General features: G+C 55.3%; 99 protein-coding genes, 2 tRNA genes, 1 pseudogene and 3 riboswitches (2 of these 105 only partly in view). Of the genes and pseudogenes, 43 read left to right on the forward strand and 59 right to left on the reverse strand.

Features of this window, described 5'->3' with window-relative positions; genetic code table 11:
- Both AB7E06_RS12655 and AB7E06_RS12660 read left to right on the forward strand, forming a co-directional pair.
- Positions 1–682 carry the 3' portion of an AraC family transcriptional regulator gene (locus AB7E06_RS12655; RefSeq protein ID WP_094196667.1) on the forward strand. Its footprint begins 92 nt before the window's first position, so the window shows 682 of its 774 coding nt (coding positions 93–774); the start codon falls outside the window, past its left edge; the stop codon is at positions 680–682.
- A 124-nt stretch (positions 683–806) separates the two neighbouring features.
- Entirely contained in the window at positions 807–2,120 is a 1,314-nt protein-coding gene (locus tag AB7E06_RS12660) for a M20 metallopeptidase family protein (protein WP_108727473.1), read from the forward strand.
- Positions 2,121–2,198: 78 nt separating this feature from the next.
- Here the strand turns inward: AB7E06_RS12660 and AB7E06_RS12665 are convergent, their stop codons facing one another.
- The 3 genes from AB7E06_RS12665 to AB7E06_RS12675 all read right to left on the reverse strand — a co-directional run bounded on the left by AB7E06_RS12665 (position 2,199) and on the right by AB7E06_RS12675 (position 5,795).
- Positions 2,199–2,648 carry an Hsp20/alpha crystallin family protein gene (locus AB7E06_RS12665; RefSeq protein WP_108727472.1) on the reverse strand — a complete coding sequence of 150 codons (450 nt, stop codon included), beginning with the start codon at positions 2,646–2,648 and terminating at the stop codon, positions 2,199–2,201.
- 191 nt (positions 2,649–2,839) lie between these two features.
- On the reverse strand, positions 2,840–4,363 hold the full coding sequence (locus AB7E06_RS12670; RefSeq protein ID WP_108727471.1) for a nucleobase:cation symporter-2 family protein: 1,524 nt from the start codon (positions 4,361–4,363) through the stop codon (positions 2,840–2,842).
- Positions 4,364–4,418: 55 nt separating this feature from the next.
- Entirely contained in the window at positions 4,419–5,795 is a 1,377-nt protein-coding gene (locus tag AB7E06_RS12675; RefSeq protein ID WP_249494374.1) for an 8-oxoguanine deaminase, read from the reverse strand.
- Between the two features lie 453 nt (positions 5,796–6,248).
- Here AB7E06_RS12675 and fmdA point away from each other — a divergent pair, with 453 nt between their 5' ends.
- From fmdA to AB7E06_RS12705, 6 genes are all read left to right on the forward strand, one after another.
- The gene (gene fmdA, locus AB7E06_RS12680) at positions 6,249–7,448 is read left to right on the forward strand and encodes a formamidase (RefSeq protein ID WP_094196662.1); all 1,200 of its coding nucleotides are present in this window, start codon (positions 6,249–6,251) and stop codon (positions 7,446–7,448) included.
- Between the two features lie 57 nt (positions 7,449–7,505).
- Positions 7,506–7,793, forward strand: a complete 288-nt coding sequence (locus tag AB7E06_RS12685; protein ID WP_009453884.1) for an FmdB family zinc ribbon protein — start codon at positions 7,506–7,508, stop codon at positions 7,791–7,793.
- 242 nt (positions 7,794–8,035) lie between these two features.
- On the forward strand, positions 8,036–10,273 hold the full coding sequence (locus AB7E06_RS12690; RefSeq protein WP_346548600.1) for a TonB-dependent siderophore receptor: 2,238 nt from the start codon (positions 8,036–8,038) through the stop codon (positions 10,271–10,273).
- A 207-nt stretch (positions 10,274–10,480) separates the two neighbouring features.
- Positions 10,481–11,239, forward strand: a complete 759-nt coding sequence (gene dsrO, locus AB7E06_RS12695) for a sulfate reduction electron transfer complex DsrMKJOP subunit DsrO (RefSeq protein ID WP_346548602.1) — start codon at positions 10,481–10,483, stop codon at positions 11,237–11,239.
- A gap of 9 nt (positions 11,240–11,248) precedes the next feature.
- Complete coding sequence (gene nrfD, locus AB7E06_RS12700) at positions 11,249–12,280, forward strand: NrfD/PsrC family molybdoenzyme membrane anchor subunit (protein WP_321266447.1); 1,032 nt, start codon at positions 11,249–11,251, stop codon at positions 12,278–12,280.
- Positions 12,281–12,317: 37 nt separating this feature from the next.
- Entirely contained in the window at positions 12,318–15,443 is a 3,126-nt protein-coding gene (locus AB7E06_RS12705) for a tetrathionate reductase subunit A (protein ID WP_427957186.1), read from the forward strand.
- A gap of 239 nt (positions 15,444–15,682) precedes the next feature.
- On the opposite strand, the gene AB7E06_RS12710 is transcribed toward AB7E06_RS12705, so the two are convergent.
- From AB7E06_RS12710 to AB7E06_RS12745, 8 genes and pseudogenes are all read right to left on the reverse strand, one after another.
- The gene (locus AB7E06_RS12710) at positions 15,683–16,660 is read right to left on the reverse strand and encodes a Bug family tripartite tricarboxylate transporter substrate binding protein (protein WP_094196657.1); all 978 of its coding nucleotides are present in this window, start codon (positions 16,658–16,660) and stop codon (positions 15,683–15,685) included.
- 67 nt (positions 16,661–16,727) lie between these two features.
- Positions 16,728–17,918: a tricarballylate utilization 4Fe-4S protein TcuB gene (gene tcuB / locus AB7E06_RS12715; protein ID WP_427957188.1), complete on the reverse strand. Its 1,191-nt coding sequence runs from the start codon at positions 17,916–17,918 to the stop codon at positions 16,728–16,730.
- A gap of 32 nt (positions 17,919–17,950) precedes the next feature.
- Complete coding sequence (tcuA, locus tag AB7E06_RS12720) at positions 17,951–19,336, reverse strand: FAD-dependent tricarballylate dehydrogenase TcuA (RefSeq protein WP_427957190.1); 1,386 nt, start codon at positions 19,334–19,336, stop codon at positions 17,951–17,953.
- A gap of 266 nt (positions 19,337–19,602) precedes the next feature.
- Positions 19,603–20,526, reverse strand: coding sequence for a LysR family transcriptional regulator (locus tag AB7E06_RS12725; protein WP_427957192.1), 924 nt, complete (start codon positions 20,524–20,526; stop codon positions 19,603–19,605).
- Positions 20,527–20,646: 120 nt separating this feature from the next.
- Positions 20,647–21,981: pseudogene (locus tag AB7E06_RS12730) on the reverse strand (sigma-54-dependent transcriptional regulator).
- Positions 21,966–23,747 carry an ATP-binding protein gene (locus AB7E06_RS12735; protein WP_427957194.1) on the reverse strand — a complete coding sequence of 594 codons (1,782 nt, stop codon included), beginning with the start codon at positions 23,745–23,747 and terminating at the stop codon, positions 21,966–21,968. The pseudogene AB7E06_RS12730 and the gene AB7E06_RS12735 overlap by 16 nt, the downstream one beginning before the upstream one ends.
- A 99-nt stretch (positions 23,748–23,846) precedes the next feature.
- Positions 23,847–25,169 (reverse strand): dicarboxylate/amino acid:cation symporter, encoded by a 1,323-nt coding sequence (locus AB7E06_RS12740; RefSeq protein ID WP_427957196.1) that lies wholly within the window; start codon positions 25,167–25,169, stop codon positions 23,847–23,849.
- A gap of 50 nt (positions 25,170–25,219) precedes the next feature.
- Positions 25,220–26,659 (reverse strand): aspartate ammonia-lyase, encoded by a 1,440-nt coding sequence (locus AB7E06_RS12745; RefSeq protein ID WP_427957198.1) that lies wholly within the window; start codon positions 26,657–26,659, stop codon positions 25,220–25,222.
- Positions 26,660–27,254: 595 nt separating this feature from the next.
- Between AB7E06_RS12745 and AB7E06_RS12750 the strand changes: the two genes are divergently transcribed.
- A complete protein-coding gene (locus AB7E06_RS12750) occupies positions 27,255–27,833 on the forward strand; it encodes an AAA family ATPase (RefSeq protein WP_094196650.1) in 579 nt (192 codons plus the stop codon).
- A 45-nt stretch (positions 27,834–27,878) separates the two neighbouring features.
- Here AB7E06_RS12750 and AB7E06_RS12755 read toward each other — a convergent pair whose 3' ends face one another.
- The 4 genes from AB7E06_RS12755 to AB7E06_RS12770 form a co-directional block, all read right to left on the reverse strand.
- Positions 27,879–28,514, reverse strand: a complete 636-nt coding sequence (locus tag AB7E06_RS12755) for a riboflavin synthase subunit alpha (protein WP_427957200.1) — start codon at positions 28,512–28,514, stop codon at positions 27,879–27,881.
- A 161-nt stretch (positions 28,515–28,675) separates the two neighbouring features.
- Positions 28,676–28,820, reverse strand: a riboswitch (FMN riboswitch).
- A 58-nt stretch (positions 28,821–28,878) separates the two neighbouring features.
- On the reverse strand, positions 28,879–29,628 hold the full coding sequence (locus AB7E06_RS12760) for an SDR family NAD(P)-dependent oxidoreductase (protein ID WP_121738901.1): 750 nt from the start codon (positions 29,626–29,628) through the stop codon (positions 28,879–28,881).
- Between the two features lie 152 nt (positions 29,629–29,780).
- A complete protein-coding gene (locus AB7E06_RS12765) occupies positions 29,781–31,073 on the reverse strand; it encodes an LLM class flavin-dependent oxidoreductase (protein WP_108727463.1) in 1,293 nt (430 codons plus the stop codon).
- Positions 31,070–31,852 carry a 3-oxoacyl-ACP reductase gene (locus AB7E06_RS12770; RefSeq protein WP_094196646.1) on the reverse strand — a complete coding sequence of 261 codons (783 nt, stop codon included), beginning with the start codon at positions 31,850–31,852 and terminating at the stop codon, positions 31,070–31,072. The genes AB7E06_RS12765 and AB7E06_RS12770 overlap by 4 nt, the downstream gene beginning before the upstream one ends.
- Positions 31,853–31,902: 50 nt before the next feature.
- Positions 31,903–32,000: riboswitch (TPP riboswitch) on the reverse strand.
- A gap of 66 nt (positions 32,001–32,066) precedes the next feature.
- Positions 32,067–32,174: riboswitch (TPP riboswitch) on the forward strand.
- 141 nt (positions 32,175–32,315) lie between these two features.
- Between AB7E06_RS12770 and AB7E06_RS12775 the strand changes: the two genes are divergently transcribed.
- The gene (locus AB7E06_RS12775; RefSeq protein ID WP_094198340.1) at positions 32,316–33,755 is read left to right on the forward strand and encodes a sodium:solute symporter family protein; all 1,440 of its coding nucleotides are present in this window, start codon (positions 32,316–32,318) and stop codon (positions 33,753–33,755) included.
- 77 nt (positions 33,756–33,832) lie between these two features.
- Here the strand turns inward: AB7E06_RS12775 and AB7E06_RS12780 are convergent, their stop codons facing one another.
- The 3 genes from AB7E06_RS12780 to AB7E06_RS12790 all read right to left on the reverse strand — a co-directional run bounded on the left by AB7E06_RS12780 (position 33,833) and on the right by AB7E06_RS12790 (position 36,020).
- Positions 33,833–34,678, reverse strand: a complete 846-nt coding sequence (locus AB7E06_RS12780) for an OmpA/MotB family protein (RefSeq protein ID WP_427957203.1) — start codon at positions 34,676–34,678, stop codon at positions 33,833–33,835.
- 4 nt (positions 34,679–34,682) lie between these two features.
- Positions 34,683–35,498 (reverse strand): motility protein A, encoded by an 816-nt coding sequence (locus tag AB7E06_RS12785; protein ID WP_009454185.1) that lies wholly within the window; start codon positions 35,496–35,498, stop codon positions 34,683–34,685.
- Between the two features lie 141 nt (positions 35,499–35,639).
- Positions 35,640–36,020 carry a flagellar protein FlhE gene (locus AB7E06_RS12790; RefSeq protein WP_427957205.1) on the reverse strand — a complete coding sequence of 127 codons (381 nt, stop codon included), beginning with the start codon at positions 36,018–36,020 and terminating at the stop codon, positions 35,640–35,642.
- Positions 36,021–36,267: 247 nt separating this feature from the next.
- Here AB7E06_RS12790 and pbpG point away from each other — a divergent pair, with 247 nt between their 5' ends.
- The 6 genes from pbpG to AB7E06_RS12820 all read left to right on the forward strand — a co-directional run bounded on the left by pbpG (position 36,268) and on the right by AB7E06_RS12820 (position 41,733).
- A complete protein-coding gene (gene pbpG / locus AB7E06_RS12795; RefSeq protein ID WP_230018230.1) occupies positions 36,268–37,272 on the forward strand; it encodes a D-alanyl-D-alanine endopeptidase in 1,005 nt (334 codons plus the stop codon).
- Between the two features lie 11 nt (positions 37,273–37,283).
- On the forward strand, positions 37,284–38,198 hold the full coding sequence (locus AB7E06_RS12800; RefSeq protein WP_094196643.1) for a LysR family transcriptional regulator: 915 nt from the start codon (positions 37,284–37,286) through the stop codon (positions 38,196–38,198).
- Positions 38,199–38,355: 157 nt separating this feature from the next.
- A complete protein-coding gene (locus AB7E06_RS12805) occupies positions 38,356–39,345 on the forward strand; it encodes a Bug family tripartite tricarboxylate transporter substrate binding protein (RefSeq protein WP_427957208.1) in 990 nt (329 codons plus the stop codon).
- Between the two features lie 45 nt (positions 39,346–39,390).
- Positions 39,391–40,338: a succinylglutamate desuccinylase/aspartoacylase domain-containing protein gene (locus tag AB7E06_RS12810; RefSeq protein WP_230018234.1), complete on the forward strand. Its 948-nt coding sequence runs from the start codon at positions 39,391–39,393 to the stop codon at positions 40,336–40,338.
- Between the two features lie 85 nt (positions 40,339–40,423).
- The gene (locus AB7E06_RS12815; protein WP_427957210.1) at positions 40,424–41,317 is read left to right on the forward strand and encodes an NRDE family protein; all 894 of its coding nucleotides are present in this window, start codon (positions 40,424–40,426) and stop codon (positions 41,315–41,317) included.
- Positions 41,314–41,733, forward strand: coding sequence for a carboxypeptidase-like regulatory domain-containing protein (locus tag AB7E06_RS12820; protein WP_108727457.1), 420 nt, complete (start codon positions 41,314–41,316; stop codon positions 41,731–41,733). The genes AB7E06_RS12815 and AB7E06_RS12820 overlap by 4 nt, the downstream gene beginning before the upstream one ends.
- Here AB7E06_RS12820 and AB7E06_RS12825 read toward each other — a convergent pair.
- On the reverse strand, positions 41,720–42,334 hold the full coding sequence (locus AB7E06_RS12825; RefSeq protein ID WP_094196638.1) for a tRNA-uridine aminocarboxypropyltransferase: 615 nt from the start codon (positions 42,332–42,334) through the stop codon (positions 41,720–41,722). The two genes, AB7E06_RS12820 and AB7E06_RS12825, sit on opposite strands and share 14 nt — an antisense overlap.
- 114 nt (positions 42,335–42,448) lie before the next feature.
- Here AB7E06_RS12825 and imuA point away from each other — a divergent pair, with 114 nt between their 5' ends.
- The 5 genes from imuA (at position 42,449) to AB7E06_RS12850 (ending at position 48,562) form a co-directional block, all read left to right on the forward strand.
- On the forward strand, positions 42,449–43,186 hold the full coding sequence (gene imuA, locus AB7E06_RS12830) for a translesion DNA synthesis-associated protein ImuA (protein ID WP_108727456.1): 738 nt from the start codon (positions 42,449–42,451) through the stop codon (positions 43,184–43,186).
- Positions 43,143–44,426, forward strand: coding sequence for a Y-family DNA polymerase (locus tag AB7E06_RS12835; protein ID WP_108727455.1), 1,284 nt, complete (start codon positions 43,143–43,145; stop codon positions 44,424–44,426). Before imuA ends, AB7E06_RS12835 begins: the two co-directional genes overlap by 44 nt.
- Positions 44,423–47,620 carry an error-prone DNA polymerase gene (locus tag AB7E06_RS12840; protein ID WP_427957213.1) on the forward strand — a complete coding sequence of 1,066 codons (3,198 nt, stop codon included), beginning with the start codon at positions 44,423–44,425 and terminating at the stop codon, positions 47,618–47,620. The genes AB7E06_RS12835 and AB7E06_RS12840 overlap by 4 nt, the downstream gene beginning before the upstream one ends.
- Positions 47,621–47,684: 64 nt before the next feature.
- The gene (locus AB7E06_RS12845) at positions 47,685–48,146 is read left to right on the forward strand and encodes a GatB/YqeY domain-containing protein (RefSeq protein ID WP_094196634.1); all 462 of its coding nucleotides are present in this window, start codon (positions 47,685–47,687) and stop codon (positions 48,144–48,146) included.
- Positions 48,143–48,562 (forward strand): PaaI family thioesterase, encoded by a 420-nt coding sequence (locus AB7E06_RS12850; RefSeq protein ID WP_230018240.1) that lies wholly within the window; start codon positions 48,143–48,145, stop codon positions 48,560–48,562. Before AB7E06_RS12845 ends, AB7E06_RS12850 begins: the two co-directional genes overlap by 4 nt.
- A gap of 180 nt (positions 48,563–48,742) precedes the next feature.
- Here the strand turns inward: AB7E06_RS12850 and AB7E06_RS12855 are convergent, their stop codons facing one another.
- Positions 48,743–49,843 carry an alkene reductase gene (locus AB7E06_RS12855; RefSeq protein WP_125276871.1) on the reverse strand — a complete coding sequence of 367 codons (1,101 nt, stop codon included), beginning with the start codon at positions 49,841–49,843 and terminating at the stop codon, positions 48,743–48,745.
- 156 nt (positions 49,844–49,999) lie between these two features.
- On the opposite strand from AB7E06_RS12855, the gene AB7E06_RS12860 reads away from it, so the two are divergent.
- The 5 genes from AB7E06_RS12860 to AB7E06_RS12880 all read left to right on the forward strand — a co-directional run bounded on the left by AB7E06_RS12860 (position 50,000) and on the right by AB7E06_RS12880 (position 54,122).
- Complete coding sequence (locus tag AB7E06_RS12860; protein ID WP_094196631.1) at positions 50,000–50,653, forward strand: potassium channel family protein; 654 nt, start codon at positions 50,000–50,002, stop codon at positions 50,651–50,653.
- Between the two features lie 3 nt (positions 50,654–50,656).
- Positions 50,657–52,024: a TrkH family potassium uptake protein gene (locus AB7E06_RS12865; RefSeq protein WP_230018244.1), complete on the forward strand. Its 1,368-nt coding sequence runs from the start codon at positions 50,657–50,659 to the stop codon at positions 52,022–52,024.
- Positions 52,025–52,156: 132 nt separating this feature from the next.
- Positions 52,157–52,357, forward strand: a complete 201-nt coding sequence (locus AB7E06_RS12870) for a hypothetical protein (RefSeq protein ID WP_223254031.1) — start codon at positions 52,157–52,159, stop codon at positions 52,355–52,357.
- Between the two features lie 244 nt (positions 52,358–52,601).
- A complete protein-coding gene (locus AB7E06_RS12875; RefSeq protein ID WP_230018246.1) occupies positions 52,602–53,045 on the forward strand; it encodes a hypothetical protein in 444 nt (147 codons plus the stop codon).
- Between the two features lie 153 nt (positions 53,046–53,198).
- On the forward strand, positions 53,199–54,122 hold the full coding sequence (locus AB7E06_RS12880; RefSeq protein ID WP_249494361.1) for a formylglycine-generating enzyme family protein: 924 nt from the start codon (positions 53,199–53,201) through the stop codon (positions 54,120–54,122).
- A gap of 95 nt (positions 54,123–54,217) precedes the next feature.
- Here the strand turns inward: AB7E06_RS12880 and AB7E06_RS12885 are convergent, their stop codons facing one another.
- From AB7E06_RS12885 to AB7E06_RS12900, 4 genes are all read right to left on the reverse strand, one after another.
- A complete protein-coding gene (locus AB7E06_RS12885) occupies positions 54,218–54,712 on the reverse strand; it encodes a hypothetical protein (protein ID WP_346548637.1) in 495 nt (164 codons plus the stop codon).
- 218 nt (positions 54,713–54,930) lie between these two features.
- The gene (locus tag AB7E06_RS12890; RefSeq protein WP_094196627.1) at positions 54,931–55,545 is read right to left on the reverse strand and encodes a helix-turn-helix domain-containing protein; all 615 of its coding nucleotides are present in this window, start codon (positions 55,543–55,545) and stop codon (positions 54,931–54,933) included.
- On the reverse strand, positions 55,535–56,608 hold the full coding sequence (locus tag AB7E06_RS12895) for a YkvI family membrane protein (protein WP_108727449.1): 1,074 nt from the start codon (positions 56,606–56,608) through the stop codon (positions 55,535–55,537). The genes AB7E06_RS12890 and AB7E06_RS12895 overlap by 11 nt, the downstream gene beginning before the upstream one ends.
- 35 nt (positions 56,609–56,643) lie before the next feature.
- Positions 56,644–57,774, reverse strand: a complete 1,131-nt coding sequence (locus AB7E06_RS12900; protein ID WP_108727448.1) for an NAD(P)/FAD-dependent oxidoreductase — start codon at positions 57,772–57,774, stop codon at positions 56,644–56,646.
- A gap of 276 nt (positions 57,775–58,050) precedes the next feature.
- Between AB7E06_RS12900 and AB7E06_RS12905 the strand changes: the two genes are divergently transcribed.
- The 3 genes from AB7E06_RS12905 to AB7E06_RS12915 all read left to right on the forward strand — a co-directional run bounded on the left by AB7E06_RS12905 (position 58,051) and on the right by AB7E06_RS12915 (position 61,334).
- Positions 58,051–58,479, forward strand: a complete 429-nt coding sequence (locus AB7E06_RS12905; protein ID WP_335641799.1) for a DUF2946 family protein — start codon at positions 58,051–58,053, stop codon at positions 58,477–58,479.
- A gap of 62 nt (positions 58,480–58,541) precedes the next feature.
- A complete protein-coding gene (locus tag AB7E06_RS12910) occupies positions 58,542–60,689 on the forward strand; it encodes a TonB-dependent receptor family protein (RefSeq protein WP_159063918.1) in 2,148 nt (715 codons plus the stop codon).
- Between the two features lie 168 nt (positions 60,690–60,857).
- Complete coding sequence (locus AB7E06_RS12915) at positions 60,858–61,334, forward strand: copper uptake system-associated protein (protein ID WP_427957220.1); 477 nt, start codon at positions 60,858–60,860, stop codon at positions 61,332–61,334.
- An 86-nt stretch (positions 61,335–61,420) separates the two neighbouring features.
- On the opposite strand, the gene AB7E06_RS12920 is transcribed toward AB7E06_RS12915, so the two are convergent.
- Positions 61,421–61,705 carry a hypothetical protein gene (locus AB7E06_RS12920; RefSeq protein WP_249462387.1) on the reverse strand — a complete coding sequence of 95 codons (285 nt, stop codon included), beginning with the start codon at positions 61,703–61,705 and terminating at the stop codon, positions 61,421–61,423.
- 244 nt (positions 61,706–61,949) lie between these two features.
- Between AB7E06_RS12920 and AB7E06_RS12925 the strand changes: the two genes are divergently transcribed.
- Positions 61,950–63,260 carry a ParB/Srx family N-terminal domain-containing protein gene (locus AB7E06_RS12925; RefSeq protein WP_427957222.1) on the forward strand — a complete coding sequence of 437 codons (1,311 nt, stop codon included), beginning with the start codon at positions 61,950–61,952 and terminating at the stop codon, positions 63,258–63,260.
- Between the two features lie 76 nt (positions 63,261–63,336).
- On the opposite strand, the gene AB7E06_RS12930 is transcribed toward AB7E06_RS12925, so the two are convergent.
- From AB7E06_RS12930 to AB7E06_RS13000, 15 genes are all read right to left on the reverse strand, one after another.
- Positions 63,337–64,020 (reverse strand): DUF7424 family protein, encoded by a 684-nt coding sequence (locus AB7E06_RS12930; RefSeq protein ID WP_094196617.1) that lies wholly within the window; start codon positions 64,018–64,020, stop codon positions 63,337–63,339.
- Positions 64,021–64,094: 74 nt separating this feature from the next.
- On the reverse strand, positions 64,095–64,460 hold the full coding sequence (locus AB7E06_RS12935; protein ID WP_086060527.1) for a hypothetical protein: 366 nt from the start codon (positions 64,458–64,460) through the stop codon (positions 64,095–64,097).
- A 375-nt stretch (positions 64,461–64,835) separates the two neighbouring features.
- Positions 64,836–64,912, reverse strand: a tRNA-Pro gene (locus AB7E06_RS12940).
- 213 nt (positions 64,913–65,125) lie between these two features.
- Positions 65,126–66,658, reverse strand: coding sequence for a M81 family metallopeptidase (locus tag AB7E06_RS12945; RefSeq protein ID WP_427957224.1), 1,533 nt, complete (start codon positions 66,656–66,658; stop codon positions 65,126–65,128).
- 19 nt (positions 66,659–66,677) lie between these two features.
- On the reverse strand, positions 66,678–67,859 hold the full coding sequence (locus tag AB7E06_RS12950; RefSeq protein WP_094196615.1) for a YgeY family selenium metabolism-linked hydrolase: 1,182 nt from the start codon (positions 67,857–67,859) through the stop codon (positions 66,678–66,680).
- On the reverse strand, positions 67,850–68,785 hold the full coding sequence (locus tag AB7E06_RS12955; protein ID WP_094196614.1) for an N-carbamoyl-D-amino-acid hydrolase: 936 nt from the start codon (positions 68,783–68,785) through the stop codon (positions 67,850–67,852). Before AB7E06_RS12955 ends, AB7E06_RS12950 begins: the two co-directional genes overlap by 10 nt.
- Before the next feature lie 119 nt (positions 68,786–68,904).
- The gene (locus AB7E06_RS12960) at positions 68,905–70,548 is read right to left on the reverse strand and encodes a dipeptide ABC transporter ATP-binding protein (RefSeq protein ID WP_249462335.1); all 1,644 of its coding nucleotides are present in this window, start codon (positions 70,546–70,548) and stop codon (positions 68,905–68,907) included.
- Positions 70,549–70,572: 24 nt separating this feature from the next.
- Entirely contained in the window at positions 70,573–71,412 is an 840-nt protein-coding gene (locus tag AB7E06_RS12965) for an ABC transporter permease (protein WP_094196612.1), read from the reverse strand.
- Positions 71,413–71,439: 27 nt separating this feature from the next.
- A complete protein-coding gene (locus AB7E06_RS12970) occupies positions 71,440–72,381 on the reverse strand; it encodes an ABC transporter permease (RefSeq protein ID WP_009454334.1) in 942 nt (313 codons plus the stop codon).
- Positions 72,378–73,976 carry an ABC transporter substrate-binding protein gene (locus AB7E06_RS12975; protein WP_108727437.1) on the reverse strand — a complete coding sequence of 533 codons (1,599 nt, stop codon included), beginning with the start codon at positions 73,974–73,976 and terminating at the stop codon, positions 72,378–72,380. Before AB7E06_RS12975 ends, AB7E06_RS12970 begins: the two co-directional genes overlap by 4 nt.
- Positions 73,977–74,054: 78 nt before the next feature.
- Positions 74,055–75,299 carry a Zn-dependent hydrolase gene (locus AB7E06_RS12980; RefSeq protein WP_086069504.1) on the reverse strand — a complete coding sequence of 415 codons (1,245 nt, stop codon included), beginning with the start codon at positions 75,297–75,299 and terminating at the stop codon, positions 74,055–74,057.
- On the reverse strand, positions 75,296–76,543 hold the full coding sequence (locus AB7E06_RS12985; RefSeq protein WP_121738870.1) for a diaminopropionate ammonia-lyase: 1,248 nt from the start codon (positions 76,541–76,543) through the stop codon (positions 75,296–75,298). Before AB7E06_RS12985 ends, AB7E06_RS12980 begins: the two co-directional genes overlap by 4 nt.
- Positions 76,544–76,564: 21 nt before the next feature.
- Complete coding sequence (locus AB7E06_RS12990) at positions 76,565–77,410, reverse strand: MurR/RpiR family transcriptional regulator (RefSeq protein WP_051316192.1); 846 nt, start codon at positions 77,408–77,410, stop codon at positions 76,565–76,567.
- 326 nt (positions 77,411–77,736) lie between these two features.
- A complete protein-coding gene (locus AB7E06_RS12995) occupies positions 77,737–78,030 on the reverse strand; it encodes a hypothetical protein (RefSeq protein WP_427957228.1) in 294 nt (97 codons plus the stop codon).
- Positions 78,031–78,066: 36 nt separating this feature from the next.
- Positions 78,067–78,450 (reverse strand): DUF7079 family protein, encoded by a 384-nt coding sequence (locus AB7E06_RS13000; protein ID WP_125276882.1) that lies wholly within the window; start codon positions 78,448–78,450, stop codon positions 78,067–78,069.
- Positions 78,451–78,570: 120 nt separating this feature from the next.
- Here AB7E06_RS13000 and AB7E06_RS13005 point away from each other — a divergent pair, with 120 nt between their 5' ends.
- From AB7E06_RS13005 to AB7E06_RS13015, 3 genes are all read left to right on the forward strand, one after another.
- Positions 78,571–80,865, forward strand: a complete 2,295-nt coding sequence (locus AB7E06_RS13005) for a hypothetical protein (protein ID WP_125276883.1) — start codon at positions 78,571–78,573, stop codon at positions 80,863–80,865.
- Positions 80,862–81,812, forward strand: a complete 951-nt coding sequence (locus AB7E06_RS13010; protein ID WP_230018262.1) for a toxin-antitoxin system YwqK family antitoxin — start codon at positions 80,862–80,864, stop codon at positions 81,810–81,812. The genes AB7E06_RS13005 and AB7E06_RS13010 overlap by 4 nt, the downstream gene beginning before the upstream one ends.
- A 1,660-nt stretch (positions 81,813–83,472) precedes the next feature.
- The gene (locus AB7E06_RS13015; protein ID WP_094196605.1) at positions 83,473–83,994 is read left to right on the forward strand and encodes a BON domain-containing protein; all 522 of its coding nucleotides are present in this window, start codon (positions 83,473–83,475) and stop codon (positions 83,992–83,994) included.
- Positions 83,995–84,052: 58 nt separating this feature from the next.
- On the opposite strand, the gene AB7E06_RS13020 is transcribed toward AB7E06_RS13015, so the two are convergent.
- The 3 genes from AB7E06_RS13020 to AB7E06_RS13030 form a co-directional block, all read right to left on the reverse strand.
- Complete coding sequence (locus tag AB7E06_RS13020; protein WP_164461337.1) at positions 84,053–84,220, reverse strand: hypothetical protein; 168 nt, start codon at positions 84,218–84,220, stop codon at positions 84,053–84,055.
- 1,456 nt (positions 84,221–85,676) lie between these two features.
- Complete coding sequence (locus AB7E06_RS13025) at positions 85,677–85,886, reverse strand: cold-shock protein (protein WP_094196604.1); 210 nt, start codon at positions 85,884–85,886, stop codon at positions 85,677–85,679.
- Positions 85,887–86,600: 714 nt separating this feature from the next.
- Positions 86,601–86,677: transfer RNA gene (locus tag AB7E06_RS13030), tRNA-Pro, on the reverse strand.
- 220 nt (positions 86,678–86,897) lie between these two features.
- Here AB7E06_RS13030 and pgaA point away from each other — a divergent pair.
- From pgaA to AB7E06_RS13075, 9 genes are all read left to right on the forward strand, one after another.
- Positions 86,898–89,381, forward strand: a complete 2,484-nt coding sequence (gene pgaA / locus AB7E06_RS13035; protein WP_427957232.1) for a poly-beta-1,6 N-acetyl-D-glucosamine export porin PgaA — start codon at positions 86,898–86,900, stop codon at positions 89,379–89,381.
- A 12-nt stretch (positions 89,382–89,393) separates the two neighbouring features.
- Entirely contained in the window at positions 89,394–91,415 is a 2,022-nt protein-coding gene (gene pgaB, locus AB7E06_RS13040) for a poly-beta-1,6-N-acetyl-D-glucosamine N-deacetylase PgaB (protein WP_427957234.1), read from the forward strand.
- Positions 91,408–92,736 (forward strand): poly-beta-1,6-N-acetyl-D-glucosamine synthase, encoded by a 1,329-nt coding sequence (gene pgaC, locus AB7E06_RS13045; protein WP_094196601.1) that lies wholly within the window; start codon positions 91,408–91,410, stop codon positions 92,734–92,736. Before pgaB ends, pgaC begins: the two co-directional genes overlap by 8 nt.
- A complete protein-coding gene (gene pgaD, locus AB7E06_RS13050) occupies positions 92,733–93,266 on the forward strand; it encodes a poly-beta-1,6-N-acetyl-D-glucosamine biosynthesis protein PgaD (RefSeq protein WP_094196600.1) in 534 nt (177 codons plus the stop codon). Before pgaC ends, pgaD begins: the two co-directional genes overlap by 4 nt.
- A gap of 137 nt (positions 93,267–93,403) precedes the next feature.
- A complete protein-coding gene (locus AB7E06_RS13055; protein ID WP_009454353.1) occupies positions 93,404–93,889 on the forward strand; it encodes a curli production assembly/transport protein CsgE in 486 nt (161 codons plus the stop codon).
- A gap of 15 nt (positions 93,890–93,904) precedes the next feature.
- Positions 93,905–94,339 (forward strand): curli assembly protein CsgF, encoded by a 435-nt coding sequence (locus tag AB7E06_RS13060; RefSeq protein ID WP_094196599.1) that lies wholly within the window; start codon positions 93,905–93,907, stop codon positions 94,337–94,339.
- Positions 94,336–95,304 (forward strand): CsgG/HfaB family protein, encoded by a 969-nt coding sequence (locus tag AB7E06_RS13065; RefSeq protein WP_376912926.1) that lies wholly within the window; start codon positions 94,336–94,338, stop codon positions 95,302–95,304. The genes AB7E06_RS13060 and AB7E06_RS13065 overlap by 4 nt, the downstream gene beginning before the upstream one ends.
- Before the next feature lie 89 nt (positions 95,305–95,393).
- Positions 95,394–96,503: a curlin-associated protein gene (locus AB7E06_RS13070; RefSeq protein ID WP_094196597.1), complete on the forward strand. Its 1,110-nt coding sequence runs from the start codon at positions 95,394–95,396 to the stop codon at positions 96,501–96,503.
- A 390-nt stretch (positions 96,504–96,893) separates the two neighbouring features.
- Positions 96,894–97,658: a response regulator transcription factor gene (locus AB7E06_RS13075; protein ID WP_094196596.1), complete on the forward strand. Its 765-nt coding sequence runs from the start codon at positions 96,894–96,896 to the stop codon at positions 97,656–97,658.
- A 15-nt stretch (positions 97,659–97,673) separates the two neighbouring features.
- Here the strand turns inward: AB7E06_RS13075 and sufT are convergent, their stop codons facing one another.
- Genes sufT through AB7E06_RS13115 form a run of 8 tightly spaced genes read right to left on the reverse strand, consistent with a single transcriptional unit; the run spans position 97,674 to position 105,825 of the window.
- Positions 97,674–98,234, reverse strand: coding sequence for a putative Fe-S cluster assembly protein SufT (gene sufT / locus AB7E06_RS13080; RefSeq protein WP_094196595.1), 561 nt, complete (start codon positions 98,232–98,234; stop codon positions 97,674–97,676).
- 15 nt (positions 98,235–98,249) lie between these two features.
- Positions 98,250–98,702 (reverse strand): Fe-S cluster assembly sulfur transfer protein SufU, encoded by a 453-nt coding sequence (sufU, locus tag AB7E06_RS13085; RefSeq protein WP_009454366.1) that lies wholly within the window; start codon positions 98,700–98,702, stop codon positions 98,250–98,252.
- Positions 98,703–99,950: a cysteine desulfurase gene (locus tag AB7E06_RS13090; protein ID WP_094196594.1), complete on the reverse strand. Its 1,248-nt coding sequence runs from the start codon at positions 99,948–99,950 to the stop codon at positions 98,703–98,705.
- Complete coding sequence (gene sufD, locus AB7E06_RS13095; RefSeq protein ID WP_094196593.1) at positions 99,947–101,254, reverse strand: Fe-S cluster assembly protein SufD; 1,308 nt, start codon at positions 101,252–101,254, stop codon at positions 99,947–99,949. The genes AB7E06_RS13090 and sufD overlap by 4 nt, the downstream gene beginning before the upstream one ends.
- The gene (gene sufC / locus AB7E06_RS13100; protein ID WP_094196592.1) at positions 101,251–102,030 is read right to left on the reverse strand and encodes a Fe-S cluster assembly ATPase SufC; all 780 of its coding nucleotides are present in this window, start codon (positions 102,028–102,030) and stop codon (positions 101,251–101,253) included. Before sufC ends, sufD begins: the two co-directional genes overlap by 4 nt.
- Before the next feature lie 13 nt (positions 102,031–102,043).
- Entirely contained in the window at positions 102,044–103,492 is a 1,449-nt protein-coding gene (gene sufB / locus AB7E06_RS13105; protein WP_094196591.1) for a Fe-S cluster assembly protein SufB, read from the reverse strand.
- Positions 103,489–103,983, reverse strand: a complete 495-nt coding sequence (locus AB7E06_RS13110) for an SUF system Fe-S cluster assembly regulator (protein WP_427957239.1) — start codon at positions 103,981–103,983, stop codon at positions 103,489–103,491. The genes sufB and AB7E06_RS13110 overlap by 4 nt, the downstream gene beginning before the upstream one ends.
- A gap of 60 nt (positions 103,984–104,043) precedes the next feature.
- Positions 104,044–105,825 carry an ABCB family ABC transporter ATP-binding protein/permease gene (locus AB7E06_RS13115; protein WP_094198338.1) on the reverse strand — a complete coding sequence of 594 codons (1,782 nt, stop codon included), beginning with the start codon at positions 105,823–105,825 and terminating at the stop codon, positions 104,044–104,046.
- Between the two features lie 486 nt (positions 105,826–106,311).
- Between AB7E06_RS13115 and AB7E06_RS13120 the strand changes: the two genes are divergently transcribed.
- A complete protein-coding gene (locus AB7E06_RS13120) occupies positions 106,312–108,015 on the forward strand; it encodes an anti-sigma factor domain-containing protein (RefSeq protein ID WP_234354416.1) in 1,704 nt (567 codons plus the stop codon).
- On the opposite strand, the gene AB7E06_RS13125 is transcribed toward AB7E06_RS13120, so the two are convergent.
- The 8 genes from AB7E06_RS13125 to AB7E06_RS13160 all read right to left on the reverse strand — a co-directional run.
- The gene (locus AB7E06_RS13125; protein WP_094196588.1) at positions 107,990–108,802 is read right to left on the reverse strand and encodes a ferritin-like domain-containing protein; all 813 of its coding nucleotides are present in this window, start codon (positions 108,800–108,802) and stop codon (positions 107,990–107,992) included. The two genes, AB7E06_RS13120 and AB7E06_RS13125, sit on opposite strands and share 26 nt — an antisense overlap.
- A 67-nt stretch (positions 108,803–108,869) precedes the next feature.
- Positions 108,870–109,274, reverse strand: coding sequence for a MerR family transcriptional regulator (locus tag AB7E06_RS13130; protein ID WP_094196587.1), 405 nt, complete (start codon positions 109,272–109,274; stop codon positions 108,870–108,872).
- Positions 109,275–109,351: 77 nt separating this feature from the next.
- Positions 109,352–109,675 (reverse strand): integration host factor subunit alpha, encoded by a 324-nt coding sequence (locus AB7E06_RS13135; RefSeq protein ID WP_009454385.1) that lies wholly within the window; start codon positions 109,673–109,675, stop codon positions 109,352–109,354.
- Positions 109,676–109,684: 9 nt separating this feature from the next.
- Complete coding sequence (gene pheT, locus AB7E06_RS13140) at positions 109,685–112,090, reverse strand: phenylalanine--tRNA ligase subunit beta (RefSeq protein ID WP_094196586.1); 2,406 nt, start codon at positions 112,088–112,090, stop codon at positions 109,685–109,687.
- Positions 112,091–112,167: 77 nt separating this feature from the next.
- Entirely contained in the window at positions 112,168–113,190 is a 1,023-nt protein-coding gene (gene pheS / locus AB7E06_RS13145) for a phenylalanine--tRNA ligase subunit alpha (RefSeq protein ID WP_094196585.1), read from the reverse strand.
- A gap of 70 nt (positions 113,191–113,260) precedes the next feature.
- Positions 113,261–113,620 carry a 50S ribosomal protein L20 gene (gene rplT / locus AB7E06_RS13150; protein WP_009454390.1) on the reverse strand — a complete coding sequence of 120 codons (360 nt, stop codon included), beginning with the start codon at positions 113,618–113,620 and terminating at the stop codon, positions 113,261–113,263.
- Between the two features lie 16 nt (positions 113,621–113,636).
- The gene (rpmI, locus tag AB7E06_RS13155; RefSeq protein WP_003800367.1) at positions 113,637–113,834 is read right to left on the reverse strand and encodes a 50S ribosomal protein L35; all 198 of its coding nucleotides are present in this window, start codon (positions 113,832–113,834) and stop codon (positions 113,637–113,639) included.
- Positions 113,835–115,098: 1,264 nt separating this feature from the next.
- On the reverse strand, positions 115,099–115,343 hold the end of the coding sequence (locus AB7E06_RS13160) for a YifB family Mg chelatase-like AAA ATPase (RefSeq protein WP_094196584.1). 1,276 nt of this gene lie beyond the right edge of the window; 245 of the gene's 1,521 nt are visible here — the last part of the coding sequence; its start codon lies beyond the right edge, outside the window; it ends in the stop codon at positions 115,099–115,101.

The following is a 115,343-nucleotide window of genomic DNA, read 5'->3' on the forward strand; positions in this document are numbered from 1 at the left end:
CCTGCATCAGCATCCCTGGGGCCAGATTCTGTACACGCACAGCGGCTGCATTACTGTCACCCTGGATCAGCAATTGTGTTTGCTGCCGCCCAAGCGCTTGATCTGGATTCCTGCCCTTTTGCCCCATCAGGCGCAAATGAGCGAGCAGGTGGATTACCGGTCGGTGTACCTGGATCCGACTCATTACCCTGATTTGCCTTCGCAGGTCCAACTGTTGGCGGCAAACGATTTGCTGATTGCCGCACTGGACCGTATCGCCCAAGCCGATCTGGATGAGAACTGGGATCAGCCACCGGGCCGCCATGTGATGCTGGTCTTGCTGGATGAATTGCAACGGGCACCCGATCAGGCCTTGTTTCTGCCCTTGCCGAAAGACAGCCGCTTACAGCAAATCCGCTTGAATACCCTGCCCCCCGCGCTGAACGAAGTAGCTCGCTATTTGGGTGCCAGCGAGAAAACCATCAGCCGCCTTTTCAAACGCGATACCGGCTTGAATTATCAGCAATGGCGACAACAATGGCGTCTACTTAAAGCGATTGAGCAGCTTTCCACGGGTGGCCGTGTCACTCAGTTGGCCTCGGATCTGGGCTTTGCCAGCGACAGCGCGTTTATTGCGTTTTTCAAGGAACAGACGGGCCTGACTCCTGGTCATTTCAGCCGTCAAAAACGCTATTTCGATTAGGCAATAGTGGACGAATGCACTAAGGGCTCCTAACTACTATAGGTGTCAATTAATCAGCCCGATTACTGCCTATACCAGTGCTATGATCAGTTGCTATTACGACTACAAAAAGACAGGAGACTATATGAAGAATCCATTCTGCCTGAGCCTGTTGGCAGCGACGTGTTTAATGGCTGGTACGGCGGCGCAAGCCAGTAATCCCATGATGGATACTGCCATGAGCAAGGCCGATGCCTTGGAACAGCAGGTTATTGAGTGGCGTCGTCATATTCACCAAAATCCTGAGCTGTCTTATCAAGAGCACAACACGGCGGCCTATATCAAGGCGGCCTTGGAAACGATGCCCGGTTATCAGATCCAGACTGGCATTGCACAAACTGGCGTCAAGGCGGTATTGAAAGGTGGAAAACCGGGGCCGGTCGTGGCCCTGCGAGCCGATATGGACGCCCTGCCCGTACAGGAACGTAATGATCTACCCTTCAAGTCCGTCGCCAAAAGCACCTGGCAAGGCAAGGAAGTGTCGGTCTCGCACGCTTGCGGCCACGACACCCACGTTGCCATGCTGCTAGGGGCGGCCAAGGTGTTTTCGGATATGCGCGACGAACTGCCCGGCACGATTGTGCTGCTATTCCAACCGGCGGAAGAACAAGGCCCGGGCAAACCGTTAAGTGGGGCTAACGCCATGATGGCCGAAGGCGTGCTGGACCAGCCTAAAGTGGATGTGGTGATGGGCCAGCATATCGGCCCCTCCTACCCCGCAGGCAGTATCGGCTACCGCCAAGGCAGCCTGATGGCCAGTGGTGATGTGTTCTCCATCTCTTTGGCAGGTAAAGGCGGCCATGGCTCCTCGCCCTGGAATGCTGCCTCGCCCGTTGTTGCGGCCGCTGAAACTGTTGTGGCTTTGAATAACATCATTGCCCAGCGCACCAATCCCCAGGACGGCACCACTGTCGTAACGGTAGGCTCGCTGCACAGCGGTAACCGCCCCAATGTGCTGCCGGAAAGCGCCGACATCAGTGGCACCGTGCGTTCTCTGTCCAAGCACAACCAGGCAACTGCGCATGAGCTGATTCAGCGCTACGCACAAAACATTGCTGCGAACCACGATTTGAAGGCCACTGTGCGTATCGACACGGGCTATGAAGTCCTGGTCAGCGATCCTAAAGCCACCCAAACCGTGATTCCCGCTCTGGATCTGGCCACTGACGGGATAGGAGCTAAGGAAGTGGCTCCTGGCATGGGCTCCGAGGACTTCGGTGCGTTTGGCAAGAATGTGCCCGTGGTTTTCTGGCGTCTGAACGCTTCGCCGCATTCCGACAAAATGGGCGCACCGAATCATTCGCCTGAATTCATGATTGATGAAAAGGCGTTGCGCATCGGCACGCGTGCGTTAGTGGCCAGCTCCTTGACTTATATGATGGAGAACAAAAAGCCCTAACCTCTTGGTGATTTCAGTTAGAAAGCCAAAAAAAAAACCGCGCCACTTAGGGCGCGGTTTTCAATTTAACAAGCTGATTTAGCGAACTTCCAGCTTTTTGGCCCCTGCTCCGCCCTTTTTCTTGGGCAGAATCAATTCCAAAATGCCGTTTTCGCATTTGGCACTGGCCTGGGATTCGTCAATGTCCTGCGCCAGGCTAAAGCGACGGGTTTGCACTCCGTAGTAGCGTTCGCTGCGCAAGAGCGTATCACCGTCCTTTTCTTCCTGTTCACGCCGGCTTTCAACACGGATAGTGACGACATTGCCTTCAACACTGACATGCACATCTTCTTTTTTGATGCCAGGCACTTCTGCACTGACTTGATAGGCTTGTTCGTTTTCGTTCACATCCAGACGAATGCTGGGTGGCGTATTGCCAGCCAAAGAGCCCACGACTGGCACGCGCCGGAAAATATCCTCAAAATCCCGCCATGTCTCTGTACCGGTCAGATCCCCAAACGGATTAAAACGTGTCAAATTGTTTGCCATGCTTGATCTCCATTTTTCCTTTGCTGAGCCCTACTGCAATGGAAGGCGTGGGCTCGATCGCCTACCTAAAGAAAGATGAGGCTAGTCGCTTATATTTCAAGGGCTTGGATAAAAAAAACCACCTTACTCCCTAGAGAGAAAAGGTGGCTAAAGGTACGATCTTATGTTCTTTTAGCAACGGATCCCATTGCTCAGGTGCTGCTTAAACCCGGTTTTGTGTGCAGTACCGGGGGCTGTTCCGGTGCAGGGTGTTCATCGGCAATAATGGGAACTTCCTTGCCATTCTTGTCTATGATCTTGCCGTTTTCAACGTAATCACCTTCATTAAGGTTGGCCACGTCCGAGACCCGCAGGTAGCGGCCCCCACCAGCAGCAAAAACAGAAGGTTGATCGGAATTGCCCAAGGTGAAGTGGTTGAACAAAAGATTCAGCACAATCGCAACCAGGGCAGCCGAACTGATGCCAGAGTGGAAAATCGTCGCAAACCAGACCGGGAAGTGCTCGTAGAACTTGGGAGCCACGATCGGAATCATGCCGGCGCCGATCGCGGTGGCCACGATGATCAGGTTCATATTGTTTTCATAATTGACCTTGGCCAGCGTACGAATACCGCTGGCCGCGACGGTGCCAAACAGGACCATGCCCGCTCCACCCAGTACGGCTGGGGGAACAGCGGCAACCAGGCGGCCCATGATGGGCAGTAGACCCAACGCGATCAGAATCAAACCACCGAAAGCCACGACGTAGCGGCTTTTCACGCCCGTTACCGCCACCAAGCCGACGTTCTGGGCAAAGGCGCTTTGTGTGAAGGAGCCGAAAATCGGCGCGATCAGGCTGGAGAGCATATCGGCACGCAGACCATCGCCCAGACGACGCGCATCAACTTTGGTCTCGATAATGTCACCTACGGCAAGAATGTCTGCCGATGTTTCCACCAGCGTCACGATGATCACAATGAACATGGAGATAATCGCGGCAGTCTGAAAAGTGGGCATGCCAAAGTGAAACAGACTGGGCAAGGCAAAGACCTCGCCTTGGCTGACGGCAGAGAAATCCGCATGGCCCATGGCAACCGCAATAACAGTACCGATGATGATGGCCAGCAAAATGGACAGGCGGGAGATCGTGGCGCTGCCCAGCTTGCTGAGCAGGAGCACGATCAGCAAGGTCATGGCGGCCAGGGAGATATTGCCGACGCTGCCAAAGTCCGGAGCTGACGGGTTGCCACCCATGGCCCAGAATGCGGCCACCGGCATCAGGGTCAGGCCAATCGTTGTAATCACGCAGCCGGTCACCAAGGGCGGGAAGAACCGGATCACCCGTGAAAAGACCGGCGTAATCAGCAGCCCTATCAAGGACGCCACAATGACCGCGCCAAATACGGCCGGCAAGCCGCCTCCCGTGCCCAAAATAGCAATCATGGTGGCGACGCCGGAAAACGACACCCCTTGAACCAGCGGCAGACGGCAGCCAAAAAATGGCACGCCCAGTGTTTGCAGCAAGGTGGCCAGACCGCCCATGAACAAGCAGGCGGTAATCAGCAAGCCGGTTTCATTGGCAGGTAAACCCGCTGCTTCACCAATAATCAGCGGCACGGCGATAATGCCGCCGTACATGGTCAATACGTGTTGAAAGCCATAGGCCAGATTCGCGCCCAGGCCCAGATTCTCGTCTTCGGGGCGAGCTGTATCCGCCGCCCTTTTAGCTGTTGTCATGAATGTCTCCGAATAAGAAATAGGCAGAGCTCTGTCGGCCCTGTCACTACAAAACTCAAGCTATCGCTGCGGTATCCAGTACCTTGTCGCGCAAACGACGAGCAGCGGCTTGATGGCGTTGCATCAGGTCTTGCACATCAATGCCGCAGACTTGGCCGTCAATCACGCGCCACTGGCCGGCGACCATCACACGGTCGGCCCGGTCTGCGCCGCAGAGCAGCAAGGCAGCCAAGGGGTTTTCTGCGCCGGAAAAGCGCAATTCATCCAGGGTGAACAAAGCCAGGTCGGCCTGCTGTCCGACGTTCAGGCCACCAATGTCCTCGCGCCCCAAGCAACGGGCCGAGCCTTGAGTAGCCCAACGAATAACCGCTTGATGAGTGACCTGGCCCGGCTCATAGCGCAGGCGGCCCAGCAAGAGTGCCTGTCGCATCTCTTGGGCTAGATTGGAGTGGTCGTTGGAAGCCGAGCCGTCCACGGCCAGACCGACGGGGGCACCGGCCGCTTCCAGCTCGATGGTGCGGCACAGGCCGCTGCCCAGCACCATATTGGACGAGGGGCAATGGGCAATCCCCGTGCCAGCCCGGCCCAGGCGCTGGATTTCTTCGTCGTTGAAGTGAATGCCGTGCGCCAGCCAGGTGCGATTGCTTAGCCAGCCTTGCTGATCCAGATAGTCCAGGGGACGCATGCCAAAGAGGCGCTCGCAGTAGGCGGTTTCGTCCTCGGTTTCAGCCAAGTGCGTGTGCAGGCGTACGTCTTCGCGTTCTGCCAGCTTGGCGCTTTCGCTCATCAACTCACGACTGACAGAAAACGGTGAACACGGGGCCAGAGCCAGCGTAATCATCGCGCCATCTGCGCGCTGGTGATAGTGGCGAATCAGGCGCAGGCTGTCGTCCAGAATGGTTTGCTCGTCCTGAACGACGTTTTGTGGGGGCAAGCCCCCCTGATCACGGCCCACGCTCATGGAACCGCGAGTCAAGGCGGCGCGTACGCCTAGGCGCTGGGCGGTTTCTGCCTGACAATCAATGGCATGTTGCAAGGCGCCCGAAAACACATAGTGGTGATCGGCCACCGTCGTACAACCGGACTGCAGCAGTTCCACCATGGCCAGTTCGCTGGCCACCTGCATTTGCTCGTCATCCAGACCGGCCCATACGTCATACAGCGTGGTCAGCCAGGGGAACAAGGGCTTGTTCAGCGCTGGGGTATAGGCCCGTGTCAGGGTTTGGTAAAAGTGATGATGGGTATTGACCAAACCGGGCAACAAAACGTGCCGGGAAGCATCCCAGCTTTGATCGTAAGCCTGCTTGGGTTGCTGACCGGCGGCCACTTTTTCGATAATGCGACTGTCTTGCACCAGTACGCCGCCGGCAGCTTGCGTATCTGAACAGGCCAGTGGATTGCGAATCCACAGGATGGGGGTACGGCGAGTCATGAGTGTGTCTCCTGCGTTCTATTTGTTTTTTTATTGTTGTCAGTTCGACTTGCCGACTTATATATCCAATGTGATAAGGGTTATAGGGAGCCGATCGATAGCAATGCTTATGTGCGCCGCCAGCCTTGGGTCTGCTTATGCCATCGAGAAACTCTTATGCCTTGTATATGGATCGCCATATAGCGATGCCCGCTGTTTTTACGGCATGCCGCGACATAAAAAACTTGTTCAATATCAGGATTTATCCTCTGGACAAACGCCTCGTAGTGTTGTCCTTTAATCACTTAATGCCTAAACCATTGGTCTACTTAAGATTTATTTATCGGCAAAAAAAAGCATATAAAACAGTCATCTTCCTGCACTTTGACCCGCTCTGTTCAGTCATGTTAATTGTGTCGCCAAGCGCATTAAAAGCGCCGTTGTGCGAACCCGCACACATTATTCGGAGAACACATGCAGCATATAAAAATCAAACCCGGCGCACCCTTGGCCGAACAAGCTGAAATCGGGCACAACCGATGGCACCCCGATATTCCAGACCTGACCAGCGTCAAACCTGGGGAGGAGATGATTCTGGAATGTATGGACTTTCTGGATGCTCAGATTCAAAACACGGACAGCGCCAACGACGTACGTGATGTGGATCTGACCCGTGCCCACCCATTGACCGGCCCTATCCACGTTGAAGGTGCCGAACCTGGCGATATCCTGGTGGTGGACCTGCTGGATATTCGTTGCATTACCCCCGTGGGTTTCTCGGGCATTTTCGCCAAGGAAAATGGCGGCGGCTTTTTGGCCGAGCATTTCCCCGAAGCCGACAAGGCCATCTGGGACCTGCATGGCGTTTACGCCACCTCCCGTCACATTCCTGGCGTGCGCATTGCGGCCATGATGCACCCCGGCCTGATCGGCACCCTGCCCTCGCACGAGCTGCTGCGAGAGTGGAATCGCCGTGAAGCCCTGCTGGTGCCCAAGGGCCATGCCAATCCACCCGATGCCAAAACCGCCGTATTGCGCGGCGTGAAAGGCGCCGAGTTTGACCGCATGGCAGCCGAAGCAGCTCGTACCGTGCCTCCGCGTGAGCACGGCGGCAATCTGGACATCAAGAATCTGACCATTGGCTCGCGGATTTACTTCCCCGTCTATGTGAAGGGCGCTGGCCTGTCCATGGGCGACCTGCACTTCTCCCAGGGCGATGGCGAGATCTCCTTCTGTGGCGCCATTGAGATGGACGGCGCGGCCCATCTTGGCTTTGATCTGATCAAAGGCGGCATGGCCCAATACAACCTGACTGCGCCTATTTACGTCCCGGGCCGTCACGATCCCAAGTACGATCAGTGGATGCACTTTACCGGCATCAGCGTGGAAGAAGGCGTCAACTACTATCTGGATTCCACGGTTGCGTACCGTCAGGCTTGTCTGGCAGCCATTGACTACATCAGCCGCACCACCGACCTGTCGCGCGCGCAGGCGTACATGCTGCTGACAGCGGCTCCGGTTGAAGGCCGTTACGGCGGCGTGGTGGATCTGCCCAACAGTTCCGCTTCCCTGGCATTGCCTACCGGTATTTTTGATACCGATATCCTGCCTAAAGGTGCCTTGAATGACGCGGCCCGTTTTGGCCGTCCAGGCACACGCTGTAACTTGACCTGATCGGTCTCTGGCCCTGGCTTCTTATTGAAGTCAGGGCTTGCTTTACTCGGATTCGCCATGCCTTTGTACGACTATCTTTGCAATCACTGCCTGCAGCGCAGCAGCCATTTGCGCAGTATTGCCACCCGTAATGATCCTCAAACCTGCCCTGCTTGCGAAAAAGGCAGCCTCTTGCTGCAATTGAGCGCACCACGACGCTTGTTCAGCAAGGCCAGCCCCACGCGTGGCCTGACGCCCCAGCAAGCCCTGGCAGGCAATAATGTAACCGGGCCCGGTACCCGATCCAGCACCCGAAATTCAGTCATCCACACTTGTATGGGCCCTGGCTGCAGCGTTTGTGCCTAAATACAATCAGCCCCGTTGCTACGCAAGCTGTCAGCCTTGACAGGCCGCTGCTGTGACGGTGACGGGGCGTAGCCCTGGCTGTATTTGTCCGGTCTGATGTGTTGCTTTTACGAGATCAACAATCCGTAACATTGCCCACCCTGCTTATAATCACGAATCAATCTCATTATTACTGGGTGTTCATTATGTCGGTGTCCTCGTCTTTCGCCGCTAAGCGCCAGGTGCCTAGCGGCGTATCTTTTATGTCTTTAAGCAGTCTGGCAGTGGCTTTATTGTTGGCCTTCCCCTATCAGACGCAAGCGCAAGAGGTCGAGGAGCTGGAGCGCATTGTGGTCAAGGCCGAGCAGGAACTCAAGCAGACCTTGGGTTCTTCCATCATCACCGCCGAAGACATCCAGAAGTCACCTCCCGCCAACGATATCTCCGACGTTTTGCGCACCATGCCGGGCGTAAATCTGACTGGTAACTCGGCCAGTGGCCAGCGCGGTAATAATCGACAGATCGATATTCGCGGCATGGGGCCGGAAAACACCATGATCCTGATTGACGGCAAACCCGTCAGCTCCCGCTCTGCCGTGCGTTTTGGCTGGCGTGGTGAGCGCGATTCGCGTGGCGACACGAACTGGGTGCCTGCTGAACAGATCGAACGTGTGGAAGTATTGCGCGGCCCGGCAGCCGCCCGTTACGGTAACGGTGCGGCGGGTGGCGTGGTCAACATCATCACAAAGCCGACGACAGACACCTTCCAGGGCACCTACTCCCTATACGGCAACCTGCCCGAGCATAGCGATGAAGGCGCCACACGTCGCATGAGCTTTGGCTTGAGCGGCCCGATCAGTGAATCCCTGTCCTTCCGTTTGTATGGGAACCTGAACAAGACAGATTCGGACGATCCGGAGATCAATAAAGGACATCAGACCGAGCGTGGTGGCACTAACGCGAACAGCCTGCCTGCTGGCCGTGAGGGCGTGCGCAACAAGGACATCAATGGTTTGCTGTCCTGGCGCCCTGATAGCCGTCAAACCGTGGATCTGGAAGCGTCTTATAGTCGACAAGGCAATATCTACACAGGCGATACCCAGAACACGAATACCAATGACGAGGTCAAACGTCAGTTGGGCGACGAGACCAACAAGATGTATCGCCAAAGCTATTCCTTGACGCATCGTGGTGACTGGAACGACAAGACGAACTCTCTGGCCTACTTTCAGTACGAAAAAACACGCAACTATCGTTTGCTGGAGGGTTTGGCCGGCGGTACCGAAGGAGCCTTTAACGACCCATCCCGCGTCAAGGATGGGGGTTTTGGCACAGCGGACCTGACGACCATGACCGCCCACGCCGAGGCCAGCCATCAATTCAAGGTCGGCCGTGTTGAACAATACGCCACTATCGGTATGGAATGGGTGGGTCAGGAGCTGAACGACAAGTCCTCGGACTTGGCACAACGTAACCCGACCCGTATCCCTGGCGTTCCCAACAAATACAAACCCAAGTCACGAGCCAATATTTACTCCGTTTTTGCAGAAAACAACATCTACGCCACTGACAAGACCACGGTGACACCCGGTCTGCGCTTTGACTATCACGACAAGCATGGCAGCAACTGGAGTCCTTCGCTGAACCTGACGCATGCCGTGACGGACAACTGGTTGCTGAAAGCCGGTATTGCCCGCGCCTACAAGGCTCCTAACCTGTATCAAAGCAATGATGGCTACACCTTGTACAGCCTGGGTAACGGCTGCTGGGGCAATACCACGGGCAGCAGTACGGGTTGTTTCCTGCAAGGTAATTCGGACTTGAAGGCTGAAACCAGCATCAATAAAGAGCTGGGTGTGGAGTACGTGGGTGACAATGGCCTGGGTGCCAGCCTGACCTATTTCCACAACGATTACCGCAACAAAGTGGAAGCGGGTCGTTTTGCCGTGGATAGCTTCACGGCCTTGAACAATCAGCAATTGATTCTGCAATGGGAAAACATCCCCAAAGCTGTCGTCTCCGGCCTGGAAGGTAACTTGACCCTGCCCCTGGCTGAAAACTGGATGTGGTCTACCAACTTCACCTACATGATCGAGTCCAAGAACAAGACCACCGGCGAAGCCTTGTCCACTATTCCCAAGTACACCATTAACACCACGCTGGACTGGGACGTGAATGCCGACTGGTCGCTGCGCGCCAAGGCAACCTTCTACGGCGAGCAAAAGCCACCGAAATACGATTACTACGGTCAGCCTTTGACGGGTTCTGCAACCGACAAGGTCTCGCCTTACGCCTTGTTTGGTCTGAGCACGCAGTACAAGATCAACAAGCATTTCCGCGTCAACGCAGGGGTCGATAACCTCTTTGACAAACGCCTGTTCCGTCGCGGTAATGCCATCGGTGTGAACCTGGGGACACCGAACTATATTTATGGCGCCGGGGCACATACCTTTAATCAGCCAGGCCGCACTTTCTTCCTGGGATTGAGCGGGACGTTCTAAGCGTTTTCATCTGTATCAAGATACCTATCGCCCCTCCCCAAAACGGAGGGGCGCTTTTCTGTGCCTGGAAAGTACAGCCGCGCGTCAACATTTCAACCTTTAAATGTTCTTTTTGACCTTCATCAAGACTGGAGGCTTGGATTCTTCATATGCTTATAACTACAAATAATGTAAATGGGTTCAACCCAAGCATGTAAAGGAAAACACATGACTCCAAGCGCCGAGCCCAAAAAGGGCAAGCGACGTTTTCTTAAGGAATTGCTAGGCCTGAGTGCCGGGGCCACGATTATTCCTATTCAACCTGTTCAAGCAGCGATGAACAGCCAGCCTCCACGACGTAGCGGTGGGAAAGATGGGGCCCGCTACGGCATGATGGTTGATTTAAGAAAATGTATCGGTTGCCAGGCCTGTACGGTTAGCTGTTCTATCGAAAACGCGCCGCCTATTGGCCAGTTCCGCACCACGGTTCTGCAATACGAGGTGCTTGATGAACAGCAGCAGGCGGCCATGTTGAGCCTGCCACGCCTCTGTAACCACTGCGACAACCCGCCGTGTGTGCCGGTCTGTCCTGTACAGGCGACGTTCCAGCGCGAAGATGGTGTGGTGCTGGTCGACAACGAGCGCTGTGTCGGCTGTGCCTACTGTGTTCAAGCCTGTCCTTACGACGCCCGTTTCATTAACCATGAAACGCAAACCGCCGACAAGTGCACCTTCTGTGAGCACCGCTTGGAAGTGGGACTGTTGCCCGCCTGTGTGGAAAGCTGCGTCGGAGGTGCCCGTGTCATTGGTGATATGAACGATGAAACCAGCACGATTTCCCAATTGCTCAAGGAGCACAAAGAGGAAATCCGCGTTCTCAAACCCGGCATGAATACCAGCCCGCATGTGTTTTATATCGGCTTGCCAGATGAGTTCGTCGACGGTGTGGATGGTCAGGCCAGTGTGCGCTTGACCCATCAGTTCTAAGAGGCCGCTATGTCTATTATTGAAATTCTGACCCCCGCCTACGAGGTTGCCTGGCTCCCTTGGGCAGTTCAATACTTTTTTCTGGTCGGTATGGCCGCCACCAGCACCGTATGGGTATGGCGTTGCGCCTGGTCCAACGATAGCGCTTTGCGTCGTCTGGAACCCGCGCTGATGATTGTGCTGCTGTGCAGCAGCATTGCCGCTCCTGTGTCCTTGCTGGCTGACCTGCACCAACCGGGTCGTTTCTGGCATTTCTACGCCTACTTCACTCCCTGGTCCTGGATGTCTCTGGGTGCCGTCCTGCTGCCCCTGTTCGTCGGTCTGTCCGTGGCCAATGTGCTGGCCTGGTGGTTGAACAAACGTGCTCTGTGGCGCTGGTTGAGCTTGGCTTTGCTGGTGTCGGCCTTGTCGATTCTGGTTTACAGCGGTTTTGAAGTGATGGTGCTGCGCTCGCGCCCCTTGTGGAACACCGCCTTTCTGCCCATCAACTTCGCCTTGACGGCCGCTCTGGCCAGTCTGGGAGCCATCTTGCTGGTTGCTCGTCTCTTGCCCGGTGGCGTAGCCAATTTACCGCTGGAATACGTACGCCGCTGGTCTCTGGGCGTGGTTCTGACCTTGATCGTGGTCGCTCTGTTCTGGGTGGGTTCGGGTCTGTTGGGCTACAGCCATTCTTTCGGTACTGCCTGGGAGCTATTCCAGAGTTACCCCGTATGGCGTTTGGGTTTCCTGGGGTCTTCTGCCTTCGGTCTGCTGCTTCTGTATATGCTCAGCCGTCCGATCAGCACCTTGCAAGGCAATCTGTACAGCTTGGTCTGCGCTGCTTTCATGCTTGGCTCTGCCTGGGTATTTCGCTGGATTATTTTCATGGCGGTACAAGGTGTGCCCAAATACGGCGCTGGTTTGTACCTCTACACCATGCCCTTAGGCAGCGATGGCCTGCTGGGAATGCTGGGTGTGCTGGGCTTGTGTATTGCCTTGCTCGCCGCCAGCACCACCCTGCTCTCTCTGTTCCCGGCCCGCCGTTCAACGTTGACGGCCTAGGCCCCACAGACTCACTAGCTTTCAGGTACTTATCGTCATGAGCAAGAAAAAAGAAACCCCTAACCTGTCGCGTCGGCAGGTATTGACCCGCGGCGGTGCCGCTGTGGGTGGTCTGGCTGCGTTTGCGGCCGGTTATAGCGACACCGTGGTCAAGGCGGTGCAAGGTCTGGGCCAAGGTACAGCCGGAGCGCCAACTGCCCACGCCACCCGTGGCAACTCCTTGCAGGCCGAGTTCCGTATTGACCCAATTACCGGCCTGCTTGATACGCAACCCGGCCAGATTGTGAGCCCTTCCAGCTGTTTGGGGTGCTGGACACAGTGTGGTGTGCGCGTACGTATTGATACGGAGAACAACAAGATTCTGCGTATCGCTGGCAACCCTTACCATCCTTTGGCAACCACGCAGTCCGCTCCTATGGAGCAGCCCGTACGCGAGGTTTACGCCATGCTGGGCGGAGAAAACGGCCTGGAAGGCCGTGCCAGTGCCTGTGCCCGTGGCGCTTCCATGCTGGAGCAGCACAGCAGTCCTTACCGTGTTTTATCGCCTTTGAAGCGTGTCGGCCCCCGTGGTTCAGGCCAATGGGAGCGCATCAGCTTTGAGCAATTGATTGAAGAAGTCTGTGAAGGTGGCGATCTGTTCAAAGAAGGACATGTCGACGGTTTGCGTGCCATTTGGGATCATGAAACCTTGATTGACCCACAGAATCCCGAGTTTGGCCCACTGGCCAACCAGTTATTGTTCACCGATGCCGCGAACGAAGGCCGTACACCACTGCTCAAACGCTTTGCCGAGCAAGCCTTTGGCACGGTCAACGTCAGTAACCACGGTTCATATTGCGGTCAAAGTTTCCGTGTGGGAACGGGGGCTGCCATGAACGACATTAAAGGGCTGCCTCACGGCAAGCCTGACTGGAAAAATGCCCGATTTGGCCTGTTTATTGGCGCTGCACCGGCTCAATCCGGTAACCCGTTCCAGCGTCAGGGCCGTGAATTGGCCGAAGCCCGTTCGCGTCCTGAAAATACCTTCAAGTACGTGGTTGTTTCCCCGATTCTGCCCACCTCGTCCAGTCTGGCCTCGGGCAGTGGCAACCGCTGGCAGCCTGTTCTGCCCGGCACCGACTTGTCTTTGGTCATGGGCATGTTGCGCTGGATTCTGGAACAAGAGCGGTTTGATGCAGAACACTTGTCCTTGCCCCACGCACCTGCCGAGCAGGACGAAAATACGGCTTCCTGGACTAACGCCAGCCATTTATTGATTGCAGATCCCAAGCATCCTGGCTTTGGACGTTATTTGCGTGGCACGGATCTGGGTTGGGAAGTGGTCGAAGGCACTGAATCGCCCTTTATCGTTCAGGACGAACAAGGTGAGCTACGCGCCCATACCGATCTGGATCGCGCCACGCTATTTGTCGACCGTAGTGTTGAGCTGGAAGGCCAGGATGTACGCGTCTGTACTGCGTTGAACATGCTGCGCGAGCGCAGTCAGGAAAAATCCATTGCCGAGTACGCCAAAGGCTGCGGCATGGAAGAAGCAACCCTGATCGAGCTGGCCCGTGAATTTACCAGCTACGGTCGCCAAGCCGTGGCTGACGCTCACGGTGGCACCATGAACGGTTCTGGTTTCTACACGGCTTACGCTATTGCCATGTTGAACACCTTGGTCGGCAACCTGAATCTGAAAGGTGGTTTGGTGCTGGATGCCGGCCCATTTGGTCCTTTTGGCCCCGGCCCGCGCTACAACTTCGCACAATTTCCTGGCAAAGTGACGGCTAAAGGCGTGTCCTTGTCGCGTCATCGCTTCGCTTACGAAAAATCCAGCGAATTCAAGCGTCGTCAGGCGAATGGTGAAGCCTTGTACCCGGCTCCTGCTCCCTGGTACCCCGCCGTGGGGGCTTTGAGCAGTGAAATGATTGCTTCAGGTCTGAATGGCTACCCCTATTCAGCCAAGGTCTGGATTAATCACATGAGTAATCCGGTCTACGCCATTGCAGGTTTTAAAAATGCCTTGCTGCACAAACTGAAAGACCCTGCTGCTTTGCCTTTATCAATTTCGATAAACCCGTTCATCAACGAGACCAACGCGTATGCAGATTACATCGTGCCAGACACGGTGACGTACGAAAGCTGGGGGGTGTCGGCACCTTGGGCCGACGTGATTGCCAAATCCTCCACCCTACGTTGGCCAGTGGTGCAGCCACGTGTGGATCGCACGGCCGATGGCCAGCCCATCAACCTGGAAAGTTTCCTGTTTGCCGTGGCTTTGCGTCTGGAGTTACCTGGTTTTGGTAAAGGCGTTCTGAAAGACAAGGCGGGCAATGCCCATGACTTGTTGCGCGCCGAGGATTTCTATCTGCGCGGCATGGCCAATATCGCTTTTGGTGCTGGCCGCCCGGTTGGCGACGCATCCGACGACGATATGCGCATGACAGGCGTGGATCGCCTCTTCCCGGATCTGCAAGCGCGCCTGCATCCCGAAGAGCAGCGCAAAGTGGCCATGTTGCTGACTCGCGGAGGTCGCTTCGACCGAGTTGAAAACGCCTGGAAAGGGAATCAACTGAAAAAACGTTACGACAACGCCTTGCAGATCTGGAATGAGGACTTGGCCAAGATGCGTCACACCATGACGGGTGAACGTTTGAGCGGCTGCCCCACATGGTACCCAACCCGTCTAGCCGACGGCAGCCCGATGCGCGAACACTTTTCTGAGCAAGAGTGGCCGCTGCTGATGAGCTCCTACAAATCCAATTTGATGAGCTCCATGTCCATCGGCATGTCACGTTTGCGCCAGGTACACCCGCATAACCCGATTTCCTTGAATCTGGATGATGCGAAAAACATGGGTATTCGTAACGGCGACCGTATTCGTGTCAGCACACCCGGCGGCGCGGTTGAAGGTGTTGCTTTGGTGCGTGGCGGTATCATGCGCGGTGCCATCGCTATCGAGCACGGTTTTGGTCATACCGAGCTGGGGGCCCGTTCGCACCAGATCGATGGCGAGGCTATGCCTCACCTGAACGATCTGGCAGCAGGCGTGAATCTGAACGAATTGGGGTTTGCCGATCCAACCCGTGGCGATGGGCAGGACAACGTGTGGATTGACTGGGTCTCTGGCGCTGCTGTGCGACAGGGTCTGCCAGCCCGAGTGGAGAAGTTGTCGGCTTAAAAAAACCACACCTGCATCAAACCGTTGTTAAAGGATAAGGGTGCCGATTATTCCTTGGGATAATCGGCCTCTTTCCTTAGTGGCCCAAGTTTGAGTGGCCCCAATGGCAAAGGCCAGTCTTCAAGGCGATGCCCTCTACCCCAAGAACCTATTTCATGAACTGGATGGTTTGTGCTTTCAAGAGTGCGGCCGCAAACGTAGCCGCATTCGCACATTCAGCTTCATGGATACAGGGACTGTTACTCCCCTTTTAGTCCACGCTCTTGAATGGTCTTTCGCCACTGAGCTGACTCCTGTTCCATGAACTGGGTTAATTCGGCACGGCTTGTTGGCTGAGGAGTTAAGCCATAGTCCAGCAAGGACTGACGTATTTCAGGATCGTTCAATACCTTGACCAGCTCCTGATTCCAACGCTCCTGAATGTCCTCTGGCATCGTTCCCGGCCCTAAGAATGCATACCAATTTAGTGCAATAAAACCAGGGTAGCCGGCCTCTGCCACCGTTGGAATCGTTGGCATATCAGCAGAGCGCTCCAAACCGGTTGTCGCTAATGGAATCAAGGTACCGACCTTAATGTGCGGGGCTGCTGTCGGTGGAGCCGCAAAGTATGAAGCCACCCGTTCCCCGATAAGATCTTGCAAAGCTTGACCACCGCCACGATAAGGGACGTGCACCATTTCAACTCCAGCGCGCTGGTTAAGGAGTTCTCCGGCCAAGTGTGAGGCAGAACCTGATCCGGAAGAAGCAAAGTCGATAAGACCAGGCTCACTCTTGGCAAGCTCAATAAACTCGCTCAAGGTTTTTGCTCCTATACCTTTATGCACAACCAGTACGTTGGGAAAATGTACACCTCCCGACAAAGGAGCCAGGTCTTTGAACGGGTCGTAAGGCACTTTCATCAGGTGTGGAGAAATAGTCATTGGCCCCACGGAGCCCAAGAGCAACACCGAGCCATCATTATCAGCATTAGCCACTTGCTGATGCGCCAAAATACCGCCAGCGCCTGCTTTGTTCTGTACAACAACAGTCTGACCGATGTTGTCCCCAAGTTTTTTGGCAATCATGCGGGCAGCGGCATCGGCTGCGCCACCGGCTGCGAAGCCGACAACCAAAGAAATCGACTTTTGGGGTGGAAATGTCTGTGCTTGCACCGATGAGGCAAGCAAACCGATTGATAAGGCGGCACTGGCAAAACAGGAAAAGGGACGAAAACGCATGATGCTCCTCTTGAGTCGTTATAAGTATGGTTGCGATGAAAAAAGGGAGGCTTCAAACCCGACAGGGTCAGTCGCCACCGGCACGAATGGGGTTTGGCTGCCGCTTCTCTATGGCATGGCGCAATAGCGATGCGCTGCGGAAAATACCGTGTGCAAACTTGCCATAAGGCAAGGTGGCAAAAAGCGCCATCACTGCTCCGAGATGCAAGCACAACAACAAACCCATCGCGGGTGTGCTACGGGCCAGCCATAGGGCCAGTCCGCTGGCGCTAATCAAAAACAGCAAGGCAATAAAACCCAGATCCATCGGCTTTTGTTGCTGATCGCCCTGTGCCGGGTCGCGACGCACGTTCAGATAGCCCAAGCCGGCCGTGCCGATACATAGGCTCACCCCTCCCACCGATCCCAGCAGTTTGGGCAGACTGGGGAAATCGTACGGAGCCACCATATCGAATAGATAGTGGTAGATCGTGCCCAGGCTGGTTGCAGCAAAGCACAGCATGAAGCCATAAAAGGTCAGGTGATGAAATCGGCGGCGCGACAAGGTGTAGGCGTCATCCTCGTTATGGCATCCCTTCCCATGCCCCCCATCCAGGTACTTGAGCTTGAGCACCGAATGGGTCGCCTCGGCGGCAGCCGTCCTGCTGACAGGTGCGCCACTGGTGACCGGAGTGATTTCTACCCAAAAACCATGCACCCCTTTGCCTAACGCAAAGACCGCAAACAGGAACACGGGCGCAAACATGCCTACCAACAGGTTATGCGGGAACAGATTGTAAAAATCTCCAGCCAATGCTGCGTCCCAGAGCGTACCGTTGAGCGCCAACGCCAAAATCAGGAACAAGGCCAACCCCAAGGTCAACGCAATCGACATCACCAAGCCGTTGCGCTCGTAGAGCTTGCCCAGCCTCTTTGGCCAGGCATACTGGGTATAGGTTTGGGCACGAACCTTGGCCATCGCTTGCGGAACATTGACCGCAAATTCGTGAGGCGGTGCGTATTGGCAAGCATGCAGGCACGCCCCGCAGTTATGGCATAAATTTGCCAGGTAATGCACGTCCGCTGGCTCGAACATCAAACGGCGTGTCATCGCGGGAAAGACCGCGCAAAAGCCCTCACAGTAACGACAGGCATTACAGATCGTCATGATGCGATCGACCTCCTGTTCATTCCTTGTGTGGTGCACCATGGGACTGGGCGAGTGTGCGTGCAACTCGGTGTTGCATGCATCATTTATTAATGCTTGAAGTGATTTCATGGGAGTCTCGGGATCAGGGCGCAACAGCGTTTTCATTGTCTGGCCGCCTGTGCAGCCTGTGTGCCTGCAATGCAGCCAAAGGTTGTACCAATCGACATTCCCACTCCTGCTGTATAGCCTTGCCCCAGCACATTGCCCGCCATCATCTCGCCGGCAACAAACAGATTGCGGCTAGGTTTGTTGTCAAAACGTACGGCAGCTGTTTCGTCGGTGAGCAGGCTCAGGTAGGTAAATGTCACGCCTGGGCGCAAGGCATAGCCATAAAACGGGGGAGTATCAATCGGCAAGGCCCAGTGCGTTTTGGCAGGCGCAATACCTTGGGTGTGACAGTCGTCCAGCGATGTGTGATCAAACTTCCCGACCTGGCAGGCTTTGTTGTAATCATTCAGGGTTTTCTGGAACGCCACCTCGTCCAGACCCAGTTTGCGGGCCAGCTCGGGCAATGTTTCAGCCTTTTGGCCAGGAAAAACCGGGGGCATGAATCGACCAATCGCCTTACTGTCTATGATCGAATACGCAATTTGGCCCGCTTGTTGGGCGACCAAACGTCCCCAAATCGCGTAACGTTTGGGCCAGAAATCTTCACCTTCGTCATAGAATCGCTTGGCTTGACGGTTAACCACGACCCCTAGGGATACGCAGTCAATGCGGGTGCAGATACCCCCGTCATACAACGGGGCTCGGGCGTCAATTGCCACCATATGTGCCTGGGTTGGGTCGCCGATATGGTCTGCTTTGTGATCGTCGATCATATGGCGCAATAACACGCCTTGGTTAAAACGTGTGCCACGAATCAGGAAGTTATCCGAAGGCCACTCTCCAAGCTCGTTTTGTCCCCAGGCCTCCCGTAACCATTGACGGTTGGATTCAAAGCCGCCCGCCGCTAATACGCAGACTCGTGCCTGGATACGTTGTTCGCCGCACCACGCTGCTAAAAATTGACCGTCCTTTATTTCCAGCCGATCAACAGGCGCGTTATAGCGAATGTCCACCCCCAGGGCTTGAGCACTGCGGTAATAGGCATTTATCAGGGCTTTACCGCCACCCATGAAAAAAGCATTGGTGCGCGCCACATGCAAGGCGCCTGAGAGCGGAGGCTGAAAGTTGACACCGTGCTTGCGCATCCAGTTGCGACAGGTGCTCGTCGTGCGAATGACTAAGCGGGCCAGATGCTCATTCGTTTTTCCGGCTGTCACTTTGAGCAAGTCTTGCCAGAATTCCTCCTCTGGATAAGCATCGACCAGGACATCTTGCGGCGCATCATGCATACAACGCAAATTACGGGTGTGTTGCGAATTGCCTCCTCGCCACTCACGGGGAGAAGCTTCCAGCAATAGAACACTTGCCCCTGCCTCTCGGGCTGAGAGGGCGGCGCACAATGCGGCGTTGCCGCCTCCAATAACAAGTACATCAACCATTGTTGTCCGTTTCCTGTGTGCTATTCGTTGCTTAAGCGTGTCACCACGATATGGAACGAGGTCTACTTTAGGGATGTAGTCTTGTCGACGCCAGTATGACCAAGGCTATAGGTGTTCACTAAAAGTGAAGGCTCAGCGCACAGGACGACCTTGTCTATTAGGCAACGCGACAACACGCTCCAGCGTAAATGGGCGTGAGCACAGCTAAAACGGGTGAGCAACAAACGGGGCGAAGGGCTACCGCTTTATGAGGAAGCGTATCTGTTTCAGAGTAGCGTGGCTCCTGGCCAACGTGATTGCTGCACCAGCGAGCGCATGACATCGGCCAGCACGATCCGAGCCGCAAGCCCAGCTGGTGCTAACTCATCGTCGGATAAGCTGGCGATCAGGTTGCGGCGTTTGAGGGTTTCATGCGCTAAAGGCAAGCTCACTAAGCCTTGATTGTGATTGCGCACTACCGCCGCGCCAGGTTGAACCGTTGCGGCGTAGCCAGAGCACACCACGTCCATTAACAAAGCCAGGCCGTCAATCTCCACCACAACATTGGCCTCAGTGCCTTCGCGGAAAAATTCGGCATTCAGCAAAGCACGCAAGCCGTGGGAGGCACTGGGCATGACAAGTGGCAAATCAGCAATATCACCTAACGTCAAAAAATGCCCCGCAGGCAGCAAATGGCGTTGATCGGGGTGGATGATCAGAAATAGACGTTCGTCCAGAACAGCGTGCGCACTCCAGGAGTGATGCCCTGCCGTATGGAACACCACCCCTAAATCAATCTGGCGTCGATTGAGCATTTGAGACAGATTGCCCGAGAGGCTTTCAATCAGATGTACCCGTACATCGGGATAGCGCTGCTTCATGGCACTGAGAAAAGGGACTGCCAGGACCGAACCGGTGGTCGGAGCCAGACCTACCGTGACCTGCCCAGACAGCCGAGCGGCCTGTGCCGCCAGGACGGCATTATCGGTGTGTCTCAACGCCAATTGCGCTTCTTGACGAAACGCCAAGCCAGCCGCGGTAGGGATCACGCCTGTCGATGTGCGCTGTAACAGACGAACCGATAACTCCCCTTCCAGGCGGCTGATTTGCTGGCTGAGCGCCGAAGTGACAATACCCAGATCCTGGGCGGCCTTACCCATGCTGCCCAACTCCACTACACGCAAGAAATACCGCAGCTGACGCAGCTCCATGATAGAACGCCATAAAAAAGTAGGACGAAAGCTCTGATCATAGATCAATCAGACAAACAGCTGCTTATTCTGACAATGACAGGCCCTATCGGCACAAGCAGGAACTCGGAGAGAAAGACATTAGGACGCTAACAAACCATACTTGCGGATTTTGTCGTGCAGCGTGCTTTTGGCAATGCCCAACTCCTGTCCGGCGCGGGTCAAATTATGTTGATGCCGTTTCAGGGCCTCGACGATCAAGGCACGCTCGACCGCTTCCACCGTTTGGACCAGGGAGGTCGGCACCGTTCCAGGCGCCGCTTGCTGACCGGGCAACGCGCTGTTGACTCCCAGCACGCAGCGGTCCGCAAAATTACGCAGCTCGCGCACATTGCCTGGCCAATGCCAGGCCAGCATGGCCTGCAGGCGCTCGGAGTCGGGCTCCAGGGCCGGTCGGCCATGCCGGGCCGCCGCCAACAAGGCAAAATGTTCAAACAACAGGCCAATATCCTCGCGCCGTTCACGCAAGGGGGGTAAGGGCAAGGTGGCCATATTCAGGCGGTAATATAAGTCGTGACGGAACAGGCCTTGATCGGCCTGCGCCAGCAAATCGACTTTCGTGGCCGCAATCACCCGGCAATTGATGGCGATGGATTGATTCGAGCCCAGTCGCTCCAGCGTTCGTTCCTGTAAGACGCGCAATAGTTTGACCTGCATGGCCATTGGCATGCTTTCTATCTCATCCAGAAATAGCGTACCTTGATGTGCATGCTCGATCTTGCCGATTACCCGCTTGCCGGCGCCCGTAAAAGCGCCTGCTTCATGACCGAACATCTGACTGTCAAACAGACTGTCGGACAGTGCGCCGCAGTTGACGGCTACAAAATTGCCTTCACTGCTGTGCCCCACCTCGTGAAGGCAGCGAGCCACCAGCTCTTTTCCGGTGCCAGTTTCGCCAAAAATGAGTACATCGGCGGCACTATTGCCCAGATTGCAGATCAGTTCACGCACCTTGGACATGACTGAAGAGTTGCCCAGTACGCGGGCTTCAATGGATTGTTTATCTTGCAATCGACACTGCAACGCTTTGATTTCAAAGCTCATTTAGCGTCTATCCAGGGCACGCGATACGACTTGTACAAAATGTTCGGGCGAAAAGGGCTTTTCGATGAAATCATAGGCCCCCATTTTCATGGCCTGAACGGCCATCGACACATCGCCATGGCCGGTAATCAGCACCACAGGCAAATCGCTGTCTACATGTTGCAATTGCTGCAACAAGCTCATGCCATCGGCGCCCGGCAAACGTACATCGGACACGACAATGCCTGGCCAGCCATTGTGCAGCAGGCGCAAGGCCTGTTCTGCGCTCTCGGCCTGCTCCACCCGAATGCCTTCAAGCTGCAAGGTTTGGCTACAACCCAGACGTACATTGGCATCGTCTTCAACGATAAGAACCGTCAGTGCGTCGTACATTTTTCTGCTCCAGGAAAGGGAAGCACAATCGTGAATACGGCGCCACCGCTTGGCAAGTTATCTGCCGTCAAGCGACCCCCACAATGTTGGATGATACTCATCGAAATGGCCAAACCCAGGCCCAGTCCGGTACCACTGTCTTTGGTGGTGAAAAACGGCTCGAATAAATGCAAACGCACCTCCTCGCTTAATCCCGGGCCATTATCATGAACCCGGATCGCCACCTGCTGGCCTTGCCGCTGGCTGCTGATCTGAACGACGGGATGAGCGTTTTGCGTAGACGCGGCATCAATCGCATTGCTCAGTAAATTAACAATGACTTGTTCAAGGCGGTTGGGATTGCACAGCACCCTGCCCGCATCGTCAGCCAATTGCACATGTATCGTTGCGCGGTGTTGGTGAATAGAGGGTTCCAGGATCAGCAAGGCATGATCGATGATGGCGTTCAAATCTGCCAGCCCCGAATGACCGGGCGATTTGCGAGCAAATTGCTTGAGTTGTGAGGTCAGTGCGCCCATGCTGTCCACCAAATCATTGATGCGCTTCAAATTGGCGCGCACCGTATCCAGGTCGCCGCGCTCCATGAAGCGGATGGTGTTCCCTGATAAGGTACGCAGCGCAGTCAAGGGTTGATTGAGCTCGTGGGCCAGGCCAGTAGACAATTGTCCAATGACGGCCAGTTTGCCTGCGTGAATCAAGCCGGCCTGAGTCTCTTCCAACGTGCGGGTACGCTCCTCCACTTTGCGTTCAAGCTGAGCATGGGCCCGCTCCAGTTGCAAGCGTGCAAGAGCCCGATCACGCTGTTGCTGCCGGCGCAAATACCAACTGATCAACACCACAAAAAAGGACAGGATCCCCAAGGCGGCCAGGCCTGCGTACAGGCGAGCCATGGAATAGACCAGATCGGTGGGCAAAAACAGCGTCAAAGTCCAGCCGTTAGCACCAAACGGAAGTGTCTGAGCCAGAAAAAGTCCGCGAACCTGATCCTCTGTCTCCGACTCTGTCCCGGTCCCAGACCAAGACACTAATTGCGCATCTCGGCTCAGCACTTTTTGGGTCAGCAGATCCAGTGGCGCAATCGGTAAACCGTTGTACTGGCGAGTCTCGCGCAGGTACTGCTGCACATCTTCAGTCAGGGGCTGATTTGCCGTAAATTTCCAGGCGGGTACGGAGGACAAGATCGCTACACCATAGTGATCGGAAACGATCACCGGCGCTTGTGCATGGGTCCAGGAATCCTGTAAACGATCCAGGTCCACCTTGATGACGGCCACCCCCATGACATGCCCTGCCAGCGAGATGGGTGCGGAGATGTAATAGCCTGCCTCGCCCCGAGTGGTTCCAACGCCAAAGAAGAAACCAGGCCGCCCTTGGCGTGCCTCGGAAAAATAATGGCGATAAGAGAGGTCTTCCCCCAGATAACTGTCGGCCTGTTGCCAGTTGCTGGTCGCCAGAACGTGCCCCTGGCGTCCAAGGATGTAAATCACGCGGGTCTTGGCGCGCTCGTTCAAGCGCTCCAGATGACGGCTAACCTCAAGCGAGGACTGGGTGCCACGCTCCAGCAGCCCCACCACCGCTTGATCCAGCTCCAGCATCTTGGGTAAATATTCGTACTTCTCGACTTCGTGACGCAATGTCAACGCATACAAATTCAGACGCTGTCGCGCTGAGTCCTGCAAACTGGCCAGTCCAAGCGCTTCGCCAACACGGTAAGCCACCATGCCCGCTATGGCAGCCAGTGACACAATCAATGTCAGCAACAGCAAGACTTTCTGAAGACGAAAAAATCGGAGCAAATGCATAAAAACGTAGCGGCCACTGACACGGGATTGTAGTAAACAGCCGCTACCCAGACAGGAGAGGTGTCAGGCAATGACAGGCGCTGAGCTTGCCGGGGCTGCCTCCTCGGGCCGGGGCTGCGATGAGCCTGCCGCCCTGCTGTCCGCCTCGTCGGGCGCATCGATGGCACCTTCCCATTTAGCGACAACGGCTGTGGCAATGCCGTTACCCAATACATTTGTCGCGGTGCGGCCCATGTCCAGAAAGTGATCAATGCCCATGATCAATAGTACACCAGCCTCAGGCAGACCAAACATCGGTAAAACCGCGGCCACCACGACTAGCGCGGAGCGTGGCACACCGGCGATACCTTTGCTGGAGATCATCAACACCAGCAGCATAATAATCTGCTGTTGCAAGGTCAGCGGCACGTCATACGACTGTGAGATAAACAAAGCGGCAAAAGCGGTGTAGATCATGGAGCCATCCAGGTTAAAGGAGTAGCCCAGCGGCAGGACAAAGCCGATAACGCGCTTGCGTACACCAAACACTTCCAGCTTTTCCATCAGACGCGGATAGGCCGCTTCACTGGAGGCGGTGGAAAAACCCAGCAACATGGGTTGACGGATTTCTTTGAACAGCGTGAATACCCGACCCTTGAGCACCAGAAATCCGGCAGCAAGCAAAATCAACCACAACACCACCAAGGTGGCATAAAAACTGCCCAGAAACTTGCCATAGACCGCCAAAATACCCAGCCCTTCCGTCGTGATGATATTGGCCACGGCTGCAAACACCCCCAGTGGCGCAAAGTACATGACGTAGTTGGTTACCGTCAGCATCACCGGCACAGCGCCCTCGATAGTTTGTGCGAGGGTGTTTGCCTGGGGATTGCCACGCACTTTCCCCAAGGCCAGTCCAAAAAATACCGAGAACACCAGGATTTGCAAAATCTCGTTCTTGGACATGGACTCAAAAAAGTTACGTGGCACAACGTGAGTCAAAAACGTTTTCAGGTTCAGTGCCGAGGTATCCACTCCCAAGTGCGCGGATTCAGCCGGCAAGGGAATGCCGACATTGGCGCCAGGCTGAAAAATATTGGCAAAAATCAGCCCTACCGTCAGCGATACCAGCGACGCCAACAGGAACCAGCCCACGGCACGGCCACCGATACGGCCAACAGTCGCTGCATCATCCATGCTGGCCATACCGGCAACCAGCGTGGCGAAAATCAGCGGCGCAATGATCATTTTGATCAAGCGCAAAAACATATCCGTCACCATGCCAAAGTAGCTGGCAATAGCATGAGCCTGTTCAGGGGTATCGGCCATTTTGTGGCAGATATACCCCACCACCACACCCAATGCCATGGCAATCAGAATCCATGTGGTTTGCTTATTCAGCTTCATATGTTTATCTCCCTTGTCGGTCCGTGCGCGGGCCTGTCAGTTTTTTTTAATTAAAGAGTTTGCTCAAATTCGTTCAAGGTGCGTGGCGCGATCAGCAGTTCAGGCCGCAAGGCCTGAGCCAGCTCGTTCGCACTTAACAAGCCCTGCTCCAGAATCAGCTCGGCCACCCCTTTGCAGGTTTCATACGCCTGCTTGGCAATGTCGGTGGCTGCGGCGTAGCCAATCAACGGATTAAGCGCCGTAACCAATCCGATGGATTGGCTGACACTGTCTGCCAGGCGCTGAGGATTGGCGGTGATCGCTTCCACGCAGTAGTCGGCCAGAATCATGCATCCGCGTTGCAGGTGACGCAGGCTCTTGTAGAGGCTGTGCGCAATAATGGGTTCAAACGCGTTGAGCTGAAGCTGTCCTGCTTCGGCCGCAAAGGAGACAGTCACATCATTGCCAAAGACTTCAAAGGCAATCTGGCTGACTGCTTCCGGAATGACGGGATTGACTTTGCCCGGCATGATGGAGGAGCCCGCTTGGCGTGGTGGCAAATTGATCTCGCCAATGCCGGCGCGTGGGCCGCTTGATAGTAGGCGCAGGTCGTTGCAGGTCTTGGACAGTGTGACGGCAATCCGTTTCAACGCGCTGGACAATTGCACAAAAGCGCTGCAGTCCTGGGTAGCCAAGATCAGATTGGGGGCGCTGCGCAGGCTGATCCCCGTGTTTGAGGACAATTGACGCGTGACCAGTTTGGCATAGCGAGGATGGGTATTGATACCCGTGCCAATCGCGGTCGCACCCAGATTGATTTCACACAGATCTTGCATGGCCTCGGTCAGGCAAAGGCGATCTTTGGCAATCATGCCGGCGTAAACCGCAAACTCTTGCCCCAGGGTCATAGGGACCGCTTCTTGCAGTTGTGTTCGCCCCATTTTCAATAGCTCTTTGAAGGCGTGAGCTTTGCTCTCGAACGCTTGCTGCAAGTACTCCAAGGCGGTCAATAAACGGGCAGCGCCCTGATAGGCAGCCAGCTTCAAGGCGGTGGGGTATACATCATTGGTCGACTGCCCCAGATTGACATCCTCATTGGGGTGAAGAAAAGCGTATTGCCCTCGCTCATGACCCAAAATCTCCAGCGCACGGTTAGCGATCACCTCGTTCGCATTCATATTGGTAGAGGTTCCCGCACCACCTTGGATCACATCCACCACAAAATGGTCGTGATGCTGGCCGGACTCAATTTCTCGGCATGCCTGCACAATCGCTTCTTTCTTGACGGCATCCAATGCTCCCAGCGCGTGGTTGGCCTGCGCGGCGGATGCTTTGATCTGTGCCAGGGCACGAATCAAATCGGGATAGTTTGAAATAGGTGTCGCCGTAATATCGAAGTTTTCAACGGCTCGCAGGGTGTGAACGCCAAAATACACCGAGTCAGGTACGGGCCGAGTTCCTAGCAAGTCTTTTTCCAGGCGCGTGTGAGCCGTTGCGGTGCAATCAGTCATGTCATCTCTCCGTTTTTATGTGGGGCCCCAAAAATTGGGGTTGTTGTACCGGAGTTAAAAGCAACAACTGTGCCAACAACAGCGGATTGCACTAGCCTATTGAAAAACAAGTCATTTTTTGTGCACTGATTGTAGAGACACTGACAATACGCTCCCTTCTGTTCGGATTTCCGAACACGGCAAGCCCAAAAAAGACGGAAACCCGAACAGAAGTCATCAGACTGTGCGGCTGTGGGTTTTATCCGGCTGTATTACCATGCGGTTTTCTCCCAAAATCGACCCTCTTTTTGTTGGATACTTTTTTTTCAATGTTTGGAATTCTTTTCCGTTAATTGCATTTTATCTTCTTTGATGGATGCCTTGGAGATAGACGGGTTAAATGTTTGTGTACACCCACAAGGGGATCGGGCTTCATCATTTCTCATCCCTGCCTTAAACTAAGCCTTCTTCCCTTCTTCCCTTCTTCCCTTCTTCCCTTCTTCCCTTCTTCCCTTCTTCCCTTCTTCCCTTCTTCCCTTCTTCCCTTCTTCGTAGTTTCGGGGTTCGCCCCCGCTTTTCCAAGTTCTTATTTTCTTTTATTGATCTGCATTTCTTTATGCATTCTTTCGTCCTTATTTCAGGTTGCTCCGGCGGTGGTAAGTCCACTTTGTTAGCCGAGCTCCAAAAACGTGGGCATACCGTGATTCAAGAGCCTGGGCGACGTATTGTTCAGGAACAGTTGGCCATCCAAGGCTCTGCTCTACCCTGGCTGGATCTGGAGGCCTTTCTGCAAGAGGCGCTCAAGATTGCCCAAACAGACTACGTGACCGCAGCTCAAGATGGTTCGTGGGTGTTTTTTGATCGTGGCCTGATTGATGCGGCAGCCGCGTTACAAGAATTAAGAGGCCATCCCTTGCTGGAGGCGGTCAGTCGCGCTTACCCCTACCATCCTCGGGTGTTTTTAACGCCGCCCTGGCCACAGATTTATAAGCAGGACCCGGAACGCCGGCATGATATCAACGCGGCTTTGCATGAGTACGAACGCTTGACGCGTATCTACCCTTTGTTGGGCTACCAAGTGAGCATTCTTCCCAAGACAACAGTCCAAAAGCGCGCTGATTTTGTGCTCAATACCCTAGGCACGACCGCTCCATACAAGGAGCGCAAGGCAGTAAAAAAGGGCTGTCAGCCTTAATCGGCCAGCAGCCCTTCTTTTTACTGATATGGTCTCGAGCCTTGTTCAGTTTTTCAAACCAGGCATCACACGCGACAAGGTACCGGCCACCGTACGCTCCAGCACATCGACTAATACCACCGTCTGTTGGTCCACCTCGATATTAAGGCGATCGCCCACCTTGTAGCGGGAGAACGTTGTCTGGCGCAAGGTTTCGGGGATCAGGTTGATGGTCACAATGCCATCCCCCACATCCGCCACGGTCAAGCTGCAGCCATTAACGCCCAGAAAACCGCGTGGGAACACGTACTTCGCCCACTCTTCTGGTACACGGAAACGCAGACGGTTACACGCCTCGGTAATGCTCAATTCAAGCACCTCTGCGGTCGTTGCGATATGGCCAGCCATCACATGGCCGCCTATTTCCTCGTTCAGCTTGGCCGATCGCTCGATATTGACCAGATCACCTGTTTTAAGCGTGCCCAGATTCGTGCGCTCCAGCGTGACAGGGATCGCATCAAAAGTGACTTTAGGGCCGCTGATACTGGTTACGCTCAGGCAGGTGCCTTCCACGCTGACACTGGCCCCCAGTTGCAGATCCACCAGCAGCTCATCGGTGAAATCGATTTCAAACTCGGTACGGCCCAGCTCGGCCTTGACCGCAGTAAGAGGACGAACCGCTTTAACAATTCCGGTATACATCAGCACACTCCTTCGCAACATTCATGCAAAAGACCAATGGCTAATGCAGGGGAGATTTTCAGATTTTTCATTTGAACGCATCCTTGATTAAATAATGCGTCCTCCGGGCAGCAATAAAACACCTCGCTGCCTTGATCACCCTTGATCACAAGGCAGCGAGGCTTCATCTTCTTTCATCCGGACTCTGACCGTCGGCCCAGGCTTTGCACCTGATCTGCTGATCTTTCCCAGGGGGAGATCGCTCGCGGGCTGGGGAACGAATCCCTTACCGCCGGTGGGGAATTTCACCCCGCCCTGAAGACGTGTGCAGTGTAAGACCGGAGCCCAAGTCTAATCAAGCCAGACCCAAGCCCGGTCGCCAAGCTCAAGCCTGGCGATGCACACTTAAGCCGGCAAAACTTTGCGCCACAGGCATCAACTCGATGTAGTTGACGTTCATATGGGCAGGCGCATTCATGATCCAGGTAATGGTGTTAGCAATATCCTCTGGCGTCAGCGCATCCACGTTCTGATAAAGCGCAGCGGCTTTGTCTTTATCGCCCAAACGCACGGCGGAGAAGTCCGTGCCGGAACACAGGCCAGGAGCTACAGTAGAGACACGCACTGCCGTACCCGACAGGTCGGCACGCAGATTCAGGCCCAGATGATGCACAAATGCTTTGGTGGCGCCGTACACATTGCCGCCGGCGTAAGCGTATTCGCCCGCCGTCGAGCCCAGATTGATGATATGGCCCTTGTTCTGCTTGACCATACCTGGCAGCAAAGCGTGCGTAATATGCAGCAACGCGCTGATATTGGTAGCCACCATGGTATCCCACTGATCCATCTTGGCGTCTTGCGCCTTGTCCACGCCTAGCGCCAAGCCGGCGTTATTGATCAGCACGTCGATATGGGGATAACGAGCCGTCAGATCCGCCAACACTGCCTCAGCACGCGCACGATCGGTCAAATCCACGCTGACCGGTACAAACCGCTCGCCCAGCTCGGCGGCCAGGGCATCCAGCTTGTCCTGACGGCGCGCCAGACCCAGCACGGTGTGCCCTTCAGATACCAATTTACGAGCAAGAGCGGCTCCAAACCCTGAGGAGGCCCCGGTGACAACGGCGGTTTTCATAGTGCGATCCCTATACAGCTCGCTGCTCGTTAAGCAGGCGACAATTAAAGCATTAAGGATAGCAAACTTCAGGAACTTCGTAGCCCCTTCCCCCTAGGGAAAAAGCGGACAAATCCAGCGATGGAAATGCCCGCTTTTTTCTCATCCCAAGGTCAGGCTGCAGGACGCTCCAGCCCCAGGTGTCCACGCAAAGTGCTGTGCTCATACTCATGGCGGAACAGGCCGCGTTTTTGCAGAACAGGTATCACCTGCTCAACAAAGTCTCGAATACCATTGGGCAAGGAAGGCGGCATCAGGTTAAAACCATCCGCGCCTTCATTGCGCCACCATTGCTCAATCTGATCAGCAATGGATTCTGGCGTTCCGACCATGGTGCAATGACCACCACCGGCAGCAATACGACCCAGCAATTGACGAACCGTTGGTTTTTCTATTTCAACAATGCGCAGCATGGTGGCATAACGCCCTTTGGGGCCCTTGAAGCTCTCCAAAGGAGGCAGTGGCGGTACCGGCGCATCCAGTTCCCAGTCCATGCAATCCTGACCGACGAACATACCCAACTGGCGCAAGGACGTCTCGGCGGGCAAGAGCTCATCCAGTTCCTGCTGTTTGCGACGCGCCTCTTCCATGGTAGAGCCCACATAGGTCACCAGGCCTGGCATCACGGGCACATCCACGCCCCGCCCCGTTTCCCGCACGCGTCGTTTGATGTCGCGGTAATAGGATTGGGCCGAGGGCAAGTCATACGCCACGGCATAAATCGCTTCAGCTTTGCGCGCGGCCAAATCCCGGCCTTGCTCAGAGGCACCGGCCTGAAACAGAACAGGCTGTCCTTGTGGTGAGCGCGGCAAGGTCAAGGGCCCATCGACCAGGAAGTGATCGCCCTTATGCAGGATCTGACGCACCTGATCTACCTTGGCATAATCGCCCTGCCTGTCCATCACCAAGGCACTGTCGCTCCAGGAGTCGAACAGCTTCAGCGAAGTCTCAACAAACTCTTCAGCCCGTGCATAGCGCCAGGCATGGTCGGGCATGGCTTCGTAGCCGTGATTACGTGCTTCCGAATCAAACATGGATGTCACCACGTTCCAGCCCATTCGCCCCTTGGACACATGATCCAGGGAGCACAACATGCGCGCTGCCACAAAAGGCGTGTAGAAAGTGCTGGAAACGGTGCTGATCAGGCCGATACGCTCGGTGGCTCGCGCCAGGGCGGCCATCATGGTCAAGGGTTCCAAAAACCAGCGCGGACCGTCAGACACGTTATCGCTGGATTGGCCATCGGCAAAGAATATGGCGTCCAGCTTGCCACGCTCGGCGATCTGGGTCAGTTCTTCGTAAAACCGGACATCGCCGAGGCGTTCTACCTGCGAATCGGGATGACGCCAGGCTGCTTTGTGATGCCCGCAGCCCATAATGAATAAATTGAAGTGCAGCTGCCTCATCCGTTTTTCACCAATCCACCGTCCACCACCAAATTCTGCCCAGTGACTGCCCGAGCCCACGGACCGGCAAAGAACAAAGCGGCATCGGCGAACTCCTCAGGCGTGGTCACACGGCGCAACGGTGTACTGGCCGCAATCAAGTCAAACACGGCCTCGGGCGTAGCCGCGGACGCATCGGTTGTACGCAGCAAACCGCCAGAAATCATGTTCACAGTAATCTGATCGGGCCCCAGATCGTGCGACAAGGTACGCGTCATGGACAACAACGCCGCCTTGGCGGCCGTGTAATCGTGATAGGGCACAACAGGGTTCTGGAACAGGTTCGTACCGATATTGATGATGCGACCAAAGCCCGCTTGCTTCATACCAGGCAATGCCGCCTGTGTGGTGTTCAAGGCACCGCCCACAATGCCTTCCAGTTGCTGGTTCAGTTGCGACCACGTCAGCGTATCGGCATGGGGACGAGCATCGCCGTTGAAAGAAAATTCAGGCAACGCGTTATTGACGACCGTAGTGATAGGCTGGCCAAAATGCGCCTGGGCCTTGGCAAACAAAGCTTGCACCGCCGCCGCCTCCGTCACGTCCGCTTGCACGGCCAGACATTGCTGCGGGAACTCATCCGCCAGCGCCTGAGCGGCTGCTTCACTTTTCAGGTAATTGATGACAACTTTCGCGCCCTGACGCGCAAACGCACGTACCAGGCAAGCCCCCAGGCCGCGTGCGCCGCCGGTGACCAGAACAAGTTGTTGGGAGAGTTCCGAGACGTGTTCCACAGACATGAGACTCCTTGCAAGAATTCGGCGAGGATGTCGGCCCGGTTCAGACGCAGGTCTATGGATTCGGACATCCCTTCGCCAGTATGAGCTGGATCAGGTTCGACGGGTTTTATCTCAGCCCTTTCCAAGAAGGACACCCCGTGCCGCAGCCAGACCATAGCATAAATTGGCCTAGACCGTATCATTGACATTTGAAAGAAGCTCTCCTACTCTTTGAACCTGTTCCTGGGGGAGTCCTTAACGGGCTGAGACTCCGCATTCAAGCGGTAACCCTTAGAACCTGATCCGGATCATGCCGGCGAAGGGAAAGGAAACGCGGCCTGGCAGCCTGCCCGCTCTTGTCTGTGCGGTGCATTCATCAGCTCACACGCCCCATTTCAATCCCTCCATTTTTCTGCGCCCTGCCCTGGCATCCCGCCAGCTTGGCCGGTTTGTGCCTGTTCAAACAGGTTTTTGGGGAGATCTCATGCTGGACCAAACCGCCACCCTCCTGTGGCTGATCGTTTTTTCTGCGGCTTTTGCTCTGGCCGGGGTGCTATACGCCCGCCACTACAAAAATTCTCTTGAAGACTTTGTGGTGGCTCGCAATAGTCAAAGTTCCGTCGCTACCATTCTGACTTTATTGGCTTCTTCGCTGGGCGCGTGGATCCTGTTCTCACCCGCGCAGGCCGCCACCTGGGGAGGATTGAGCGCCGTCATCGGCTATGCCCTCGGTTCCATGTCGCCCCGCCTGGCCATGATTCCGCTGGGCAAACGTATGCGCGAACTGCTGCCACGCGGCCACAGCCTGAGCGAGTTTGTCATTGCCCGCTACGGTCGCCCTATGTATGCGCTGACCCTGCTCATCATGTTGTTTTACATGTTCATCTCCATGACGGCTGAAATCACCGCCATGTCCAAGATGATTACCTTGATCGCCCCTATCCCCCTGTGGGTCACCGCCGGTATTGTGCTGCTGGCCACGCTGATCTACACGTCTTATGGCGGACTGCGCGCGTCCATCTTTACCGACAAGGTACAGATGCTTGTAATCCTGCCCATGCTGTTTCTGATCATCATGTTTGGTTGGCAAGCCGTAGGGGGTCCGGTGCAATTGTTTGACAGCGTGAAGCTGGAGGCGCCGCGCCTGATCGAGCTTGGCGACCCGGTCGGTATCAAGGCCGGGCTGACCTTCTTTGTGGCCATCTTGCTGACCGGCCTGTTTCACCAGGGCAACTGGCAGCGCATCTATGCCGCCAAAGACACGCAGTCCATGCGTCGCGGTTTTTTGCTCGGTGGCCTGTTTGTCGCCCCTTTCATCTTTTTGATGGGTTTATTTGGTCTGGCCTTTGTGGGCCTGGGCTCCACCGGTGACAGCTCCGTCGCCTTGTTCAACGTTATTTTGCCGCACGTACCGGTCTGGTTTCTGGTACTGCTGATTCCTTTGGGCCTGTCCTTGGTCATGAGCAGTGCCGATACCGCCATCAGTGCTGTTTCCAGCCTGATTGCGGTGGATCTGGGCCGGATCATGCCCCATCGCAATACCGCTCAAATGATGAGTCTGGCGCGGTCCCTGATCTGGGTTTGCTCCATCCCTGTGCTGTACGCGTCCTCGCAAGGTTTCAGTGTGCTGTACCTGTTCCTGCTGGCAGACTTGCTATGTTCGGCAGCCGCTTTCCCCGTGTTCTTTGGTTTGTATAGCCGCCGCTACGATGGCTTTACCGCCACCCTCAGCACCCTGGGCGGCCTGGTGGCCGGTCTGGCCGTGTTCCCACGCCCCAATGGCCCGATGGATTACTTGCTGGAATCCTTCTTGCTGGCCGCCATTGTGCCGGTGCTGATCAGCGTGTTAATCATGCCTCTGCGTCGCCATCTGCCCAAGTTCGATTTGGGCACCTTGGCCTCCTCCACACGCGTTCTGGACTAAATCCGAACACACTGGATTCAAGTTCAAAACAAAAACCCCGGTTTGTCAGTCGCAAACCGGGGTTTTGTTGTAAAGGCTTATTGGACGGGACTTTCAGGCTGTGTTTGAGGAGTTTGCACAATGATTTCAACCCGTCGATTCGTTGCACGTCCTTGCTGTGTCGCATTGTCCCCCAAGGGGCGTGTATCGGCATAACCGACCGCGCTCAAGCGCTGGCTGCCAATGCCATTGGCTTCCATGTAACGCACTACACTGCCCGCACGTGCACCGGACAGCTCCCAGTTGGAAGGGTAGCGATAGCTACGAATGGGCACCGAATCCGTATGGCCTTCAATCACAATCGGGTGGGTGGATTTTTGCAATACTTCAGCCAATTGACGTAGCACCGTCAAGCCCTCCAAGCCCAGATCCGCACCGCCCGAGTTGAACAGAATCTCGCTGTTGATACGGAAGCTCACAGACTGATCGTTCATGACCACATCAATGTTGTCACCCAAGCCATCCAGATCCAGACCGTGATTGCCTTTGCCTTGCCCCTCACCCAGGCCGGACTCGGGAAACAGGCCCGCGCCTGCGGGCAACAAACCGGCTCCGTCTTTGCCCGCTTGTGCAACGACCGTCGCACCTCCCTGCCCTTGCCCCTGCGCCGCCGTTTGTACCCGCTTGCCTGCAAAGGACAGCATCACAATCATCAAGACCAGCAACAAGGTCATCATATCCAGATAGGTGGTCAGCCAGGCCTCTTCCTCCTCGGGTACGGCCAGCCCCGGATCATTCCAGGGGCGGCTGCGACGGCGGCTGCCCAGATTGCTGGCCAGTTGCTGTTCGATCTTGGCTCCCCGGGCTTGTTCCAGCTCTTTTTGCAAGGTTTTCTGACGGTCAGCCAGTTCACCCAGGGTCAGGTCCTGCTCCATGTTTCCCATGGGATCAACCTCGCTCCGGAGCCGGGTCCGCGTCATCGTCGCGGCCACCCCGGTCATTGATCTCGTCCTGATACTGGGCCATGAAGGAATTGAGTGTTTCGCGCATCAAGGCCGGGCCACGGCGCTGGCTCATCATGGATACCCCTTGCATGATCATATTCATCAAAACCACGCGCTGCTCGGTACGGCGCTCCAGCTTCACGGCCACAGGCTTGAACACCAGATTGGAGAGCAGCACACCGTAAAACGTGGTCATCAAGGCCAGCGCCATTTGCTGACCAATAGAGGTAATGTCGCCATCGCCCAGCAAGAACATCAAATTAACCAGACCAATCAGCGTACCGACCATGCCGAAAGCAGGCGCGAAGCTGGCCATCAAACGGAAGAGTTGCGCTTCTGCATGCTCACGGGCACGCAAACGGCTGATGCGCCATTGCAAAAGATCTTCAATATCTTCTTGGGGAGCTCGGTCAATGACCAGTTGAACACCGGTTTTCAAAAACGGGTTGGCTACTTTTTCCAGCGCCTCTTCAACGGCACGAATATCACCCATCATCCACAAACGGGAAATATTGATCAGCTCATCCATATCCTGTTGGGTGTACAGGCGTTCGTTACGCAGCACCGTCCCGATCAGGCCAAAAATACGGACAACTTCGCTTAACGGGTAGCTGATAAACGTCGCCGCCAACGTACCTACCAGCACAACAGCTAAGCTGGGCAGGTCCACAAACAAGGCGGGGTTTTCTGCCGTAAAAAACAAGATCACGGCAAACAGCAGCACGCTGGCTACGATGCCGATCAGAGTAGAGGGGTTCATGCACAAGTCCTGGTTATGGCCCGATGGGCATCAGAACTACATATCGGCAGTACAGCGGGTTTCTTTAGGCTAGCACCTTGAGATAGATCAAACCCAAATGAAATTAAATCGTTTATTAGGAAGCGGCGCGGGCGCGTAAAGCTAACGCTGGTAATTCACCCGAATCGATGCCCGCACTCGAACCGCCTCGGTACTGCCCGCCCAGCTCCAGACCTCATGCACCAGCACAAAGCCAAGACGCGCATCCTGACCGGCAAATGCCCTGGTACTTAATACCGAACCGTTCATGTCCACACAGGAGCCACCTTGCAAACACAAACGGCTTTTCAGAATGGCGCGCCCATTGTGGTGATAACTGACTTCCACCTTGCCTATGCTTGAAGCCTGTGCTCGCACCGCCTCTGCAGGCAGGAAGTTTTGCTGGGTGCTGGGCGAGCTGGTGGTGATGGCATTGCTAAGCTGTTCCCCGTCCCAGGCCAAGGAAGCAGCATGACTGGCCAGCGGCAATGAAAGCAGGGCCATAGAAAGCAGGAATCGATTTAAAAAACTGTTTATAAAAACAGGTTTTTTATTATTTTGGACTTTCAGAAAAAACATAGACTGTGTTTTTATACAGATGAAAATAAGTTTCTTAATGATACCGCACAGACATCTTAAATTTTTTTTAACTTTGGGTCGTAAGATACTAATATAAAGAGGATTTTTTCTGGTAGCATAAACGCACAAATTCTATCCGCCCTTCTGTTTCTCGCCTACCGGGAACTGAAAAATGCCTCAAACCAGAACAAAAAAACTCATTCGACCTGCATTATGCGCTTTATTGTTAGCGCCATTTTCGATGTTGTCTGTCGCGCAGACGCTGGCGCTGGCCGAACCATCCGCATTGAATGACGCCAGCACGGCCATCAGCTACAACGTACCGCATCTGGTTTTTGAAAAAAACCTGCAACCCATCAGCTATAGCGAAAATGATAGCCGCCGTGCGCTCAATGCCCTCAAACACGACGCTCTCATCCAGCACGCCGCCCTGCGTTCGGAGATTGCCTTTGTACAAGATCTGGAGTCGTCCACCGTGCTGTATCAAAAAAACAGCGACGCTGTTCGGCCCATTGCGTCCATTACCAAGCTGATGACGGCCCTGGTCGTGGCTGAATCCGGTCTGCCTATGGATGAAATGCTGGAGATCATCGACGAAGATGTGGACCGCGTCAAACACTCCAGCTCGCGTCTTCGCGTTGGCTCCAAACTGAACCGGGCTGACATGATGCACTTGGCATTAATGTCCTCGGAAAACCGGGCTGCCCATGCCTTGGGCCGCAGCTACCCTGGCGGTCTGCCTGCTTTTGTGCGCGCCATGAATGACAAGGCACGTGCTTTGGGTATGCGCAACACACGTTTTGTGGAACCTACCGGCTTGTCCAGCGACAACGTGGCCAGCCCGCGTGACCTGGTCAAATTACTGACCGCCACCAGTCAACATGACCGTATCCAGCAGTACACCACGAACGATCAGTATTCCGTCCAGCCTGTGCGCGGCCGCCAACTGGTATTCAACAACACCAATCGTTTGGTGAAGAACGCCAACTGGGATATTCAAGTTTCCAAAACCGGCTTCATCAACGAAGCGGGGGAATGTCTGGTCATGCTGACCAAGATCGAAGATCGTGAAGTGGCTATTGTGCTGCTGAATTCCACGGGTCGTTACTCGCGTATTGGTGACGCCGTACGGATCCGCAATCTGGTTGAAAAGTCCAACGGACTGGCCATGCTTTAAGACGGCTCTTCGTGTCCCAACTCAAACTGCTTGAAGACTTCGTGACCCTGGCTCGTGCGGGCAGTTTTGTTCGAGCGGCAGAACAACGCCACGTCACGCATCCGGCATTTGGGCGCCGCATTCGGGCCTTGGAAGCATGGGTAGGAACGCCTTTGGTCGAGCGCAGCAGCTTGCCCGTTACGCTGACACCGGAAGGACAGGTGTTCTACAACACCGCCAACCAAGTGTTGGAACAATTAAACCGTGTCCGTCGGCAATTGCAGGCGTCGGATCAGGCCGGGCATGGCAGTTTACGAATTGCCACTGGCCGCAGCCTGGCGCGTACCCTGGTCACCGACTGGGTCAGCCGCCTGCAAAAAGGTAGCCATGCGCCTTTGTCGGCCCATGTGCCCATCGACATCAGCACCGGCATGATGGCCGATATGGCCAAGCTGCTCGCCCAAGGCAAAACAGACTTCCTGTGTTGTTATGAACACCCGGCCTTATCGATTGAGCTACTGGCCGAGCAAGTGACCTACATGACCATTGCCACTGACAAGCTCGTGCCCACCTGTCAGCGACGCAAAAACGGCATGCCTTTGTATGACCTCAATGCCGATAGCGGGCGCAGCATCCCGTTGATCTCGTATTCGGGCGGCTTGGCCATGGCCCGTATTCTGGGTGACAAGCTGCATCATTTTGCCTACCCCTTGGTCAGCACGGTACGTTGCGACTCGCTGGATACCGCAATGGGTTCGGTGCTCAAAGGCATGGGGGTCGCCTGGTTGCCCTTGTCCATGATTGCCAATGAATGTCGTCGCGGCACCTTGGTGCAATTGGGTGGCAAAGGCGATGAAATTGCCTTTGAGGTACGCCTGTACCGCTCCCGGGCTCCGCTCTCGGCGCTGGCCGAGTCTGTCTGGGCTTTTACCCAGCAGGGTCGTTGATCGTTCGGCTAATCGAAAAAGCACGGTCATGTGCCTTAATAGCACATCACAAATGACAGCAACGAACACAATAGCCGTTCATAACTAAGGATATACAGGCCCGCAGCGCCGCCCTGGCCGCTGCTCGGAAACCTATCCATCGAACGGGGAGCACATCATGTCTTTTTCCTTTTCCAAGCGCAGCTTGGTTCTTGGCATTCTGGGCGCCTGCAGCCTGCTGCAAGCCTCGGTCAGCCATGCCGACACTTATCCTGCGCGCCCCCTGACTCTGGTCGTGGGCTACCCCGCTGGCGGCAGTGTGGACTTGACCGCGCGCCTGCTGGCTGAAGAACTCAGCAGCCGCCTGGGTCAAAGTGTCGTCGTGGAAAATGCGGGCGGTGCCGGCGGCACCATTGGTGCCCAGCGCGTACAACGGGCCGCTGCCGACGGCTATACCTTGCTGCTCGGTTCCACCAACGAGATGATCATTGCGGGCATGATCAATAAAGCCGTACGTTACAACGGACAACAAGATTTCACGCCTATTGGCATGATTGCGTCCCAACCCTTGTTGCTGGCTGCCTCCACAAAATCCGGCATTCATTCTGCCGCAGATTATGCCCAAAAGCTGCGCGCTGCCGAACCGGAAGCCTTCAGTTTTGGCTCCTCGGGCGTCGGTACGACCTTGCACCTGGCCGGTGAAATGGTGAACGCTTCGACCGGCACCACCGCCATGCACGTGCCCTATCGCGGCGTACCTCCTCTGGTATCGGATTTGATGAGCGGGCAATTGGATACGGCTTACCTTGTACTGTCATCAGGTTTACAACAAGCTCGCGCCGGTGCCATTGTGCCTTTGGGCATTACCGAAACCAAGGCTTCTCCAGCCGCCCCGGAAATCCCGCCGCTGGCCGATACCCCCGGCTTTGAAAAGGTCGATATCAACGTCTGGTTTGGCTTGTATGGCCCCAAGGATTTGCCCGAGTCCGTCACCAGCACCTTGCGTCAAGCCCTGGACAGCAGTCTGCAATCGCCCACCTTGCAAGAGAAGATGCAGTCAAATGGAGCCACGCTCTACGCCCCCGGCATGAACGCGGCCGAGTTTCAGGCCAAAGAGGTCGACAAATACGCCCGTCTGGTCGAGTTGGCCAAACTGCAGGCCGAATAAAACACATGCGCCCTGGCTGACAGCCGGGGCGCTGGAGTCTTCACCATGCAATTTTCTCTTTCTTTGCCTGACATTCAAAAAGAGCGTCAGGGCAATACCGGTGTTCCTGGCCTGTGGTGTCTGGATTCAGGCAAGGCAGGCCGTACCGTCATGATCAGCGCCCTGATCCATGGCAACGAGCTGTGCGGCGCCTGGGCCTTGAAAGCCGTGCTGGCCAGCGGCATGCAGCCACGTCGCGGCAAACTGATTCTGGCCTTTTGCAATCTGGACGCCTTTGATCGCTTTGACCCTGCGCAGCACGACGCCAGCCGCTACGTGGACGAAGACATGAACCGCGTTTGGAGCGATCAAAAGCTGTCGCAAACACAGACACACGAACAACGACGCGCACGGGCCATCTTGCCTTGGCTGGAACAAGCCGACTGGTTGCTGGATCTGCACTCCATGCATGAACCCAGTGCCCCCTTGTTATTGACCGGCACCTTGGCGCGCAATATCGAGCTGGCGCAAACCCTGAGCGCCCCCGAGCATGTCATTGTGGATACGGGCCACAAGGACGGCGTACGCATGCGCGATTACGGCCGTTTTTCTGACCCGAATGCCGATGAGACCCGCTCCTTATTATTGGAATGTGGCTTTCATGGTGATCCAGATACACCTGCTATCGCATTGGACCTGATTGCCCGCTTTCTGATCGCCTCCGAGATTGTGCAAGAAGAGGATTTGCCTGCGGACTGGCGTCGAGCCTCGCCCGATCAGCAGCGCATTTTGCAAGTTACCCATGCCGTTGTCGCCCCTTCCATGAACGTCAGTTTCAGCCAAAACTGGCAAGGCCTGGAAACCTTGGCCAAAGCTGGCACCCAGATTGGGCAAACAGATGGCCAGCCCTTGCTGACGCCTTACGATCATTGCACGCTGGTCATGCCGTCACTACGCCAGCTACGCCCCGGTGTCACCGTCGTGCGCCTGGCACAAGACTACGCACCCTCTTGACGGGCCTTTCAAATACCGAGAAGAAAAGCGAAACTTGGCGGTACTTTGGCTACCAAAGCCTGCATAGCCATCCTACAATCGGCACATGTGCATCGCTTATATCGCCGTCGGAGTGAATGCGGATTGGCCGCTGATTATTGCCACCAATCGTGACGAATATCATGCTCGCCCCAGCCAGCCGGCTCAGCCCTGGCAAAACGAGTCCCAGATTCTGGCGGGTCGAGACCTGCAAGCCGGAGGTACTTGGCTGGGCCTGACGCAAAGCCGTGGACGTCTGGCCCTGCTAACCAATTACCGCGAAGCACCGGGCAGCAAAAACCGCAAGCACCGTTCGCGCGGCGAGCTGATTCCTCAGTTCCTGGTCGATGAGCGCAGTCCCGCCGAGTATCTGGAACAGTTAGCCCGGGAAGGGGCTGACTACGCAGGCTTCAATCTCTTTGTTCTGGAGTGGCCTGACACACAACAACCGTTACGTCTGGGCTATTACAGCAATCGCCACCCCAGCGGCCGTCCGCATCGGCTGGAACCGGGCGTGCATATTCTAAGCAATGCCTGGCTCAATACGCCTTGGCCCAAAAGCCTGTTCCTGAAAGAAACTCTGCAGGCGCAGCATTTTGATGGCTCGCCGCAAGCGGTAGAAGGTTTGTTCCAGGGCTTGCGCAATCAAGAAGTGGCCGCCGACAGTGACTTGCCCCAAACCGGTCTGAGCCTTGAGCACGAACGCTTGTTAAGCAGCCCGTTTATTGTCAGCCCCGATTACGGCACCCGCTGCACCACCGTCATTACTATTCATCAGCATGGGCACGGGATGCTACGTGAACGCAGTTTCAATTCGCTCGCTGAACCCATCCGTCAGCATGACTGGCCTTTTTTATGGCCCAGCTTTCATCCTGACAGCCAGCCTGCCCCCTCTCATAACAGCAACAGAGCCACTAATGGCCCGCTTAGTCTTCCCACTTCAAGCAAGGAAATCTCATGAGTCCTCGTCTTTCTTTGATCGGCATTGCCATGTCGCTGGCCTTATTGAGCAGTCCCATCGCGCATTCCCAGGAACTGCCGCCCAGCCAGTACTACGGATCAACCGAATACATTAGCGGCGGAATAGGCAGCGATGAAGCCCAGTTATTCCGCATGGTGCGCGGCACCTTCCCCTTATCCGTCAACTTCTCGGCGCATCAGGGCGAGCGCGTCGGCTATATTTCCGACGTGCAACTGGTCATCCGCAACAGCGGCGACCAAACTGTACTGAACAGTCTGATCGATGGCCCCTACTGCCTGATTCGCCTTGCGCCCGGCAATTACAAGGTGTTTGCCACGTACCAGGGTCAAACCCAGGAGCGCCAGGCCAGCATTGTGGACGGTCAGTCCCGTGAGCTGAACTTCATCTGGAAGTAGGATAGTTACGCTGATAGGTATCCAGGCCCATGGCCTGGATCTGCTCTTCGATCAACTGCTCGAAAGGCCGTAACAAAGGCCTGAAATCTCGCTCTGGCTCCATAATCTGCATCAACCGGACAATCGCTTCCAAGGTAGACACGGCCTGAGGGTCGGGCGCTTTACGCAGCCTGTAGCGTGACGCTTCCCCGTCAGGCAGCATCCAATACGGCAGGGTTTGCAAGACCGGATTACGATGCAAAATCAAGCGCGCCTTGCGCCAGGTGCCATCGGGCACCACGATCAAATCCGGTTTTTCTTCTGGGCCTGTTGAACCCGCTACCTTGGCTTGCGGCCCCGGAAACAGCAAGACAGGGCGATGCGCCTGTGCCAGACGCGCCCCCAGCTCTTCAAACTGCTCCCCCACCCATAACTCTGTCCCTTTCAATCCCAAATACGCCAGACGTGCGGTATTGAGCGCATGCCGCGCTTCGGACGGATGCTGCAAAATCAGAACCGGGCACGCCGCTTCTAGCGAGGGAATCAAGGGACACAAGCAGCGAGCCAATGGCCGCTGGCACTGTGCGCAACGGCCTGGGCGGGAGAGAAGGGAAGCGTTCATGCGAGAGAGTCAAACAGAAGGTCACAGTATATAAAAGTTCTGCCTTGAAACCGACTCCTGGTTTGCTGACAAACAAATTTACTGTATATTTATACAGCAATCAGGAGCACACCTATGGCAAGCGCACTTCGTTCCCTTTTAGACCTCCATCCCTCCCTGTGGACGGGCAAGCATTATGCGCATGCCGCAGGTTCTTGCCTGTCCAGCGGCTTTGACGCTCTGGATGCTGAATTACCAGGAGGAGGCTGGCCTATCGGCAGCCTGATCGAGCTGCAAGCACCACAGGACAGCAGTGCCTTATCCTTATTACTGCCAGCCTTGAACACCCTGCCTGCAGAACGATTGCGTATTTTAGTTGCGCCGCCCTATCAGCCCATGCAACAACGATGGCGCGGCACCTCTGCCACGACGGGACAAAGCGCTACATCAGAAAACGCGTTAGCCGCCCGCTTGATCTGGATACGCAGCCAACACCTGAACGACACCTTGTGGGCCAGCGCCCAGGCCTTACGTCACGGCCATTGCGCTGCCGTATTAAGTTGGTTGCCTGCTCACGTGCCTTTCGCCTCCTTGCGCCAGTTGCAACTCTTAGCCAACCAAAGCGACAGCCTGTTTTTTTGTTTGCGTCCGGCACACAGTCAGGCCAACAGCCCAGCCCTTTTACGTCTGGATCTTCAGACCCGACAAGACCAACAAGGACAGCCTTGGTTGGATGTCCATATTCGCAAACGTCGGGGCCCACCTTGCAAGGACAGCATTGCCTTAGCGCCCCACCACATCTTGATGCCGCCAACGGCCATTCCGTCTCATGTACCTATGCCTGCGACTGCCCCAGAGCCTGCTTACGCCTGAGGCCAATCCCGAGCAGCAGGACGGTATCCAAGCGGTTTTGCTGCGCTACAGCCCTCAACTGGCACAGGTTCAAACCCATTTATGGGTACTGAATATCCGTGCCAGCATCCGGCTGTTTGGTGGCTTACGCCGTCTGTATCAACAGGTTCGGGCTGATTTGTCCCCTCTTGTCCCCCAGCCCTGTCTGGCCCTGGCGCCGACTGCCCGCGCCGCCTGCTTGCTGGCTTTGTCCAACCACAAGCAGCGCCGTTGCGTCCGCCGTTTACCAGCCTGCTTGAACCCGCTTCCTATCCACTTGCTGGCCCCACCCGCTGACCAGTTGCAGTGGCTGCATAGTCTGGGCTGCCATACCCTGGGCCAGTTACATCAACTTCCCCGTGATGGCCTGTCCCAGCGTGGGTTGCGCGCCCTACTTTTGCAATTGGACCAAGCCTATGGCACACAAAGCTGGGCCTTGGAATGGGTGCATACGGCCCCGCAATTTACACGCAAACAGGAGATGGATGCCCCGTCCAATCACAAACCCACCATCTTGCGGGCGTTAAACCGCCTGTTGATCCAACTGGAGGCCTGGCTAAATCAATATCAACTGGCCTGCGGACGTCTGGAACTGGTACTGCATACGGAACGATACAAGGACTACCCCACCGCCACCCGCCTAGAATTACAGATGGCCCGCTCCTGCTGGCGCAGCCAGGACTTTCTGCCAGTATGGCAAGAACAGTTCCAGCCACTGCAATTGCAGGCGGCTGTGCAAAGCCTGGTGCTGCAGGCTCAACAACTGCATCCTCGCCAAACTCATGCCAGCGGCTTGTTTCCCGATGCACGCCATTGGCAAGAGCAAGACCAGCAACTTCTGGAGCGTTTACAAGCCAGGTTGGGGGCTGAACAGATTTTGATGCCTGCCGCCCAAGCCAGCTATTTGCCTGAACAAGCGAATCAATGGCTGTCCTTGTCCAGCAGTCAGCCCCCCAAGACCAGTCATCCAACTTTGCAACGTCCTTGCTGGATGCTGGACCCGGCTCAGCCTTTACAACACGATCAGCAATCCCCGCTTCTGGATAATCAGCGCCTACGCCTGGTTCAAGGCCCGGAACGGGTACAGACAGGCTGGTGGAGCGGCTCCGGACATCAGCAACGGGACTACTTTATCGCCTTGTGTCCGCAAGGACGCTTGTATTGGGTTTATCGGGACTTGAGCCAGGAACATGCCTGGTACCTGCACGGAGTCTTTGGATGAAATCCCATATAGACCTGCTGTACTCAGAGCTGGACTGCCTGTCCAACTACAGCTTTCTGAATGGTGCGTCCCACCCCGAAGAGCTGGTCAGCCGAGCCGCCGAGCTAGGTTACAAGGCGCTGGCCTTATGCGATTACGCCTCCATGGCCGGTGTGGTACGCGCCTATGCGCAGGCCAAGCTGCATCCGGAAATTCGCCTGCTGGTGGGAAGCCGATTCTGCTTTACAGGCGTATGGGAACCGGCAAACCCACCAAACACCCATTCCACAAACATAACTGGCGACGCTACTCAGGCCCATGAGCTGCTGATTTTGCCGCGCAACAAAGAGGGCTATGGCAATCTCTGCCAATTCATCTCACACGTGCACCAGTCTCTGGACTTAAAACAGCAAGCCTCGATTGACTGGTCTTTTTTGCAGCAAGCCCGTCAAGGCTCACAACAACACGTTTTGCCGGACTGTCTGGTCATTTACAAACCCGCTTATGGCTTGGATAGCGAGCACATCCACCTTCACACACAGCGGCTGTTGGAGCTGTTTGCAGGCCGCCTGTTTTTAGGCATCAGTCTGCATAGACGCGATCAGGACATGCAGCACTTACGTGCCGTCAGGCTGGCAGCGCAGGAGTCTGGCGTACCTTGTGCCGCTTTGGGAGGCGTTCATATGCATGTGCGCTCTCGCCAACCATTGCACGATACCTTGGCTGCCATACGCCTGAAAACGCCCGTGCAGGAATGCGGTTGGTCCTTGGCCGGTAATGCCGAGCATCATTTACGCAGTCGCTTCCAACTGGCCAATCTCTACCCCGCCGAACTGCGTGAGACCACCGATCACATCCAGGCGCTGTGTCAGTTCTGTTTAAGCGAAATCAAGTACGAGTACCCGGTCGAGATTGTGCCTCCTGGCCTCAGTGGCATTGAATATCTGCGACAGGAAACCGAGCGTGGTGTCCAAAGACGCTATCCCAAAGGGATCAGCGACCATTTGCGCATGCGTCTGGAGCAAGAGCTGAGCCTGATTGCAGACCTGGGCTACGAGTCCTACTTTCTGACCTTACACGACATCGTCAGCTATGCGCGCAGCCAGGGAATCTTGTGCCAGGGCCGAGGCTCGGCCGCCAACTCGGCCGTATGCTATTGCCTGGGCATTACCGAAGTCGACCCTGCCAGCAGCCACACCTTATTTGCTCGCTTCATTAGCCGGGCGCGAGCGGAACCGCCCGATATTGATGTGGACTTCGAGCACCAGCGCCGCGAAGAAGTCATTCAGTACATTTACCGCAAATATGGCCGACAACGGGCCGCCTTAACCGCAGTCATCACCACCTATAGACGCCGTAGTGCCTTGCGCGATACCGGCAAGGCACTGAGCATTCCTCAACCCCTGGTCGAGGCCTTGATTCAATGTGACCGCGCCTGGCTTAACGACACCCGCATTCAGGATGAGGTCTTTGCGCGCTTTCCTCAATGCCCACCCGAACAAGCACATCAATGGCTGTCCTTGACCCGCCAGCTCATGGGCTTTCCGCGTCATCTGTCCCAGCATCCAGGCGGGTTTGTGATTTCACAAACGCCCTTGCACAGGCTGGTGCCGATTCAAAACGCAGCCATGCCGGGGCGCAGCGTTGTGCAATGGGACAAGGACGATCTGGATGTGCTGGGCTTGCTGAAAGTCGACATCCTGGCTTTGGGCATGTTGAGCGCCTTGCGCCGTTGCCTGGACAGTATCAGCCAACAAAAAGGCAAACCGTTCCACTTGCAGGACATTCCTTTGCAAAGCGCCAAAACCTTTCGCATGATACGACGGGCCGACACCATCGGCGTGTTCCAGATCGAGTCCCGCGCCCAGATGAGCATGTTGCCGCGTCTGCGGCCCACGTGTTTTTACGACTTGGTCGTGCAAGTGGCCATTGTGCGCCCCGGCCCCATTCAGGGTGGCATGGTGCATCCTTATCTGGAGCGTCGCCGCGACCACCGCAAAGTCGACTACCCCGCCCCCGAAATTCGCCATGTGCTGGCACGTACCTTGGGCGTACCTATTTTTCAGGAACAGGCTATGGAGCTGGCCATGGAGGCGGCAGGTTTCTCGGCAGATAAGGCCGATGCTTTGCGACGAGCCATGGCCGCCTGGCCTCGTCGTGGTGGCCTGGGGCCTTTTGAGCAGGAGCTGCTCGATGGCATGGCCGCCAAAGGCTATGATCCCGAATTTTCCCAGCGCCTGTTCGACCAGATCAGCGGTTTTGGGGAATACGGCTTTCCGGAAAGCCACTCGGCCAGCTTCGCCAAACTGGCCTGGTTCAGCGCCTATCTGAAAGCACGTTACCCGGATCACTTTCTGGCTGCCTTGCTGAACTCCCAACCCATGGGCTTTTACGGCCCCAGCCAGTTAGTCCAGGACGCGCGTCGTCATGGCGTACAGGTCTTGCCCATTGATGTGCAATACAGCCTGTACGACAGCCATGTCTGCTCCAAGCCTGGCAGCCCACGCCAGGTACGTCTGGGCTTGCACATGGTCAAGGGTTTGAGCGAACAAGGGGCGCATGCCATCGTCAGTTACCGGCAAAGCCACCCGGAACGTCTGCTGAATCTGGCCTGCTTGCGCCAGGAGCTGGCTCTGTCAGCTCACGATCAACAAGCGTTGGCCCAGGCCCATGCCTTGCGCAGTGCCTATAGTCAACGCCGCCACAGCGTTTGGGATGCCCGACGTCCCAGCCAGGCAGGATTGCTGAGCCATGCTGAAACGCCGGATCACACCCCGGATCTGCCGCGCGCCACTGCGGGACTGGAGGTATTAAGCGACTATCAAGCCGTGGGCTTGAGCCTGAACCACCACCCTTTGTCCCTGCTACGCACACAGTTGGCCCCCTTGCGATTCTCAACGGCAGAACAGCTTAATCAAACCTGCCCGGATCGGCGTCTGGCACGGGCTTGTGGGTTGGTCACCACTCGTCAACGCCCCGGCACCGCGAAAGGCACCGTGTTTGTGACGCTGGAAGATGAAACCGGCAGTGTCAATGTCATCGTGCGCGAAGAACTGGCCCAGGAGCAATCCCAGGCCTTGCTTCAATCTCGTCTGCTGGGGGTCTATGGTATCTGGCAGCGCGATGGCAGCGTTTGCCATTTGATTGCCCGCCGTTTGGTATCCATGAATCATCTGATTGGTCATCTGCTTGCACGCAGTCGAGATTTTCAATAATCGGATTTTTCCCCACCTCACCCTGCGTTAAACTATGGCTTTGCCCGTTCAACCAGGAACCACCATGAGTCAAACACTCAAAACCCGTTTAGCTGAAGATATCAAAACGGCGATGCGCGCTCGCGATAGCGGACGTCTGGAGACCTTGCGTTTTCTGCAAGCCGCGATCAAACAACGCGAAGTGGACGAACGTACCGAGCTGGGCGATACCGAAGTAACCAGCATCATTGAAAAGCAGGTGAAACAGCGCCGCGAATCCATTCAGGCTTTTGAGTCTGCAGGTCGTACCGAAAGCGCCGAGAAAGAAAAATCCGAATTGCTGATTCTGCAAGAATACCTGCCTCAGCAAGCCGACAGTGCTGAAGTTGATGCTGTCATTGCCGACGCCATTACCCAGGCCCAGTCCGAAGGCGCCCAAGGTCCCGCACTGATGGGCAAGGTCATGGGTTTGGTCAAAGCCAAGCTGGCAGGCCGTGCTGATATGTCCCAGGTTTCCGCTCAAGTGAAGCAAAAACTGAACCCATGAAGCATTGGCAGGCCGAACGGGCGCAGCCCAAACAGGATTTTTTCGGCACTCACATCCCTCTCATGCAGCACCTGGGCCTGCAAACGGTCAGCAGCACCGAGCAGGAGGTGATCACCTTCCTGCCCTGGCAAGCCTGTAATGCCAACTCCCGTGCTGATGTGCACGGGGGGACGTTGATGGCGATTCTGGACTTCACCCTTAGCGCCGCAGCACGGGCTCAACGCCCTGGCTCGGGCATGGCCACCATAGACATGAACTCGCAGTTTCTATTACCAGCGCGGGGCGATGTCTGGTTCAAGGCCCAATGCCTGTATCTGGAAGGCGATACCGCTTACTGCGAAGGGGGCGGGTACGATGAAAAGCAACGCTTGCTGGTTAAAGCAGCAGCCACATTTCGGGTAGTACGCGGCAGCTAAACGCCAAGGGCAATACGGCTTGGCATGAATGGGCCGCCACGAGCTTTCTTCACGTAAAGCACTCAGCCATTCAAAGACGGTAGCTGGTTCCCAAATGGCTATCGGATTGAAAAGAAACGCACTAAAAAAGCCCGTTTGATACGGGCTTTTTTATTTCCGGCGATGTCCTCGCAGACAGGCTTAATGTGTCTGCAAATCCTCATCGACAGGCTGATCCCATTCAGGGCTGGATTTCAAAAACGGATAATCCGTATAACCTTTGGGCCCCTGGGTATAGAAAGAGCCCGGGTCCCAGCCATTCAAGGGAGCGCGCAACTGCAAACGCAAGGGCAAGTCCGGGTTAGACAAAAAAGCCTTACCGAACGACACGGCATCTGCCATGCCTTTGGATAAAGTGGTCTGTGCAGTGGGCAAATCAAAATGTTCGTTGGCGATGATCGCGCCGCCAAACTGACATTTGATCATGGGCAATAAGCTGTCCGAAGCCGGGCTTTCACGCAGAAACAAGAAGGCAATATCACGTCGATCCAGCTCACACGCCACATAAGAGAACAAACGGGCTGGATCAGAATCCTTCATGCCGTGCAAACCACCGCGCGGGGATAAATGCACACCGACTCGACCGGCCCCCCAAATGGCCACACAGGCATCCACAACTTCCAACAGAAAGCGCGCCCGGTTTTCAATAGAACCACCGTAAGCGTCCGTACGGGTGTTAGAGCCGTCGTGCAGGAACTGATCGATCAGATAGCCATTGGCACCATGTATCTCAACCCCATCGAAACCGGCACTGAGCGCGTTCTGTGCAGCAACGGAAAAATCATCCACGATGTCGGCGATTTCTTCGCTACGCAAAGCGCGAGGCACCACAAAAGGACGCTCAGGACTTAAGTGGCTGACCATACCCTCGCAGGCAATCGCGCTGGGCGCAACCGGTATTTGACCATTTAGAAACTCTGGATCAGAGACACGCCCCACATGCCATAATTGCAGAACAATTCGACCACCCTTGGCATGTACCGCCTCTGTAATCGTGCGCCATGCATCGACCTGAGCACGACTCCAGATGCCCGGCGTGTGGGCATAGCCCACGCCCTGCGGCGATACCGAGGTCGCTTCGGCTACAATCAGCCCCGCACTAGCTCGCTGACAATAGTACATACGCATCAAATCATTGGGCATACGGCCCTCCGAGGCGCGCGCGCGTGTCATGGGCGCCATGATGATGCGGTTCAGGAGTTCAATATCACCCAATTTTATTGGATCAAACAAACTAACCATTGTTTTACACTGTCCACTATTGATGTTTCCGCTGGGGCTTCAACGACACGCGCCCAAGGGAATACCCGATAAGGGTTTTTACCAGATATGCCTTTATACCATCAACGCTTAATTTGGCTTGAAATTGTTTCAAGCATCAAACGGATCAACTAAGCTATGGCACAGTTCGCCGTCATAGGATTAGGCCGCTTCGGTTCGGCCTGCGCCTTGGAACTCATGAAAACAGGACACTCCGTGCTGGGAGTGGACACAAACCCCAAATTGGTCAACAAATATGCGGACCAGTTAAGCCGTGCCGTCATTGCCGATGTCACTGACCGCCAGGCCCTGGAAGAGCTGGGGCTGGACAATTATGACGTAGTTCTGGTTGCAATTGGGGCCGATATTGAAGCCTGCCTGGTTTGTGTGGTTCATCTGAAAAGTTTTGGTGTTCCCACGATCTGGGCCAAAGCGACTTCTCATGCCCAGCATTTGATTCTGGCCAAAATCGGGGTGAACCGCATTATTCACCCCGAAGAAGAAATGGGCATACGGGTTGCCCAAATGCTCAGCTACCCGATGGTCAACGACTACATCACCCTGGGTAATGGCGATTACATTGTGGAAGTAACAGCCAGCGAGAATATGAATGGGCAGACCATCAAAGATGTGCTGCGCGAGCAAATGGACGATGTGCAGGTTTTGCTGGTCAAACGTCGTGGTCAAACCACGACCCAGCCCAATGCTGATTTTGCCCTGCATGCCAAAGACCTGCTGATCTTGCTTGGACAGTTGCAAGCTCTTCGTACTGCCGCCCCCAAACTGGTTTGATGTATGCGCAACTGGCTACCCAATAGTCTGACTCGCCGTCTTGAGGTCAATCCTCAGACCCGCACTCTCAGCGCCAGCCCGCCGCTGGTACTGGCTCTGGGCTTTATGGCCCTGATTATCCTGGGCGCTATTTTGCTTAGCCTGCCACAAGCGGCCGAACACCGTCTGGGCGTTTTCCAGGCCTTGTTCATGGCGACCTCGGCGGTCACCGTCACGGGTTTGGCGGTCATTGATCCTGCCACGGACTTAACGCACTTTGGGCAGATTGTTTTGGCACTGCTGGTGCAAGTTGGCGGCATGGGCTTTGTGACCTTTGCCGTCATTGCCGCCATCACCATGCACAAGCGCATCAGTGTCAGCCAGCAAGCGCTGGCATTGGAAGCCTTTAATCAAACCAGTGTGTCTCGTATTCGCAGCACGGCTTTGCAAGTATTCAAAATTGCCGTCTTGATTGAATTGATCGCCGCTGCCATTTTGTTTCTGCGGTGGACCATTGATTTACCGTGGACCACGGCCTTGTACCGCGCCCTGTTCCATGCCGTCACTGCCTTCAATAACGCCGGTTTTTCCTTGTTCCATAACTCCCTGATCCCGATTTCGGGGGATGTTATTTCAGTCATGACCATGTCGGGCCTGATTATCCTGGGCGGGATTGGCTTTACCGTGCTGGCCGATGTTGGGCAAAAGAAACGCTGGCAAACCCTGCTGCCCTATACCAAAGTGATCTTGCTGGGCACACTGATTCTGAACCTGATTGGTTTTTTTAGCCTCTGGGCACTGGAGTTTAGTAACCCCAAAACCCTGGGCATGCTTGGGGTGGGTGATCAGGCACTGGCCGCCTGGATGCAAAATGCCGCCACACGCACCGCCGGCTTTACCACCATGGATATTGCCAGCCTGCGCGACAGCACCCAGTTGATGCTGATCGTGCTGATGCTCATTGGCGGTGGCTCGCTCAGCACCGCCAGTGGTATCAAAATCGGAACGCTGATTGTATTAATGGCCGCCGTACGCTCATATATCCGCCAACGTGAAGAAGTGGTCTTGATGGGCCGCAGCGTCGCGCCTGACACCGTCCAGAAAGCGCTGGCCCTATTTCTGATTACCGGCGCTCTGTACTTCATCAGTGTCTTGTTACTGACCTTGTTTGAGGACATGCCCATTACCAGCCTTCTGTTTGAAGCAGCCTCGGCCTTAAGCACCACCGGCATGAGCCACGGCATCACTCACAAACTTTCCATGCCCAGCCAGATCCTGATCATGGTGCTGATGTTTGCGGGTCGACTCGGCCCGCTGACCCTGATTTACTCCTTGGCCACGCGCAAACGCAGCCGCATACGCTATCCGGAAGGCAACTTCCAAGTGGGCTAATTCAGTCGCTAAACCACAGATATACAAGAAGTTTTAATAAAAACGACTATTGTCATCGTTTTTTGGTATGGTTAACAGATGTAAACATCGAACAACTACTGATCAGGATGCAGGCTTATGGATCACAGGAAGATGGCTACCTTAACCAAGCGCGCTGGAACCGGTCTTAGCGCGCTTTGTCGAGAACTGACCAGTCGTGGTATCAGTTACCACCCCTTGGTAGAGATGTACCAAAGTCAAATGGCTGTCATCGGTTTACTCAGTGACGAAGTGGTCGCCCTGCGCAAAGAGCTGGACGATCTGAAAAAAGTGGTTAAGAAAAACGGCTCATGAGCCGTTTATTTTTTGCCTGCCCTTTAATCCCGCCTGTCATCCTTACCCACACTGATTGCCCCTCTTGTTCACACCCATGCTTGTTACTTCGCCCCGTTTTTGGCTGTGCGCCCTTCTAGCCCTGTGCTCTGCCACCGCCTACAGTCAAAACGACAGGGTTCTGTCTACCCAAACGCAGCCTGGCATCCTTCCCAGCATCCCCCCTATCCCGCCTGCGGCCCCTATTTTGAACAAGGGGGCAAGCTTGCTCACACCCGAGTATCAAGGTGCACGCCTGCATATCTACTTGGAGCAATGGCACAGCCAGACTCAGTTGGACGCCGGGAATCTGGCTACACCGGCGCGTCAGAATAATCTGTTTATTGTTTTGCGCTACCGCTATACCAACACCAGCCCACGCCCCCTGAACCCGCAGATCCATCGACCACGCCTGTTTCTGGCAGATGCGTCGGGCCAAAAACTAGCACCCAATCAGCGAGCGACACAGGACTATCGCTACGCACACGATCTGGATACGGTGGGCCCGGACAAAATCAATCCTCTGGTGAGCATCTCGGATGTCGCGGTATTTGAAGTCAGCCCCGCCTTGTTCGATCCAAGCCGTTGGAGCGTTGTGGTTCAGGAAGGCCAGGCCATCCATATTCCCTTGTCGATTATTCCTGAAAAATCCCCCAACAACGCTGAATAAGCACAATACTCCCCTTCTATTCCAATAAATCATTACACTCTGCGCACAGACAGACCCGTCTTATAAGCAGACATGGAATAATACGGGGCCATATAAGCAAAATTAATCGACAAAGCTCTCGCGTCGCGAGTCGTCAAGAGCAAGGAAACAAGATTGCGTCATACCCCTGTGCGGCTCAGCGTCACCCTCATCATTGCCAGCATCTTACTTTTACTGGTACTGAGGTCTTTGCCTACGCGCCCTGAGCCCGGTCCTGAATTGATCCCGGTAGAAGGCGGCTCATTTATGGCCGGCAATTTCCAGGTGCCCATGCGTGCTCCCGACGGCGAGCAGTCCGTGCAATGGGTAGCACAAGCCGATCAGGGTGCTCTGGATCCATACCCGGTAGAGGTCAGCGCGTTTTCCATCATGAAAAAAGAGGCGACTAACGCCCTGTATGACCGCTTCCTGAAGCAAACCCAGCGCCCTGCCCGTTGGCAGCCCGTGAAAGGCGATGATGAACAGGCCGCCAATATGCCTTATGACGAAGCCGAAGCCTTTTGCACCTGGTTGGGAAAAAACAGTGGCCTGGACATGCGTTTGCCCACCGAGGCCGAATGGGAGTACGCGGCCCGCGGCCGCGGGCAAGCGATTCCTTGGGCTACCGACAACGGCCAATGGCAAGCAGGTCGAAATCTGCCGGAACCAGATAGTGGCGCGAACAAACACAAGACGGGTGCATTTCCGCCCAACCCCTTGGGCATACAGGACATGGCCAACGGTCTGCACGAATGGGTTATCTCCGACCCCAATCGCGACCCTGCCCATGTACGGATTTTCAAAGGCGGCAGCAATACGGGGACAAGCTCACGCGACACCATCCCCACACGGGGCATCGTCTTTCCCTTGTCCGACGCGACCATCCAGGCCAAACCCGAACTGGCTCGTCTGAAAGGCCGCCCCGCAGGCACCGTCTATTTTCAAAACGCCACCGCGCGTTGTGTGGCGCCGTTAAAGTCCAATGGCACCCCTCCTGTGTCAGCCAAGCCAGACAGCACCGTGCCGCCGGTTTTTGATAATGTAACGGACAAACCCTGACTCACCACACCTTTCGCCATGAAAAACACCCCAAAGGTCGGATCAATGTCCAACTTTTGGGGTGCAGTTCATTTAAGGGGCTTTTTTAATATCGCTTACGGTGTCGCGGCAGCTACGGTCTCATTAGTCTTGTTCGGCTCAGTAATTTGATCCCCTTCCTTCATGGGAGCACCTTCTTTATTTTTCGTACGGTCGTAGGTCAGGATTTTGCCAAATACCAGTTCCACCCAATCTGGATAGTTGTAAGCCGTACCACGGTTATGGTCGATAATGGCGCCAATCCCACCACCAAAAATAATATTGCCAAACATACCCGCCCCGGCACGCGAGATCAAGGTGCCTGTTGCTTCATCTGTTCTATCAGCCGCGGTGCAGGTTATGTTCAAATTTTTGCTGGATTTACTAACCCTGGCATGCTTACCTGCCTCTGTGACAAACTCCCCCTTATCGTTGGTCAAGGTACAACGAGCGTCAGTCACCTTCTCTCCCGTTTCATCCACTGCATCCACACGTACCAACTGCATAGACTCAGAAGTAATCGATGCGCAACCTGTCAGCAACAAGGCTGCAACGAAAACAGTAATCCTCATTCCTATCCCTTTACTTTCTCTGCTTATAAAAAAGGCATTGTAGCGAGAAATTAAAAAAACCAATTAAATAATAGTCATATGTGAAAACAAAAAAAAGTAAAGCAAGAATCAGTGATTAAATAAAAAGATATAACTCGAACAATAAGCCAGCTTACCAAATCAACAAAACTTGATTCCGGAAAAAAAAGACGCTATTTCAGGTAATAAAACGACGCAGCCTAAACCAGTCCCGGCGGCAAACCGCTGGTACAGACGGCGACAACCTTCGCGTCGTCTTCGCTGGTCGACAAGTAAATATGTCCGATGCCGCTGTCAAAATACGCAGACTCGTGTGTGTTCAGAAACAAGGTCTCGCCAGTTTCAAACTGAATAGCAATAGCGCCGGATAGGACGATCACAAACTCTTGCCCGGCATGCCGGATATAGTCGTCAAATTCGCTGGCATCGCGTGAGTCAATGACGGCCAGAATCGGGTTCATGTGTTTGCCGCTCAGTTCGCCAAACAACAGGCCGTATTCATAATTACGCGTCGCATAGCCCGGGGTGGCGGTGGACTTATGGCTGGAAATGCCCACTTCAGTGGTGGGCAAGCGTTGCGTGTTTTCCTCATCCGGTATGGCAAACAAGGAACCCACCTCAATATTCAGGGCGCGGGCCAGAACCACAAATTTTTCATAGCTTAAGGAGACCTGCCCTAGTTCTGCTTTGGAAATGGTAGAAAGCGCCAAGCCCGTTTTTTCAGACACCTGCTTGAGTGTCTGTTTTTGATTATGTCGGGCTTGACGCAGGCGAGATCCTACCTGTTCCTTGCTGAGCAATTCATTACGTCGCATTCCTGGATTGTAAGCGGCGCAAACGAAACCAGGCAATCAGAATCCAGGCCATCAACACAAAGCCCAGATAACCAAAAAACGGGTAGACCGTGCCGACCAGATTGATGAAACCAATCTTGGCCCCCACCAGTCCCAGCACTCCGGCAATGGCCGTACCAATATTGAACTTACGCGTGTTAGGGGTAAAAATTCGGGCTGAGAAGGAATACAGCACACCGACCGACGTCGTTAGAATCATGGCGAAAACCACCACGGACATAATGGTACCCAGCAGTCTGGATTGCTCGGTCGCCAGCATCAGCATAGGCAAGGCGGCCGAGCCAATGGTATCAATACGACCAAACACACCGGCACTGATGAGCACGATCAAAAAACCCAGCAGCAAACCACCGACCAGTCCACCCAACAGCGCATTGCGGCGCGATGTAGCCTGCGCCCCTGCGATCATCAGAAACGGCGCCCCCACCACCATGTTGTAGGATACGTACAGCAACGCGCCGACTAGCCAATGTCCTGCACCCTGAGGTTTGGTATGCGCGATGACATCCAACTCCTCCAATGGCAAGTCCCGGGTATTCCAGCTGTAAATGCACAGGAAAACCATCATCAGAACCAGAATGGGCGTGACGCTGCCAATAAAGGCCATCACCCTATCCACGCGCAAGAACACGATCAGCACGGTAATCAGCATGACGGCGACACTGCCGTACTGCGCCGGTACGCCCCACTGTTGCTCCATCAGCGAGCCGCCACCGGCAAACATCACCACCGCAATGGCATACATGAAGAAGGTAATCATGATGTCGACCACCACGCCCAGACGCGGCCCACAAATCAAATACAACCCTTCTTTAAACGAATGCGATACTGAAACCTGGCTCAGCTCCCCCACCGCCATACCCAGTATCGTGAAGCACAGACCACTGACCACCCCTCCAAGCAATCCCCAATACCCGAAGCTGCTGAAAAACTGCAACACCTCCTGTCCTGATGCAAAGCCGGCCCCCACCACCACACCGACAAAGGCCATCGCAATGCCCAGGATATTTCTTATATTCGACATGCTTTCTCCTCCAGGAGATCAAAGTGCTGCTGTTTTTATGTTCTGAAACGAGCCGGTGACACCACAGCCGGATCAATCTCCAAGGCCTTCAAGGACTCGGGCAAATCCTGCTTTTGCAACAAACTGGCCGCCAGCAAGGACGCACCTGCTGCGGTTTGAATCCCATAACCGCCTTGCCCCGCCAGCCAGAAAAAACCGGGACATTGTGTATCGTGACCAATGACCAGCTCCCCATCAGGAGCAAAACTACGCAGTCCTGCCCACGTATGGCTAGGACGACGGATACGAAGCTGGGTGCGCTCTTCAATGCGGTAAATGCCGGTGGCCACATCCAGCTCTTCGGCCACGACATCATGCGCGTCCACATCATCTGCATTGGCCGGCGACCCCAACAACATGCCTGCATCGGGCTTGAAGTAGAACTCTTCGCCAATATCAATCACTGCCGGCCAATCCCGGTGATCCATCCCTTCGGGTGGCGAGAACAAAAACGCTGAACGGCGCTTGGGCTGAATCCCCAAGGCTTTGAGGCCACAACGCTCGGCCAGGGTATCGGCCCAGGCACCGGCTGCATTGACCAGAACACGTGTGCGCACAGTACCGGGCTCAGAGCTGAGCTGAACGTCCCAACACTCGCCATCCCATTGCGCGGACAGGACTTCTGTATCCAGACGCAGCGTTACGCCTTTTGCTTGTGCCCCTTTCAGGAACCCCTGATGCAAGGCATGCACATCCATATCTTGGCCCTGCCCGTCATACAAGGCGCCCGCCAATTGCGCCGGATCCAGGCAGGGCACCAACGTCAGTGCCTGCTCGGCCGTCATGCGGCTGACATCCAGCCCTTGCTCATGCCAATCCTCATATTGACTGTCCAGCAAATCCTGTTGTTCGGCTGTGCCCACATACAGCACGCCACGCGGCAGCAAAATTGGCTGATCGCTAAAACCGTCTGGCGGATGACTGAAAAAATCGTTACCCGCGACGGTCAAGGCACGAATCGTTTCAGTACCGTAGGTTTCAACAAACATAGCGGCCGAGCGACCCGTCGAGTGATACGCAGCATGGGACTCTCTTTCCAGAACAAGCACGTGGGCGCTTTCCGGTAAACGGTAGGCCAAAGACACACCGGCCATCCCGGCACCCACAATGACGTAGTCATACACCATAAAATTCTCATATCCGATAATTGAGGGCTAATAGTAGGCCTTTCCCGGAAAAACATCCAAGCGGGTTTTTACTAGGCGGACACCTTGGTCTGTCTCGGACAGCCTTGCTTGAGCCCTACTTTCGGATTATTTCGCCTTCAAAACAAACGATTGGGCAACGTTTATCTCGGCAACAGCGCCATCGCTTTGGCAAAATCGTAATCCGCCACTTACTAAAGAGTCCGCAGATTACGTAAATCAAATCTAATTGAGAAGCAGTTGGAATACAATTGCGCCATGTCTGTCCAACGGCACCGCTCTCCCGCAAAGAATGGCATAGCCTGGCAAATTCTTTTTTGCCTGGCGATCCTGTCATTTTTGTGCCGTTCGCTGGTGCCGGCAGGATACATGCCGGACAAGGCTGACGAGCAAAACGGCTTCTTTTCCGTCACGCTGTGTGCCCCCGGTGGCACGCCCAGCACGATCTGGATGAGCCTTACAGGACAGGCCGATCCGCCACTATCCAATGAACACGCGGATATCCAGAAGTGCCCTTACGCCCTGGTTCTATCCCAAGTGGCCTTGCCCAGTGCCGACATGGCAAGCCTGGATGTACCGATGGATCACCCGCCTTTGCTGCTGGTGCACCGCAATCAGACCTTACCCCCCTTACCCGCGCTGGGGCCACCACTCGGGTCACGCGCTCCGCCTGCCAACCTTGTTTGAACTCTCGTGGCCGACTGCCGTCTGTGCAGTCGCTTTTCAGCGAAGTCATTCAAGGTTTTTTTATGTCTATTTTTTGTATTTCTGCACAGGCATGCGCTGTGCAGGCCGCCCCCTTTCTGCCCTCTGTCCAATTAGCGCCAGGATCACCGCGCACACGAATCAGCGTCCTGGCTCTGACCTTGCTGTTCTCCAGTTCCTGGGCAAGCCTTGCTCATGCACAAACGCCAACACTGGCCCCCGTCATCGTCACTCCAGAGCGCGGTAAAAGCCTGACCGTTCCAGACCTGCAAACTGCTCAAAAAAATATTGAACAAACCGCGGGCGGCGTCGCTCTGGTGCCCGAAAGCGCCTGGCGTGATACCAAAGCCGCTACCGTCAAAGACATGCTGGACTACACGCCGGGGGTGTTTGCGCAGCCCAAATGGGGTGATGATGCGCGCCTATCCATACGGGGTTCAGGGCTGTCGCGTTATTACCATCTACGGGGCATCAGCCTGTATCAGGACGGCATCCCCTTGAACGACCCGGACGGCAGCAGCAACTTCCATCGTATCGACCCTACAGCCTACCGCTATACCGAAGTCTATAAAGGTGCCAATGCCTTGCAGTACGGAGCCGCCACCTTGGGCGGGGCCATCAACTTCGTCACCCCTACCGGCCATGATGCCGACGCCTTTCAAGGACGTCTGGATGCCGGTAGTTTTGGCTGGCGACGCGTACAACTGAGCAGCGGCTTTGCGGGCGAAAAACTGGATGGTGTAGTTTCCGGCTCCTGGCAAACCCAGGATGGTTATAGAGAACAAAGTGCTGGCCATTCCCTACGTGCGAATGCAAACCTGGGCTGGCGTTTGTCAGACCGGGCAGAAACCCGTTTTTACCTGAGCGGCTACCAGATTCACCAGGATATTCCCGGCTCGGTCAGCCGCGATCAGGCTCTGAATAATCCACGACAAGCCGCCAAAGAAAATAAGCAAAACGACTGGCAGCTCAACCTGGACGGCGGTCGCATTGCCAACCGCACAGTGCTGGTCATGGGCGAGACGCAGTACGAACTAGGTGGCTGGTTTGAACAAAGTTCGTTGCGACACCCTATTTATCAATTTATTGATAGGGACACGAGCAGCTACGGCGCCTACGGCCGGTTGGTCAACACCAGCCCGCTTGCGGGCAGAGACAATCGCTTCACACTGGGCCTGACCTGGTCGGCCGGCAAGATTGATGCCCAAAACTCGGTAAACGTGGGAGGTAAACGACTGGAAAAACTGTCTGCTAGCAAAGACAGGTCCAACAACCTGAGCATCTATGCCGAAAACGCCTGGAGTCTGGGCTCGGACTTGTCCCTGATCACCGGCCTGCAATACCTGCACGCTCAACGCAAGCGCCAGGATCGGTATAACGGCGGCCTGCCTACCACGCGATCCGGGGACAAAAGCTACCACTTCTTCAATCCCAAGTTGGGCCTGTTGTGGCAGGCGGGTCCGCAGTGGCAAATCTACGGCAATATTTCCCGCAGCGCCGAGCCGCCTACGTTTGACGATATGACCTTCTCGACCAGCAATGATCTGGATCGCCTGCAAGCCCAACGCGCCACCACCTTCGAAATTGGCACCCGAGGAGAAAGCGGGGACGTGGCCTGGGACGTCTCCCTGTACCATGCGCGCGTCAAAAATGAGCTGCAATGCATCAGCGCGCCCTGGAACATCTGTGACAAGACCGTCAACGCGGATCGCACCACTCACCAGGGCGTAGAACTAGGTGTGCAATGGACAGCCGCCCGAGGCCTGTTTGTACAAGGTCTGCAAAGTGACAGCCTGGAGGTCAAAGGCGCCTACACCTACAGCAACTTCAAGTTCGACAACGATCAGGACTGGAACAACAATCAAATACCCGGTGTGCCCAAGCACTATCTGCGCGCAGAGATTATCTACAAACACCCTTCAGGCTTTCACATTGGTCCCAATGTGGAATGGGTGCCGCAGGCTTACTACGTCGATAACGCAAACACCACCAAAACCAGTTCCTATGCCCTGCTGGGCTTGCGAGCTGGCTGGGAGCGCGGCCCCTACTCCTTCTATATCGATGGCCGCAACCTGACGGATCGCCGATACATCGCCAGCGCCAGCATTACGGACTACGCCACCGCCTCCTCGCCCTTATTCGAGCCGGGTACAGGGCGATCGGTCTTTGCCGGTGTGCAGATCCAGTATTGATCCCGTTTTTTTATCTTCTCAAGGGGTTTGTCATGCACGTCAGACCGCAGCCGTTGAGCTTTACATACCGGATCACTGCCCCTTGGCTGCCAACAAGTCAGATGAGCACACTGCTCGGGGTGAAAGCCCCACCCTGTCCTTTATTAGCTTGAGAAACAAGGAGTTTTTATGAAAACCGCTTCACAATATCGCCAGACCTATAAGGTGACACTCCACGGCCTTTTCTTCTCCATGGCTTTATTCATCTTGTTCGCGATGCTCACGGGCGTGGCTCGCGCTGCGCCGTCAGAGACCGATCGCATCTCCCAGGCCATGAAGGCGATTTGGGACAGTCCCGAAGCGCCTCTTGTGGTGGAGCCTATCGTGATCGAGGGTGACTATGCCCTGGCCGGTTGGACGCAACTGGCGCGCGGTGGCCGTGCGCTCTTAAAGAGTCGCCATGGGCAATGGAATGTCCATATGTGCGGTGGCGATGGCTTGAACGATGTCGAGACTCTAACGATGGCAGGCATGAGCGCTGAAGCGGCAGAACGTCTGGTCAAGAACACCAGCAAAGCAGAAGCCAAACTACCCGCCGAGGTGACCGCCAAATTCTCCACCTTTGGAGACAATATGGTGGTCGATCACAACCACCACCCGGACTAATTCAGGAAGGAGAACCCGCTGCGCAAGGGCTGAGTCAACAAGGGATGACTGCACCGGATCGCCGGACCGCCGGATCGCAGCTTGCCCTACTCAGTCTGAGTGTGGTCATGCCCACACTGACCACACTTCTTGCGCGGAAACGGCGAATAGCTGGTGAACAGGCTCTGGCTACCCATGAACGGCGACAGGCCACACTTTGGGCAAGTAAAAACCGTCATGGCCACCAGGCCCTGGCCCAGAATGTAAAAGCCAAACACCCAAAACCCCAATGTCCCCAACACACGGTCGAACACAGGTAGCCCAAAATACAAGGCGACCAGGAGCAAGATATTGAACAACGTAAACAGCCAGGCTTTTCTGTAGAGCGACATCAAGAACCTTTTAAAATCAACTTCCACAAGTCTGGAAGTGCTTTGTCGATTTCATTTAAGCGCGGACAGTGTACGGGATTCAGTTCGCCTTAGAGGAAACTAGGCGAGCTGGTCACAATTTCGCCCCCGATCGTGACAAGCAGCCCCCTCTCCAGCACAAGCGATAAATGTTTCTGAATGCAATGTTCCGGCAATACCCATCCCCCATGATCTAGGATCTTCCAACAAAATCTCCCAACGGACCATGAACCTCGCTTATTTGCATTCTCTTGTCCCCGCCCGGCAACAGCTCTTGCGCGCCCTGGGCATCGCTCTGCTGCCCTTGGTCTTGGCAGCCTGCGACAGTGGCTCCAGCACAGGTGGCAATCCGTCCCCCGAAGCCCCCGTCGTCGCGCCACCTGTCACTGAAGAGCCGGAACCACCCCGCAACACGGCCTATCTGGACAGCAAAGCAGGCGATGTCATCAAGGTCCGCATAGAAGAACTGCATCCCACCCAGGCGGCCATTGGCTACGATCAGGTCTACTACAAGCTGGGACGCTGGCAAGGCGATCTGGACCGCCCTACCTGGGCCAACAATCCAGCACAGCACCTGGACTACCTGAATCGCACCATCGGCAAGAAGTTTGACGACTACTGCGAGGATATGGGCGGTACCGAGCGCGCCCAGAAATTCCTGACGATCGCTGAGGCGCAAGCGGCCCGCCTGGATCAACCCACCACGTATCTGTGCAAAGACCCGTTGGGCTCACAAACAGAAAACCTTAAAACCGTGGTCGTAGGCTGGGACGGCAATCTGTACCTGACCGATGGCCACCATACTTTCTCCTCCTTGCGCGAGATTCCTGACGGCGGCCCCAAACTGCCCGTCTGGGTCAAAGTCAGCGCCAACTACAGCGATATCCGCGAGGCATCTGCCTTCTGGGAGCGCATGAGCAAAGAAAAACTGGTCTGGCTGCGTGATGGTAAAAACCAAACCATTACCGTCGAACAACTGCCCACTCGCCTTGGCCTGGCCAACGAAAAAGAAGCCGGTGGCATGCAGGAAGATCGCTATCGCTCCCTGGTGTACTTCACCCGCGACATTGCCTATAGCAACGGCAACCTGCCTGAATACGCCGAATTTCTGTGGGGCGACTGGCTACGTCGCCAGGCTTCAGAGGGCCAATTGGCCAAGCTGGACGACTACGTGATGGCTCCACCCGCCACACCGGTGCAGATTCTGGCCGCCAGCACGCTGAACAAGGCCTTGAAGCCCGGTGGTTCGGACGACAGCTACGCGGCTGCCGTGCGTGATGCCTCCCTGAAAATGACAGCGCTGAAAGACACGGATCTGGTCTTCGAAAACCGTGATGCAGCAGCGCTAGGCCGCATCGTCCTGGAAGCCGACGCTGCCAGTGACTCCGACACTAAAACAGCGCGCGACACCCTGGAAGAACTGCCACGCGATGACGTTAAATCCGATGGCAGCCCACGTGGTGCAGGAAAACTGTGGTTTGCGGTGAACTACCGCAATTGCGGCAAGCCTGCGGCGGGGACTTGCTGGGGGTGGTAATCACGCTACTCAGGACCTGATTAAAAAAAAAGCCCGCAATGCGGGCTTTTCTTACAGCGACACCTTGTCTACGTTTCTATTGCGCAACCCTACCGAGCACAATTGCATAACTACCTTGCACCGCAGCTTGAACTGACACGTCAGACAACTGGAGTGTCATGTGTTTGCCTTTATGAAGCGACAGCCTATCAGCAACAAACGCTTTCCCATCAGCAAACACGGAGTAAGCTACCAAAGGCTGATCCTGATTAAGGTCATTTGTGACCTTAATCGAAAAACTCATCACCAAAGCACTTGCGGCGACCTTCCCTTTCGTGGCGGACTTAATACGCTCTTTAATTTGAGTAGGGATAACCAAGCCGAGCAACATATTCTCATGGGAACGGAAATTGATATGTTCCTCAGAAAACAGCTTATCGCTACCAGCGGTATCCAAGGCAACAGGCAACTCAAATCGGGCATAAGAATTCATTCGCTGCTGATAGCATTCCATATACTTTGCATCTTTGAATATGCCAGGAATAGCTTGCTGAGCTTCCAGCAGGGAATTAGAGGGCTTGCGAGAATCTTCATAATGATTGCAAGCACTAACCTCGACCGTCAGTTCACCGGGCAGCATCTTGCCTGCACCACCCTCAAGCTCACTAAGTTTGATTTCGGTGCTGATATTCGTTTTACACGCAGCCAATAATGCAAGCAACGCAATTGCCCCAACCTTTACAACACGCATCTCACGGCTCCTCAGTTTCTTGTAATTCATTGAATACCCGCCTCACGACTTGGACGGTGTTCCCACTTAATCCTTCACCAGATGCCGCACGTGCAGCATGCGCACTATCTTGCCAAGAAAAACACAAGAACTAATATCGCGATCAGGACAATAATGCCAGACATCACTTGCTGCGATTTAGCACCTTCGGCTTCAATAGCCTCTGCCTGGGCAAGTTTTTCAGTTGCACTTTGGTTAGCCATGGCTGTCTGCGCATTTAACTCTTCAATGTAAAGCGCCTCAAAGGTTTCTCTATCTTCTTCTGGAAGCGACAAAAGATAGGCTTGGACCTCATCCTGTAAATCCAGGCTCAATTGATGGATATTACGATCCTGCGCCAATCCCTCGGATAGCGCATCAGAAAACTCTTCTGCTTTTTTTCGAGCTAACGGTCTCAATCGCTTGATTAACTCTACATCCACGCTGTCCACTACTGCTCTCCAGAACAATAATCAAAATCGCATGCTAGCAGATTAAAGAGAGACAAAGCTCAAAAATAACTGCTGCAGAATCTGTTGAGGAAAATTTTGGGAATAAACGAAGAGCACTATTCCGTTCATTCTTGTATCAGAGCAGAAAAGAATCGCAAAATAAGCGAGGCCGATGTGCCAAGAAAATAACTTTTAAATGTGCACTCACTTTTTATTTTAGTGAGTACTCTGCTCATACCAGAAACAGAATTAGAACTGCCGGCAGAGCACGCTCGCAAGCACACAGACGAGAAGAAGGAGAAGCTCGTGGAAACAGAATTCCCCGCAGCAATGAAAAAAGGCCTACAGCAAAAATGCTGTAGGCCTTTTAAAATCTGGTCGGAACGGAAGGATTTGAACCTTCGACCCCTTGCACCCCATGCAAGTGCGCTACCAGGCTGCGCTACGCCCCGAAAGAATTAAACTATAACCCTGTTCTACCTTTCTTGCAAGTGTTTTTTAGATTTTTTCTTTCGATTTGAGATTATTGATAGTCAATCCCGGCACCGATCGAAATCCACACTTATCTGAACAGGCGGTCTGATTTTCAAAGCTTGTTTTACCGAGCTAATCTGCATCAAAACCGTGAAGGCAGGAGTATACCTACTTGGGTAAAAAATGCAAAGCTATTGTGAATAGGCCCGCCCTTCTGATTGCATGATTCGCCATTGGGACAGGCTGGGGCCACCGGGATACAGCAGGCGCTCTGCCGGTAAACGCTCCCATGGCAAGTCTGTCGTGCGCATGGAAACTCCTCCCGGTGCTGCTCCGACAATGATGCGGTCGCTAATGCTGCCAAAGTCCGCTCTGAAGTGCACGGCGCTTTTCAGAACCAGTACCTTCATCTGCTCCGGCTCGATACCCACAAAACGGAACATGCTTTGATCCGCCATTTGCGACTTGTAGGAGGCCAGAACGATGCGCACGCCCTCTATACGCAAACAGGCGCTGGGCCCCAGGTTCATGGCACAGCCTGCGTAGTACGGGCCGGTGGCGCGGAACTGGCCATCGGATACGGACTCGATATAAAAGCGTGCATGCAAGGGCATATCACCGGGGACACCGGATTTACCGCCCAGAGACAGCTCAATGGTTTTACCGGCCCCTGCCTGGTGCACCAGAGCAGCGCTTTCCGGGTCCACGATCAAGCCTAAAGCAGCATCCGATACCTTGGCTTTCAGCAAGGCGCGCAAGAGACCACAGGTATCGGAGCTGGCGCCGCCACCGGGATTGTCGTGAGCATCGGCAATGATCACCGGGCCTTTACCGGGGTGACTCAGCGCCCATTGCACGGCTTCGTCCGGTTCATAAAGCTTGCCTTGAAAGCCTTGGGCTTTATCAAGCACCTCATCCAGAAAGTCTGCCAAACGGCTATCAGCTTCTTCCTGTGTCTGGGCGTAGGCCCACAAGACCGCTCCGCATTCCGGCACGTCCGCAGCAGGAAAGCCCATGGCGAACGACACGCTCCCCTCGCCTTCTATTTCTTCCAGCGATGACAAGTGACGGTACAGGCTGGCCGCCGGTTCCATCTCGGTGCTTTGCCAGACCGCCGGGATCAGAAAAGGCAATCGATGCCAGGCCAGCTTCGGGCGACGACCGCTTTGCAGACATCGCATCAGCGCCTGGAAAGTACGCTCGCCCGTTTGTCCCATATCCACATGCGGGTAAGTTTTGTAAGCCACCAGCATGTCGGCCTGCGCCAGCATGGTGTCGCTGACATTGGCGTGCAAATCCAGACTGGCGACCACCGGCACATCCGGTCCCACCATCTCGCGCACCAGAACCAGCAAATGCCCTTCCCCATCATCGCGATGCTCGGCCACCATGGCGCCATGTAAATCCAGATACACCGCATCCACGGGCAAAACTTGCTCCAGGCGGTACAGAATCTCCGCCACGATTGCCTCGTAAGTCATTGCCTCGACGGGCGCGGAGGGACTGGCGGCGGCCCACAGTAGCGGGACGCACTCGACCCCGGCTTGTGCGGCGGCGGCCATAAACCCGGCTGCCGGAATATTGGCCCCACGCAAGGCAGGCTCGATGGCCTCGGCTCGGCACATCCCTGGCCAGCCGCCCCCATGCTCAAAGTCCACCATCGTGGCCATGGCTGGGCCAAAGGTATTGGTCTCGTGCTGAAAACCCGCTACTGCAATACGCATCACTTGTCTCCGATTGCTCTTACGCTTGTCCTGCCAGTTGGATACACAGCTGTTCGTAAATGTCCTTGGCCCCCAGAACATCGTCGATCGCTACCGACTCATCAGCCGTATGTGCCTGTGCTTCCTCGCCCGGTCCCAAGCCGATAGTAGGAATGCCACGTCGTCCGGCGGACTCGGAACCATTGGTACAAAACCACCAGGTATCCATTTCCACCACACGCCCGGCTTGCTGAACCGCTTGCACCATGGCTTGGGCCAACGGTGCGGACTCATCCAGCCGCCAGGCGGGCAAGTCCCGCTCCGGGCTGGCCTGCTGACCTGTATAGGTTTGTACCTGACTGTCCACCAGTTCCAGCGAAAAGCCCTCCACACCGGCACCCTGCAAGCATTGCTCCATTTGTTTCAACACCGATTCGCTGCTTTCACCCACCAGCGTGCGGCGATCAAAACGTACCGTAACGGACGAAGGGATCAGGGAAATGGAAGGATGCGGGTCGGAAATAATGTCAGTAGGCACCAGCAAGGCTTGGCCCACTTGCGCATCCTTGGGCAAATCCAGCGTTTGCAAAGCAGAAATAGCCTTGGCTGCCGCCTGAATGGGATTCACCCCCAGATGAGGCAAGGCCGCATGGGCTGGACGGCCTTGCAAGCGCAACAGAATCTCCTGTCGCCCTTTCTGGCCCACCATGATGCGCAAACGCGATGGCTCACAAATCACCACAGCAGCCGGCGTGCATTGCTCCAGAGCGTGGGACAAGGCATAGCCTTCAATCACCTCCTCCATCACGCTGGCAGACACGGCAATACGCTGTTTCAAGGCACCACGACGAGCCGCTGCTGCCGCGCCACACAGGGCGGCGGCCAAACCTGCTTTCATATCACTGGTGCCGCGCCCATACATGCGGCCATCTTTGATCTGCGCCCCAAAAGGCTCAACCGTCCAGGTTCCGGCGATAGGCACCACATCCATATGAGCATCAAACAGCAGGGCCAGCGGAGCCTGGGCCGGGCCGACAAAGCCCAGCACCGACCCCTTGTCGTCCACACTAATCTGGTCAAAACCCAACTCCCGCATGACTTGCTGCACAAAGTCCGCCATGGCCTGCTCTTGCCCGGACAAGCTGGGGATACGCACAAAGGCTTGCGTCAGGCTGACCGCATCCCAGACCAGGTCCATTTTTGTATGTTCGTTCACGCCCATGGCACCACCGCTCCACGTTGCGAGCTGATCAGGCCATACGCTTCTGGCCGACGATGACGCTCAAAGTTGAAGGTCGTACTCTTGTAGGAATGGCACAGATCCAGATCGCAACGGGCAATCGCCAGCTCGTCACCCTTGGTCGAGCAAGCCGCGACAATCTCCCCAGACGGCGCAATGATGGCACTGCCGCCAATCATCTCGATGCCCTCTTCACTCCCCGCCTTGGCCACCCCCACCACCCAGGTGCCGTTCTGATAGGCCCCGGCCTGCATCACCAAATGGTTATGGAACATGGACAAATCGTCGTGCTCCGGTGCGGGCGGGTTGTGTACCGGGGTGTTGTAGCCCAGCATGACCATTTCCACGCCCTTCAAACCCATGACGCGGTAGGTTTCTGACCAGCGCCGGTCGTTGCACAAGGCCATGCCCATCACGCCCCCGAAGGCCGACCACACACCGAACTCGTGACCAGGCTCGAAGTAGTATTTCTCCAGATGTTGGAATGCACGCCAAGGCTCGTCCTGGCCGTGACCGGGCAAATGCACCTTGCGATATTTGCCTACGATCGTGCCGGTTTTATCGACCAGAATGGATACGTTGAAGCGACGCTTTACGCCGTTTTCAATGACCAGTTCGGCATAGCCCAGGTAGAAACCAATCTGCAATTTGGCAGCGGCATCAAACAAGGGCTGGGTGTCCGGCCCCGGCATCTGGGTTTCATAAAAACAATCAAAATCGGAAATATCCTCGCTGAACCAGCGCGGGAAAAACGTGGTCAGTGCCAGCTCGGGAAACACCACCACATCAACATCCATTTTCTTGGCCTGATGCAAATGGGCCAGCAAGCGGTCAACCACCTGTTTTTTCGTTTCGCTGCGTGCGATAGGGCCCAACTGAGCCGCTGCTACGTTGACAAACCTGGACATGAGATTTGAACTCCATCAACAATTAAGATCCGCCCTAAGCGGGATTCGATACGCCCTGCCGCACTCCAGCAGCAGGATTTAGCTCTGCACAATCAACACAGCCCCAACAGCCGTGTTAATCAGGCATAAGCACAAAAATTCTGAAAATCCCAATGCACGCCGGGTGCGGATTCCACCAGTTCACGGGTGTAAGCCTGGCTAGGCTGGCTAATGACACGCCCTGGGTCCCCAGCCTCCACAATCCGGCCCTTTTGCATCACCACAATGCGGTCAGAAATCTGCGCGGCAACACGCAAGTCATGGGTAATGAACAGGATGGCAACGCCGGTTTTGCGCTTGATGTCCACCAGCAACTTGAGCACCTGTTCTTGAACCAGCACATCCAGCGCCGACACGGACTCATCCGCAATCAGTACATCCGGCTCCATCACAATGGCGCGGGCCAGACACAGTCGCTGCCGTTGGCCGCCCGAAAACTGATGCGGATAGCGCTCCAGCACATCCGCGTCCAGGCCTACAATGGACAAGACCTCGGTCACGCGTTCGATAGCGACTTTCGGATCGACACCAATGTTGTGCATGCCCTCTGTCAAAGACTGGCCGATCGTCACGCGGGGATTCAGCGAGCGATACGGGTCCTGAAACACGATCTGCACTTTGCGCCGCTGCGCCAGGCTGCGGTCCTTGCAGGCGGCGGGCAAGGTTTCACCGTTCAGGGTGATCTGCCCCGAGCTGGCCTCGACCAGGCCAATAATGCAGCGGGCCAAGGTGGACTTGCCCGAGCCGGACTCGCCCACGACACCCAGCACTTCATCACGGCGTATATCCAGATTGATGTCGCTGAGCGCGTGCATCTTGCGCCCCTTGGAGAACCAGCAATCCGAGCCGTAAACCTTGCCCAGACCACGGGCGCTGAGCACGATCTCGTTTTGCACTTCCTCTTTTGCTGGCGGATGCACATTGGGAACGGAAGCAATCAGAGAGCGGGTATAGGCTTCTTTAGGGTTGGACAGAATCTGCTGACACGTGCCCATCTCCACGCTATCGCCACGCTTCATGACCAGAATCCGGTCGGCAATATCCGCCACCACACCAAAGTCATGCGTCACAAAAATCACCGAGGTACCGCATTCGCTTTGCAGTTCCTTGATCAGACTCAGAATCTGCTTTTGCGTGGTCACGTCCAGTGCCGTGGTGGGTTCATCCGCAATCAACAAGCGCGGCTGCAAGATCAAGGCCATGGCAATCATGATGCGCTGGCGCTGACCACCGGACAGCTCATGCGGATAGGCCATGAAGAGCTTTTCCGGCTCCGGTAAACGCACGCGCTCCAGCATATTGATCACACGTTGGCGGCGCTCCTGCCGGGAGCTGTTCTTTTCGTGAATACGGATCACTTCGTCAATCTGCTCGCCCACCCGTTGCACCGGGTTCAAGGCTGTCATGGGTTCCTGAAACACCATGGACATGGCCGAAGCCCGCAAGGACAGCAAATGCTCCTTGTTCATGGTCAACAGGTTCTCGCCCATCAGCTCGATGCTGCCCTGGCTGACACGCAAGGTATCGGGCGGCAGCAAGCCCATGATGGCAAAGGAAGTCAAGGATTTGCCCGAGCCGGATTCGCCCACAATGCACAAGGTCTCGCCTGCATACACATCGAAGCTAAGCTTGTTCACCAACTGGCGGGGTTGAGCCGCTTTGGTTTCAATGCACAAGTCCTTCACTGACAAAACACATTGGGGCTTGGTCGTAGAGGTATTCATTGTTATGTCTCCTACCCTCGTCACTTACAGCCGTGTGACCAGCTTGGGATCCAGAGCATCGCGCAAGGCGTCGCCCAGGACGTTGATACTGAGAATGGTGATGGACAGCACAATGCCGGGGTACAGCACGATGCCGGGAATCAGCTGAAAATACAGGCGACCTTCGGCAATGATGTTGCCCCAGGAGGCCATCTCGGGAGGGATGCCCGCCCCCAGGAAACTCAAGATCGCTTCCAGCAGCACCGCCGAGGCAAACACATAAGTGCCCTGCACAATCAAGGGTGCGAAGGTGTTGGGGAACATATGGCGCGACAAGATCACGTAAGCCGAAGTCCCTACCGTCATGGCCGCTTCCACATACGGCTCGGAACGCACGCTAAGAATCACGCCCCGTACCAGCCGCGTCATGCGAGGAATCTCCGGGATAGCAATGGCGATCAGCACTGTGGTCAGGCTGGCACCGGACACCGACACCAGCGCAATGGCCAGCAAGATGCCAGGGATGGCCATCACACCATCCATCACTCGCATGATGACGGCATCCAGACGGCGGAAGTAACCCGCCAGCGAACCTAGAATCACCCCAAAGAACACGCTGATGGCCAGGACACCGAACCCCACCATGAAAGACACTTGCGCCCCGTACACCACACGGGAATACAGGTCCCGGCCCAGTGCATCCGTCCCCAGCCAGAATTGCTCGGAAGGCGGTTGCAGACGAACGCTGGGGTCCAGTTGAGTGGGATCTTGCGTGCCCAGAAAGGGAGCAAAAATCGCCATGGCGGCCATCAGGATCAGGAACAGCAAGGCGGCACGGGCCGAATGGCTGGCGACCACTTTCTTCAATTTGTTGAGCTTTTGCATATTGTTCTACCTGTAAAAAGCGAGGGCTCAATAATCGATACGGGGATCGACCAGCATGTAGGAGATATCAATCAACAGATTCACCCCTACATACACCAGCGAAAACAGCACGATCAGGCTCTGAATCACCGTAAAGTCGCGGGACAGCACCGCATCCAGCACCAAACGTCCCAGCCCCGGAATGTTGAAGACCGATTCCGTCACCACCACCCCGCCGATCAGCATGGTGATGCTGATGCCGATAATCGTCAGGATAGGAACCGCCGCATTGCCCAGGGCGTGACGTGTCAGGACACGACGCTCGTTCAGGCCCTTGGCACGGGCGGTGCGGATGTAGTCCTCGTTCAAGGTATCGATCACACTGGTGCGCACAATGCGGGTAATCAGGGCGATATACACCGTGCCCAGGGACACCGCAGGCAGAATCAAATGTCGCAGGTGTTCCCACAGGCCTTCACTCAAGGGCTTGTAGCCCTGTACCGGCAACCAGCGCAGCTCCAGCGAGAACAGCAGGATCAACAAGTAAGCCACGATGAATACCGGCACGGAAAAGCCCGCCACCGACCCTGCCATCACAAAGCGATCCAGAGACTTGCCTCTATACCAGGCCGAGCACACCCCCAGCGGAATGGAAATGGCCAGGGTGTAGGCCAGAGTCAACAAGGTCAGTGAAACCGTAGGACCCAGACGATCCAGCACCAGATCCTTGACCGGGCGGCTGGAGATCAGGGACGTGCCAAAGTCCCCTTGCACCATGCTGCCCAGCCACTGCACGAACTGCACCGGCACTGGCTGGTCCAGCCCCATCTGATGACGGATTTCTGCAATCTGTGCATCCGTCGCGTTATCCCCCGCCACCAGCACCGCGGCATCGCCATGTGTCATGCGCAAGACCACAAAGATCACCAGCGCCACAATCAGCAATACCGGGATGGTGGCCAGTACGCGCTTGAAAATAAGCCCAATCATCGCTTCTCCACATTCCAGAAGACCGGAACCGGGGTTTGCAGAAAGCCATTCAGGTTCTTGCGCATGGCGCTAACCATCTTGAACTCGCCAAGGGGGACGATCACACCTTCATCCATGATGTGTTTTTGCAGATCCGTGGCCAAACGACCCAGCTCGGACTCGCCACTGGAGCGGGCAAATTCCATGCGTGTCTTTTCAATGGCAGGAACATCCGGCCAGCCAAACCAGGCCTTGTCGCCATTGGAGGCCACCGCCATGAAGCTCAGCGGATTGCTCACGTCCACCAGCCCCGAATAAGTGGTGATGATGCTCCAGCCGCCCTCTTGCACGGGACGCTTGGAGGTGCGGCGGGTCTGCACGGTTTGCCAGTCCATGGCTTCCACGTTGACGGTGAACCCGGCATTGCGCAGTTGCTGGGCAATCACCGGCACCACGGGCGAAGTCAGGAAGTCGGTGGGATGCAGCAAGACCACGGGCTCGCCCTTGTAACCGGCCTGCTCCAGCAGTTTTTTCGCACCGGCGGCATCCCCCTTGAAGTAGGCCTCAGAACCGGCTTGTGACGGGAATACACTGTGGCAGCCAAACACCGCCCCACACGTTTCAAAGTATTCCGGGTTGCCGACCTGCGCCTGCATCAAGGGTTTCTGGTTCAGCGCCATCATGGCGGCCTGACGTACTTGCTTGTTATTGAATGGCGGCTGCAGGAAGTTAAAGCGCATCTCGGTCTGCGCGCCCCGAGCCGTGGAAGCATTCAGCACAATGTCCGACTCGTTTTGCAGCAAGGGCAAGAGGTCCAGCTGAACCTGATCGATCACATCAATCTCGCCACTGCGCAGCGCGTTCACTCCGGTCATGGCATCCGGCATGGCGACCCAACGCACACGGTCTACCTTGACCTGCTTGCCACCGGCCAGGCCGCTGGCAGGCTCATTACGGGGTACGTAGTCCGGGTTTTTCTCGAACACGGCCTGCACACCTGGGCGGTATTCCTTCTCCACAAATCGGAATGGGCCCGAACCCACGGTAGAAGTAATCGCCTGGCTGACTGGCGTACGTGCCACCTCCTTGGGCATGACGAACAACGGCAAGGAGCTGGGCTTGCCCATGGCGCGCAGGGCAATATCGGTCGGGAAGGAGAACTGCATCACAAAAGAGCGATCATCCACGACCTCCATCTTGGTCAGAAACTCCGTCATGATCTGGCCCATCTTGTCCAACTGAATCCAACGCTTGATGGACTCGACCGCATCTTCAGCCGTGACGGGCGAGCCATCATGCCAGCGCAGGTTTTCACGCAAGGTCATGGTGTAGGTCTGGCCGTCCTCGGACACTTTCCAGCCTTCCAGCATCTGAGGCTTGACCTGCCCCTGCGCATCTTCTGCCAGCAAGGTGTCGTACACCATATAGCCGTAGTTGCGCACAATGTAGGAGGTGGTAATGACCGGGTCCAGGGAGCGCAAGGGCGCCTCCATGACGGCGGTCAGCGTGGTTTGCGCACTGACCGCCACGGGGGCAATAGCGGTGATGGCAAGGGCAGCCCAGACGGCAGTTAAGGTTTTGGCAGGACGCAAGCGGTCCTTAAGCAGGTTGCTCATGTTTTGTCTCTCCAGGTAGTTAAAAGCGGTCCGCCTTTGCTCTTGTGGCGGCGGTCCCGTCATCGGGGGGGTTACTGCTTATTCACGGGCCAACTCCACCAAGGTCGATAGCAAAATCGAACATCCCGCTATCAGGTCTTTGTCGTGGGTAAACTCTGCCGGGTTGTGGCTCAGGCCACGCACACTCGGTACAAAAATCATGCCTGTGGGGCAGGAACGCGCCAGCATCTGCGCATCGTGTCCGGCACCGCTGGGCATGCGCTTGACCGAGCAGCCCAGATCCTTGGCGTGTTGCTCGACCTTGCTGATCAAGCGTTCATCAAACTGCACAGGATCAAAGCGGGCCAGATGGCGATGCTTGATCTGCACACCCTCACGCTCGGCCGCCTGCCGGGCGAAATCCAGCACCTCCTGCTCGGCCTGATCCAGGCTGGCCTTATCCACATTACGCAAATCCACAGTAAACACGGCTTTACTGGGGATCACATTGACCAGATTCGGAAACAGCTCGCAGCGCCCTACCGTGCCCAATTGCGGCGGGCCGTAGCGCTCAGTCAGCTGACGCACAAAACTGCCAATCTGCTGAGCCACCACACCGGCATCGTGACGCAGGTGCATGGGCGTGGTGCCCGCATGGTTGGAGACACCTTGCACCTCGAACTCCAGCCAGCAAATCCCTTGCACACCAGTCACCGCACCGATATCAATGCTTTCATGCTCCAGAACCGGACCTTGCTCAATATGCAGTTCCATATAGGCATGCACATCAGGTTGGCCGCAAGGCACGGAACCGGCGTAGCCAATACGTTCCAGGTTCTCGCGCACGGTGCTGCCATCAATGCCCACGGTGTCCAGCGCCTCTTGCAAGGACAAGCCACCTTGAAACACCAGGCTGCCCATCATGTCCGGAGCAAAGCGCGCGCCCTCTTCATTGGTAAAGGCCACCACTTGCAAGGGACGATCCAGCTGCACGTCGGCATCATTCAAGCTGGCCACCACTTCCAATCCAGCCAGCACACCCAGATTGCCGTCGTAGCGTCCACCGGTACGCACGGTATCAATGTGCGAGCCCGTCATAACCGGCGCCACATCCAGACGGCCAGCGCGTGTCCCGATAATATTGCCGATCTGATCGATCTCTACACTCATGCCCAGATCACGCATCCAGCTGACCACCTGATCGCGGCCTGCCTTGTCCTCGTCCGTCAGGGCCAGTCGGCAGACGCCGCCCCCATCGATCGCACCAATCTGCGCCAACTGCGCAATACGCTGCAGCAGGCGTTCGCCATTAATGGCTAAACATGTGCTGGCTGGACTGTTCATACCGGCTCCTGAGCCAGCACTTCTTTGGCGCTCATACCGACAATGCGCTGATACAGTTCTGCATCGGTATCGCCTTCGCTGGCAAAAAATAGAATTTGACTGTTTTCATCAATACCCAATGCCTGACGCCAGTCCGCTTGCTCGCACACAGCCATGCAAGCAGCCACACCGGCTACAGCAGACTCACCCGCCACAATCGGCGCATCCCCTTTATCGGCACGGGCCAGACGGCGCATGGTTTGCAAGGCGGCATCGTCTTCCAGCGTCATATAGGCATAGGTGCCAGGGTCCAGAATTTCCCAGGCCAGCAAGGAGATTTCGCCGCAAGCCAGACCGGCCATCACCGTATTCAAATCGCCAGTGACCGTGACGGGTTTACCTTGCACAGCACTTTGGAACAGGCAATCGGCCTTGTTGGGCTCAACCACAATCAGACGAGGACGCTGGGCACCCAGGCGCTCCCACATATGCGCGCACACCGCTGCCGCCAAACCACCCACACCACCTTGAATAAAGACGTGGCTGACAGGTTTGCCCGAACCGATCTGGTCCAGGGCTTCCTGCACCATAACGGTGTAGCCCTGCATCACATCCTTGGGCACATCCATATAGCCAGGGTAGGACGTATCGGACACCACAAAATAACCATGCTCTTTGGCATCTTCAGCGGCCTGACGCACCGAGTCATCGTAATTACCGGGCACGCGCACCACCTTGGCCCCGTAAGAGGCAATGGCCTGCTCACGACCCGTACTGACGTGTTCATGGATATAGATCACGCACTGGCAACCGGCATTCTTCGCCCCCCAGGCCACCGAACGGCCATGATTGCCATCGGTCGCGCAAGTTACGGTCAAGCCAGCAATAAAGTCCTTGTAGGCAGGATTTTTCAGATCATCCAGCGTCAGGCTGGTATTGCCGGTATGGGCTTGCAACTGGCGCAACAGCAAACGGTTGACCGCATAAGCGCCACCCAAAGCCTTGAAGCTGCCCAAACCAAAACGACCGGCCTCATCCTTGTAGTACACCCCGCCCACCTTCATCTGCGCGGCCAGACCAGGCAAATGACGCAAAGGGGTAGGTGCGTAACCGGGCCACTGCACAATGCTGGCCTGAGCCTGCTCGAAGGCGGCTACCGACAAAATCGATTGCAAGGAGGCGTCATATTCCTGGCTGTCCTGAACGCAACGAGGGTTCAGATACAGTTGCACCGCGCCTTGCTCCCGAACGGCATGTTTGTTCATGTCTGCTCCACTTTTATGGGTTTAATTATTGGACTTCAAGTCCTGAAAACTGCGATGGATGGATTCAATCTTCTGCAACTTGCGCGCAACCTGCGTCTCGGCCTGCAGGGCCACCCGGCTGACCAGATAATTGATCAGGCTGAGCGTGCCGGTATGCGAGTCAAACAAGTACTCCCCGCGTGTTGCCACCGTGAATGCGATGTCTTGCGAACGCAGCAAGGAGCTTTCCAGGCCATCCGTCAAAAAAGCCATCTGTACCGACTCGCCCCGCAGATGCTCCACCAAGGAAGGCAAAAGCACCGAGCGGCGACGAAAGTCCATCACGAGGGCCAGATCCCCTGCTTCCACATCAGCCAGTTGCTCGGTCAGATGAGCCACCGTGCCCACCGCCAGATGCACATCCGGGCGCAACTGCTGCAGTAAAGAGTGGGCGTAGCACGCCAGGATCTGGCCATTGCGGAAACCAAACACCCAGATGCGTCGTGCTTTCAGAGCGGCTTGGGTGAACTTATCCAGATGCTGTTCAGTGATGTTCTGGAAGGTGGTGGAAATGTTCTGTACGTCTGCATTGATAAACGGCGTCATATCGGCCTGAATACCGCTGCTGGACATGGAGTGCAAACGCTTGAAGGGAGCGCCGTCACCCATTTGCTCGCGGGCCGTGACCCGAAACTCGTTAAAACCGTTAAAACCCAAACGCCGGAAAAAGCGCACCGCGGTGGCAGCCGATACACCTGCTTTCTCGGCCAGTTCTTGAGCGGAGTAAGTCGCCAGCTGCCCCATATGAGACAGGACCACATCGGCCAAACGCCGCTCCGCACTGGGCAGGACATCGAGAATATCCAGGATCGAATCTTTGATGACCATGACACAACCTAAAATTGAAATTTGTTTTTCATATAATACTTAATAAAATTTAAATTTCAATTATGGACGCGATGATTTGGCTCCGTATTTACCCTTGGGGATGAAAAAAAAGGAAGAACCGGGCGGGCTATCCTTGGTCAAGAACGGCTTTAAATAAGGATCTCAAAGAGAAACAAGGGATAAACCCTTGCTTGAATAAATTTCTGCATCCTGACGATGAAAGCATAAAACCCATTATGAAATTTAAATTTCATAATGGGTTCTGGTAAGAGAAATTTCAGCACAAGCGCCGCCTACAAAAGCCACAAAACACCTGTTCAGTGGGCCTATGCTACTGGCAGTAAAGACAAGCAACGCATAATCAGAATATCGGCCATGGACAGATTCCTGACCACACTTCGAGACCAGAGCGCATAAATCTGACAAGCCAGCATGGCATCCTCAATGTCAAGCGCCAGCAACTCACGCCGATACGCGGACGCCTCTTGCCAGGCTTGTCGCATCACGGCAGGTGATGTTGCCGACGAAAACACCGCGCACACACTCAATTCCAGCAACTCATCGGCCTCTGCACCAACGCAAACAGCAGCAACTGGCAGTGAGGCAATGCTTGGCCACAAGAGACTAAGGCTTAAGAGAAGCAGTAACCCCCATTTTTAACGATCGTTAAAAATGGGAGGGTTACCCGATGACAAGTACTGAGACAGCTCACGCCACTCCTTGGCAAAGTAATAGCGCAGGAAACGCTGTTGGGCATGCCAGCGCACCCGTCTGAACAGACCGGCGCCGGCACGAGCCTGACGATGCGCCACAATATCGCGCCAGAGTTGGTCTGGTTCAAACCCGGTCCAGATTGAAGGGATGGGGGCAAGCGCATTGGAATAACAAACCGGCGCCACCCACTCGAACAAGGCCCTTTCTACATAGTGGGACGAAAAGTGCTTAGCCACGTTCGCAATCGCCTGGTAATTAACCGGCCTGTCTACAAACAATTCCGACAAGGCCTCACACAACTGTTTATCGCTTGGCCGATCACCCAAGATGTAACTCCTTCTGTCCAGCTATTTCAATTTGAATTAAACCGGCCTCTTTCTTGAACTGGCCCCTACAAAACACTATGGTAGTGCGCGTTAACAAACTGACTGAGCAAGGAAATTGTTTTGCGTTTTGCCATTACCGCGACGTTAACCGTCTTGATGTTTGCCGGATGCTCTCCTGACGGGCCTGGTTCCAAGCTTACTTTTCACCCGGTTGACGGTGACGAACGGCGCTATCAGGTGTATACCGACATGACAGTGGATGTTCAGCGTGGCACACGCCAGCTTTCCGAGAGCATGTCCATCAAGATGCTGATGCATTACGGTGTGGAGGATCAATCCTCCACCTACAAGCTGAATGTTAGCCCGGAGTACATGCGCCTTAACTTCAAACATGGCGGTATGAGCAGTTTTGAACAGGGCGACTACGGCGAAAAAGAGCTGCGTATTGCCTTGAAAGAAGGCTACACCGTAACCGTCGATAAAGAAAACAACCAGTTGGTCGATGTCACGCTCAATACCTCCAGCCAGAAATTGAAAGCTGAGCTTAAGGCCACGTTGGATCACTTGCTCAATGATCAGTTATCTCGGCCAGGGCTCATGCATCAATTAGCGGTGAAAAAAGGGGCCTCGCAAATCATTAAAGGTCAAAACGGCCTTCCTGACATACGCATGACCGTCAAGGATTTTGACTCAGAGCTCGTTACGCTCGCGATTGCCGATACAAATCAGGACGAGACTGCGGACCCGCACACCCGTATTTTTGGCTATGCCGTCATTGAGCGCCAGACAGGTTGGCTGGTGCGCCAGGCGGTCGTCATGCACGTCCCCTTGCCCCCCGAACTGCGCGACAAGGGAACATTTAGGATTGTGTCCGCGATTTACCCCGAGAGCTGGCGCTTTAATCATGATCTGCAGTTTCTAGAAAATGCAGAGGGGTACGAGCTGATTACGCAGGAAAAAACAGACCCACCCGTCCCCTCCCTGTCGTCCTCCACACAAGCCATGCTCAATACACAAGGCGTGCTGGACACGTACGACCAGCGCTTCTTGCTGCACTACGCGCATCTAGGCCTATCCCCTTACATGGTCGGTGAAATAAGCGCCAGCAACCTTGCCGCCTACGATGAAAACAATCAGGCCTTGGCTATCCCTTTCAAGGCTGCCGGCGCCTTCCAGCACCCTGGCCTGGACCATGATGATGCCGAAACCAGTCTTGAGATCCTGCCCCTAGGTTGGGATAAGACTGCCCAGGCTCTGGAAAAACTGCAATACATCGAAGCTACGCTTAACTACCACGCCACGGAGCATATTCAGGTCACCGTGCCGATCAAACCGGAAGGTTCACAGGTGGAGGTTGAAGGGGCCAAAGTCATCGTGCAACCCACAGATAATCCATATGAGTTCCTGATCCAACTGATACCAGGCGAGACCGGCTATTTTTTCCCTGATGTCACACAGATCGACAAAGGGGAATTACGCTACCCACATGACCAGACTGCGGCTGACTGGCTAAGCCTAGGCGAAAAACGCTTACTGGCCATTGTGTTGCAAGGACACCTGCCCCAAGAGCTCAAAGTCAAGTTTCTCGATACCTTGCCCGATGCCGTTGCGTTGACCTACAGAAACTACGCACCCGAGCCTATTGAAAGCAAGACGGTACGTTTTTACGATTTGAATCAGGCGCGTCCCGAGAACGCCGCTGCGCCCATCACCACACAGCTGCTGTTCGACTCTTTTCAACAAAACGATGAGTTCAAAACTGCCACGCTAGAGAACTTGGCCCCCTTCAGCACCGATGCCCCAGACCTCTACGTCACGCTGACTCCCGAGCAAGCGGAGCTTTGTACGCTGCAAGAAACCAGTGGCCTGACAGAAAAAGGCACGCCCTTACATTTTGCGCCCCCTCCCACCGCTGACAACACAAACTATGGCGCTACGCAGCGAATGCCGCAGCAGTATGTCTATCAACTGCAAACCTCCGATCAGGCACGCCTCTACTTTTACGGCCTTAAGGCACACATCGCGCTCACCTGCCAAGGGACGCCCGTCTGGCAGCCACTACCGATCAACCTACCTGAACTCAGTGTGCAAGTGTCCGCAGCCGCACTATTGGGAGAGGGCTGGGAGGAACACGCCCGCACACTTCCTATAAAGCGCTTTTTACGCCAATACCGCTTTCTCGATCAACAGGACAGGGTGTTGGCTATTACCGCCCCCCGATCCCAGCCTGTGGTCGGCAGTCCTCTGGGGGACAAACTGTTTGATTACGTGGATGAGTCCGGCCATATCCAGATTATGGGCCTCGTAAACCGTGTCGAAAAACTAGAGGCAACGGGCACACCCATTACAAAAACCTGGCAACATCAATTCGAACCACTTCCCGATTTCAAGGCACTTGAAGAGGCCATCCAATGAGCTTGACCACCAGACTGGCCCCCACTCTAGGCTCCCTCACACTGACGGCACTAATGCTTCTCGCCTTGCCCAGCCACGCCGCCAAAAACGAAAGCAAACAAATCAAGACCGAATACGGTTTGGCAAAACAAGAAAAGTGGTTCCACGAAACCGGCGAACTGCATATTGTGCAGCTCACCTCAGTGGACAAGCGTTGGCAGCTGCACGAAGCCTACAACCCTCAGGGAACCTTGATCGAACGCTCTGAACACCTGGATAAGCAACGACACGGCTTATTTGTACAGCAAGCGTATGACTCTCTTGAGCACACCTCCTATCGGCACGGCAAACGTCATGGCCCCTACCACAGCTACGATCAAGCTGGCGAACCCATGTCTAGCGGTCACTACACCAATGACCAGCGGACAGGAAAATGGGTCAGCAAAAACTCATGGGGTCAGATCATTAGCCACTACAACCAGCAAGGTGAACTGCACGGCCAACAAACTGAGTTCGACGCCAATGGACAATTGTTAAAGCAATCAAACTATAAAAATGGGATGCTTCATGGCGAGTTCATCCGCTATGAGAACGGCCAACTTACAGAAAAAGGACACTATCAAAACGACCGACGGGAAGGCGAATGGATAGAAACCTACCCCTTGTCGACCCGTTACCAAGGTCAGTACCGTAACAGCTATCAGGTAGGGATATGGCACGGCTACTCGCAGCAGGGCTATCTGGTTGCCATCATCCCGTTTGACAATGAAGGGAACTACCACGGTGTACAGGTCAGGTTTCACGATAGCGGCGCCTTATCGGAAATAAGCCAATACCGTCACGGCAAGCGTCATGGCACGCAATGGGACTACCTGTTCGGCGCCCCCTATCGCCTGGAGAAATATCAAGACGGCAAACGCGTGGAGACCCGCGATCAAGGCGAGTTTAAGCGCAGCGACTTTCCCTAGGCGCCTACTGACCTTGGCTTGTTTTCCCCGAATCCTCCACTGCGAAAAAGCAGCCCACCATCGCGTGGGCTTTTTTCAATCCATGCATAAGCAAGGTGACATTTGTGTGCTAACCACCCCCTCTAAGCGGCCGTCGAATAAACATTCGGTATAGACCTTCCCAACGCTTCAAGCTGGATTAAACCAAAGCGTAAAGACTATACTTATCCTTAAAATACAATGATTTACAAATTAACATGGTGAGCATCTCAACGATCAGCCTAGTATGAACGTAGACCTTCTCGATAACTGCTTGAAGGCGCTACTGGCGCTGTTGCTCAGACTCTCTGAGAGACATCCCGCCAGTCATGGCAGGAGTGCCTATGACACACAATCTCCGGTCCGTAGGAAGAAAAGTTAACTTGCTTCGCTTCCCCCTTCTCTCGGCCACCGACCAAGCCGATCCCCCTATCCCAGACCCACGCGACAAACGTCCCGTCGAAATCGAACGGATCCACGAAGACGATCAAACACTACCTGCAAACGATGAGCCTATCGGCGACAAAAAACCTCGCACCCCACCACCAGCGCAAAACGACCCATCCATTTTTAACTCGCTCTGAGTGCTTTACCGCGCGGAACCCGCCGCAAGGCAAATACGTCGCTTTTGCAGACTTGCCCCAACGAGTCTGCAAATAGGACTGTCAAACCTCTCAGCGACGGCCCGCTTTCCTCAATAGATTTGCCCCTGGCGACGCTAACAACAACAAAACGTCCCACTACTAGGGTCAACGCCTGGAGTCACTCCCTTCAGGAGAAAAAAGTGCCCTATCAAGGTTCGCGTAATCTGTGCACTTTGTGCCAGCTTTTACCCTTATCCTCGTCACTCGGCCTCAAGCACGAATTCATGACGGTCGCTTGCCCCTCATCACCGGGCCATGGGGAAGCGAAAAAATCCTTATACCAATGCAGCAACTGCAAAACATTGTGGTTGTATGAACGCGATCGTTGGGGCGCTTGCCTGGGCTTTAAGTTATGGCCGGGCCTGTTACAGGATTTTTAAAGCTAGCGTGCAAGATATACGTGCACACACTAAACAACAAAGCCTGCAATGATGACATTGCAGGCCCTTTCTGTGACAGGTTAAAAGAGAGTCATTCGAGTCTCCAGGGCTTATCTACCCCGCGCCGCGCCTCTTCCTGTAGGTTTATGATCATGAGCAGCACTGGCGCGCTTGATCCCCTCGTTGGAAGTCTGAGTTGGCCAACCCACTTGCGGTGGAGCAAGCTCAGACTTGCGTGTACTTGCCTTTTTAGGCGCTTTCCCTTTCTTGTCCATTGTGACCTCCATTGGTCAATGGCTACCCCAACAAATGTCAGGCCAGTAGTACAGGATAGGTCATAAACCAATAAATAGCTTGTTTATCTCCGTCTGGTGATCAATAAACAAAAACGCTCCTAAAGTAGCCCTGATTCCCGACGCGGTAAGAGATGGCGCCCCCACACTCAGTTACTCACGTAATTTTTTGTCCGTTTTGCGCCTATAGTTAGCGTTAAAGTCAGTAAAAGCCAAACGCAATGAGGCTCAATTTGTCGTTGGCCAGCTCGCAAGAGCTGAGCTGCTACCTGTATCAACCTTCATAAAAGGAGCACTAGATGGGAAAGTGAGATCACGGCGCGATGTGCACGATGCGTCGGACGTTCCCGCCCTCAAAGACGATGAGAGTGATGGCTATGTAGCAACGAACTCTTTGAAAATCATTCCACTTACGCTAGGTGAAAAAATGACTGATTCAACGACCATCCGTAAACTACTGATTACCTCAGCACTGAGCTTTGGATTAAGCGCAGGCGCCATAGCAGATGACAAGACATCCCATCCAAATCTATCTGCAACACCAGAAAATGTAACGCTAGAGAAGAAAACGCCAGGGGAAGCAAACGCTCAGGAAGTGGCCGATTACAAGACGAATGCTGGGGAACAAGCCAACGATGAAGAAATTTCTAAACGAGTTAAAGCTGTTCTAGCACAAGACAAAGGACTGCAGGGTCAGAACATTACTGTCGAGACAAAAGGAGGCGTCACAATGATTGCCGGAACGGTCTCCAGTGAAGACGCCTATAAGAAAACCGTCGCGGCAGCTAAAAAAGTTGACGGTGTGACTAAGGTTGAAGCCACCGGACTGAGAGTAAAAAGCAACTAACTAAAAGGCGCACAGTAAAAACTGAGCGCCTCCTGACTCTTCCTTTCTTGTCCTCTAATTAACCCGAATGCGCGCGCTTGCCCGGATTTTTCTTGCTGCGGGTGTGCGCGCCACGCTCCTGGCTAACACGTTGGCCCCGGCTTTTTGTGCTTAGGGTGACACCCTTGGGCGCAGCGGGAGGAGGAGTACGCTTACGGTCGGCTTCAGTAACAATTTTGGTGCCCATGGAAATCTCTCCAGTTTGGTTAAATTTGATCTTGTTTCACGTTCGCTCGGTTTATTCTTGGCAGAAGGAACTAGGCAGGGGTATGCCCGGTAATGCCTTAACGTACATAGGCACTCCTGAAAGGTCGAATTACCACGGATAACCTGTCAGCTGGTCTAGCATAGCAGGCATTAGCCAAATCGGCTCAAACGGCTTCGTTAGACTCTTCGCAGTCACTCACGCATCCTAGGAGGCAGAGCCGCTGATTGCGCTTGCATCCTAGGCGCGCAAGCCCTAATCACCATAAGTTCGATCGCTGGTGATCCAACGCCTTAGGCTTGAAAGACCTACACCATGCACGTTCGCCAAAACTTTATGCCAACAGGTCCGGCCAGAGAGTGATCATCGATGCTGCGCGGGGCCATCACATCATACTTCGGCATAGAAAAACCCCCAAAGATTGGATGGGTGTCCAACTTTTGGAGTGCCGTTCACACCGAGGCTTTTGTGCTGGGCGATTATGCTAGGCCCGAACATAGCCCCCTTCAATTCGAGGAAGCGTTACAAAGCAATCCTATGATTCAATTGTCAAAACGCCCATACTGGTACAATAAGATTGATCTCATTCAACGATAGCAATCTCGCTATCTCACTACCCCTTCAAATTCAACGCTATACCATTGCCTTGGAAGGCTTCTATGTCCAGGCTGGAGCGAAATTTGGAGTCATACAGAAGGTATCACTATCTACGAAAAACTTAACCAGGCTAGTCGCAGCCCGCTTCATACATCCCCTTTACGCGAACCTAATCGTTCGGCGATAAAAGAATCTCAAGCACTTGCCTCTCGCTTGGTCACAACGCGTCAAACCCTTATCCGACAATTAAAAGACCGGTTCCCCGGCCTTCCGTTCTGATACGTCAGCTCACGTAACGAGCCCATCACCAGAAAGCCCCGAGAGGGGTTTTTTTATTGGGCGCTACTACCCCATCTCTTATTCTTTGGTATCAGGCTGACGATGCCGGACTCCTGTTTACAGGGCGATTCTTAACCGGTTCAACGTCTACAGCGATCCCTGTGGCCATGTCTATGTCGCTTTCAGTGCTGGTGTAAACAATCAGCTTGTCGTCCTTATCAAAGCGGAACATTACGCTTGTTGAGTCCGCGCATCATCAACGTTACTCATGGAGGTCGTGGACTTCCCAAAGCGCAGCGATTGCCGCTGCAGCCAGCATCTTTTTCACTCCCCTCTCCCAAGCAACGAACAAAGACAAGATCGGGCTGGCCTAGGACCTACATAGCCCTGCTATCCGCCCAGAACAAGCGTCTGGCAACCATAGCTCAGCCTGAGAGCATACAAGCCCTGTGCCCGCATGATGATATCGAGCAACATAACGCGAAAAAGCCGAACCCAATGTTTCAAAGGGTTCGGCCTTAACCGATCAACTCAATACTTGCCTAATCAGGCAAGCAGGGGATCAAATGATCTGGATCTGGGTAGCACAAGGGCCTTTTTGGCCAGCGCCTGCAACGAAAGAAACTCGTTGGTTCTCTTCAAGAGATTTAAACCCAGTACCCTGAATTTCACTGTGGTGTGCGAAGAGGTCTTTGCCGCCACTTTCCGGGGCGATGAAGCCGAAGCCTTTTTCGTTATTGAACCACTTCACGATACCAATTTCTGTTTTCAATGTATGTCCTAATTATTCAAGGGAAAAATCTCCCTGACGACACTATGATCGCTCTTCATGGATATAGATAGCACTGTTACAAAATAAGCAAGCGAACTACACCCAATGCCGGACTCTCCAGCCGCAGCATTTCAATACCCCCACCCACACGCTCGGGGTGGCAGGACTACTGCAACTAGAGGGCATGGAACTCCCAATCCTGCTAACACCTGCCTTTGCACAGCTACCGTGACGGAGGGGAAAGCAAACTACAAGGACGCAGAACGCTCTGCTGTGGTTGCAGCAGTAAGCCTTGCCCTTTCGTATTGAAGCATCGGGCATGAAGAACCGAGGGGCAAGCTGGTCGTTTTGAATCCTGTCGCCCGTTCGGTTTTTTCGGGCCAGCGTGGACAAGATCCCGCATGGATCTTTCCGCACAAGAGCGACCCGATGGCGCGCATGAACGCCTCAGGATAACGCGCAGCCAGGCCCTGGGGCAGCAGAGCAATGGGTGGATTTATATCAACGTCCCGCGAATGCCGGTTTCAGCATTGTGTCGCTGACCTGTCCAAGCTTCAGGCCAAAATCAAGAAGCTTGTTCACAGCACCGAAAAGGCGCCAGTGGTCACGCCACGGAGAAAAAGGCCGGGTCATCGGTGAAAAATGAATCTCCACAAAATCCCCGAAGCAATGAAAAAAGGCCTACAGCATTTTTGCTGTAGGCCTTTCAAAATCTGGTCGGAACGGAAGGATGTGAACCTTCGACGCCTTGCACCCCATGCAAGTGCGCTACCACGCTGCGCTACGCCCCGAAAGAATAAAGCCATCACCCTGTTTGTTCTGTTGTGCACGCTTTTTCTTAAGAAGCATTTAGCTTAGGCCGAGTGGCTTACTACAAAAATCCAGACGGTTTACATCAAAAGGCCAATTACCGCCAGAGGCCCAGACTCCTAGGATATCCCTTAAGACCCTTCTGTTCGCTCAGTAACGAACAGTGGCAAGAAGCATATACAAATAACAAGGGGAAGAGAAGTGTCCAGGCGATCAATAAAAAGACAAGCTCTGCAAAACGTCGGCCTCTTTCCAGCCAGAACCTCGTTTCTGCGCCGGTTCTGGCTGGATTCCTTTACCCTGCTGGTACTGACCGCATGTAGCACCAGCCTGCATGCCGCCTCCTACGAGGATTGGATCAAACAGGCACGCCAAGGCCAATACCAGTCCGCCATTGCCGGCTTGCAACAGTACCGGCAACAGCATCCGCAAGAGACACGTGTCCAGCTTGATCTGATGCGCATTCATGCCTGGGCAGGCCAGCCGCAAGAGGTCATCCACCTGTACGAAAGCTGGCCGACCAACCTGCCCTTGCCGGCCGATGTATTGCTGCTGACAGCACGCGCCCACAAAGATGCGCGCCAATGGACACCGGCCCAAAACCTGTATCGGGAAGGAATGCGGCGCTTCCCACAGCAAGCCGCCTTCACCATGGGCCTGTGCATGAGCCTGGCCGATGCCGGACTGACTGCCCAGGCCTTGAGCTGTGCCCAGCAACTGCAGCCGGCCACACGCCAAAACACCAATTACCTGCTGACGCGCAGCTACATCTACCGCGCTGCCGGCCAGAACTACGAAGCCCTGCGCGTCAGCCAGGATGCTCTGGCTGCCCAGCCAGACAAAACCGATGTTATCCGGGATTATGACCAGTCCCTGCATGCCGCCGGCCTGCACCGCCAGGCGATGGAATGGCAAACACAACATCCCGATATCTTCTCGAGCGCAGACCTGGCTGACCGTCAAGCCGACTATGCCGCTGAATTGACCCGGCTGTCGCCCCAGCCCACACGCACACTGCCCGAACGTTTTCTGGTCGCCAACCGAGCCATCGCGTTGCAAGACAAACTGGCTGACAGCGCCAGCTTTCTGGGTAACCCCGCTTTCGCCCGCCGCATCCGTGGTGACCGTCTGATTGCGGTGGACACACGCGAAGATGCGCCCTCTACAGTAGACATTGCTCCCGAACGGGCGGCCCAGTATCCAGGCTATGCCTACGCCTCGCTAGGAGCCCTGCAACTGCGCGCCCGTCACCCCGAACAAGCCGTATTCAGCTACGAGCGGGCGTTGGCCGAACCCTCGCTGGACGCAAAAACACGCACACGCTATCAAACCGGATTGGCCTTTTCCTTGCTGGAGTCTGGCCGCGAAGATCAGGCACTGGCATTGGCCGAGCGCATGGAAAAAGACATGCCCGCCACTCGCTGGCTACGCGGCAATCCAATCCCCCAGCCCAATCCAGGCTATACCGACACCTTGATTTTGAAAAACTCGCTCTATACCTATACGGGTTTGCTCAAGGACGCGCGCGAAAATCTGGCCAAGGCCAGCGCACAGGCACCAAGCAACGTCAATCTGCGCGTGCCGCTGGCCGATGTCCAGCGCATATCGGGTATGCCAAGGGCGGCGGAACGCAATCTGAAGATCGCTGAAACCTATGCGCCGCGTCAAGAAGACGTCATCATCAGCCAGGCCCAGACCGCCCTGGACCTGCACGAATACCGCCAGGCCGAAGAACTATTAGCGTATGCCAAAGCGCACTACCCCACTAATATGCGGGTCACGGAACTGGAAAAAGACTGGCAAACCTACCGCAAGAACGAACTGATTTTGCGCAGCGGTTTTGAAACCAGCAACGGTGGCGATGTCTCGGGCAATGACGGCATACGCACTGAGGCGCAATGGTACAGCGCCCCCATCGACTACAACTGGCGCGTCACCGCCCTGGCCGGGCATCTGGATACCAGCGACGAGCTTGGCCACAACGTAATCTGGCAGGGAGCTGGTCTGGAATACCGCGGCCGCGACTGGCAATCGCAGCTGATGATCAACAACCAGAACTGGGGCCAGGGCAACAAAATGGGGGCCAGCCTACAGGTCGATCACGAGCTGAACGATCACTGGAGCATCGGCGGCACCTTGGACTATCGCACCCTGGATATTCCGAATCGCGCCCTGGCCGCAGGCATCACGGCCAACCAGGGACAAGTGCGGTTGCGCTGGCAAAATGGCCCCGAGCAATGGGTGCAAGCCGCCTACACCGGGACAAAATTCTCTGACAACAACGTACGTCAGAGCCTGCAGATCACAGGTAACCAACGCATCTACACCAGCCCGCGCATCAAGGCCGACGCCCAGCTGGAGCTATGGGCTTCCGGCAACAAAGACCAAGACAGACCCTACTACAGCCCACGGCGCGAATACATGGCTGTGCCTGCCCTACGTCTGGAGCACCTGATTTACCAACACTACGACGAGCGCCTGACCCAGGCCCTGACACTGGGTGTGGGCCTACATCACCAAAGCGGCTATGGCAGTGGTGCCGTAGGTTCGGTCGCCTACGAACTGAACTACCAGCACGACCGCAATCTGGAAGTCGGCCTGCGCCTGCAGGCCCTGTCCCGCCCCTATGACGGCCAGCGCGAACAGCAGTACAGCGGCATGGTTGAACTCAAGATCAAATTCTAAGCGGCCACGACAATGAGCACACGAATCCTGACCCTTCTGATAGTGGCCTTCAGCGCCCTTTTATCGGCCTGTAGCGCCAGCCCGCCGGCCCTGTATGTGCCGCCCGAGCAGCGTCGCCTCGAACAACAAGAGCAGCCCTGGCGCAATGACGAGCTGCTCATCATCGCCTACCACGACGTGGAGGACCACGATCCTAACCAGGCGTACCTGAGCGTCAGTACCGAGCACCTGCGCCAGCAGTTTTCCTGGCTACAGGAAAACAACTATGTGCCGGTCAGCGTAGAGCAAATTATGCGCGCCCGCCAAGGTGTGGAGCCTCTGCCTGAAAAGGCAGTGCTACTGTCATTTGACGACGGGTATCAAAGTTTCTATACCCGCGTGTTCCCGCTGCTCAAAGCCTATCAATGGCCTGCGCTGCTGGCCCCGGTCGGCAAATGGTTGGACACCCCCGACAACGAAAAAGTGGACTTCGGCGGTCTTCCCACCGAACGTTCGCGCTTTTTGCACTGGGCGCAAATCGACGAAATGGCCAACTCCGGTTTGGTGGAAATCGGCGCGCACACCCAAAACATGCATTACGGTGCCATCGCCAACCCACAAGGCAATATCCAGCCGGTGGCTGCCGCGCATCGCTACCTGACCGATCAGAAACGCTACGAGACCGATGCCGAGTACACCGCCCGCTTTCGCGAGGATGTGCGCGCCATCAGTGCCCGCGTCAAACAGCACGCCGGTAAGCCGCCGCGCGTCTGGGTCTGGCCCTATGGCCGGATCAGCGGCCTGGGCCTGCAAATTCTGGAGCAAGAAGGCTATCAGATGGCCCTGACGCTGACCGACGGCGTGGCCAACGTCCACGACCTGATGAATATGCCACGCTATCTGGTGGATAACGACCCGGACATAAGCACCTTTGCAGGCTTTATCACTGCCCGTGAAGACCGTCAGGCCGAACGCGTGGTGCATGTGGATCTGGATTATGTGTACGACCCCGATCCGGCGCAGATGGAACGCAACTTGAGCGCCCTGGTGCAACGCATCGCAGACCTGAAACCACGTAGTGTCTATCTGCAAGCCTTCGCCGACCCCACAGGCGATGGCCTGGTGCGCTCGGTCTACTTTCCCAACCGCCACCTGCCCATGCGCGCCGACCTGTTCAACCGCACAGCCTGGCAATTAAGTTCGCGTGCCCACGTCAATGTCTTTGCATGGATGCCCGTGCTGGCCATCGATACGTCCGAGCCGGCGCAACACGTACTGCAATGGCATGTCGACGGCAGCCCGCCTTCCCTGCCCACACAAGGCTACCGCCGCCTGTCCCCCTTTGACCCGCGCACCCGCCAGATCATGGGCGATCTGTACGAAGATCTGGGACGCAGCGCCATCTTCTTTGGTGTCGTATTCCATGACGATGCCACGCTGACCGACTTTGAGGATGCCTCGCCCGCCGCCCTGGACGCCTACGAAAAAGCCGGCTTTGGCAGGGACATCGGGACGATACGAGCCAATCCCGAGCAGTTTGAGCGCTGGACGCGCTTTAAATCACAAGCCCTGATCGACTTGACCCAGGAACTGGCTGATCGGGTACGCAAGCAGCGCGGCCCGCAGATCAGTACGGCCCGCAATATGTACGCCCTACCGGTTCTGCAGGCCCAGAGCGAACAGTGGTTTGCCCAGAACCTGAACGATTTTCTGCAAGCCTACGACTGGACTGCCGTGATGGCCATGCCCCGCATGGAAGACATCCACGATCAGCATGCCGTGACCTGGCTGAACGAGCTGGTCGATAAGGTGGCCAGCCACCCAGAAGGCCTGCGCCGCACCGTGTTCGAAGTGCAATCCGTCGATTGGCCCGGCCAAGGTCAGCCATCCCGTCCGCTGGACTCCCATCTGGTGGCCGGCTGGCTCAATGCACTGACGGCAAGAGGGGCGCGACATGTCGGCTATTACCCAGACGACTTTGTCAACAATCAGCCCAAGATGAACGTGATTCGTCCGGAAATCACGATTGAATGGTATCCAACAAAAAATGATTGAACGACTGATCGCCCTATTGGCCCTGTGCCTGATCGTCGGAATTCCTCTGGGAATCACCGTCGCCCTGACCAGCCACCTACTACTCTACTTCATCTTCATGTACCCGCTGTTCATGTCGGGCATATGGATAGGCGGTGGCTTGATCTTCTGGTTCCAGCATGAACGCCGCTGGACCTATAAACCACACGCCCCACCCGAACTGGAAGGCATGCCGCTGGTCAGCATCCTGATCCCTTGCTTTAACGAACAGGCCAACGCCCGCTCTACCATCCTGTCCGCGCTGAATCAGGTCTATCCCAACATCGAAGTCATCGCCATCAACGACGGCTCCAGCGATCGCACCGCCCAAGTGCTCAATGAACTGAGCGAGGAGCACGACAAGCTGCGCGTCATCCACCTGGCCCAGAACCAGGGCAAGGCACTGGCCCTGCGCATGGGAGCCATGAGCGCCAGCGGCGATTACTTCGTGTGTATAGACGGCGATGCTTACCTGGACCCGGAAGGCGTCAATTACCTGGTCGCCCCCATGCTGCATAACCCGGAAGTCGGGGCCACTACCGGCAATCCGCGCATCCGCACGCGCTCCACCCTGATCGGCCGCATCCAGGTTGGCGAGTTCTCCTCGATCATCGGGCTGATCAAGCGCACGCAGCGCGTCTACGGAAAAATCTTCACGATTTCCGGCGTGATCGCAGGCTTTCGTCGTCAGGCCTTGGACGAAGTGGACTACTGGAGTCTGGACATGATCACCGAGGACATCGATGTGACCTGGAAGTTGCAGTTGGCCGGCTGGCAGGTGTTCTATGAGCCGCGCGCCCTGTGCTGGGTGCTGATGCCCGAAACACTGAAAGGCCTGTTCAAGCAACGTTTGCGCTGGGCTCAGGGCGGGGCGGAAACCTTCCTGAAATACACCCCGCAAGTACTGCGCTGGGAAAACCGCGACATGTGGCCCCTGACTCTGGAATACCTGTGCTCGACCTTATGGAGTTTCGCCCTGGGCGTGGCGATGCTGGTTTGGTTGCTTGGACAAGTGCTCCACTTGCCTGCGGCCACCCAGATCGACGGCCTGTTCCCACCCTCGTTCACCGGTATGGTGCTGGCCGGCATGTGCCTGCTGCAGTTCGCCGTCAGCATCTGGATCGACCGTCGCTACGAGCCCGATCTGCCCCTGTCGATGTTCTGGATCATCTGGTACCCATTTGTCTACTGGTTGATCAATTTCTTAACCACGCTGTGGAGTTTCCCCATGGTCATGCTGCGCCTGCGTCGCAAACGCGCCCGCTGGAGCAGCCCCGACCGGGGTATCAAGGAGCTGTCATGATCATCACGACCCAACGCCATCCCATCACTCGCTGGATAGACCGTCTACTGACCATCGCCGGCTGGTTCGTCTTCAGTTACCTGATCGCCAAAGGCTTGCTCCTATTGATCGGTCACACCATGGACAAAGCTGGCTACGAACAGATAGACCCGATCTTCCCGACCCTGACCACCTTTCTGTTCTACGGGGCGGTTCTGCTGACCAACGGCCTGCTGCTGTTGGCCTGGTCACGCTGGCGACGCCAGCAGCGCCAGCAGCGCCACCTGCGCCAGGCTCTGTACCGCCAACGCAGCCGCTTGCATCGCGCCAAGCAGCCCCCCCTGCCGCATTTTGATCACGAACAGATCGATACCGTGCGCCACAGCCGCATCGTCGTGCTCTACAACGCCCAGGACGGCGCGGTACAGCATGTGGAAGCAGCCAATCCGTTGCCCATGCAGCAGGCAACCGGCACCCACGACGCAAAACCACTGACACCGCTGATCTTTCGTCCGCGCGCCTACCCCAAACAGCCTACGCCGAATCAATAGTACCGACGCAAAAACAACCCTGCACAAGGGCAAACAGCCTAGGAAATGCGGCTCATGTAATTGCAGATGGCCGTCTCTACCATAGTCAGTAACGCCGATGTATCAAGCCGTAAGGCGAAGGAACAACAGGTGCTGCAATGACAAAACCATACCAACAAGGGGCCGTGCTGCTGGCAATGCTGTGTGTCATGAGCAGCGCCGCCGCACAACCAGGCAGAGATACCAGCAAGCCCAAACCGGCCAACTTCATGGAAGCCATCCGGCAGGCTGAAGTGGTTCGCAAGAACCTGTTTGACGATCCGCTCGCGGGCATCGTCATCAACCGCACCGTAACGGTGCAAGGACAAGACTTTTACCGCTACTTCAGCAATCGCTGGCGCGAGCTGACCGGGGCCAGCCCCTTCACCCTGACGGTGGTGGAGCGCCCGTCGGCCCGCTGGGGTAGCGAGATCTGGGTCGAATACCGTCGCCAGCGCATGTATCACGCTTTTCTCACGCCCGCGCGTTCCGGCACAAAGAAGGCCAGTGAGCGGGCCGTGGATCTTGTTCTGGAAAACGTCAATAAAAGCGAAATCGAACGCGTACTCACCAACAACCCGGACCTTGCTCCGGACGAACTTTAATAAGAGAGACATAACGTGAAGACTTTCCTGCCCCTTGCCTCTGTTCTGCTGACCGGTGCGCTCTTTGCTCCCGTCCATGCAACCGAACTGATATATACCCCCGTCAATCCGAATTTCGGCGGCAGCCCGCTCAATGGGCAATGGCTACTGAACTCGGCCCAGGTCACCAACAAGCACACAGACCCCGAAGCCGAAGACCTGGGCTCGTCCTTTGAGCAGCGCACGCCCTTCCAGGACTTCAACGATCAGTTGGAGCGCTCGGTACTCAGCCGCCTGGCCTCGGCCGCGTCCTCGCAGTTTGTGGACAGCAACGGCAAATTCGTACCCGGCACCTTCGAGACCGGCAGCTTTACTGTCAGCGTCGTCGATATCGGCGGCGGAGCACTGACGATCACCACCACGGACCGGATCACCGGCGCTTCCACTACTTTCCGAGTGATGCAACCATGATGAGCACAGTGACCGTCCTGAACGCGCGCCCAACGCGCCTGTTAAGCGTGCTGGCCCTGACCTCGGCCCTGGCTGCCTGCGCCGTCCCCTCCACCCCGGCCGAAGTCAAAGGCTCTGCCTACCTGACGCCCGCCTCGCCAGCCACGCACGATCTGCTGGAGCTGCCCGCGCCCGCCCAGCGCCTGACCGTAGCCGTCTATGGGTTTCGTGACCAGACCGGCCAATACAAGCCCAATCCGGACAGCTCCTTTTCCACCTCAGTCACCCAGGGAGCCGCCGCCCTGCTGGTCAAAGCCTTGCGTGACTCGCGCTGGTTCACTCCGGTCGAGCGCGAAAGCCTGCAGGAACTGCTGACCGAGCGGCGCATCGTGCGCGCCCTAGACGGATCGCAGGAAAACGGCCAGCGCACCGCCATCAACATCCCGCCGCTAGCCCCGGCCGAAATCATGATGGACGGAGGCATCATCTCCTATGAAAGCAATGTGCGCACAGGCGGCGCGGGCGCGCGCTTTCTGGGCGTAGGCCTGTCTACCCAGTATCGGGTTGACCAAGTCACGGTCAACCTGCGGGCCATCGACGTGCGCACCGGCAACATTTTGCAAAGCGTGTCCACCACCAAGACCATCTTTTCCTACGAAGTCCGGCCCAGCGTCTACAAGTTCGTGAACTTCAAAGACCTGCTGGAAATCGAGGCCGGCGTAACCAACAACGAACCGGCCCAGCTCTCGGTCAAAGAGGCCATTGAATCGGCAGTGGTGCATCTGATCGTGCAAGGCATGAGGGAAGGCCAATGGCGACTGCGAAACGAGGCCGACCGTAACAACCCCATCGTGCAGAACTACATGAAGCAAAACGAAACCTATCGCAGCCTGCGCACCCAGACCGCTGTGACCAATCCTGAGGCCGCGCAAGCCAATGAGGCCACAAGCGATGAGGTGCAGACCGCTCCAGTTACCGGCAGTTGAACACGAGCAGACAGCGCGGTGGTTCCGAGAAGACCGGCCACCGCTCTCTTTCCTAACAACGGTCTTCAACATGCACTGAGGAGAAGTATATGAACGGCAAACTGTCCACATTAGCTATTGCCCTGGGCACCGCGCTGGCCCTGCCCACACTGGCGCTGGCTGACAACGCCACCGTGACGCAGACCGGCAATTTCAACAAAGGCGTCGTTCTTCAAAACCACAACGCCAACGCCAACGCGACCATCGACGTGAATGGAGACCGCAACGACGATTACATCAACCAATGGGATAACGGTACGGTTCGCACCACCGTGAAGGTCATCAACGGCAACGACAACAAGGCCGTGGTGGAACAAAGCCGCAGCGGCGGCAACTCCACGATCACCATCACCCAGTCACGCAACCGCAACGACGCCTTTGCCAGCCAATGGCAGGCCAACGGTTCGCAAATCGGCATCAAGCAATTACGCTCGGACAACAAGGCGGTTGTGGAACAAGTCCGCAGCACCGGTGACCAGGCCTGGGTAAACCAAACGGGACAAATGGGCGATGCCTATGTCAATCAATACCGAACCCGTGACGCACTGGCTGTCATCAACGACAGCGGCGCGCGCAACGACTCGGTCATCGAGCAAGACAACAGCAGCCATGTCAACGCCTTCATTACCCAGTCGGGGTACAAGGGAGATGCGTACATCAATCAATACAAAAGCATGAGCTCGACCGCCAGCATCACCGACAGCGGCAAGTACGACAAAGGCGTGATCGATCAGTGGAATGTCTCCAACTCGAACGCCTCCATCGTCCAGGGCGGTGGCCACAAAAATGATGCCACTATCAGCCAAACCGGCACGTGGTGGGGCAATTCGGATCGCCTGCACGCCAGTATTGTTCAGATCGGCTCGCATAACAAAGCCGTTACTGAACAGACCGGCTACAGCAACGATAGCAACATCATCCAAAGTGGTTTGGGTAATGACGCCTACAACTCCCAAGCAGGCATCGGCAACGATTCCTACATCAGCCAGGGCGGCGGCTATAACAAGGCCGTGGTTACCCAGGTCGGTTTCAACCTGGACTCGTCGGTAATGCAGAACGGTTGGGGCAACCGCGCTCAAGTGGTGCAAAGCGGCCTGAGCCACAACAGCACCGTCACCCAGACGGGCAACTTCAACAATGCGTATGTCAACCAGCACTAACCGGCTAATGTAAGCCAAATGTCAGCGGCAATATGTTATATAGTAGGCGCCGCTGACAACACCCAAGCTATTGATATGTAAGCGGTTTAGGGATTATGGAGCATAGGAGTAACCCGAGTTTATAAGGCTTTCTAGATACCTAATCCGAGCTTTTCGGCACAGCATGACGTTTAAAACATCAAAATTTAACGGAAACCAACAATGATTAACAATTTCACATAATTCGTCAGTTCTGAATGCGGCTAGCCACCTGATAATTAGGCTGCCAACAGGAAACAAGAAAAGAAAATACCCATAACTACCAAAGACAATGACACATGCAATCCAACCAACAAAAGGCTTATTCAACGTAATGACATAGAGCCTATGACGCAGCGAGGGAGACATAAAATGACAACAATTATCATCGTGGAGCCACACACCTTATTCAGGTTGGGTATCGTACGGCTGCTGGCAGACACCCTGCCCAGCGCGGAACTGCTCAGCATGGACTACGAATCAATGGAAACCGGTCTGCAGACACGATGTTGTGAGCTGCTGCTATTGTCGGTGCCATCGGCCAAGGCCTGTTTGAAGCTGCTGGCTGATGCGCACCGCAGCCTGCAACCCAGCGCCGTACTCCTGATAGCCGAGTCCCACTACGCCTTGCCTGCGCTTCAAGACATGCCTGCCGGCGTTATGGGACATTTGCTCAAGACCGCCACACCGGAATTAATGGCGGCTTCGATCAATCTGGTGTTGGCCGGCGGCTCCTGTTTTCCATCGCCTGCGCCCCAGCATCAAACGACGGCAATGGCCACGCCTGTAACCCCGCCATCGAGTCCATCGCCGTTCCAAGCCCATCCCGACAAGCTGATTACATCCTACGAGCCCATACGCTGGCCACCCGCCGATCCTGAAACAAACCATCTTGACGAAGCACGGCTGCTAGGCCTGACGCCGCGCCAGTATGAAGTGCTGGTGCTATTGGCACGCGGCATGACCATCAAGGGCGTGGCCCGGCAGTTGAATATTTCATCGGCTACAGCCAAAGCGCATGCTGAAACCCTGTATATGCGGATGAACGTACACAACCGCAACGAGGCCGTCTATCACGCGGTCTCCAAAGGAGCCAGGCTAGGGATGCCCAACACCCACATCGAAAAAGCCTGCTAACCGCAGGCTTTTCTACTACAGCATCCCTAATTGCAAGCGGGCTGATTCACTCATACGTTCCCGGCTCCAAGGCGGATCCCAAACCAGCTCCACCACCGCTTTCTCTACGCCCTGGATGGTCTCCAGCTTATAGCGGGCTTCGTCCGCAATCATGGTGCCCATACCGCAACCCGGAGCCGTCAGCGTCATGTCCATAGTGATGGAGAACGTTTCCGGCCCAGTCTGGTTTACATGACAGGCGTACACCAGACCCAGATTAACGATATCGACCGGGATTTCCGGATCGTACACGCTGGCAAGCACAATCCAGGCAGCGTCTTCAATGGTTTTTTCGCTCAGAGGCAGCTCGGGTACAAAAACCTCGGGTTTATCCTGAGACTCGAAACCCAGAGCATCGGCATCGACACCTTCAATTCGGTAAAGGTTGCCCTCTACCATCACGGTATAGCTGCCACCCAGCTTCTGGGTAATCGTTGCTGTACAACCCGCCTCGATCGTAACGGGAGCACCGTAAGGGATACTGACAGCCGGACAGTCCCGGCTGACCAGCACATCATGTCGTTCAAAGTAGCTCATGACTTGCTTGCGCCTTTATTCGGTTTGCGCGGTTTCTTTGGCCTGATTGATGGCGTTATGCAGGGTATGCCAGGCCAAAGTGGCACATTTAACCCGTGCGGGGAATTCACGCACACCCGACAACACTTCCAACTTGCCCAGATCTCGATCGGGATGGGCCTCTGTCAGCATGGCGTGCATATCTTGAAAGAGAGACTCAAACTCGGCCAGACTCAGGCCCTTCACCGCTTCGGTCATCAAGGATGCCGAGGCTTTGGAAATAGCGCAGCCATGCCCCACAAAGCTGACTTTCTGCACAATGCCGTCTTCCACGACCGCGTAAACAGCCAGTTGATCCCCGCACAAAGGATTGTGGCCATTGGCAAAATGGCTGGCGTTTTCTATTACTTCAAAGTTACGCGGGCTGCGATTATGGTCAAAAATGACCTCTTGGTAGAGCTCGCGCAGCCCGTTGAAATCCTGGCTCATTTAGCCAACTCCAAATAGTTTCTGAGCTTTGCGCAGGCTAGCCAGCAAAGCATCAATGTCTGCGTAATCGTTATACAAGGCAAAGGAGGCACGGGCCGTGCCCGGAATGCCAAAACGTGTCATCAAGGGCATGGCACAGTGATGACCAGCACGCACGGCAACGCCGTCCATGTCCAGGATGGTGCCCAGATCGTGTGGGTGAATGCCATCGACCAAGAAGGACACAATGCCTGCCTTGTGTGCGGCCGTCCCGACAATACGGATACCCGGCATGGCCAACAAAGCGTCGGTCGCATACTCCAGCAATAGCGCCTCGTGGTCGGCAATACGCTGCATACCTATACCCATCAAATAATCCATGGCAGCTGCCATAGTGATGGCGCCCGCGATATTCGGTGTACCTGCCTCAAAGCGCTGTGGAACCGGCGCGTAATTGCTTTGCTCGAAACTGACGGTGGTAATCATGTCTCCGCCACCCATCCAAGGTGACATGCTGTCCAGAATCTCGTAGCGTACGTACAAAGCGCCCATACCCGTGGGGCCGTACAGTTTGTGTGCCGAGAACGTGTAGAAGTCAGCATCCAGAGCCTGCACGTCCACCACACCGTGGGGAACGGATTGAGCGCCATCCACCAGTACCTTGGCACCGACGGCATGCGCCTGACGCGTCATGTCAGCGATGGGATTGATCGTACCCAAGGCATTGGACACATGCCCCACGGCCAACAAGCGGGTTTTTTCATTGAGCAATTGCTTGAACGCTTCCTGATCCAGCTCGCCATTGTCCAGCACGGGCACCACGCGAATGATGGCACCGGTACGTTGTGCAACCAATTGCCAAGGCACGATATTGGAGTGATGCTCCAAGCCTGTCAGCAAGATTTCATCGCCTGCTTTCAGGTTGTCCATGCCCCAGCTATACGCCACCAGATTGATGGATTCTGTGGTGCCACGCGTAAACACAATTTCTTCGTCGCGCGCGGCATTCAGAAATGCCCGCACTGTGCTTCTGGCCTGATCGTACAGCTCAGTAGCATGCTGAGATAGCCAATGCACACCACGGTGGATGTTGGCATTGGACTGCTCATAGAATCGCGCCTCGGCTTCAATGACCGAGCGCGGCTTTTGCGTCGTCGCCCCGTTATCCAGATAGGACAGGCGTTGGCCCCGGATGGGGCGGGCCAGGATAGGGAAATCCTCGCGGTGATTCAGCAAACCAGCAGCAGTTACGGGCATAGGCGCATTCATGCAAGCTCTCCAAGGGCAAGACCGCCGGGCAACAAAGCATTGATACCAACCGTGGCACGGCTACGCAGACTCTCGGAAGCGATACGCTCCAAAGACTGAGCCGCAAACGCGTAGATCAGCATATTGCGAGCATCTTCCATCGTCATACCGCGCGAACGCAGGTAAAACAGGCTGTCCGCATCCAGTTGACCCACCGTGGCACCATGTGCGCACTTGACGTCATCCGCATAGATTTCCAGCTCGGGGCGGGAGTCCGCACGTGCCATCTTGGACAAGAGCAAACTGTCCGAGCGTTGCACCGAATCCGTACCGTCAGCGCCCTTGCCAACCAGAATGCGACCACTAAATACGCCGCGAGCGGTGTCGGCCAGAATACCGCGGTAGAACTCACGGCTTTGGCAGTTAGGCTGGGCATGGTCAATGATGGTGTTGTGATCTACATGACGGCGACCGTCTACATAGTACAAACCATTGAACAAGGTTTCGCAGCGCTCACCATTGAACACGGTAGCAATATCGTTACGGGCAATACGAGCACCAAACGACAGGGAATGCGAGTTAAATACCGAACCACGGCCTTGCTGAACATCAATAGCGGCCAGATGGAAGTCCTGCGGGGCTTCCTGCTGCAACTTCATGTGCGTCAGGTTGGCATCGGGGGACACGTTCAGACGAGTCACCACGCTGCTCAGGGAAGCGTCAGTCCCGTCCTCACCCAGATAGTGCTCCACGACGGTTGCACTGGCACCGGATTCCAAGGAAATCAGGTTACGCGTGAAACTGGCGCTGCCCCCTTTCGTGCGTACAAACACCAAATGGACAGGCTGCTCCAGATGTTGGCCAGCAGCGACATGCAGCGCAGCACCGTCCTGGGCCAAGGCCAGGTTCAAGGCAGCAGTGGAAGCCCCCCGGGATTCATCCCCGTAAGCTTGCTCCAGCCAGTCCGCCTCTTGTTGCAGACAGGCGCTGAGCGACGACAAGCGCACACCTGCAGGCAATTGACTCAGGTGCGACAAGGACGCGTCGTAATGACCATCTACAAAGACCAGGAAATACCCGTCTTCGTTCTGGCGCACTGCGGCCACCCTCTCAGCAGCCGAAGCCGATTTCTGAGGCGCAAAGCGTTGTTGTTCCAGCAAAGCCAAAGAGGTGTGATGCCAGGCTTCAATACGCGTGGTTGGCCAGCCTTCTTGTGCAAAACGATCCAGAGCGCGCTGACGCATAGCGCTTAGCCATGGCAGACCGGCCCCAGGTGCTTGTGCAGCCTGAGCGGCAAAGCTGTTGACCCAATCTGGCAGACTCATACCGCAGCTCCCTTGGCTTTTTGTTCGGCGGCGGCTTGTTCCAGCACCCAACCGTAGCCACGTTCTTCCAGCTCCAAAGCCAGTTCACGGCCACCGGAACGGATAATCTGACCGCCCGCCAACACGTGCACAAAGTCAGGCACGATGTAGTCCAGCAGACGTTGGTAGTGAGTGATTACCAGCAAGGAGCGCTCGGGGGAACGCAGACGGTTCACGCCATCAGCGACCACGCGCAAAGCGTCAATATCCAGACCGGAGTCGGTTTCGTCCAGAATGGCCAGCTTGGGTTCGAGCAGGCTCATTTGCAAAACTTCGTTGCGTTTCTTTTCACCGCCGGAGAAACCCTCGTTCACGGAGCGGTACAGAAACTCTTCACGCATCCCAACAATCTTCATTTCCTCTTTAACGCGCTTGAGGAAGTCCATGGCGTCCAGCTCAGGCAAGCCCTGATGACGGCGCACGGCGTTCACGGAAGCACGCAGGAAATAGGCGTTGGAGACACCGGGAATTTCAATGGGGTACTGGAATGCCAGGAACAGGCCGGAACGGGCACGGTCTTCGATCTTCATTTCCAGCAGGTCTTGACCCAGCCAATCTACCGAACCGCCTTCAACGGTGTAGTCTTCACGGCCAGCCAGCACCTGGGACAAGGTGCTCTTGCCCGAGCCGTTCGGGCCCATGATGGCGTGGACTTCGCCGGGATTAATCTGAAGATTCAGACCTTTAAGGATAGGTTTATCTTCAACCGAAGCGCGCAAATCTTTAATCGTCAGCATTTCACTATTCTCCTTAACCTACACTGCCTTCCAAGCTGACGCCGAGCAAATTCTGTGCTTCGACCGCAAACTCCATGGGCAATTCTTTAATCACTTCTTTACAAAAGCCGTTCACGATCATGGAGACGGCGTCTTCGGCAGTCAGGCCGCGCTGCATGGCATAAAAGAGCTGGTCCTCGCCAATGCGCGAAGCCGTTGCTTCGTGTTCCACACTGGCGCTGGGGTTCTGCACTTCCATGGTTGGGAAGGTATGTGCAGCACAGCGCTTACCAATCAGCAGCGAATCACACTGGGTGTAATTGCGGGCGTTTTCTGCCTTGGGAGTAATACGAACCAGGCCGCGATAGGTATTGATACCTTGGCCCGCCGAAATCCCCTTGGAGATAATCGTGCTACGGGTATTGCGACCCATATGAATCATCTTGGTGCCAGTATCGGCTTGTTGGCGATGGTTGCTCAGGGCGACCGAATAAAACTCGCCTTGAGAGTCATCACCACGCAAGACCACGCTGGGGTATTTCCAGGTAATGGCCGAGCCGGTTTCAACCTGCGTCCAGGAGATGTGCGAGCGTGCGCCACGGCATTCGCCACGCTTGGTGACGAAGTTATAAATACCGCCTACGCCGTCCTTATCACCGGGGTACCAGTTTTGTACGGTGGAGTACTTGATCTTGGCGTCGTCCAAGGCGACCAGCTCCACGACCGCTGCGTGCAATTGGTTTTCATCACGCATCGGCGCCGTACAGCCTTCCAGATAGCTGACCGAAGCCCCCTCTTCCGCGATGATCAGGGTGCGCTCGAACTGACCGGTATCGCGCGCATTAATACGGAAGTAGGTGGACAGCTCCATGGGGCAACGTACGCCTTTGGGGATGTACACAAAGGAACCATCGGAAAACACCGCCGAGTTCAGAGCGGCGTAGAAGTTATCGCTAGGAGGGACTACCGTACCCAGGTATTTCTGTACCAACTCCGGGTACTCACGCACGGCCTCGGAAAAGGAACAGAAGATCACACCGACTTCTTCCAGCTCTTTACGGAAAGTGGTAGCAACCGAGACGGAATCAAACACGGCGTCCACGGCCACACCGGCCAGACGAGCGCGTTCGTGCAAAGGCACACCCAGTTTTTCATAGGTGCGCAACAACTCAGGATCCACCTCGTCCAGGCTCTTGGGGCCGTCGGCCTTGCTCTTGGGCGCGGAGTAATAGCTGATGTCCTGAAAATCGATCGGTGGATATTCCACAATCGACCACTTGGGGTATTTCATGGTCAGCCACTGGCGGTAGGCAGCCAAGCGCCATTCCAGCATGAACTCCGGCTCGCGTTTTTTCGCGGACAGGAAACGGATGACGTCTTCGTTCAGACCTTTCGGTATGGTTTCAGACTCGATGTCGGTGACAAAGCCTGCCTCGTAATCACGATCGAGGAAGGTGTCCAGATGTTCGTTGACGGTACTCATTCGGTTAACTCCACGTTGGAGGTGCTCGCCTTGTTTCTGTTTTTCAATTCGGGACCCGGCTTGTGTGTCAGGGGAAATTCATTAACGGGCACACGTATCATGTCTGCAACACTGACCTCTTCCAAGGTGCGACGGACAATATCGTTGATACGCTGCCAATTACTGCGTATATGGCAATCTGACTCCACGGAACAGGCTCCAAGAGTGGCAACACATTCAGTCAAGCCAAAGGGTTGATCTTCCAGTGCATCAATAATCTGCGCTACACTTATCTGTTTGGCGGGGCGGCCCAATACATACCCTCCGCGTGCGCCTCGGCTACTGATCACCAGCTCGTGCTGGCCCAGCAGTTTAAGCACCTTGCTGACAGTTGGTTGGCCCAAACCCAGGATGGCGGCCAAGTCAGACGCACTGAACACACGGTCTGGATCGCCAGCCATGTGTGTCAGCACTAAAGTGCCGTAATCAATGATTTTACTGATTCGCAGCATTCCTTCTCTCTGAACAGGTCGTAGAACTATATAGTACTGCTTTGGTACTATATGGTCAAATTATCCCTGCAGACTTTGCTGGATATTCCACATACGGGCATAGGTGCCATCCAGGGCTAAAAGTTCGCTGTGTGTGCCCTGCTCCACGATCTGCCCACGCTCCAGAACCAGAATCAAATCCGCGTCTGTAATCGTGGACAGACGGTGGGCAATGATCAAGGTCGTGCGCTCGCGTGCAATCTCGTTCAACTCCGCCTGAATCGCCCGTTCCGTGCGGGTATCCAGCGCACTGGTGGCCTCATCCAGAATCAGCACCGGCGGATTCTTCAGCAAGGTGCGAGCAATGGCCACCCGCTGTTTTTCGCCCCCGGACAACTTCAAGCCACGTTCGCCCACAACCGTGTCATAACCATCGGGCAGGCTTTCGATGAAGTCGTGGATACTGGCGGCGCGGGCCGCGGCCACGATTTGCTCTGTGCTGGCGTCAGGACGGCCATAAGCAATATTGTGCAAAATCGTATCGTTGAACAGGACCGTGTCCTGGGGAACGATACCGATATGACGGCGCAAGCTGTCCTGCGTCCACTCATGCAGCTCACGACCATTAAACAGGATTCGGCCTTCCGTCACATCGTAGAAACGGAACAGCAAGCGCGACAAAGTGGACTTACCGGCGCCCGAAGACCCAACTACCGCAACGGTCTTGCCTGCGGGGATCTCGAAACTCAGGTTCTGGATGACCTTGCGGCGGCTGTCATAGGCGAAGCTGACGTTCTCAAAACGCACGCCCGCCTGCTCACAGGACAAGACCTGAGCATTCGGCGCATCTTTCACTTCCTGCTTGCGACGCAGCAAGGAGAACAGGCGCTCCATATCGGCCAGGGAATTCTTGATCTCGCGGTAAACAAAGCCCAGAAAGTTCAAAGGCGCATAAAGCTGAGTCAGGAAGGCGGACACCAGCACAACGTCACCGACCGTCATGGTTCCGGCCAGCACCCCTTGCGCCGACATGAACAGCAAGGCTGTCACCCCAACACTGATAATCGAGGCCTGACCGATATTGAGCAGATTCAGCGATACCTGATTGCGCACGGCAGCATGAACCCACTGGCCCATATTCTGGTCGTAGCGATTGATCTCGTAGTCCTCGTTACCGAAGTATTTGACTGTCTCATAATTGAGCAAGGCGTCAATTGCGCGCGAATTGGCACGACTATCCAAGTCATTCATGGCGCGCCGATAACGCATGCGCCGCTCTGTCACCAGCAAGGTAAACACAATATAGGCAGCAATCGTCCCCAAGGTCACCGCCGCAAAGACCCAGTCGTAACGCCAAAGCAAGATCCCACAGACCAGAGCAATTTCCAGTAAGGTCGGCAAAATATTGAAGACCAGGAAATTCAGCAAAAAGCTGACGCCTTTGGTGCCCCGTTCAATGTCCCGGCTCAAACCACCCGTTTGACGTTCGGTATGAAAGCGCAAGGACAGATCGAGCAAATGGCGAAAAACGTGGTTCGCAATCAGGCGCACCGAACCTTGCGTGACTCGCGCAAACAAGGCATCCCGTATTTCACCCAAAGCGCTGGAGGCCAGACGCACAGCACCATATCCCAACAACGCGGCTACCGGCAGCATCAGCGCGGTCGCAGGTAGACTCAAGGCATCGATCACCCGCTTTAGGTAAATCGGCATCATCACCGTAGCGACTTTCGCCAGCAGCAAACAGGACAAGGCCAAGACCACACGAGTCTTGAATCGCCAAACGTAAGGAAATAAGGATTTCAGGGTGCTCAGACCACCGGAGACACCATCAAGCACTTCAGGACGAGGAGGCACACGCAACAGGCCCGAGTCCACCAGCACAAGGCCGAAGAACCGCAGACAGCTTAAAAATAAGTTACAGCACAACGCTGAAATCAAGGCGGGACAAGCAAACGATACTTTCCACTGGCAGGCAGGCTCCTGCTATGCCCTTGATACGAATACAGAAAAGAGGCCCGCTACCTGACTAATCACCAACAACAACCAGGCAGCACCTAGCCAAGCAGTATAGCCTTTTACACTCGCCACCCCTGCCAAGACCCTGCCGTCGGCGTGCTTGTTGGGCTGATTATTGGTCTGCACACCACAGTAGCGGCAGCAAAGGCGTCAGCCATCAAGCCTCCAGTGCTGCAGATGGGGAAATTCACGTCCTGCCACTGCAAAGAAAATGCTGGCAATCCAGCACTTTGTTACCTTCAAGCCCTCAGCGAAAGGCATACAATACCTGCTTGTCTGAAACAGGCGCAAACAAAACAAAAACAGCGTCTGATAGCGGACATATGGCTCTTGAATCCCTTTACCGTGCAAAACCCATCCATGCCGTCTTCTTCTTTTTCGTATTCTTCTTCCCTGGATCAGCTAGCCGCACAAGACAGCCAGGCGCTGGATGTGCTGTACAGCCAGGAAGCGCCCTTGATGCTGGCCTTAGGCCAGGCCGTATTGGGCCGCCGTATTGATGCCGAAGAAGTTCTGCGCGATAGCTTTGTCTTGTTGTGGAAGAATGCCGCCGGCTATGACCCAGACCTGGGCGAAGGACGCGCCTGGATTTACAGCATTCTGCGCTTCAGGCTGCTGGCTCGACTGCGTCAACGCACGCAAAGCGGCGACAACCATTACGCCCTGCCCGCCATCAAGCCACAAGCTGGACAACGTTTTATCCCTGCCATGGGCAAGCTCGATGGCACCAGTCAACGTGCCATGATCCATGCTTACCTGCACGGCAACAGTTACGAACAACTGGGCCCTCAACTGAACCGCTCTCCCGCCCAATTACGCGCGGTGGTCCAACATGGCTTGCAGCAGCTCACTCCCCTGATCAATGAAGGCAATATCAACGACCCACGTCACGCCGTGATGATTGGCGAGTACACCCTGGGTCTGCTCAGCCAACATGAGCTGGTTCAAGCCCATAGCCTGATGCAGCAAAATGATCAGGCCGCGCGTCTGGCATTGGCTTGGGAACATGCCTGGCTGGAACTGGTGGACTGCCTGCCCCCAACATTGCCCGCGCCCACTAGCCTGGCCCATATCCACCACACCTTGGGCTTGCCACCACCTGCTGCACGTCACCAGGCTGGCAACACAGCCACTGGCGCTGACGAATCATCCAAGCCGGACAGCGCCAACAACGCCAGTGCAAGCACTCCAGCCATCAAGTCGGAACGTCAGGAACCCGGCATAAAGACCGGCGCGGCTCAAACGCAAACTGCCACTCGCACTGAACCTCGCTGGTCAGACAACAACACTAACCCGAGCAGCAAGGCAGACGATCACACGCCGCCCTTCCCCACCTTGCTACGCGCCGACTCTGACCCAGCCACAAAAGCCGCTACTGCCGCACCCGATCCAGCGCCGACAGGTGCGCCCCCAGTGGCAGAGAAGAAAAAGTCTGCGAAAAGCGAACCTGAATCTGTGGCGATAGAGCAGAAACGCAGACCCGAACCCGTTGAAGGCGAACGCAAGTCCCTTGGCTTTGCCATGCCCATGCCAATTTTGCTAGGTGGCTTGGCGGCTATCGTGATTCTGGGCCTGGTCATTGCCTTGCTCATGAACCTGAACTCCGAGCCCCCCATCAACGTTATTGAGATGAAGCCGCGTCAAGCTGCCATTTTGCAGGCCCCCGGCCAATCCTCGACCCCGGCCTGGATTGCTACGGTGGATCCACAAGGCAATGTCTTGCTAGTGCCCAAGGTCAACACCGAAGTCAACGCCACGCAGTCGGTACAACTGTGGACACACACGCCGCGTGGCACGCAAATCCGTTCTTTGGGCTTGATTGATCCCAATCGCCCCATCACGGTACCCGCTGCTTTGATTGGCACCGTAGAAGACGAGCAGATTTTTGAAATGACGCTGGAGGCAAAAGGCGGCTCCAATAGCGGTGCACCAGAAGGCCCCGTTCTGTATATTGGCCGCATCGTCAGCTTTGGACAGCTGGATAATCTGCCCCAGGCCAATACGGAAGCTAACTCGTCGGCAACCCGCTCTTAAAAGCAGCATCCAGCCGTTCCAGCTCGTCGATTTCCTCGACCGTGAAGCCCGCCTCCAGGCGGGCTTGGCGATTAAAGGGACCGCGCAAACGTGGCGCGCGATAGCGCTGTGCCAACTGACCATAGGTATCAAAGTCAGGTAAACCTTGCTCTTGGCAGACTTTGCGATACCAGTAATTGCCCAACGCGACATGCCCAACCTCATCACGCAAAATGAGGGCGATAATCGCAGCCGCTTTTTCATCTCCGGCATCCAGTAACTTACGATGCACCAGGGGGCAAGCATCCAGCCCCCGCGCTTCCAGGGTGCGCGGCACTAAGGCCAAACGCGCCAACAGATCAAAGCGCGTTCGCTCAGCCATCTCCCACAGCCCGTCATGGACGGGCAAGTCCCCATAGCAGACACCGAGTGTTTGAAGATGATTGCTTAGCAGCTCAAAATGCAGTGCTTCCTCCACCGCCACCTGCAACCAGCCCGCATAAAACGAGTCCGGCAAACCTGGATAACGCCACAACACGTCCAGAGCCAGATTGATGGCATTGAACTCAATATGAGCCAGAGAATGCAATAAGGCAGCGCGACCCTGAACAGTCCGCACGGAACGCTTGGGAACCTGTTGAGGGCTGACAAAACACAAACCCTGGGGCCGTCCTGGCACACCTGCCGGCTCGTCCAGATGTTCGTCTGCCCCTACGGGCAAACCATGAGCAATTGCCCTTACCGCTGCCAACTTGCCAACGGGATCTTGCACTAACAAAGCCTTTAAAGCCTGACTACGTAAGTTCACTGCGTGTTCCTTCCATGAAAAAGGCCGGCTCCAAGGCCGACCTTCTTTCCTGCTGAGCAATTCCGAATTACTGGGCCGAGCCCGGATCGGTCATTGCCAAGGCTTGATCCAACATTGTCTGGATCTGGCCAAGATTAGTGCGCAAAGCCTGCATCTCCTGGCCAGTCAGTCGCACAGCCGCTTCCTGATCAAAAGGCATATCTGGGCCATCGCCCAAGCGATTGCGCGCCCCGCTGATCGTAAAGCCTTCTTCGTACAGCAAGCCGCGAATCCGGCGTATCAGCAGCACCTCGTGGTGCTGGTAATAGCGTCGGTTACCGCGTCGCTTGACGGGCTTTAACTGCGTGAATTCCTGCTCCCAATAACGCAGGACATGGGGCTTGACCAAGCAAAGCTCACTGACTTCACCGATTGTGAAATAACGCTTGGCAGGGATAGGTGGCAAGGTCGCCGTCTTTTCGTTTGTGCTCATGGCCACTGATGCTGATCGACAATAAGAATGATTTTACACGTTCAGTCAGGCAAAACTGTACGCAAACGTACCAGGGCTCAGTCCTGGTCATCCTCGGGTGCCACGGGCGCCCCTTCGACTACACTTTTGAGCTTCTGACTGGCATGGAAAGTCACCACTCGGCGGGCCGAGATAGGGATCACTTCGCCAGTCTTGGGGTTACGGCCAGGACGCGGGGGTTTGTCCCGCACCTGGAAATTACCAAAACCGGACAGCTTGACCTCCACACCGTCGGCCAAAGAGTCGCGAATCTCGGCAAAGAAAGTATCCACAATATCTTTGGCTTCACGTTTATTCAAGCCAACGCGCTCAAACAAGAGTTCGGCCAAATCCGCCTTGGTCAAAGTACGCTCTACGTTCATTGTGTCTCCTTATGCCCTTGCCCGAGCGCCATGCACGGATACCAGTGCCGTCAACAATACCTCCAGGCATTGCTCGACACGCTCATCATCCAGCGTGCTTGCGCTGTCTTGCAACCAGAAGCGAATCGCCAGACTCTTTTCCGATGCATCGTTCTTGTCGCGCCAAACGTCAAACAATTGAATGTCCTTGACGATGGCGGCGGCCGCTGCCGTGCTGCGCACCTGGTTCAACGTATCCAGCACAGCTTGATAGGATACGTCTTTATCCAGCCAAACCGCCAGATCTCGTTGCACCACGGGCTGCTTGGATACTTCCTTGGCATGCACCACTTCGTCGTGAGAGATGGCATCGACATCCACCTCAAAGACCACGGGAGCCTGGCTCAGGCCAAATTCATTTAACCATTGGGGATGGATTTCACCAATCCAGCCTATGGTTTTACCATCCAGCTTCACACTGGCGCTACGGCCTGGATGCAAGGCGGGGTGAGCTTCAGGCTCGAAACGGACTTGAGCGGCACGTTGGCCCAATAAGGTTTCCAGATCGCGCTTAACGTCAAAGAAGTCAACCGGACGATCAGGCTGGCCCCACTGCTCGGTCACGACAGGGCCCCAGGCAGCGGCCGCAATGCGATTGGGCTGATGGATACCGGCCACGGTCAAAGGACCATTTTCCTGGGAAGCATCGCGCATGAAAACGCGGCCGAACTCGAACACACGCACACGCGACTGACGACGGTTGGCATTGCGTTCGATATTGGCCAGCAGCCCAGGAATCAGGCTGGTACGCATCACCGCCAATTGGCTGGCAATGGGGTTCAGCAAACGGATAGGATCAGCCTGCCCGTTAATGTCTTTTTCCCAGGACTCTTGCACAAAAGAGAAGTTGATGACTTCCTGGTAGTCCTGAGCAGCCAGCACAGCGCGCAAGGCGTGCGGGCCACGCAAGGACTCAGCCGGCACACGCATTTGCGCGGCAGCAACTGGAGGCAGATCAGGAATATTTTCAAAACCGTAAATACGGGCGACTTCCTCGATCAGGTCCTCTTCGATCGTCAAGTCGAAACGGAAGCTGGGAGGGTTGACCGTAAAGACACCGTCAGCCACCGAGAACTCCAGGCCCAGCAAGGTGAAGATGCTCTCAACCTGCTTTTGTTCCAGAGGAATACCCAGAACACGGCGGCAGCGATCCAGGCGCATGGCAACGGGCTTGCGCTCGGGCAAGGCTACAACCTGATCATCCATAGGACCGGCCTGGCCACCACAGATTTCCAGGATCAGCGCTGTGGTGCGCTCCAGATGCTGAGTAATGGAGTCGAAGTCCACACCACGCTCGAAGCGGTGGCTGGCATCGGAAGAAAACTTGTAGCGACGAGCACGGCCCATGATGGCTTCTGGCCACCAGAAAGCGCCTTCCAGATACACGTCAGTGGTATCCAGCGTGACAGCACTTTGCTCGCCACCCATGATACCGGCCATGCTTTGCGGGACATCGTTAACCGCGATCACGCCAACATCGGTATCCAGCTCGACGTTCAAACCGCTCAACAGCTCCAACTGTTCGCCTTTACGTGCCCAACGCACTTCCAGACCGGCTTGTACACGCTGCAAATCGAACACGTGCGTAGGACGGCCCAGTTCCAGCATGACGTAATTGGAGATGTCCACCAACGCGGAGATCGAACGCTGGCCACTACGCTCCAGACGGGTTTTCATCCAGTCCGGGGTTTGGGCGCGCGCATTGACGCCACGAATCACACGGCCGGCAAAACGGCCGCACAGATCGGCGTCTTTCACGGTAACGGAAACGCGATCTTCAATCGTGACAGGAACAGGTGTGAAGTCTGGCAGAGTCAGTGGTTCGCCCGTCAGAGCGGCCACTTCACGCGCCACGCCCAGCACGGACAGACAGTCTGCACGGTTAGGCGTCAATTTCAATTCGATAATCTGGTCGTCCAGATCCAGCAGTTCGCGCAGGCTCTGGCCCACGGGTGCGTCTGCATCCAGTACCAGCAAACCATCGTGATCTTGCGACAGACCCAGCTCGCGACCCGAGCACAACATGCCGGCGGATTCCACGCCACGCATTTTGACCGGGCCAATTTTCATGCCACCGGGCAGTTCCGCACCCACACGGGCCACTGGAATCTTGATGCCTTGAGCCGCATTGGGCGCACCGCACACAATCTGCAGCAGCTTGCCCGAGCCGTCATCGACCTGGCAGACGCGCAGGCGGTCAGCGTCAGGATGAGGGGCAATCTCGGCAATAAAGCCGACGACAACATTCTCGAACGCTGGCGCGGCGGCTTGAATTTCTTCAACCTCCAAGCCAGCCATCGTCAGTTGATGACCCAGTTCTTCAGTTCCCAGTTTGGGATTCACAAAGCGGCGCAGCCACGATTCGGAAAATAACATGATGCAAAGATGGAGACGTAAAACGGCGTATACCGGAACCGACCGGGCCTAAGAGGCCCAGCGGCGCGAAGTAGGAATCAACGATTGAACTGCTTCAGAAAGCGCAGATCGCCTTCAAAGAACTGGCGCAAATCGTTAACACCATAGCGCAACATAGTCAGGCGCTCCAGTCCGGAACCAAAGGCGAAACCGATGTAACGCTCTGGGTCCAAACCGAAATTGCGCACCACTTGCGGGTGAACCTGCCCGGAACCGGAGATTTCCAGCCAACGGCCCTTGTTGGGGCCGGAGGAGAACATCATGTCAATCTCGGCAGATGGCTCGGTAAAGGGGAAGAAAGAAGGTCGAAAACGCACGACCAGATCATCGCTTTCAAAGAAAGCACGCAGAAAATTCGTGTAAACGCCTTTCAGGTCGGCAAAGGAAATATCCTCGGCAATCCACAGCCCTTCCACCTGATGGAACATGGGCGAGTGGGTGGCATCACTATCGACTCGATAGGTGCGGCCGGGAGCAATCACTTTAATTGGCGCCTGATTCATGCGGGCATAGCGCACTTGCATGGGGCTGGTGTGTGTACGCAGCAAATAAGGCAAACCTTGCTCGTCGTTCATATCGATATAGAACGTGTCCTGCATCGAGCGGGCCGGGTGATTCTCTGGATTGTTCAGAGCGGTAAAGTTTGTCCAGTCATTCTCGATCTCGGGGCCGTCAGCCACATCAAAACCGATAGAGCGGAAAATGGCTTCGACACGCTGCCAGGTCTGGATCACCGGATGGATACCACCGGTACCACGGCCCCGGCCGGGCAAAGTCACATCAATTTGTTCTTGAGCCAGTCGCTGGTTCAATTGTTCTGCCGCCAAGGCAGCACGACGATCGTTCAGCAAACCTTCAATTTCGCGCTTGAGCACGTTGATGCTGGCACCTGCTGCTTTTTTCTGCTCCGGCTCCATCTGGGCAAGGCCTTTCATCAAGGCCGTGATAGCACCTTGTTTGCCCAAAAACCGAGCTTTGGCGTTTTCCAGCGAGGCGGCGTCCTGAGACTGCTCAAATAAGGCCCGAGCCTGGGCAATCAGATCGTCGTGAGAGGAAGTCATGGCGTGTTACTTTCCAAAAACAAACGGAGCCCCAAAGGCCCCGTTTGTGAACTATACAGTCAGATACCGCTTAAGCAGCCAGAGCGTTCTTAGCCTGTGCAACAACAGCAGCAAAACCTGCCTTGTCTTTAACAGCCAAGTCAGCCAGAACCTTACGGTCCAAAGCGATAGAGGCTTTGTTCAGGCCGGCGATAAACTGGCTGTAGCTCATGTCCAGTTCGCGGCAGGCTGCATTGATACGAGTAATCCACAGCGAGCGGAATACGCGTTTTTTGTTACGGCGGTCACGGTAGGCGTACTGACCTGCCTTCATGACAGCCTGTTTGGCTATACGGAATACATTACCGCGACGGCCGCGAAAACCTTTGGCCTGGGCAATTACTTTTTTGTGGCGTGCGCGTGCGTTAACACCGCGTTTTACTCGTGACATGTGTGATTCCCCCTAATTAAGCGAAAGGCATCATTGCTTTTACGGAAGCGACGTCGGCTTTATGAACCTCGACGGCACCGCGCAACTGACGTTTGTTCTTGGTCGTCTTCTTGGTCAGAATGTGACGCTTGAACGCTTGGCCCCGCTTGATGGAACCGCTACCACGAACCACAAAGCGCTTGGAAGCGCTTTTTTTGGTTTTCATTTTAGGCATGAAATTACTCGACTAATTTGTGTCTGCGGGTGGTCGCCTAGGAAGCTGGCGGACACTTGTATGACCCACAACAGGCACTTATTTTTTTCTTTGCCCGCTGCCAGAAACAGATCCAAACAGGGGAAAAGCCCTTGATTATAGAGTGATTCTTGGGAAATTGTCCAGATATCAGGGGGATTTTTTATAGTAGAACCCTTGCTATCTGACCATCAAGGAAAGCAAGGAACAGTGTCTCTTCTTAGGGCGCGGTACCACACAGCATCCGGGCGATCGTGTGGGACGACCTCGTTCATAGACTGTGCCTGTCACTTATTTTCGGAACACCCATCACCCCAAACCATCTTTAAACACGAAAAAATAGCGCACAGGCTACAAATCAATTAAATACAAAACATCATCAGATAGAGATTAAAAGCAGGGTATTCAGCGCATGAAAAAGGCAGAAAAAAACTCAAATAAGACCATCGAGCAGATTCCAAAACATAATCACACCGCCTCCTGATCACTCATATATTCGATCATTTTTTTTGGAAAAAACCCATAAAATAAATTCAATTAATAAAAAAAAAAGAAATATAAAATAAAAAACAAAACAAAACAAAACAAATAGGAATAGGAATACACGCAAGAAGTGAAGTTTTTCTATAAAAGCGATTTTTCAGATAAAAACTAAAAAAGACTTTTGCCGCAGCAGCAGGCCCTGCTGTCTTGCATACGGAGTGGCACCATGAACCCACTTATTGATCACAAAGAAGTAGTGACATGGATTGACGCGCTGAACACTCCCAAGCCGCCGTACCCGCGCAGCCCTGCCTACAACAACAAGCGACGACAATGCAGATGGTGCCGTCGTCGCTCTAGGCTGCGATGCTTACTTTGTCAGCGGTCTGATTTACCTCCAAACCAAGCTGGAAATCAGCAACGCTCTATTTGAAAAGATACTCACCCTCAAAGAGGGTATCGATGGTGCCCACGTATTTTATTTAAAATTCCACACCCTTGAATCGAATTAAGAAAAAGCCCGAAAAAACGCCAGCGATAAACCAGAAGAGGAAAACACTCATACTAATATCTTACTGGTAGCGAAAAATTCCGCGACAGCCTCTTCCTTGTCCTCTGGCGCAGCGCACGGCTTTATCCATAACTTGCAAATCTAAAACCCTAGGCGCTTTGGACCTGAGCCTGAGCGAAGTGCAAAGACCATATGCCTTAAACGTTACCTCCTCTTTCAAGCGGCTGATCCGCCCTTGTGGGCCTGTGTGAGTTACGGCAAATCAGGACGAAATTGCAAAGCCTCTGCAATATGGTGACGGACAATTTGATCCATCCCTGCCAAATCTGCAATCGTTCGCGCCACACGCAGCACTCTCCCCTGCACTCTTTCCGACCAATGCCAACGTTTACGTGCGCTAAGCAATAAGTGCACCGCATCCTCAGACAAAACCGCATACTCTCTGAGATTGGCAACCGATAAATGGGCGTTACTGCTTCCCTGGCGAGCAAGTTGCC

It is taken from the genome of Alcaligenes sp. (genome assembly GCF_050255915.1).
Classification (GTDB): Bacteria; Pseudomonadota; Gammaproteobacteria; order Burkholderiales; family Burkholderiaceae_B; genus Alcaligenes; species Alcaligenes aquatilis.

Excerpts from the sequence above, each read along its gene's own strand:
- AB7E06_RS12965 (WP_094196612.1), bottom strand. The coding sequence starts at position 71,412 with ATGCAAAAGCTCAACAAATTGAAGAAAGTGGTCGCCAGCCATTCGGCC.
- AB7E06_RS12985 (WP_121738870.1), bottom strand. The coding sequence starts at position 76,543 with ATGAACAAACATGCCGTTCGGGAGCAAGGCGCGGTGCAACTGTATCTG.
- pgaB (WP_427957234.1), top strand. The coding sequence starts at position 89,394 with ATGAGCACACGAATCCTGACCCTTCTGATAGTGGCCTTCAGCGCCCTT.
- AB7E06_RS12790 (WP_427957205.1), bottom strand. The coding sequence starts at position 36,020 with ATGGCCCTGCTTTCATTGCCGCTGGCCAGTCATGCTGCTTCCTTGGCC.
- AB7E06_RS12930 (WP_094196617.1), bottom strand. The coding sequence starts at position 64,020 with ATGAATTACAAGAAACTGAGGAGCCGTGAGATGCGTGTTGTAAAGGTT.
- sufB (WP_094196591.1), bottom strand. The coding sequence starts at position 103,492 with ATGAGTACCGTCAACGAACATCTGGACACCTTCCTCGATCGTGATTAC.
- AB7E06_RS12910 (WP_159063918.1), top strand. The coding sequence starts at position 58,542 with ATGTCTATTTTTTGTATTTCTGCACAGGCATGCGCTGTGCAGGCCGCC.
- AB7E06_RS12815 (WP_427957210.1), top strand. The coding sequence starts at position 40,424 with ATGTGCATCGCTTATATCGCCGTCGGAGTGAATGCGGATTGGCCGCTG.
- AB7E06_RS13090 (WP_094196594.1), bottom strand. The coding sequence starts at position 99,950 with ATGAATGCGCCTATGCCCGTAACTGCTGCTGGTTTGCTGAATCACCGC.
- pgaC (WP_094196601.1), top strand. The coding sequence starts at position 91,408 with ATGATTGAACGACTGATCGCCCTATTGGCCCTGTGCCTGATCGTCGGA.
- AB7E06_RS12960 (WP_249462335.1), bottom strand. The coding sequence starts at position 70,548 with ATGAATACCTCTACGACCAAGCCCCAATGTGTTTTGTCAGTGAAGGAC.
- sufC (WP_094196592.1), bottom strand. The coding sequence starts at position 102,030 with ATGCTGACGATTAAAGATTTGCGCGCTTCGGTTGAAGATAAACCTATC.
- AB7E06_RS12945 (WP_427957224.1), bottom strand. The coding sequence starts at position 66,658 with ATGCGTATTGCAGTAGCGGGTTTTCAGCACGAGACCAATACCTTTGGC.
- AB7E06_RS13010 (WP_230018262.1), top strand. The coding sequence starts at position 80,862 with ATGAGCTTGACCACCAGACTGGCCCCCACTCTAGGCTCCCTCACACTG.
- AB7E06_RS12980 (WP_086069504.1), bottom strand. The coding sequence starts at position 75,299 with ATGAACAGTCCAGCCAGCACATGTTTAGCCATTAATGGCGAACGCCTG.
- AB7E06_RS13020 (WP_164461337.1), bottom strand. The coding sequence starts at position 84,220 with ATGGGCACCAAAATTGTTACTGAAGCCGACCGTAAGCGTACTCCTCCT.
- AB7E06_RS12775 (WP_094198340.1), top strand. The coding sequence starts at position 32,316 with ATGCTGGACCAAACCGCCACCCTCCTGTGGCTGATCGTTTTTTCTGCG.
- AB7E06_RS12835 (WP_108727455.1), top strand. The coding sequence starts at position 43,143 with ATGTACCTATGCCTGCGACTGCCCCAGAGCCTGCTTACGCCTGAGGCC.
- imuA (WP_108727456.1), top strand. The coding sequence starts at position 42,449 with ATGGCAAGCGCACTTCGTTCCCTTTTAGACCTCCATCCCTCCCTGTGG.
- AB7E06_RS13070 (WP_094196597.1), top strand. The coding sequence starts at position 95,394 with ATGAACGGCAAACTGTCCACATTAGCTATTGCCCTGGGCACCGCGCTG.
- sufD (WP_094196593.1), bottom strand. The coding sequence starts at position 101,254 with ATGAGTCTGCCAGATTGGGTCAACAGCTTTGCCGCTCAGGCTGCACAA.
- tcuA (WP_427957190.1), bottom strand. The coding sequence starts at position 19,336 with ATGGTTGATGTACTTGTTATTGGAGGCGGCAACGCCGCATTGTGCGCC.
- AB7E06_RS12805 (WP_427957208.1), top strand. The coding sequence starts at position 38,356 with ATGTCTTTTTCCTTTTCCAAGCGCAGCTTGGTTCTTGGCATTCTGGGC.
- AB7E06_RS12975 (WP_108727437.1), bottom strand. The coding sequence starts at position 73,976 with ATGAGCAACCTGCTTAAGGACCGCTTGCGTCCTGCCAAAACCTTAACT.
- AB7E06_RS12895 (WP_108727449.1), bottom strand. The coding sequence starts at position 56,608 with ATGTCGAATATAAGAAATATCCTGGGCATTGCGATGGCCTTTGTCGGT.
- AB7E06_RS12760 (WP_121738901.1), bottom strand. The coding sequence starts at position 29,628 with ATGAAAACCGCCGTTGTCACCGGGGCCTCCTCAGGGTTTGGAGCCGCT.
- AB7E06_RS12850 (WP_230018240.1), top strand. The coding sequence starts at position 48,143 with ATGAAGCATTGGCAGGCCGAACGGGCGCAGCCCAAACAGGATTTTTTC.
- AB7E06_RS12905 (WP_335641799.1), top strand. The coding sequence starts at position 58,051 with ATGTCTGTCCAACGGCACCGCTCTCCCGCAAAGAATGGCATAGCCTGG.
- AB7E06_RS12950 (WP_094196615.1), bottom strand. The coding sequence starts at position 67,859 with ATGGGCGTGAACGAACATACAAAAATGGACCTGGTCTGGGATGCGGTC.
- AB7E06_RS12970 (WP_009454334.1), bottom strand. The coding sequence starts at position 72,381 with ATGATTGGGCTTATTTTCAAGCGCGTACTGGCCACCATCCCGGTATTG.
- AB7E06_RS12840 (WP_427957213.1), top strand. The coding sequence starts at position 44,423 with ATGAAATCCCATATAGACCTGCTGTACTCAGAGCTGGACTGCCTGTCC.
- AB7E06_RS12685 (WP_009453884.1), top strand. The coding sequence starts at position 7,506 with ATGCCTTTGTACGACTATCTTTGCAATCACTGCCTGCAGCGCAGCAGC.
- pbpG (WP_230018230.1), top strand. The coding sequence starts at position 36,268 with ATGCCTCAAACCAGAACAAAAAAACTCATTCGACCTGCATTATGCGCT.
- AB7E06_RS12705 (WP_427957186.1), top strand. The coding sequence starts at position 12,318 with ATGAGCAAGAAAAAAGAAACCCCTAACCTGTCGCGTCGGCAGGTATTG.
- rplT (WP_009454390.1), bottom strand. The coding sequence starts at position 113,620 with ATGTCACGAGTAAAACGCGGTGTTAACGCACGCGCACGCCACAAAAAA.
- AB7E06_RS12660 (WP_108727473.1), top strand. The coding sequence starts at position 807 with ATGAAGAATCCATTCTGCCTGAGCCTGTTGGCAGCGACGTGTTTAATG.
- AB7E06_RS13065 (WP_376912926.1), top strand. The coding sequence starts at position 94,336 with ATGATGAGCACAGTGACCGTCCTGAACGCGCGCCCAACGCGCCTGTTA.
- AB7E06_RS13110 (WP_427957239.1), bottom strand. The coding sequence starts at position 103,983 with ATGCTGCGAATCAGTAAAATCATTGATTACGGCACTTTAGTGCTGACA.
- AB7E06_RS12750 (WP_094196650.1), top strand. The coding sequence starts at position 27,255 with ATGCATTCTTTCGTCCTTATTTCAGGTTGCTCCGGCGGTGGTAAGTCC.
- AB7E06_RS12920 (WP_249462387.1), bottom strand. The coding sequence starts at position 61,705 with ATGTCGCTCTACAGAAAAGCCTGGCTGTTTACGTTGTTCAATATCTTG.
- AB7E06_RS12845 (WP_094196634.1), top strand. The coding sequence starts at position 47,685 with ATGAGTCAAACACTCAAAACCCGTTTAGCTGAAGATATCAAAACGGCG.
- AB7E06_RS12990 (WP_051316192.1), bottom strand. The coding sequence starts at position 77,410 with ATGGTCATCAAAGATTCGATCCTGGATATTCTCGATGTCCTGCCCAGT.
- sufT (WP_094196595.1), bottom strand. The coding sequence starts at position 98,234 with ATGAGCTACTTTGAACGACATGATGTGCTGGTCAGCCGGGACTGTCCG.
- AB7E06_RS12725 (WP_427957192.1), bottom strand. The coding sequence starts at position 20,526 with ATGGAGCTGCGTCAGCTGCGGTATTTCTTGCGTGTAGTGGAGTTGGGC.
- AB7E06_RS12890 (WP_094196627.1), bottom strand. The coding sequence starts at position 55,545 with ATGCGACGTAATGAATTGCTCAGCAAGGAACAGGTAGGATCTCGCCTG.
- AB7E06_RS12900 (WP_108727448.1), bottom strand. The coding sequence starts at position 57,774 with ATGGTGTATGACTACGTCATTGTGGGTGCCGGGATGGCCGGTGTGTCT.
- AB7E06_RS12755 (WP_427957200.1), bottom strand. The coding sequence starts at position 28,514 with ATGTATACCGGAATTGTTAAAGCGGTTCGTCCTCTTACTGCGGTCAAG.
- AB7E06_RS12740 (WP_427957196.1), bottom strand. The coding sequence starts at position 25,169 with ATGAAGCTGAATAAGCAAACCACATGGATTCTGATTGCCATGGCATTG.
- tcuB (WP_427957188.1), bottom strand. The coding sequence starts at position 17,918 with ATGAAATCACTTCAAGCATTAATAAATGATGCATGCAACACCGAGTTG.
- AB7E06_RS12810 (WP_230018234.1), top strand. The coding sequence starts at position 39,391 with ATGCAATTTTCTCTTTCTTTGCCTGACATTCAAAAAGAGCGTCAGGGC.
- AB7E06_RS12765 (WP_108727463.1), bottom strand. The coding sequence starts at position 31,073 with ATGAGGCAGCTGCACTTCAATTTATTCATTATGGGCTGCGGGCATCAC.
- AB7E06_RS12820 (WP_108727457.1), top strand. The coding sequence starts at position 41,314 with ATGAGTCCTCGTCTTTCTTTGATCGGCATTGCCATGTCGCTGGCCTTA.
- AB7E06_RS12665 (WP_108727472.1), bottom strand. The coding sequence starts at position 2,648 with ATGGCAAACAATTTGACACGTTTTAATCCGTTTGGGGATCTGACCGGT.
- dsrO (WP_346548602.1), top strand. The coding sequence starts at position 10,481 with ATGACTCCAAGCGCCGAGCCCAAAAAGGGCAAGCGACGTTTTCTTAAG.
- AB7E06_RS12885 (WP_346548637.1), bottom strand. The coding sequence starts at position 54,712 with ATGAGGATTACTGTTTTCGTTGCAGCCTTGTTGCTGACAGGTTGCGCA.
- AB7E06_RS12770 (WP_094196646.1), bottom strand. The coding sequence starts at position 31,852 with ATGTCTGTGGAACACGTCTCGGAACTCTCCCAACAACTTGTTCTGGTC.
- pgaD (WP_094196600.1), top strand. The coding sequence starts at position 92,733 with ATGATCATCACGACCCAACGCCATCCCATCACTCGCTGGATAGACCGT.
- AB7E06_RS12955 (WP_094196614.1), bottom strand. The coding sequence starts at position 68,785 with ATGTCCAGGTTTGTCAACGTAGCAGCGGCTCAGTTGGGCCCTATCGCA.
- AB7E06_RS12670 (WP_108727471.1), bottom strand. The coding sequence starts at position 4,363 with ATGACAACAGCTAAAAGGGCGGCGGATACAGCTCGCCCCGAAGACGAG.
- AB7E06_RS12675 (WP_249494374.1), bottom strand. The coding sequence starts at position 5,795 with ATGACTCGCCGTACCCCCATCCTGTGGATTCGCAATCCACTGGCCTGT.
- AB7E06_RS12825 (WP_094196638.1), bottom strand. The coding sequence starts at position 42,334 with ATGAACGCTTCCCTTCTCTCCCGCCCAGGCCGTTGCGCACAGTGCCAG.
- AB7E06_RS12865 (WP_230018244.1), top strand. The coding sequence starts at position 50,657 with ATGCGCAACTGGCTACCCAATAGTCTGACTCGCCGTCTTGAGGTCAAT.
- AB7E06_RS12690 (WP_346548600.1), top strand. The coding sequence starts at position 8,036 with ATGTCTTTAAGCAGTCTGGCAGTGGCTTTATTGTTGGCCTTCCCCTAT.
- rpmI (WP_003800367.1), bottom strand. The coding sequence starts at position 113,834 with ATGCCTAAAATGAAAACCAAAAAAAGCGCTTCCAAGCGCTTTGTGGTT.
- nrfD (WP_321266447.1), top strand. The coding sequence starts at position 11,249 with ATGTCTATTATTGAAATTCTGACCCCCGCCTACGAGGTTGCCTGGCTC.
- AB7E06_RS13075 (WP_094196596.1), top strand. The coding sequence starts at position 96,894 with ATGACAACAATTATCATCGTGGAGCCACACACCTTATTCAGGTTGGGT.
- AB7E06_RS12870 (WP_223254031.1), top strand. The coding sequence starts at position 52,157 with ATGGCTACCTTAACCAAGCGCGCTGGAACCGGTCTTAGCGCGCTTTGT.
- AB7E06_RS12710 (WP_094196657.1), bottom strand. The coding sequence starts at position 16,660 with ATGCGTTTTCGTCCCTTTTCCTGTTTTGCCAGTGCCGCCTTATCAATC.
- AB7E06_RS13130 (WP_094196587.1), bottom strand. The coding sequence starts at position 109,274 with ATGAGCACAAACGAAAAGACGGCGACCTTGCCACCTATCCCTGCCAAG.
- AB7E06_RS13135 (WP_009454385.1), bottom strand. The coding sequence starts at position 109,675 with ATGAACGTAGAGCGTACTTTGACCAAGGCGGATTTGGCCGAACTCTTG.
- fmdA (WP_094196662.1), top strand. The coding sequence starts at position 6,249 with ATGCAGCATATAAAAATCAAACCCGGCGCACCCTTGGCCGAACAAGCT.
- AB7E06_RS12785 (WP_009454185.1), bottom strand. The coding sequence starts at position 35,498 with ATGAACCCCTCTACTCTGATCGGCATCGTAGCCAGCGTGCTGCTGTTT.
- AB7E06_RS13055 (WP_009454353.1), top strand. The coding sequence starts at position 93,404 with ATGACAAAACCATACCAACAAGGGGCCGTGCTGCTGGCAATGCTGTGT.
- AB7E06_RS12860 (WP_094196631.1), top strand. The coding sequence starts at position 50,000 with ATGGCACAGTTCGCCGTCATAGGATTAGGCCGCTTCGGTTCGGCCTGC.
- sufU (WP_009454366.1), bottom strand. The coding sequence starts at position 98,702 with ATGAGCCAGGATTTCAACGGGCTGCGCGAGCTCTACCAAGAGGTCATT.
- pheS (WP_094196585.1), bottom strand. The coding sequence starts at position 113,190 with ATGACTTCCTCTCACGACGATCTGATTGCCCAGGCTCGGGCCTTATTT.
- AB7E06_RS12925 (WP_427957222.1), top strand. The coding sequence starts at position 61,950 with ATGAACCTCGCTTATTTGCATTCTCTTGTCCCCGCCCGGCAACAGCTC.
- AB7E06_RS12915 (WP_427957220.1), top strand. The coding sequence starts at position 60,858 with ATGAAAACCGCTTCACAATATCGCCAGACCTATAAGGTGACACTCCAC.
- AB7E06_RS12855 (WP_125276871.1), bottom strand. The coding sequence starts at position 49,843 with ATGGTTAGTTTGTTTGATCCAATAAAATTGGGTGATATTGAACTCCTG.
- pheT (WP_094196586.1), bottom strand. The coding sequence starts at position 112,090 with ATGTTATTTTCCGAATCGTGGCTGCGCCGCTTTGTGAATCCCAAACTG.
- AB7E06_RS12780 (WP_427957203.1), bottom strand. The coding sequence starts at position 34,678 with ATGGGAAACATGGAGCAGGACCTGACCCTGGGTGAACTGGCTGACCGT.
- AB7E06_RS12745 (WP_427957198.1), bottom strand. The coding sequence starts at position 26,659 with ATGACTGATTGCACCGCAACGGCTCACACGCGCCTGGAAAAAGACTTG.